The 114578-nt window shown below is 60.2% G+C and carries 101 protein-coding genes, 6 tRNA genes, 2 rRNA genes, 4 pseudogenes and 1 riboswitch (2 of these 114 only partly in view); of the genes and pseudogenes, 49 read left to right on the top strand and 64 right to left on the bottom strand.

Features of this window, described 5'->3' with window-relative positions:
* From rplS to ffh, 5 genes are all read right to left on the bottom strand, one after another.
* Positions 1–10: the 5' end (the start) of a 50S ribosomal protein L19 gene (gene rplS / locus ACTG2J_RS02720; protein WP_005313505.1), read on the bottom strand. It extends 338 nt beyond the left edge of the window; the window shows 10 of its 348 coding nt (coding positions 1–10); its start codon is at positions 8–10; the stop codon falls past the left edge of the window.
* Between the two features lie 32 nt (positions 11–42).
* Entirely contained in the window at positions 43–792 is a 750-nt protein-coding gene (trmD, locus tag ACTG2J_RS02715; RefSeq protein WP_113740097.1) for a tRNA (guanosine(37)-N1)-methyltransferase TrmD, read from the bottom strand.
* 34 nt (positions 793–826) lie between these two features.
* A complete protein-coding gene (rimM, locus tag ACTG2J_RS02710; protein ID WP_113740096.1) occupies positions 827–1348 on the bottom strand; it encodes a ribosome maturation factor RimM in 522 nt (173 codons plus the stop codon).
* Positions 1349–1372: 24 nt separating this feature from the next.
* The gene (rpsP, locus tag ACTG2J_RS02705; protein ID WP_005340392.1) at positions 1373–1621 is read right to left on the bottom strand and encodes a 30S ribosomal protein S16; all 249 of its coding nucleotides are present in this window, start codon (positions 1619–1621) and stop codon (positions 1373–1375) included.
* A 177-nt stretch (positions 1622–1798) separates the two neighbouring features.
* Complete coding sequence (gene ffh, locus ACTG2J_RS02700; protein WP_439997136.1) at positions 1799–3175, bottom strand: signal recognition particle protein; 1377 nt, start codon at positions 3173–3175, stop codon at positions 1799–1801.
* Positions 3176–3377: 202 nt separating this feature from the next.
* Between ffh and ACTG2J_RS02695 the strand changes: the two genes are divergently transcribed.
* Complete coding sequence (locus ACTG2J_RS02695; RefSeq protein WP_005340390.1) at positions 3378–4166, top strand: cytochrome C assembly family protein; 789 nt, start codon at positions 3378–3380, stop codon at positions 4164–4166.
* Positions 4167–4208: 42 nt separating this feature from the next.
* Entirely contained in the window at positions 4209–5489 is a 1281-nt protein-coding gene (locus ACTG2J_RS02690) for an HlyC/CorC family transporter (RefSeq protein ID WP_206900538.1), read from the top strand.
* Positions 5490–5529: 40 nt separating this feature from the next.
* Here ACTG2J_RS02690 and ACTG2J_RS02685 read toward each other — a convergent pair whose 3' ends face one another.
* Positions 5530–6000, bottom strand: coding sequence for an Rrf2 family transcriptional regulator (locus ACTG2J_RS02685; protein ID WP_005340388.1), 471 nt, complete (start codon positions 5998–6000; stop codon positions 5530–5532).
* Positions 6001–6110: 110 nt separating this feature from the next.
* Between ACTG2J_RS02685 and hmpA the strand changes: the two genes are divergently transcribed.
* On the top strand, positions 6111–7304 hold the full coding sequence (gene hmpA / locus ACTG2J_RS02680; protein WP_151286212.1) for an NO-inducible flavohemoprotein: 1194 nt from the start codon (positions 6111–6113) through the stop codon (positions 7302–7304).
* Positions 7305–7403: 99 nt separating this feature from the next.
* On the opposite strand, the gene ACTG2J_RS02675 is transcribed toward hmpA, so the two are convergent.
* From ACTG2J_RS02675 to ACTG2J_RS02650, 6 genes are all read right to left on the bottom strand, one after another.
* Positions 7404–7988 carry a tetratricopeptide repeat protein gene (locus ACTG2J_RS02675; RefSeq protein WP_005357982.1) on the bottom strand — a complete coding sequence of 195 codons (585 nt, stop codon included), beginning with the start codon at positions 7986–7988 and terminating at the stop codon, positions 7404–7406.
* Between the two features lie 401 nt (positions 7989–8389).
* A complete protein-coding gene (mdh, locus tag ACTG2J_RS02670; protein WP_005340384.1) occupies positions 8390–9325 on the bottom strand; it encodes a malate dehydrogenase in 936 nt (311 codons plus the stop codon).
* 221 nt (positions 9326–9546) lie between these two features.
* The gene (gene artM / locus ACTG2J_RS02665) at positions 9547–10209 is read right to left on the bottom strand and encodes an arginine ABC transporter permease ArtM (protein WP_005348902.1); all 663 of its coding nucleotides are present in this window, start codon (positions 10207–10209) and stop codon (positions 9547–9549) included.
* A 3-nt stretch (positions 10210–10212) separates the two neighbouring features.
* Positions 10213–10863, bottom strand: coding sequence for an arginine ABC transporter permease ArtQ (gene artQ, locus ACTG2J_RS02660; protein WP_043826111.1), 651 nt, complete (start codon positions 10861–10863; stop codon positions 10213–10215).
* 3 nt (positions 10864–10866) lie between these two features.
* Positions 10867–11604: a transporter substrate-binding domain-containing protein gene (locus ACTG2J_RS02655; protein ID WP_019445594.1), complete on the bottom strand. Its 738-nt coding sequence runs from the start codon at positions 11602–11604 to the stop codon at positions 10867–10869.
* 24 nt (positions 11605–11628) lie between these two features.
* On the bottom strand, positions 11629–12369 hold the full coding sequence (locus ACTG2J_RS02650; protein ID WP_005357971.1) for an ATP-binding cassette domain-containing protein: 741 nt from the start codon (positions 12367–12369) through the stop codon (positions 11629–11631).
* A 201-nt stretch (positions 12370–12570) separates the two neighbouring features.
* Here ACTG2J_RS02650 and argR point away from each other — a divergent pair, with 201 nt between their 5' ends.
* Positions 12571–13041 carry a transcriptional regulator ArgR gene (argR, locus tag ACTG2J_RS02645; RefSeq protein ID WP_005340378.1) on the top strand — a complete coding sequence of 157 codons (471 nt, stop codon included), beginning with the start codon at positions 12571–12573 and terminating at the stop codon, positions 13039–13041.
* 90 nt (positions 13042–13131) lie between these two features.
* On the opposite strand, the gene ACTG2J_RS02640 is transcribed toward argR, so the two are convergent.
* The 5 genes from ACTG2J_RS02640 to glnK all read right to left on the bottom strand — a co-directional run bounded on the left by ACTG2J_RS02640 (position 13132) and on the right by glnK (position 18527).
* Positions 13132–14037, bottom strand: a complete 906-nt coding sequence (locus ACTG2J_RS02640) for a Dyp-type peroxidase (protein ID WP_005340377.1) — start codon at positions 14035–14037, stop codon at positions 13132–13134.
* 103 nt (positions 14038–14140) lie between these two features.
* The gene (locus tag ACTG2J_RS02635) at positions 14141–15175 is read right to left on the bottom strand and encodes an ABC transporter ATP-binding protein (RefSeq protein ID WP_113740094.1); all 1035 of its coding nucleotides are present in this window, start codon (positions 15173–15175) and stop codon (positions 14141–14143) included.
* Positions 15176–15257: 82 nt separating this feature from the next.
* Entirely contained in the window at positions 15258–16883 is a 1626-nt protein-coding gene (locus ACTG2J_RS02630) for an ABC transporter permease (RefSeq protein ID WP_439989038.1), read from the bottom strand.
* Positions 16884–16922: 39 nt separating this feature from the next.
* Positions 16923–17930, bottom strand: coding sequence for a Fe(3+) ABC transporter substrate-binding protein (locus tag ACTG2J_RS02625; protein WP_005340374.1), 1008 nt, complete (start codon positions 17928–17930; stop codon positions 16923–16925).
* Positions 17931–18188: 258 nt separating this feature from the next.
* Complete coding sequence (gene glnK, locus ACTG2J_RS02620) at positions 18189–18527, bottom strand: P-II family nitrogen regulator (protein WP_005341406.1); 339 nt, start codon at positions 18525–18527, stop codon at positions 18189–18191.
* Between the two features lie 201 nt (positions 18528–18728).
* Between glnK and arfB the strand changes: the two genes are divergently transcribed.
* Together arfB and ACTG2J_RS02610 are read left to right on the top strand one after the other, a co-directional pair.
* Complete coding sequence (gene arfB / locus ACTG2J_RS02615; RefSeq protein ID WP_019445599.1) at positions 18729–19145, top strand: alternative ribosome rescue aminoacyl-tRNA hydrolase ArfB; 417 nt, start codon at positions 18729–18731, stop codon at positions 19143–19145.
* A 30-nt stretch (positions 19146–19175) separates the two neighbouring features.
* Positions 19176–19667, top strand: a complete 492-nt coding sequence (locus tag ACTG2J_RS02610) for a methylated-DNA--[protein]-cysteine S-methyltransferase (protein ID WP_042656246.1) — start codon at positions 19176–19178, stop codon at positions 19665–19667.
* 360 nt (positions 19668–20027) lie between these two features.
* On the opposite strand, the gene ACTG2J_RS02605 is transcribed toward ACTG2J_RS02610, so the two are convergent.
* The 4 genes from ACTG2J_RS02605 to tapT form a co-directional block, all read right to left on the bottom strand.
* Entirely contained in the window at positions 20028–20453 is a 426-nt protein-coding gene (locus ACTG2J_RS02605) for a hypothetical protein (protein WP_005340360.1), read from the bottom strand.
* A gap of 194 nt (positions 20454–20647) precedes the next feature.
* On the bottom strand, positions 20648–21421 hold the full coding sequence (yaaA, locus tag ACTG2J_RS02600) for a peroxide stress protein YaaA (RefSeq protein ID WP_236293753.1): 774 nt from the start codon (positions 21419–21421) through the stop codon (positions 20648–20650).
* A 47-nt stretch (positions 21422–21468) separates the two neighbouring features.
* On the bottom strand, positions 21469–22578 hold the full coding sequence (gene tapU / locus ACTG2J_RS02595; protein WP_439997897.1) for a type IVa pilus ATPase TapU: 1110 nt from the start codon (positions 22576–22578) through the stop codon (positions 21469–21471).
* 28 nt (positions 22579–22606) lie between these two features.
* Positions 22607–23641, bottom strand: a complete 1035-nt coding sequence (tapT, locus tag ACTG2J_RS02590) for a type IVa pilus ATPase TapT (protein ID WP_005340354.1) — start codon at positions 23639–23641, stop codon at positions 22607–22609.
* 39 nt (positions 23642–23680) lie between these two features.
* Here tapT and ACTG2J_RS02585 point away from each other — a divergent pair, with 39 nt between their 5' ends.
* The 5 genes from ACTG2J_RS02585 (at position 23681) to ACTG2J_RS02565 (ending at position 26676) form a co-directional block, all read left to right on the top strand.
* The gene (locus ACTG2J_RS02585) at positions 23681–24382 is read left to right on the top strand and encodes a YggS family pyridoxal phosphate-dependent enzyme (RefSeq protein ID WP_113740091.1); all 702 of its coding nucleotides are present in this window, start codon (positions 23681–23683) and stop codon (positions 24380–24382) included.
* 141 nt (positions 24383–24523) lie between these two features.
* Positions 24524–25348 carry a pyrroline-5-carboxylate reductase gene (proC, locus tag ACTG2J_RS02580; RefSeq protein ID WP_113740090.1) on the top strand — a complete coding sequence of 275 codons (825 nt, stop codon included), beginning with the start codon at positions 24524–24526 and terminating at the stop codon, positions 25346–25348.
* Positions 25349–25359: 11 nt separating this feature from the next.
* Positions 25360–25911, top strand: coding sequence for a YggT family protein (locus ACTG2J_RS02575; RefSeq protein ID WP_439997134.1), 552 nt, complete (start codon positions 25360–25362; stop codon positions 25909–25911).
* Positions 25911–26213 carry a DUF167 family protein YggU gene (yggU, locus tag ACTG2J_RS02570; protein WP_005340341.1) on the top strand — a complete coding sequence of 101 codons (303 nt, stop codon included), beginning with the start codon at positions 25911–25913 and terminating at the stop codon, positions 26211–26213. Before ACTG2J_RS02575 ends, yggU begins: the two co-directional genes overlap by 1 nt.
* Before the next feature lie 43 nt (positions 26214–26256).
* A complete protein-coding gene (locus ACTG2J_RS02565; RefSeq protein WP_113740088.1) occupies positions 26257–26676 on the top strand; it encodes a DUF4426 domain-containing protein in 420 nt (139 codons plus the stop codon).
* Positions 26677–26777: 101 nt separating this feature from the next.
* On the opposite strand, the gene ACTG2J_RS02560 is transcribed toward ACTG2J_RS02565, so the two are convergent.
* The 7 genes from ACTG2J_RS02560 to ACTG2J_RS02530 form a co-directional block, all read right to left on the bottom strand.
* Positions 26778–27974, bottom strand: a complete 1197-nt coding sequence (locus ACTG2J_RS02560) for a NupC/NupG family nucleoside CNT transporter (RefSeq protein WP_113740087.1) — start codon at positions 27972–27974, stop codon at positions 26778–26780.
* Positions 27975–28156: 182 nt separating this feature from the next.
* Positions 28157–29092, bottom strand: coding sequence for a LysR family transcriptional regulator (locus ACTG2J_RS02555; RefSeq protein WP_005340335.1), 936 nt, complete (start codon positions 29090–29092; stop codon positions 28157–28159).
* An 82-nt stretch (positions 29093–29174) separates the two neighbouring features.
* On the bottom strand, positions 29175–29711 hold the full coding sequence (locus ACTG2J_RS02550; protein ID WP_113740086.1) for a glutathione peroxidase: 537 nt from the start codon (positions 29709–29711) through the stop codon (positions 29175–29177).
* A gap of 58 nt (positions 29712–29769) precedes the next feature.
* Positions 29770–30333 (bottom strand): NnrU family protein, encoded by a 564-nt coding sequence (locus ACTG2J_RS02545; RefSeq protein WP_113740085.1) that lies wholly within the window; start codon positions 30331–30333, stop codon positions 29770–29772.
* Between the two features lie 232 nt (positions 30334–30565).
* Entirely contained in the window at positions 30566–31699 is a 1134-nt protein-coding gene (locus tag ACTG2J_RS02540) for a glycerate kinase (protein ID WP_439989039.1), read from the bottom strand.
* A gap of 9 nt (positions 31700–31708) precedes the next feature.
* Positions 31709–32971 carry a GntP family permease gene (locus ACTG2J_RS02535; protein ID WP_167570819.1) on the bottom strand — a complete coding sequence of 421 codons (1263 nt, stop codon included), beginning with the start codon at positions 32969–32971 and terminating at the stop codon, positions 31709–31711.
* Positions 32972–33089: 118 nt separating this feature from the next.
* Positions 33090–34205: a sugar diacid recognition domain-containing protein gene (locus ACTG2J_RS02530; RefSeq protein ID WP_201990752.1), complete on the bottom strand. Its 1116-nt coding sequence runs from the start codon at positions 34203–34205 to the stop codon at positions 33090–33092.
* A 209-nt stretch (positions 34206–34414) separates the two neighbouring features.
* On the opposite strand from ACTG2J_RS02530, the gene ACTG2J_RS02525 reads away from it, so the two are divergent.
* Positions 34415–34789, top strand: coding sequence for a YacL family protein (locus ACTG2J_RS02525; protein ID WP_031227767.1), 375 nt, complete (start codon positions 34415–34417; stop codon positions 34787–34789).
* Between the two features lie 66 nt (positions 34790–34855).
* A complete protein-coding gene (locus tag ACTG2J_RS02520; RefSeq protein WP_103251372.1) occupies positions 34856–35152 on the top strand; it encodes a hypothetical protein in 297 nt (98 codons plus the stop codon).
* Positions 35153–35220: 68 nt separating this feature from the next.
* On the opposite strand, the gene ACTG2J_RS02515 is transcribed toward ACTG2J_RS02520, so the two are convergent.
* Positions 35221–35958, bottom strand: coding sequence for a substrate-binding periplasmic protein (locus ACTG2J_RS02515; protein WP_257686752.1), 738 nt, complete (start codon positions 35956–35958; stop codon positions 35221–35223).
* A gap of 120 nt (positions 35959–36078) precedes the next feature.
* Between ACTG2J_RS02515 and ACTG2J_RS02510 the strand changes: the two genes are divergently transcribed.
* The 3 genes and pseudogenes from ACTG2J_RS02510 to ACTG2J_RS02500 all read left to right on the top strand — a co-directional run bounded on the left by ACTG2J_RS02510 (position 36079) and on the right by ACTG2J_RS02500 (position 39210).
* On the top strand, positions 36079–36909 hold the full coding sequence (locus ACTG2J_RS02510) for a CPBP family intramembrane glutamic endopeptidase (protein ID WP_257686751.1): 831 nt from the start codon (positions 36079–36081) through the stop codon (positions 36907–36909).
* Positions 36910–37112: 203 nt separating this feature from the next.
* Positions 37113–38429, top strand: a complete 1317-nt coding sequence (locus ACTG2J_RS02505; RefSeq protein ID WP_439997133.1) for a sphingomyelin phosphodiesterase — start codon at positions 37113–37115, stop codon at positions 38427–38429.
* Positions 38426–39210 (top strand): annotated as a pseudogene (locus tag ACTG2J_RS02500) (hypothetical protein). The gene ACTG2J_RS02505 and the pseudogene ACTG2J_RS02500 overlap by 4 nt, the downstream one beginning before the upstream one ends.
* Before the next feature lie 2 nt (positions 39211–39212).
* Here the strand turns inward: ACTG2J_RS02500 and ACTG2J_RS02495 are convergent.
* Positions 39213–40433 carry a DEAD/DEAH box helicase gene (locus ACTG2J_RS02495; RefSeq protein ID WP_439997132.1) on the bottom strand — a complete coding sequence of 407 codons (1221 nt, stop codon included), beginning with the start codon at positions 40431–40433 and terminating at the stop codon, positions 39213–39215.
* A gap of 144 nt (positions 40434–40577) precedes the next feature.
* Here ACTG2J_RS02495 and ACTG2J_RS02490 point away from each other — a divergent pair.
* A pseudogene (locus tag ACTG2J_RS02490) lies at positions 40578–41404 on the top strand (ABC transporter substrate-binding protein).
* A gap of 58 nt (positions 41405–41462) precedes the next feature.
* Here ACTG2J_RS02490 and tpx read toward each other — a convergent pair.
* Positions 41463–41963, bottom strand: a complete 501-nt coding sequence (tpx, locus tag ACTG2J_RS02485) for a thiol peroxidase (RefSeq protein ID WP_005341463.1) — start codon at positions 41961–41963, stop codon at positions 41463–41465.
* 184 nt (positions 41964–42147) lie between these two features.
* Between tpx and ACTG2J_RS02480 the strand changes: the two genes are divergently transcribed.
* Positions 42148–44595, top strand: a complete 2448-nt coding sequence (locus tag ACTG2J_RS02480) for a zinc/cadmium/mercury/lead-transporting ATPase (RefSeq protein ID WP_439997131.1) — start codon at positions 42148–42150, stop codon at positions 44593–44595.
* A 201-nt stretch (positions 44596–44796) separates the two neighbouring features.
* Here ACTG2J_RS02480 and pulA read toward each other — a convergent pair whose 3' ends face one another.
* The gene (gene pulA / locus ACTG2J_RS02475; RefSeq protein WP_439997130.1) at positions 44797–48699 is read right to left on the bottom strand and encodes a pullulanase-type alpha-1,6-glucosidase; all 3903 of its coding nucleotides are present in this window, start codon (positions 48697–48699) and stop codon (positions 44797–44799) included.
* 393 nt (positions 48700–49092) lie between these two features.
* On the opposite strand from pulA, the gene ACTG2J_RS02470 reads away from it, so the two are divergent.
* On the top strand, positions 49093–49506 hold the full coding sequence (locus ACTG2J_RS02470) for a hypothetical protein (RefSeq protein ID WP_113740075.1): 414 nt from the start codon (positions 49093–49095) through the stop codon (positions 49504–49506).
* Positions 49507–49553: 47 nt separating this feature from the next.
* Here the strand turns inward: ACTG2J_RS02470 and dmeF are convergent, their stop codons facing one another.
* Positions 49554–50519, bottom strand: coding sequence for a CDF family Co(II)/Ni(II) efflux transporter DmeF (gene dmeF, locus ACTG2J_RS02465; RefSeq protein WP_113740074.1), 966 nt, complete (start codon positions 50517–50519; stop codon positions 49554–49556).
* A 71-nt stretch (positions 50520–50590) separates the two neighbouring features.
* On the opposite strand from dmeF, the gene ACTG2J_RS02460 reads away from it, so the two are divergent.
* The 3 genes from ACTG2J_RS02460 (at position 50591) to ACTG2J_RS02450 (ending at position 53285) form a co-directional block, all read left to right on the top strand.
* Positions 50591–50866, top strand: a complete 276-nt coding sequence (locus tag ACTG2J_RS02460) for a metal/formaldehyde-sensitive transcriptional repressor (RefSeq protein ID WP_113740073.1) — start codon at positions 50591–50593, stop codon at positions 50864–50866.
* A 127-nt stretch (positions 50867–50993) separates the two neighbouring features.
* Positions 50994–52190: an amino acid aminotransferase gene (locus ACTG2J_RS02455; RefSeq protein ID WP_439989045.1), complete on the top strand. Its 1197-nt coding sequence runs from the start codon at positions 50994–50996 to the stop codon at positions 52188–52190.
* A gap of 162 nt (positions 52191–52352) precedes the next feature.
* On the top strand, positions 52353–53285 hold the full coding sequence (locus ACTG2J_RS02450) for a LysR family transcriptional regulator (RefSeq protein ID WP_100646832.1): 933 nt from the start codon (positions 52353–52355) through the stop codon (positions 53283–53285).
* A gap of 63 nt (positions 53286–53348) precedes the next feature.
* Here ACTG2J_RS02450 and ACTG2J_RS02445 read toward each other — a convergent pair whose 3' ends face one another.
* From ACTG2J_RS02445 to ACTG2J_RS02430, 4 genes are all read right to left on the bottom strand, one after another.
* Positions 53349–53672, bottom strand: a complete 324-nt coding sequence (locus ACTG2J_RS02445) for a DUF1820 family protein (protein WP_005340296.1) — start codon at positions 53670–53672, stop codon at positions 53349–53351.
* A gap of 139 nt (positions 53673–53811) precedes the next feature.
* Positions 53812–54699, bottom strand: a complete 888-nt coding sequence (locus ACTG2J_RS02440) for a YjjW family glycine radical enzyme activase (RefSeq protein WP_439989046.1) — start codon at positions 54697–54699, stop codon at positions 53812–53814.
* Positions 54700–54710: 11 nt separating this feature from the next.
* Positions 54711–56237: a YjjI family glycine radical enzyme gene (locus ACTG2J_RS02435; RefSeq protein WP_368172337.1), complete on the bottom strand. Its 1527-nt coding sequence runs from the start codon at positions 56235–56237 to the stop codon at positions 54711–54713.
* Between the two features lie 164 nt (positions 56238–56401).
* Positions 56402–56881, bottom strand: coding sequence for a L,D-transpeptidase family protein (locus tag ACTG2J_RS02430; RefSeq protein WP_042084254.1), 480 nt, complete (start codon positions 56879–56881; stop codon positions 56402–56404).
* Between the two features lie 279 nt (positions 56882–57160).
* On the opposite strand from ACTG2J_RS02430, the gene ACTG2J_RS02425 reads away from it, so the two are divergent.
* A complete protein-coding gene (locus tag ACTG2J_RS02425; RefSeq protein WP_113740069.1) occupies positions 57161–60328 on the top strand; it encodes a S41 family peptidase in 3168 nt (1055 codons plus the stop codon).
* Between the two features lie 15 nt (positions 60329–60343).
* Here ACTG2J_RS02425 and ACTG2J_RS02420 read toward each other — a convergent pair whose 3' ends face one another.
* Positions 60344–61642, bottom strand: coding sequence for a ferredoxin reductase family protein (locus ACTG2J_RS02420; RefSeq protein ID WP_201990740.1), 1299 nt, complete (start codon positions 61640–61642; stop codon positions 60344–60346).
* Positions 61643–61950: 308 nt separating this feature from the next.
* On the opposite strand from ACTG2J_RS02420, the gene ACTG2J_RS02415 reads away from it, so the two are divergent.
* Positions 61951–62184, top strand: coding sequence for a hypothetical protein (locus ACTG2J_RS02415; RefSeq protein WP_113740067.1), 234 nt, complete (start codon positions 61951–61953; stop codon positions 62182–62184).
* 166 nt (positions 62185–62350) lie between these two features.
* Here the strand turns inward: ACTG2J_RS02415 and ACTG2J_RS02410 are convergent, their stop codons facing one another.
* The 5 genes from ACTG2J_RS02410 to ACTG2J_RS02390 form a co-directional block, all read right to left on the bottom strand.
* Complete coding sequence (locus ACTG2J_RS02410) at positions 62351–62644, bottom strand: hypothetical protein (protein WP_113740066.1); 294 nt, start codon at positions 62642–62644, stop codon at positions 62351–62353.
* Positions 62631–63881 (bottom strand): poly-beta-1,6-N-acetyl-D-glucosamine synthase, encoded by a 1251-nt coding sequence (gene pgaC, locus ACTG2J_RS02405; RefSeq protein ID WP_113740065.1) that lies wholly within the window; start codon positions 63879–63881, stop codon positions 62631–62633. Before pgaC ends, ACTG2J_RS02410 begins: the two co-directional genes overlap by 14 nt.
* On the bottom strand, positions 63878–65836 hold the full coding sequence (gene pgaB / locus ACTG2J_RS02400) for a poly-beta-1,6-N-acetyl-D-glucosamine N-deacetylase PgaB (RefSeq protein ID WP_113740064.1): 1959 nt from the start codon (positions 65834–65836) through the stop codon (positions 63878–63880). The genes pgaC and pgaB overlap by 4 nt, the downstream gene beginning before the upstream one ends.
* Positions 65836–68220 carry a poly-beta-1,6 N-acetyl-D-glucosamine export porin PgaA gene (pgaA, locus tag ACTG2J_RS02395; protein WP_234923190.1) on the bottom strand — a complete coding sequence of 795 codons (2385 nt, stop codon included), beginning with the start codon at positions 68218–68220 and terminating at the stop codon, positions 65836–65838. Before pgaA ends, pgaB begins: the two co-directional genes overlap by 1 nt.
* A gap of 568 nt (positions 68221–68788) precedes the next feature.
* The gene (locus tag ACTG2J_RS02390) at positions 68789–70633 is read right to left on the bottom strand and encodes a M3 family metallopeptidase (protein WP_439997129.1); all 1845 of its coding nucleotides are present in this window, start codon (positions 70631–70633) and stop codon (positions 68789–68791) included.
* A 276-nt stretch (positions 70634–70909) separates the two neighbouring features.
* Between ACTG2J_RS02390 and ACTG2J_RS02385 the strand changes: the two are divergent.
* Together ACTG2J_RS02385 and gbpA are read left to right on the top strand one after the other, a co-directional pair.
* Positions 70910–72591, top strand: a pseudogene (locus ACTG2J_RS02385) (methyl-accepting chemotaxis protein).
* Between the two features lie 265 nt (positions 72592–72856).
* Positions 72857–72942, top strand: a riboswitch (cyclic di-GMP riboswitch).
* Positions 72943–73007: 65 nt separating this feature from the next.
* The gene (gene gbpA, locus ACTG2J_RS02380; RefSeq protein WP_201990737.1) at positions 73008–74429 is read left to right on the top strand and encodes an N-acetylglucosamine-binding protein GbpA; all 1422 of its coding nucleotides are present in this window, start codon (positions 73008–73010) and stop codon (positions 74427–74429) included.
* 58 nt (positions 74430–74487) lie between these two features.
* Here gbpA and cbl read toward each other — a convergent pair whose 3' ends face one another.
* From cbl to ACTG2J_RS02350, 6 genes are all read right to left on the bottom strand, one after another.
* Positions 74488–75435, bottom strand: a complete 948-nt coding sequence (cbl, locus tag ACTG2J_RS02375; protein ID WP_040096707.1) for an HTH-type transcriptional regulator Cbl — start codon at positions 75433–75435, stop codon at positions 74488–74490.
* Positions 75436–75558: 123 nt separating this feature from the next.
* Positions 75559–76626, bottom strand: coding sequence for a sulfate/molybdate ABC transporter ATP-binding protein (locus ACTG2J_RS02370; protein WP_439997128.1), 1068 nt, complete (start codon positions 76624–76626; stop codon positions 75559–75561).
* Between the two features lie 23 nt (positions 76627–76649).
* Positions 76650–77540, bottom strand: a complete 891-nt coding sequence (gene cysW / locus ACTG2J_RS02365; protein WP_439989049.1) for a sulfate ABC transporter permease subunit CysW — start codon at positions 77538–77540, stop codon at positions 76650–76652.
* The gene (gene cysT, locus ACTG2J_RS02360) at positions 77537–78376 is read right to left on the bottom strand and encodes a sulfate ABC transporter permease subunit CysT (RefSeq protein ID WP_439989050.1); all 840 of its coding nucleotides are present in this window, start codon (positions 78374–78376) and stop codon (positions 77537–77539) included. The genes cysW and cysT overlap by 4 nt, the downstream gene beginning before the upstream one ends.
* 271 nt (positions 78377–78647) lie before the next feature.
* Positions 78648–79223 (bottom strand): RBBP9/YdeN family alpha/beta hydrolase, encoded by a 576-nt coding sequence (locus ACTG2J_RS02355; protein WP_439989051.1) that lies wholly within the window; start codon positions 79221–79223, stop codon positions 78648–78650.
* 56 nt (positions 79224–79279) lie between these two features.
* The gene (locus ACTG2J_RS02350; protein ID WP_439997127.1) at positions 79280–80281 is read right to left on the bottom strand and encodes a sulfate ABC transporter substrate-binding protein; all 1002 of its coding nucleotides are present in this window, start codon (positions 80279–80281) and stop codon (positions 79280–79282) included.
* 217 nt (positions 80282–80498) lie between these two features.
* Between ACTG2J_RS02350 and ACTG2J_RS02345 the strand changes: the two genes are divergently transcribed.
* The 4 genes from ACTG2J_RS02345 (at position 80499) to ACTG2J_RS02330 (ending at position 83100) form a co-directional block, all read left to right on the top strand.
* Positions 80499–81761, top strand: a complete 1263-nt coding sequence (locus ACTG2J_RS02345) for an MgtC/SapB family protein (protein ID WP_042053278.1) — start codon at positions 80499–80501, stop codon at positions 81759–81761.
* An 86-nt stretch (positions 81762–81847) separates the two neighbouring features.
* The gene (locus ACTG2J_RS02340) at positions 81848–82438 is read left to right on the top strand and encodes a sugar O-acetyltransferase (protein WP_113740056.1); all 591 of its coding nucleotides are present in this window, start codon (positions 81848–81850) and stop codon (positions 82436–82438) included.
* Positions 82435–82773 (top strand): DUF1294 domain-containing protein, encoded by a 339-nt coding sequence (locus tag ACTG2J_RS02335; protein ID WP_076494508.1) that lies wholly within the window; start codon positions 82435–82437, stop codon positions 82771–82773. Before ACTG2J_RS02340 ends, ACTG2J_RS02335 begins: the two co-directional genes overlap by 4 nt.
* Positions 82774–82887: 114 nt before the next feature.
* Positions 82888–83100, top strand: a complete 213-nt coding sequence (locus ACTG2J_RS02330; RefSeq protein ID WP_040067337.1) for a hypothetical protein — start codon at positions 82888–82890, stop codon at positions 83098–83100.
* An 85-nt stretch (positions 83101–83185) separates the two neighbouring features.
* Here ACTG2J_RS02330 and yrfG read toward each other — a convergent pair whose 3' ends face one another.
* Positions 83186–83866 carry a GMP/IMP nucleotidase gene (yrfG, locus tag ACTG2J_RS02325; RefSeq protein WP_439989054.1) on the bottom strand — a complete coding sequence of 227 codons (681 nt, stop codon included), beginning with the start codon at positions 83864–83866 and terminating at the stop codon, positions 83186–83188.
* A gap of 146 nt (positions 83867–84012) precedes the next feature.
* Between yrfG and nudE the strand changes: the two genes are divergently transcribed.
* The 3 genes and pseudogenes from nudE to ACTG2J_RS02310 all read left to right on the top strand — a co-directional run bounded on the left by nudE (position 84013) and on the right by ACTG2J_RS02310 (position 87178).
* Positions 84013–84621, top strand: coding sequence for an ADP compounds hydrolase NudE (gene nudE / locus ACTG2J_RS02320; RefSeq protein WP_162628427.1), 609 nt, complete (start codon positions 84013–84015; stop codon positions 84619–84621).
* Positions 84622–84658: 37 nt separating this feature from the next.
* Positions 84659–85471 (top strand): 3'(2'),5'-bisphosphate nucleotidase CysQ, encoded by an 813-nt coding sequence (gene cysQ, locus ACTG2J_RS02315; protein ID WP_042030322.1) that lies wholly within the window; start codon positions 84659–84661, stop codon positions 85469–85471.
* Positions 85472–85907: 436 nt separating this feature from the next.
* Positions 85908–87178, top strand: a pseudogene (locus ACTG2J_RS02310) (aromatic amino acid transport family protein).
* Between the two features lie 71 nt (positions 87179–87249).
* On the opposite strand, the gene ACTG2J_RS02305 reads toward ACTG2J_RS02310, so the two are convergent.
* From ACTG2J_RS02305 to metJ, 3 genes are all read right to left on the bottom strand, one after another.
* Positions 87250–87588, bottom strand: coding sequence for a tRNA-binding protein (locus ACTG2J_RS02305; RefSeq protein WP_201990720.1), 339 nt, complete (start codon positions 87586–87588; stop codon positions 87250–87252).
* Positions 87589–87660: 72 nt separating this feature from the next.
* Positions 87661–88395: a helix-turn-helix domain-containing protein gene (locus ACTG2J_RS02300; RefSeq protein WP_439997126.1), complete on the bottom strand. Its 735-nt coding sequence runs from the start codon at positions 88393–88395 to the stop codon at positions 87661–87663.
* Positions 88396–88436: 41 nt separating this feature from the next.
* Positions 88437–88760, bottom strand: a complete 324-nt coding sequence (gene metJ, locus ACTG2J_RS02295) for a met regulon transcriptional regulator MetJ (protein WP_005340251.1) — start codon at positions 88758–88760, stop codon at positions 88437–88439.
* A 205-nt stretch (positions 88761–88965) separates the two neighbouring features.
* Between metJ and metB the strand changes: the two genes are divergently transcribed.
* Both metB and ACTG2J_RS02285 read left to right on the top strand, forming a co-directional pair.
* Entirely contained in the window at positions 88966–90138 is a 1173-nt protein-coding gene (gene metB, locus ACTG2J_RS02290; protein WP_368177530.1) for a cystathionine gamma-synthase, read from the top strand.
* Positions 90138–92594, top strand: a complete 2457-nt coding sequence (locus ACTG2J_RS02285) for a bifunctional aspartate kinase/homoserine dehydrogenase II (protein ID WP_179902632.1) — start codon at positions 90138–90140, stop codon at positions 92592–92594. Before metB ends, ACTG2J_RS02285 begins: the two co-directional genes overlap by 1 nt.
* A gap of 91 nt (positions 92595–92685) precedes the next feature.
* On the opposite strand, the gene ACTG2J_RS02280 is transcribed toward ACTG2J_RS02285, so the two are convergent.
* Together ACTG2J_RS02280 and ACTG2J_RS02275 are read right to left on the bottom strand one after the other, a co-directional pair.
* Positions 92686–93951 (bottom strand): inorganic phosphate transporter, encoded by a 1266-nt coding sequence (locus ACTG2J_RS02280; RefSeq protein WP_005343043.1) that lies wholly within the window; start codon positions 93949–93951, stop codon positions 92686–92688.
* 25 nt (positions 93952–93976) lie between these two features.
* A complete protein-coding gene (locus tag ACTG2J_RS02275; RefSeq protein WP_005340244.1) occupies positions 93977–94657 on the bottom strand; it encodes a TIGR00153 family protein in 681 nt (226 codons plus the stop codon).
* A gap of 169 nt (positions 94658–94826) precedes the next feature.
* On the opposite strand from ACTG2J_RS02275, the gene ACTG2J_RS02270 reads away from it, so the two are divergent.
* Complete coding sequence (locus ACTG2J_RS02270) at positions 94827–95795, top strand: CYTH domain-containing protein (RefSeq protein WP_113740051.1); 969 nt, start codon at positions 94827–94829, stop codon at positions 95793–95795.
* Positions 95796–95886: 91 nt separating this feature from the next.
* Here the strand turns inward: ACTG2J_RS02270 and dapA are convergent, their stop codons facing one another.
* Entirely contained in the window at positions 95887–96759 is an 873-nt protein-coding gene (gene dapA, locus ACTG2J_RS02265) for a 4-hydroxy-tetrahydrodipicolinate synthase (RefSeq protein ID WP_113740050.1), read from the bottom strand.
* 280 nt (positions 96760–97039) lie between these two features.
* Here dapA and rsmC point away from each other — a divergent pair, with 280 nt between their 5' ends.
* The 9 genes from rsmC to ACTG2J_RS02220 all read left to right on the top strand — a co-directional run bounded on the left by rsmC (position 97040) and on the right by ACTG2J_RS02220 (position 102041).
* A complete protein-coding gene (gene rsmC / locus ACTG2J_RS02260; protein ID WP_429035608.1) occupies positions 97040–98068 on the top strand; it encodes a 16S rRNA (guanine(1207)-N(2))-methyltransferase RsmC in 1029 nt (342 codons plus the stop codon).
* A gap of 151 nt (positions 98069–98219) precedes the next feature.
* The gene (gene glgC / locus ACTG2J_RS02255) at positions 98220–99437 is read left to right on the top strand and encodes a glucose-1-phosphate adenylyltransferase (RefSeq protein ID WP_005340236.1); all 1218 of its coding nucleotides are present in this window, start codon (positions 98220–98222) and stop codon (positions 99435–99437) included.
* Complete coding sequence (gene glgA, locus ACTG2J_RS02250) at positions 99427–100887, top strand: glycogen synthase GlgA (RefSeq protein ID WP_439997125.1); 1461 nt, start codon at positions 99427–99429, stop codon at positions 100885–100887. The genes glgC and glgA overlap by 11 nt, the downstream gene beginning before the upstream one ends.
* 128 nt (positions 100888–101015) lie before the next feature.
* Positions 101016–101101: transfer RNA gene (locus ACTG2J_RS02245), tRNA-Leu, on the top strand.
* 53 nt (positions 101102–101154) lie between these two features.
* Positions 101155–101240 (top strand) — tRNA-Leu (locus ACTG2J_RS02240).
* A 44-nt stretch (positions 101241–101284) separates the two neighbouring features.
* Positions 101285–101370 (top strand) — tRNA-Leu (locus ACTG2J_RS02235).
* Positions 101371–101416: 46 nt separating this feature from the next.
* Positions 101417–101502: transfer RNA gene (locus ACTG2J_RS02230), tRNA-Leu, on the top strand.
* A gap of 71 nt (positions 101503–101573) precedes the next feature.
* Positions 101574–101659 (top strand) — tRNA-Leu (locus tag ACTG2J_RS02225).
* 109 nt (positions 101660–101768) lie between these two features.
* Entirely contained in the window at positions 101769–102041 is a 273-nt protein-coding gene (locus tag ACTG2J_RS02220) for a late competence development ComFB family protein (protein WP_005343036.1), read from the top strand.
* Here ACTG2J_RS02220 and ACTG2J_RS02215 read toward each other — a convergent pair.
* Positions 102036–102245 carry a hypothetical protein gene (locus ACTG2J_RS02215; protein WP_005357820.1) on the bottom strand — a complete coding sequence of 70 codons (210 nt, stop codon included), beginning with the start codon at positions 102243–102245 and terminating at the stop codon, positions 102036–102038. The two genes, ACTG2J_RS02220 and ACTG2J_RS02215, sit on opposite strands and share 6 nt — an antisense overlap.
* Before the next feature lie 301 nt (positions 102246–102546).
* On the opposite strand from ACTG2J_RS02215, the gene nhaC reads away from it, so the two are divergent.
* The gene (gene nhaC / locus ACTG2J_RS02210) at positions 102547–103956 is read left to right on the top strand and encodes a Na+/H+ antiporter NhaC (RefSeq protein WP_047438574.1); all 1410 of its coding nucleotides are present in this window, start codon (positions 102547–102549) and stop codon (positions 103954–103956) included.
* Positions 103957–104093: 137 nt separating this feature from the next.
* Here nhaC and erpA read toward each other — a convergent pair whose 3' ends face one another.
* From erpA to clcA, 3 genes are all read right to left on the bottom strand, one after another.
* Positions 104094–104444 carry an iron-sulfur cluster insertion protein ErpA gene (erpA, locus tag ACTG2J_RS02205; RefSeq protein WP_005340225.1) on the bottom strand — a complete coding sequence of 117 codons (351 nt, stop codon included), beginning with the start codon at positions 104442–104444 and terminating at the stop codon, positions 104094–104096.
* 87 nt (positions 104445–104531) lie between these two features.
* Complete coding sequence (locus ACTG2J_RS02200) at positions 104532–105227, bottom strand: DUF6776 family protein (protein WP_005343032.1); 696 nt, start codon at positions 105225–105227, stop codon at positions 104532–104534.
* A gap of 91 nt (positions 105228–105318) precedes the next feature.
* Positions 105319–106707, bottom strand: a complete 1389-nt coding sequence (gene clcA / locus ACTG2J_RS02195; RefSeq protein WP_139433848.1) for a H(+)/Cl(-) exchange transporter ClcA — start codon at positions 106705–106707, stop codon at positions 105319–105321.
* A gap of 244 nt (positions 106708–106951) precedes the next feature.
* Here clcA and hemL point away from each other — a divergent pair, with 244 nt between their 5' ends.
* Both hemL and ACTG2J_RS02185 read left to right on the top strand, forming a co-directional pair.
* Entirely contained in the window at positions 106952–108238 is a 1287-nt protein-coding gene (hemL, locus tag ACTG2J_RS02190) for a glutamate-1-semialdehyde 2,1-aminomutase (protein WP_076495780.1), read from the top strand.
* A gap of 217 nt (positions 108239–108455) precedes the next feature.
* Positions 108456–109271, top strand: coding sequence for a hypothetical protein (locus tag ACTG2J_RS02185; protein WP_201990710.1), 816 nt, complete (start codon positions 108456–108458; stop codon positions 109269–109271).
* Here ACTG2J_RS02185 and ACTG2J_RS02180 read toward each other — a convergent pair.
* Together ACTG2J_RS02180 and ACTG2J_RS02175 are read right to left on the bottom strand one after the other, a co-directional pair.
* Positions 109186–110088, bottom strand: a complete 903-nt coding sequence (locus ACTG2J_RS02180; RefSeq protein WP_201990708.1) for a sulfite exporter TauE/SafE family protein — start codon at positions 110086–110088, stop codon at positions 109186–109188. The two genes, ACTG2J_RS02185 and ACTG2J_RS02180, sit on opposite strands and share 86 nt — an antisense overlap.
* A 296-nt stretch (positions 110089–110384) precedes the next feature.
* Positions 110385–111134: a DsbA family protein gene (locus ACTG2J_RS02175; protein ID WP_042084194.1), complete on the bottom strand. Its 750-nt coding sequence runs from the start codon at positions 111132–111134 to the stop codon at positions 110385–110387.
* Between the two features lie 197 nt (positions 111135–111331).
* Here ACTG2J_RS02175 and ACTG2J_RS02170 point away from each other — a divergent pair.
* A tRNA-Ser gene (locus tag ACTG2J_RS02170) sits at positions 111332–111419 on the top strand.
* Positions 111420–112044: 625 nt separating this feature from the next.
* Here ACTG2J_RS02170 and rrf read toward each other — a convergent pair.
* Together rrf and ACTG2J_RS02160 are read right to left on the bottom strand one after the other, a co-directional pair.
* Positions 112045–112159: ribosomal RNA gene (gene rrf / locus ACTG2J_RS02165) — 5S ribosomal RNA — on the bottom strand.
* Positions 112160–112279: 120 nt separating this feature from the next.
* Positions 112280–114578, bottom strand: a 23S ribosomal RNA gene (locus ACTG2J_RS02160) (it continues 591 nt past the right edge of the window).

The following is a 114578-nucleotide window of genomic DNA, read 5'->3' as shown; positions in this document are numbered from 1 at the left end:
TCTTGCTCATTGTCTTTCCTTACCTAGGATAAACTGAAAACTCTACTTAACGCTGTCACGCACTTCGCGGACATACTCGGCAAGAAGTGATTCTTGCTCGTCAGTCAGAGCTAGGTTGTTAATAAGTTCCGGCCTTCTTTGCCAGGTTCGTCCGAGCGACTGCTTGAGACGCCAGCGTCGAATCACTTCGTGATTGCCGCTTGTCAGCGCCTCGGGCACCACCAATCCATCCAACACCTCCGGCCGAGTGTAGTGGGGATGATCCAGCAAGCCATCCGTGAAGGAGTCTTGCTCGGCACTGGCCTGATCACCCAAAACCCCCGGGACCAGACGCGAAACCGCATCGATCAGGGTCATGGCAGGCAACTCGCCACCACTTAACACGTAATCCCCGATAGACCACTCTTCGTCGACTTCGGTTTGTATCACGCGTTCATCGATACCTTCGTATCGACCGGCTACCAGAATCAGTTTCTGATTCGTCGCCAACTCGGTTACGCCCGCTTGAGTCAGCTTGCGTCCCTGAGGAGAGAGATAGATGACTTTCGCCCCGTCTCCCGCCGCTTGCTTGGCTGCATGAATCGCGTCACGCAGCGGCTGAACCATCATTAACATGCCGGGCCCACCACCATAAGGACGATCATCGACCGTACGGTGTTTATCGTGGGTAAACTCCCGGGGGTTCCAGCACTCAATCTGCAGCAGGCCACTCTTGACGGCCCGACCCGTTACCCCGTGCTCGGTAATGGCTCGGAACATTTCAGGGAAGAGGCTAATAACCCCAATCCACATAAGAAACCTCCGGCACCCGTGTTAGCGCGGGAAACTAGAAACCAGGATCCCAATCAACTTCGATTGTTCGAGCAGTCAGATCAATATTCTTGATCACCTGCTCTTCCAAGAACGGAATCAACCGCTCCTTTGCACCAAAGGCATCTTTTACATTGGCCTCAACCACCAACACATCGTTGGAGCCGGTTTCCATCAATTCGGTCACCTTGCCCAGGTCGTATCCCTTGGTGGTCACCACGGAGCAACCAATCAGGTCACGCCAGTAGAACTCACCTTCAGGCAACGCAGGCAACAGATCGGCGGGTACGCCAATCTCGACATTGGTCAATGCCAGGGCATCTTCGCGCACATCGATACCATCGAGTTTGCAGATCAGACCCTTGTTGTGACGTTTCCAGGATGAAACCCGGATTTCACGCCACGCCCCGTTCTGACTAATCAGCCAGGGGTTGTAATCGAAAATCGCTTCGGCAACATCGGTGAAGGAGTTCACTTTAAGCCAGCCCTTGATGCCATAAACGGTACCCAGGGTGCCCAGAACTACAGGTTTTTCCACCTTAACTCCTTACCGTTGGGCTGATTAAGCAGCTTTTTTAGCGTCTTTGATCAGCTTGGCAACGCGGTCAGAAACAGCGGCACCAGTAGCAACCCAATGCTCGATACGAGCCAGGTCCAGGTTCAGCTTTTCAGCTTGACCAGCAGCAACCGGGTTGAAGAAACCAACGCGCTCGATGAAGCGACCGTCACGGGCGCAACGGCTGTCAGAAACTACTACCTGGTAGAACGGACGCTTTTTCGCGCCACCACGTTGTAAACGAATGGTTACCATATCGTCCTCATTAACATCTAATGAACAAGGCCCGCAAACACGCGGACCCTAGCTTAAAATAAGCCGCGTAATTCTACTTGGATTCGTAATAATTGCAACCAAGCCAGCCATTTTTTGCGCAGAGCGGCAATGAAAAGGGGCCTGCAACTGCAGACCCCCATCAACACGCAGGCCGGATCAGAACGGGCCGCGACCGCCACCGAAACCGGGGGGCATCATGTTCTTCATCTGGCTGATCATCTTGCGCATGCCGCCTTTACCGGACATTTTCTTCATCATGCGCTGCATCTCGGTGAACTGCTTGAGCAGCTTGTTCACATCCTGTACCTGCATGCCGGAACCTGCGGCGATACGGCGTTTGCGGGACCCCTTGATAAGATCGGGATGGGCGCGCTCCTTGGGCGTCATGGAGCTGATGATCGCCTCCATTCGCACGGTGAGCTTGTCATCCATCTGATCTTTCACGTTATCCGGCAGACCGGACATGCCGGGCAGCTTGTCGAGCATCCCCATCATACCGCCCATGTTGCGCATCTGGGCCAGCTGCTCGCGGAAATCTTCCAGATCGAAACCCTTGCCACTCTTGACCTTGCTGGCCAGCTTGGCCGCTTTCTCTTTATCGACGTTGCGCTCGACTTCCTCGATCAGAGAGAGCACATCGCCCATACCGAGGATACGGGAGGCGAGACGATCCGGGTGGAACGGCTCCAGCGCATCGGTCTTTTCACCCATACCGATAAACTTGACCGGCTTGCCGGTGATGTGACGCACCGACAGGGCGGCACCACCACGGGCATCGCCGTCCGCCTTGGTAAGGATGACACCGGTGAGCGGCAGCGCTTCATTGAACGCCTTGGCGGTGTTGGCGGCATCCTGACCGGTCATGGCATCCACCACGAACAGGGTCTCGACCGGCTTGATGGTGGCATGCAGATCCTGGATCTCGGCCATCATCTCGCTGTCTACGTGCAGACGACCGGCAGTATCGACGATCACCACGTCATAGAATTTCTTGCGCGCCTGATCGATGGCGGCGGTGGCGATATCGACCGGCTTCTGGCTGGCATCGCTCGGGAAGAAGTCGACACCGATGTCATTGGCCAAGGTTTCAAGCTGTTTGATCGCCGCCGGACGATAGACGTCGGCACTAACTACCAGCACCTTCTTCTTGCTGCGCTCTTTGAGCAGCTTGGCCAGTTTGCCAACTGTGGTGGTCTTACCGGCCCCCTGCAGACCGGCCATCAGGATGATCGCAGGCGGCTGGGCAGCCAGGTTGAGCTGTTCGTTGGCCTCCCCCATTACGGTGACCAGTTCACCGTGCACAATCTTGATGAATGCCTGGCCCGGGCTCAGGGATTTGGCCACTTCCTGCCCGACTGCGCGCTCTTTGACACGCGCCACGAAATCACGCACGACCGGCAGGGCGACATCCGCCTCGAGCAGCGCCATGCGGACTTCACGCAGGGTTTCCTTGATATTGTCTTCGGTCAGGCGACCACGGCCACTGACATTGCGCAAGGTGCGCGAGAGTCGTTCAGTCAAATTCTCAAACATGACGGATTCCGGTTCTTGGCGTAATAAATTGGGGGCATTATAACCCAGAGCGGGCGCGAGGACGATTATTCACCGCACCGCAGCAGCAGGGAGCTTCTCCCTATATATGGGCAGATCGGCCGTTGCACAACTGGCGAGCACTTCTCGTGCAAGGTATACTGCCCCTCTTACCCTCAAAAGCTTGTGCAACAACGACCTGGTTATGATCGTAATCTCTGTTCTGGCCCTGGCGTTTTATCTGCTGGCCATCATCGCCTCCCTGCATCTGTTACTGAGCGCCAAGCCGGTGGGACAGCGCTCCCTGTTTGCCTGTATCGGATTGGCCCTGATCGCCCACGCCAGCGCCCTCGGTTCAGAGGTATTGCAGAGTTACGGCCAGAACCTGAGCATGCTCAACGTTGCCTCGCTGGTCAGCCTTATTATCAGTTGCTTCATGACTTGCGTAACCCGCCGCTTCAACGGCTGGATCCTGCTGCCGGTGGTCTACAGCTTCTCGGCCCTGTTGCTGGCTGCCAGCGCCTTGATCCCGGGTCGCTACATAACCCATCTGGAGGCCCATCCCCAGCTGTTGCTGCACATCGGCCTCGCCCTGATGGCCTACTCGGTATTGATGATCGCCTGTCTGTTTGCGCTGCAGCTCGCCTGTCTGGACAAACAGCTTAAATCTCGAAAAATCAGCAACCTGCCAGCCATGCCGCCACTGATGACGGTGGAGAAACGACTGTTTCAGTTGATCTCTGCAGGGGTGCTGCTACTTACACTCTCCATCGCCTCCGGCCTCTTCTTCCTCGAAGATATGTTCGCCCAGGGCAAGTCTCACAAGGCAGTGCTCTCCATCCTGGCATGGTGTGTTTACGTGTTGCTGCTGTGGGGTCATCACACCTATGGCTGGCGCGGCCGCAAAGTCATCACGCTCAGTCTGATTGGCAGCTTCATCCTGACTCTTGCCTACTTTGGCAGCCGCTTCGTCAAAGAAGTGCTGTTGAGCTGACACCTATACTCTTTTAGCCATACCATCCAACAGGAGCCCTTTTTGGACAGCATCTCAACGAGTACATTACTGATTGTTCTCGTTATCTTGATCCTTCTTTCCGCCTTTTTCTCCAGTGCCGAAACCGGTCTGATGTCCATCAACCGCTACAAACTGCGGCATCTGGCACAGACCAAACACAAAGCCGCACGTCGCGTTGAGCAACTGCTCGCCCGCCCCGATCGCCTGCTGGGGCTGATCCTGATCGGCAACAATCTGGTCAATATCCTCGCCTCCGCCATCGCCACCATCGTCTGTATCCGGCTGTTTGGTGATCTCGGGGTCGCCATCGCCACCTTCGGGCTGACCCTGGTGGTACTGGTATTCGGTGAAGTGACCCCCAAGACCCTGGCCGCCATGTTTCCGGAGAAGATCGCCTATCCCGCCTCCTGGATCCTCAAGGGGCTGATGGTGCCGCTCTCACCGCTGGTCTGGCTGATCAACGGCATCACCAGCGGCCTGCTCAAGATGCTGAAGATCAATCCCAACAAGGATGACTCCCTCAACACCGAGGAACTGCGCACCATCGTCAATGAGGCGGGTAACCTGATCCCCCAGCGTCATCAGGAGATGCTGCTGAGCATTCTGGATCTCGACAAGATGCTGGTCGAGGACATCATGGTGCCACGCAGCGATATCTACGCCATCGACATCAACGATGACTGGAAGAGCATCCAGCGCCAGCTGGCCCACTGCGCACACACCAAAATCCTCCTCTATCGCGACAATATCGACGACGTTGTCGGCTTTTTGCACGCGCGCGATGCCCTGCGGCTGGTAGCCAGGGATCTGTTCAACAAATCGAGTCTGTTGCGGGAAGTGGACGAGATTTACTTCATTCCGGAAGGAACGCCGCTCAACGTGCAGCTGGCCAAATTCCAGCGCAACAAGGAGCGAATTGGCCTTATCGTCGACGAATACGGCGATATTCAAGGTCTAATCACTCTGGACGACATTCTGGAAGAGATCGTGGGCGACTTCACCACCTCCATGACGCCAGCGCCGAGCGACGAGATCCATCCCCAGTCAGATGGTTCTTATCTGGTCGAAGGCTCAGCCAATATTCGTGAGCTGAACAAGGAGATGAACTGGCACCTGCCCATCGACGGCCCGCGTACCCTCAACGGCCTGATCCTCGAATATCTGGAGGAGATCCCCCAGCCCAACATCGGGATCCGGCTGGCCGGTTATCCTATCGAAATCCTCGATGTGGAGAACAACATGGTAAAGATGGCGCGGATCATGCCGGCATCGTACCGAGCGGAGTCGGATTCGCAAGATTGAAAAAGGGCTGCCAGTGGCAGCCCTTTTCTATTGCTCATCGTCATTGCTCATCTTCATCATCCGGCTCCAGCACCAGCGTCGGGATCAACTCGCCAAACACCCTCTGTAGCTCGTCACGGTTGGCCAGCAGGTCTTGCAGCGTATAGCTGTCCATCACCGCCAGAAACGCATCCATCGCCTCTTTCAGCGCACTCTTGAGCAGACAGACAGAGACGATGTGGCAAGCGGGCGAGCCGCAGTCAATGCCGTCCAGATTACCTTCCAGCGCCCTGATCACCTGCCCGATATTGATGGTGGCGGGATCGCAAGCCATGCGAATACCACCATTCTTGCCCCGCTGGGATTGCAGATAGCCCAGCTTCACCAGCTGATTGACCACCTTCACCATGTGGTTGCGGGAAACGCCATACAGGGCCGATACCTTGGCAACGCTCGACAACTCCCCTTCCGGCAGGGTGGCAAGATAGAGCAGGGCTCTCAATCCAAAATCTGTATAACTGGTTAGTCTCATAAAACCTGATTAGCGCGATGCGAAAAGTGGAGTATTGATTCAAATCAAATAAACATCTAGGATGCCACTTATTAAATGACATTTTATATGTTTAATTAGAACGAGGCCCTATGCTAGATCAAACCACCGTTGCCGTCATCAAAAGCACCATTCCGCTGCTCGAATCGGCAGGCCCTGCCCTCACCCAGCACTTCTACCAGCGGATGTTCAGCCATAACCCTGAGCTGAAAGATATCTTCAACCTGGCCCACCAACGCAGTGGCGGCCAGCCGCTGGCCCTGTTCAATGCAGTCGCCGCGTATGCAAAGAATATCGACAATCTGGGAGCGCTCGCCGGTGCGGTCGAGCGGATTGCGCACAAACATACCGGATTCCTGATCCAGCCGGAACAATATCACATTGTAGGTAGTCATCTCTTGGCCACGCTCAAAGAATTGGGCGGAAGTGCGGTCACCGACGAGGTGCTGGAGGCATGGGGCAAGGCGTATGGCGTGCTGGCCGACATCTTCATCGGCCGCGAGCAGGAGATCTATCAGGAGAAGGCCAATCAGGATGGCGGCTGGCAAGGTACCCGCACCTTCATCATCAAGGAGAAGCGAGCCGAGAGCGACCTCATCACCTCCTTCCTGCTGGCGCCGGAAGATGGCAAGCAGGTACTGACCTTCAAACCGGGCCAATACCTCAGCATCAAGCTGGTTCACCCCGAGCTGGAATATCAGGAGATCCGCCAGTACTCCCTCTCCGATGCCCCCAACGGGCAGGATTACCGCATCAGCGTCAAGCGTGAGCCGCTGGGCCAGGTCTCCAACCTGCTGCACGATCACCTGCAGGCGGGTGACAAGATCGAGGTGATGCCCCCTACCGGCGATTTCTACCTGACAGCCGACAGCCAGACCCCGGTGGTACTGCTCTCAGCCGGTGTCGGCGTGACGCCGATGATGAGCATACTCAACCAGCTGCTGGCGAGCGGCCATCAGGCCGAGATCACCTGGCTGCACGCCTGCGAACAGGGCGCTGTACACGCCTTCCGGGAGGATATTCAGCAAAAATCCCGCCAGCATCCCAACTTGCTGAGCCGGGTCTGGTATAGGGAGCCGGAGGCCAGTGATGTGCAGAGCGAAGATTACGACCTGGCCGGCACCATGGATCTGACTGCCGTGAAGGAGCGCATCACGCCGCAGGCCCACTACTACTTCTGTGGCCCTGTCGGCTTCATGCAAGAGATCAAGCGGCAGCTGCTGGCTGCTGGGGTACCAACGGGGCAGCTCCATTACGAAGTTTTTGGCCCCCATCAAGATCTCTAAGGCGCGGGCAGCCATATAACAGAGGGAGGTTCCGGCCTGTCATGGCACGGCGGCTGGAACCGGACCCACAGGTGCAGACCTGTGGGTCATTTTTTTGGATCAGTGCATCGCCTTGGCGCGGGCCACCACGTTGGCCGGCATCCGGTTGCCAAGACGGTTGAGCAGAGTCGCCGCCTTCTGGTGCAGCGCCTTGTCACCTATGACGGAGCCATGGAGCCAGCGATAGGCGTCCTCATAATCGAGCGGACTGCCCATCCCCTGCAACAGCATCTCGACCCACTCGATGCGGGCCCGCAGAAAACCGAGGCTGGCCGCCTCGCGCATCAGGGTCTCGGCTCGCACCAAATCCTTCTGCACCAAAGTTCCTTTCCAGTAGTAGCGACCCAGCTGCTCCAGCGCCGGCGCCAACCCCTGATTGGCCGCCTCCCACATATATTGCACCCCGAGCTCGGCGTTGGACTTGGTACAGACCCCCCACGCCAGCATATCCCCCCAGAGGAATTGATAGGCCGGGATCTTCATCACCGAGGCGCGCGCTTCGATATCCTGAGTCAGCTGACAGCGATCCTGCTTCACCTGAGTGAGGTGGCGCCCCTGCTCAATCCAGTTGAGCAGCTCGTCCTGACGATAGAGCGGCACCGCCTGCAACTCGCCTGCGGCCAGAGGTGCGGGAGGAGCAACCACAGCAGCAGGTTCAGCCGGTTTTGGCAGCGGCGCGGCCCCCTCGCCACTGCTGGCAACGGGCGTGACCGGCTCAGCCGGAAGCAAGACGGGGGCAGCCTCAGAGGGAGTGGGAGTGGCCGTAGCGGCAGAGACAGGGGCCGTTGCCACCGCAGCACTGCTTGCTGTCGGTGCCGATGCACTTGCTGCAGGCGCATCGCTCGATACGGCAGCCGATACCGCCTCGGCGCCATAAAGGGGCGCGGTGAATGCACCGACAAGAACGAGAAGGGTAAGGGGTTTCATCATAAGGATCTCCTGCTGCACTCTGTTATCGGCACCAAGCCCCATCCCCTTAGCCTGCTGGGCGGATCTCATCAATACAAAAGGGAGCCGAAGCTCCCTTGTTGGCACGGTTGACCCGCTTACTTGACGAAATCGACACCCAGCTGGATATCGGCTTTCAGGGTAGCCAGCATGCCTTCCATCGCTTCCTGCTCGAACGCGCTCAGCTTGCCGTAATCCAGTACGGTTTCGACACCGTTCTTGCCCAGCAGTACCGGCTGCGCGAAGAAGGTGGCGTGCTCGCCGTTGCCTTCCACGTAGGCGCACTCAACAACGTTGGCTTCGCCCTGCAGACCCTTGATAAGGGAGAGACCAAAACGGCAAGCCGCCTGACCCATGGAGAGGGTCGCAGAACCGCCACCGGCTTTGGCTTCCACCACTTCGGTACCGGCATTCTGGATGCGCTTGGTCATGGCTGCCACTTCTTCAGCGGTGAAGGAGGCGCCTTCAATCTGGGAGAGCAGCGGCAGAATGGTGACGCCACTGTGACCACCGATCACGTTGACGCGTACCTTGTCGATGTTCAACCCTTTGGCAGCGGCCACGAAGGTCTCGGCGCGGATCACGTCCAGAGTGGTGACACCGAACAGGCGACGCTTGTCATAGACACCGGCTTTCTTCAGCACTTCGGCGGCGATAGCCACAGTGGTGTTGACCGGGTTGGTGATGATGCCGATCAGTGCTTTCGGGCAAGTGGCCGCGCACTTCTCGACCAAATTCTTGACGATACCGGCGTTGATATTGAACAGGTCGGAGCGATCCATCCCCGGCTTGCGTGCCACACCGGCGGAGATCAGCACCACATCGGCCCCAACCAGCGCAGGAGTCGGATCTTCACCGCAGAAGCCCTTGATGGCGACGTCGGTAGGAATATGACTGAGGTCAACGGCCACACCCGGGGTAACCGGGGCGATGTCATACAGGCTCAGCTCGGAGCCAGCCGGCAGACGGTTTTTCAACAGCAGAGCGAGGGCTTGACCGATGCCACCAGCGGCACCCAGAACGGCAACTTTCATGATCAACTCCATGTTTAAGCGTAGGTTTAAGGTTGTTTGTTGTTGTGCGCCCAACCTTAATGGATCCCCCCATAAAAAACAATCTGATAACAGTTGCAGTCACGGGTTCTGTGAGCCACGAAACATGCGGGAGCAAAAATTGGAGGGAAATACAAAAAGTTGGAGGAGAAGCACAGTTTTTCTGCACTTCTCCTTACCATAAAGAGGTAGATTTGAAGGTCTCAGGATTGGAATGCCAGCGCCCGTTTTTCACACCAGCGAAAACCAATTGTTAACAATCCGTTCATCGCCAGATAAAGCCCGCCAGCCACCCCGAACACCGCCAGGGTATCGTAGGTCTGGGCGTTCAACCCCTGCGCCAGCCCCATGATGTCCATGATGGTGATGGTACTGGCGAGGGAGCTCCCCTTGAGCACCAGGATCACCTCGTTGGAGTAGGCAGGCACCAGATGACGGGCGGCGTGGCGCACCTTCATCCACAAGGTCTGGCGGCCATTAAAACCAAGCGCACGACACGCCTCCACCTCACCAGCTGGGATGGCATCGAGCGCCCCCTTGAACAACCGGGTGGAATAGGCCGCCGTGTTTAGGCCCAGCGCCAGCACGGCGCAGAACCAGGGCTGCTTGAGCAACGGCCAGAGCGGGCTGGCTTTCAGCCACTCGAACTGGCCCGGCCCATAGTAAATCAGGAAGATCTGAATGAGCAGCGGCGTCCCGGTAAAGAGCAGCACCCACAGTTGCACCAGCTGGGTCGCCACCGGCAGGCGCAGCTCCAACACCCAGGTCATCAGGGCTGCCAACACAATCCCCAGCAGCAGGCTGAACAGGGTCAGCTCCAGCGTGGTGACAAGACCGCCCAGCAACGTAACGAGATACTCTTGCATCAGTTAGCCTCCGTAGCGGCGGGTGTAGCGGGCAGCCAGCCCGAGGCCATATTCACTCACCAGACTGATGGCCAGATAGATGAGGGCGGCGGCGGCATACCAGGTGAACGGCTCATAGGTACTGGCCGAGGCCATCTGGGCCTGACGCATCATCTCGTTGACCCCGATAAGCGACACCAGCGCGGTATCTTTCAGCAATACCAACCACTGGTTGCCGAGACCCGGCAAGGCATGACGCCACGCCTGCGGCAACACGATGCGAAAGAAGATGTGGCTCTTGCTCAAACCCAGCGCCAGCGCCGCCAGCCGTTGACCTGAAGGCACCGCATTGAGCGCCGCCCGCAGGGTCTGGGTCGCATAGCTGGCGAACAGCAGGGAGAGCGCCAGCACGCCACAGGCGAACGGGCTGAACTCCACATACTCGCCAGTGATGAGGAACAGCACCTGGGTCGAGCCGAAGTAGATGAACAGCACCACCAGCAACTCGGGCAGACCACGGATCAGCGTGGTCAGAGTGGCCACCGGCCACACCAGCGCACGCTGCTTGCTGAGCTCGGCGGCACTGAACGCCAGTGCCAATACCATGCCCCCGACCAGTGATGCCAAGGCCAGCCCGAGGGTCATCCAGGCTGCATCCAACAACAGGCTCAACATGGCTTACTGCGCGAAGTATTTGTCGAAGATTTTCTGATAGGTGCCGTTGGCCTTGATCTCGGCCAGCCCCTTGTTCAGCTGGGTCAGCAGCTCCTGATTGCCCTTGGCGACCGCGATGCCAAAGCCGGTACCGAAGTACTTGGCATCGGTCACTGGCGCACCCACCACCGCATACTCCTTGTGCTGCTTCAGCCAATCGGCAGCAACTGCAGTATCGGCAAAGACACCGTCGGTACGGCCATTCATCATGTCGAGGAAGGCGCTCTGGTAGCTGGCGTACGGCACGGTCAGCAGGCCCTTGCTCACCCAGTTATCCACCAGATAGGACTGGTGAGAGGTACCGTTCTGCACGCCGACAGTCTTGTCTACCATCTCTTCCGGCCCCTTGAAGGCCCCTTTCTTGGCGACGAATACTGCCGAGTTCTCGTAGTAGATGTCAGAGAAATCGACCTGCGCGGAGCGCTCAGGGGTTACGTCCATGGCGGCGATGGCAGCATCGTAGCGACGGAATTTGAGGCTGGGGATCAGGCTGTCAAAGGCCTGGTTGTGGAAGCTGCACTCCAGCTTGGCCTGCTCGCAGATGGCGCGGGCCAGATCGATGTCAAAACCCTGAAACTCGTTCTTGTCATCCAGATATTCGAACGGTGCGTAGGTGGCTTCGGTGGCGAACTTGATCTCTTTGGCCATGACGGAGGTACTCAACAGACCCATGGCAGCAACCAACAACAGACTCTTTTTCATGACAGCTTCCTTATCGATTCAATATCAATGCATCAAGAATTCGGCAAACCGGCTGGTTTGCGGGGATTGGAAAATGGCAGCGGTGCCGGATTCGATGATCCGCCCCTTCTCCAGATAAATCACCTGGCTGGCTACCTTGCGGGCAAAGTCGACCTCGTGGGTCACCACCACCTGGGTAATGCCGGTCTGGCTCAGGTTACGGATGATCTCGGCCACCTCCTTGGTGATCTCGGGATCGAGGGCGGCGGTCGGCTCGTCAAACAGCAGCACTTCCGGGTCCATCATCAGGGTACGGGCAATGGCCACCCGCTGCTGCTGGCCGCCGGAGAGACGTGCCGGCCAGGCATCGCGCTTGTCGGCCAGTTGCAGCTGGGCCAGCAGATAGGCCCCCTTCTCGATAGCGGCCTCCTTGCTCATGCCAAGCACCTTGACCGGCGCTTCAATCAGATTCTCCATCACAGTGAGATGTGGCCAGAGATTGTACTGCTGGAACACCATGCCCACCTTGCGACGCAGCAGTTGGGACTGGCGGTTGAATTCGGCAGCAGAGAGGGAGTTCGGGAAAGAAAATTCACTTTCACCAATCCGCAGAACACCCGCATCCGGGGTATCAAGCAGGTTCATCATCCGTAGCAGGGAACTCTTGCCAGCACCGCTCGGGCCCAGCAACACCAAGGTTTCACCGGGAGATGTTCGAAAGCTGACCTGTTGCAGAACCGGCACCTTGTGCCAGGACTTCTCGATACCTATTAATTCAATACCCATACAGCCCAATTGAATAAGTTTTCAAAATTTCATCCCGATTCTATCCCGAATAAAGGTTGATGCAAGCCATTTTTGAATCAATATGCAGAACAAGCGCCGCTTCCTTGCAAAAAACGGCATATGAATGCAAAATGGCCCCGCTGTTCGTATCTGCCGCCTGTATCGCACAGGCCGCCACACCTCCTCATTCGTGAGACCAAGATGAAACACAACGACAAGCAAGAAAAACTGGCCAAGGCCTTTAAAGCCTTGCTGAAAGAAGAGCGCTTTGGCTCCCAGGCAGAAATCGTCACCGCCCTGCAAGAGCTGGGCTTCGAGAACATCAACCAGTCCAAGGTATCGCGCATGCTGAGCCGCTTCGGCGCCGTTCGCACTCGCAATGCCAAGATGGAGATGGTCTACTGCCTGCCGGTGGAACTGGGCGTGCCCACCACCTCCAGCCCGCTCAAGAATCTGGTGCTGGACGTCGATCACAACGGCGCACTGGTGGTGATCCACACCAGCCCGGGCGCAGCCCAGCTGATCGCCCGCCTGCTCGACTCCCTCGGCAAGGCAGAGGGGATCCTCGGTACCATCGCCGGTGATGACACCATCTTCATCACCCCGACCAGCGACACCGATATCGAAGAGCTCTATCTCTCCGCCCTCGAGCTGTTCGAACAGACTCCGTAATGGCCGCTACCGCGTCATCGCGGTCAAGCCTGAACGAAAAATCCCGGCCAAGGCCGGGATTTTTGTTTTCTGAGTCTTCGTCAGGCGGGCTTATTTGCCCTGCGCCATCAGAAAACCCTCCGATGGGGCGAAGAAAGCCGCGCCGGTCACTGCCTTGGTGAAGCGCAGCAGGTGATCGAAGTGGCTGCCCTCTCCCTTGTACATGCTGGCCAGCATGGCGTTGAAGTGCTGCGGTGTGCGGCAGCAGGAGATGAAGTAGAGCCCCTGCTCGGTCATGGTGCCCCAGGGCATACTCTGGCGCAGGATCTCCATGGACTCCCCTTTCGGCGTCTTGAGATTGACCCGCTTGATGTGGGCGGTCAGCGGCTTGGCGGCAGATTCATACTCGATGTTGTCGGGCTTGGTGCGACCGATAATGTCTTCCTGCTCTTTTTGCGCCAGCTTCTCCCAGTCGCTCATGGCGTGTACCCAGCGCTGGACATGAATGTAGGAGCCACCGGCAAACTCGCCATCGGCCACCAGCGCCACTTCGGCACGGTGTTCATCCTGCGGGTTCTCGGTGCCGTCAACGAAACCGGTCAGGTCACGGAAATCCAGATTGCGGAAGCCACGCACCTCTTCGGCCAGCTCGACCAGTCCGGCCAGCAGCGCCATCACACGGTGACCGGCGTGGTGCAGCACATCCACCCGATCGGCGCGCAGCTGAATAAAGAGATCAAACGGGGTGTTGGGAGCTTCCTGACCGTTGGCGGATTGCGCCATAAAGCTGCGGAACTGGGGCGGACGGGCGGCAGGGTAGAGACCATCCCAGGCGTCGGCGCCAACAGCAACCAGACCGCTGAAACCGGCATCGGGGAAATCGGCGGCGACCGCCTGCCACAGGGCGGGCAGTTTGGCCAAACGGCCGACCAGTTCGGCGGCATCGCCGGTGCGATTGAACATCAGATAGAGGGCGTGCAGATTCGGCTCTGCGCAGATCCCGGCTTGGGCTTTCATATATCTCTCCCCTGAGTAGGCGTTAGCGTTACGGGCTATTTGCGTTGCGCGATTATAAACCAGAGTGGATCCAGTTCTTTGATTTCACGACGATATCACGCGTTCAGGGCAAAGGGTCAAACAACACCAATCCATGGGGGGCAACCTTGATCCGTGCCCGCATCCCATCAAGGGGCTCGCCAATGCTCGCCTCCAGCTGCAGATCGCCACACTCGAACAGCACCCGGCAGTGGTGGCCGAGGAACTGCTGCTCCACCACCTTGAGCTCGCCATCTGCGGCGCTCTCCAGCAGCAGTTGCTGGGGTCGAAGCATCAGCTGCAACTGCTCACCCACTGCGCGGCCATGGGGCTCGCTGCCACAAATGACCCCGAGCGCCGTCTGTACGCAGTGGCTGTCCACCACCTCGGCAGCCAGATAGTTGACCCCACCGAGAAACTCCGCCACGAAGCGGTTTTGCGGACGGCGATAGAGCTGCTCCGGCTGGCCCACCTGTTCGATGTGACCGGCACGAAACAGCGCCAGCCGATCGGCGAAGGCAAACGCCTCCTCCTTGCTGTGGCTGACGAAGATGGCGCCAATCCCTTGCTGCTTGAGCAGGGCGCGGATCTCGAGGATCAACTTCATCCGCACCTGGGTGTCGATGTTGGAGAAGGGTTCATCCAGCAGCATCAGCCGCGGCTTGCACACCAGCGCCCTGGCGATGGCTACCCGCTGCTGCTGGCCGCCGGAGAGCTGGTGCGGATAGCGATCCCCCAGCCCCTGCAGATTGACCAGCGCCAGCGCCTCGTCCACCTGCTGCTGGCGGGCACGGCGCTCGAGTTTGGTCAGACCGAAGCCGACGTTGTCGGCCACCGTCAGGTGGGGAAAGAGGGCGTAATCCTGAAAGATCATCCCGATATTGCGCGCCTCGGGCGGCATGCTGGCACCCGACCCGTCGAGCAGGGTATCGCCGAGGCGGATCGTCCCCTCTGCCAGCGGCAGCAGGCCGGCGATGGCCTTGAGCAGCGTGGTTTTGCCGCAGCCACTCGCTCCCAGCAGGCAGACGATCTCGTTGTCTGCCACAGTCAGGGACAAATGTTCCAGCACATTGCGGCCGTTGTAACGGCAGCTGACATTTTCAACCTGCAAACAGGACAAGGCTGACTTCCTCTCGTTTCTGGCGGCGCGCAGCCTTTCGGTTCAGCGCACCGCATGCAATTTCATTGGCCGACGTGGCGACTCAGTGGCCGGGACTATCCAGAGTGCGGTTGACCCAGATCAGCGGCAACAGCCCCACCAGCACGATGACGATGGCCCCCAGCGCGCCGCGCTCCAGCATTTCGTCCGAGACGAACTGGTAGACGTGGGTCGCCAAAGTATCGAAGTTGAACGGCCGCAGCAGCAGGGCGGCGGGCAGCTCCTTCATGGATTCGATAAACACCAGCATGGCACCGGCAAACAGACCCCGGCGCACCAGCGGCAGATGAACCCGCCGCAGCATGCCGCCATCCCCTTGCCCCAGAGAGCGGGCCGCCATGTCGAGGCTGGGGGAGATCTTGCCCATGCTGCTCTCCACCGAGCCGATGGCGATGGCCACGAAGCGCACCAGATAGCCGAACACGATGGCGGTGATGGTACCGGTCAGCAGCAAGCCCGGCCCCTGACGCCCGAGCCATTCGGCCAGATCGTTGATGGCAAAGTCGAGGGCGGTGAGCGGGACCAGCACCCCGATGGCGAGCACGGTGCCCGGCATGGCGTAACCCATGGCGGCGATGCGCAGGGGCAGCAAACTCTTGAACCCGCCATCGAGACGGCGGAAGAAGCCGAGCAGCAGGGCGATGCCCATCGCCAGCAGAGCGGTCAGCGCCGAGATAGCCAAGCTGTTGCCGGCGAAGCGGACAAACTCCGGCGTCCACGACAACTCGAAGTAGCGCACCCCGTAGTCCAGCAGGATGACGAATGGCAGGCCGAAACCGGCCAGCACCAGCCCCCAGCACCAGAGACCGGCCAGAGCGCGACTCATCCCCTTGAGAGGATAGCGCAGCGGCTGCTCATGGCCCATGGACTTCTGGAACACCTGCTGCCTGCTGCGCGAGCGGCGCTCCAGCGCGATCAGCAGCACCACCGCCAGCAGCATCAGGCAGGAGAGCTTGGCCGCGGTGGCCAGACTGCCATAGCCGAGCCAGGTGTCGTAGACCGCCGTGGTCAGGGTGTTGATGGCAAAGAAGTGGACGGTGGCGAAATCGGCCAGCGTCTCCATGGCCACCAGCGATACCGCCACCATGATGGCGGGGCGTGCCAGCGGCAGACTGAGGCGGCGAAAACTCTGCCACGGGGTACAGCCGAGCAGGCGGCTGGAGTGGATCAGGCTGACTGACTGCTCGAGAAAAGAGGCGCGGGTCAGCAAATAGACATAGGGGAACAGCACCAGCGCCAGCACCCAGGAGGCGCCGCCAAGGGAGCGAATGGCCGGAAACCAGTAATCGGCTGGACTGTTCCAGCTAAAGAGCGCTCGCAACTCGGCTTGTAGCGGGCCCGAGTAATCGAGCAAGTCGGTATAGACGTAGGCGACGATATAGGAGGGCATGGCCATTGGCAGCATCAAGGCCCACTGCAGGGCTCGGCGCCCCGGCACCTGACACATGGCCACCAGCCAGGCGGTGGGCACGCCAAATAGCAGGCTTAGCAATACTACGCCGACCACCAGCCCCAGGGTATTGCCCAAATAATCGAGCAGCACGGTATCGGCGAGGTGGCGAAAGAGCTCTCCCTCAGCCGAGAAGGCAGAGAAAAGCAGGGCTATAACCGGTAAACCCAGCAGCAGGGCGATGGCCCAGCTGCCGGTCATCCATCCAAAATTTTTCATGAGACCACAGATGTTGATGGGGCCGTTGGCCCCATCTAATTACAAGTCGAACTTCACTTCATCCAGCAACTGCAAGGCGTCCTTGCGGTGCTTGGCGTAATCGCTGACCGGTAGTGCGTCAGACTTGAAACTGCCCCAGGACTTGACCATGGCGGAAGGCTCGACTCCGGCCTTGACCGGATATTCGGCGTTCACGTCCGCATACATGTGCTGGGCGGTATCACCAGCCAGAAACTCCATCAGCTTCTGGGCCTCGGCCTTGTTCTTGGCATACTTGGTCATGGCCACGCCGCTCACGTTGACGTGGGCACCGCGGTCAGCCTGGTTCGGGAAGTTGATATAGACTGCATCCGCCCAGGACTTCTGCGCCGGATCTTTCAACATGGCGCCCAGATAGTAGCTGTTGCCGAGCGACACGTCACAGATACCATCCTTGATCGCCTTGACCTGATCCCGGTCGTTGCCCTGCGGCTTGCGCGCCAGGTTGGCCTTGACCCCTTCCAGCCAGGTTTTGGTCTCGGCCATGCCGTGATGGGCAATCATAGAGGAGACCAGCGCCACATTGTACTCATGCTTGCCGCTGCGGGTGCAGATTTTTCCTTTGAATTCAGGCTTGGCCAAGTCTTCGTAGCTGATGGTGTCGAGCTTGCCGAGGCGATCCTTGCTGGAGTAGATGGCGCGCACCCGGGTGGTCAGGGCGAACCAGCGATTCTCCGGATCACGATAGATGGCGGGGATGTTCTCCTGCAGGATCTTGCTGTCCACCGGCTGCACCAGCCCCTTGTCCACCAGATCGGTCAGACGGCTGATATCAACGGTCAGCATCAGGTCGGCCGGAGAGAGCTTGCCTTCCCGCTCCAGACGCTCGTTCAACCCCTCTTTGGCGAACACCACGTTCACCTTGATGCCAGATTCCTTCTCGAACTGCTGGATGATGGGCTTGATCAGCTCATCCTGCCGGTTGGAGTAGACATTCACTTCCCCGGCCGCCAATGCCGACTGAGCTGCCAACGCAGAGAAAGCCAGTGCCAACATCTTCATTTTCATCATCCATTCCTTGATTAGCTATACAGAGTGATAACGATTTCCGTTTGCATTCTGCATACATCTTATAAGCGGATCAAGAAAGCTCGCCGTCGCCACATCACATATTTAATCGCCCATAAATGAAAAGGGCCGGATGGAATCCCATTCGGCCTCTTCTGAGCAAAACGTTATGTTGATCAGGCTTCAATAAGCGCTCACTCCATCGGGATTCCCCGAGATCGGGAGGTCAACAGATCTGTACGTCACTGATGCGGTTCATCACAGCGCCTCGTCGTCACTCTCGCCGGTGCGGATGCGCACCGCTTGCAGCAAGTCGTAGACAAAAATCTTGCCGTCGCCGATCTTGCCGGTATAGGCCGCCTTGCAGATCGCCTCGATCACCCCTTCCACGTTATCATCGGCGGTAGCAATCTCCAGCTTCACCTTGGGCAGGAAGTCGACCTGATACTCGGCTCCCCGGTATAATTCGGTGTGTCCCTTCTGGCGGCCAAATCCCTTGACCTCGGACACGGTCAGCCCTTCCACCCCCAGGTTGGCAATAGCCTCGCGGACATCGTCCAACTTGAACGGTTTGATAATCGCACTAATCAGCTTCATCTGGTTGCTCCCAATCCATGGTGTGTCATGAATCGGGTTTCAATTCTTATGCCAAGTATTTTTATTGTTTTATTTCATATAGATAGAGTTTAATGTCGGCGCCATTCGCCAGGTACATCCCCATAACTGGCCAGCACGCCCCATAATGAGGCACCATGCTGCAGCGGTCAGCGGGTATGCACCAAACAAGAGCAAAACAGCATGTTAGTTATCTCCAACAGCGTCACAATTCCCTGGCATGAGCTGCAATTTCAGACCATGCGGGCACAGGGCAACGGTGGACAGCACGTCAACAAGACCGACTCCGCCGTCTGGTTGCGCTTCGATTACCGCAACTCTCCCAGCCTGACGCCCCTCTACAAGGAGGGTCTCGACAAGCTGAGCGACAGCCGGGTACACGATGGCTTTGTACTGATCCGGGTCGAGAGCCATCGCAGCCAGGACATGAACCGCAAGGAGGCGATGAGCCGTCTGGTGGAGTTGCTGAAAAAAGCAGCCTGGCGCCCCAAGGCTCGTCATGCCACCAAGCCGACCCGCAGCTCCCAGCGCAAACGGGTCGATGCCAAAAAGCGCAAGGGGGATATCAAGTCCGCCCGCGGCAAACCGGTTCTGGACTGAGCCCCCCCGACCCCCAAAGGATGTCAGCCGATGAGATACAGTTTTTGCGACAGCGCCCGCGGCCCGCTGCTCATTGCCATCAATCAGGATGGTCTGCGCTATGTGGAGTTCGTGCGGGGGGAGCAGCCGGTAACTCCGACCGATGAGTGGCAGCGTGATGACCTGGCTCTTGCTCCTTTCGTCGAGCAGTTCACCGCCTATTTTGCCGGAAAATTGCAGCAGTTCGATCTGCCCATGGCAGCGAAGGGCACTCCGTTTCAGCAAACGGTATGGAACGCTTTGTGTGATATCCCCTATGGCGAGACCGTGAGCTATCTCGAGATTGCCCAGGCTATCGGCAATCCCAAGGCGGTACGGGCGGTAGGCGCTGCCAATGGCCGCAATCCGCTGAGCATCATAGTGCCCTGCCATCGAGTGATCGGACGTAGCGGCGAGCTGACCGGCTATGCTGGCGGCATTCCCATCAAGCGCTGGTTGCTGGCACTGGAACAGGCAGGCACAACATTCGAGCTGGCCCCATGACACGATGACCACCCCGGAGAGGGACGGGACAATATCGTGACCAGCATGAAAAGGCTTTCAGCCAGTGGCCACGCTTTGCTGACAAGATGAACAGAAAATGAAGAATCGCCTCAGAACTACTTCAGATTGAGCTTGGCATGATGGCTCCATACTTGAATGGCACGGCTCATTCGCTGATTCAAGTAGCACCCATGTGACGCTTCCAATCTGTCTTTTTCCCCGCGCCTCCTCTGAGGCGCTTTTTTTGTGCCAACACAACAGGCCACCACCCGGGTTGAGTGGCCTGAGCGCCACAAAATCTACATCCGCCCAAAAACCAAGAGGCGAAGGATCATCCTTCGCCTCTGACGTAACAGCGGGCTACTCGCTCTGGGGCAGGAACTGCAGCTCCGGCGCCGAGGAGGTCAGCACATCGGCGCAATAATCCCAGGTCGAGATGCGATAGTGCTGCAGATCTTCATCCAGATGCAGACCGTCCGACTCCTGATGGAACCAGCTGGCAAAACGGGATGGGGTGATGAGCTGGATCTGCTCTTCGATGGCATGACTATCCTTCCCCTCGGCCAGATCGCAATCTTCGATAACCCGCAGGGCGTAGATATGGCGAAAATAGACCCGGCAGAGGATTTGCGGGGGCAGATCGATGCTGCGTGCCCGCCCCAGCATGATAGTCAGAGAGTCGCTCCAGAGATCCTGATGCAGCTCGGCCACAACCAGACCGGGCGGTAGCTGGCGGGACGGAGCCCAAGGGACGGCAACCTGCCGAATGGCATTTTTCTGTTCCATATTCACCTCACGACGACTCGCTCCCTGTCTTGAGTCTATCTGAACCACATAGTCCCGGCGAAGGCAATCGATGGACAATAAAAACGGCAATAAAAAAGCCGACGTATCAAACGTCGGCGAATAAAAAGTGCTTACAACAGAGGATTCACATATTCAGACCCGCGGGTCGAAAGATTGGTTCCCTCTTTTTGTAATTAATTTTCGGCGCGTTTAAACATCAGGGTATTGGCGTCCGACTCTTCCGGCACAAAGTAGTAGCCCTCGGCGTTGAAACCAGTCAGCTGCTCCACCTCGGTCAGACGGTGCTTGATGATGTGGCGAGCCATCATGCCGCGCGCCTTCTTGGCGTAGAAGCTGATGATCTTGAACTGGCCGTTCTTCTCATCCTTGAACACCGGTGTGACAATCCGCCCTTTCAGGCTCTTGGGGCGTACCGACTTGAAATACTCGTCGGAGGCCAGATTGATCAACACTTCATCCCCCTGAGCGGCCAGCGCGTCGTTGAGATGGTGAGTGATCACCTCCCCCCAGAACTGGTAAAGATCCTTGCCGCGATCGTTGTCGAGTTTGGTCCCCATCTCTAGCCGATAGGGCATCATCAGATCGAGGGGGCGAAGCACGCCGTAGAGGCCGGAGAGCATCCGCAGGTGTGCCTGAGCGAAGTCAAAATCGGCCTCGCTGAAATCCTCTACCGCCAAACCGGTGTAGACATCCCCCTTGAAAGCCAGCAGCGCCTGACGGGCGTTGGCGAGGGTGAAATCTGGCTGCCACTCGGCAAAACGGGCGGCATTGAGACCGGCCAGCTTGTCGCTGATCTTCATCAGAGTGGCGATCTGGTCAGGGCTCAGTTGGCGGGCCCGGCTAATCAGTTCGGCGGAGTGATCCAGCAGCTCGGGTTGGGTGAAACGGGGTGTCACCAGCGGTGACTCGTAATCCAGCGTCTTGGCCGGGGAAACCACAATCAGCATAACGTTCCTTTATGGCGAGGGGCCGAACGGCAGAGCGGCCCCATGATTCATTCATCCAGCGTCACATTGTCCAGCGTGCCGGTGCCGAGCCGTTCGCGACCGGAGAGCTTGATCAGCAGTCGCAGGTCGTTGGCCGAGTCGGCGTGGGCGAGTGCCTCACTGTAGCCAATCTGGCCGGCGCAGAACAGGCTGAAAAGCGCCTGATCGAAGGTCTGCATACCCAGCTCGGTGGATTTGGTCATCACCTCCTTGAGGCGATGCATCTCTCCCTTGCGGATAATGTCGGTGATGAGCGGGGTATTGAGCAGGATCTCGAACGCAGCGCAGCGCCGCTTGCCATCCATACTCGGCACCAACTGCTGGGCGACGATGGCCTTGAGGTTGAAAGAGAGATCGAACAGGAACTGGCGGTGTTTGTCCTGCGGCACCAGATGGAGGATGCGATCCAGCGCCTGGTTGGCATTGTTGGCATGCAAAGTGGCGAGACAAAGGTGTCCCGTCTCGGCGAACTGCAGGGCAAATTCCATGGTCTCCTGACTTCGGATCTCGCCGATCAGGATCACGTCCGGCGCCTGACGCAGCGAGCTTTTTAGCGCCACATCGAACGACTCGGTGTCGATCCCCACCTCTCGCTGGGTCACCAGACTGCGACCATGCTGATGGACGAACTCCACCGGATCTTCCACCGTCAGAATGTGACCATCGGCATGCTGGTTGCGATAGCCGATCATCGCCGCCTGGGTGGTCGATTTGCCCGCCCCGGTAGCGCCGACAAACAGCACCAGTCCCCGCTTGGCCATCGCCACCTCTTGCAGGATCTTGGGTAGCTGCAAATCTTCAAAGGTGGGAATGCGGGTCTCGATACGTCGCACCACCATGCCGGGCAGCTCCTGCTGCCAGAAGGCGCTGACCCGAAAACGGCCAAGCGCCTCGCGATAGATCGCGTAGTTGGCCTCCTTGGTGCGGATATAACGCTCGAAGTGATCGCTGCTGAGGGTATCCCTGACCAGCGTCAGCGCACCCTTCTTGTCGAGGGCTTCGCCTCCCAGCGACACCAGATGGCCATTCACCTTGAGGGTGGGCGGCAAGCCCACCGTCACAAACAGATCCGATCCCTTTCGCTCGACCAGCTCGCTCAGCAGATCATCCAGATTCATCATCTATCCCTCCCTGGGTGCGAGTCTCTTAAATGCTGTTGGGATCAACAGCCTTGGCCTTGGCATCGAGGGATGCCACCACGCCACGACTCACCAGCTGCTTGAGGCTCTGATCCATGGTCTGCATGCCGTGGGTCATCCCGGTCTGGATCACCGAGTAGAGCTGGGCAATCTTGTCCTCCCGGATGAGGTTACGCACCGCTGGAATGCCCATCATGATCTCGTGGGCCGCCACCCGACCGCCACCGATACGCTTGAGCAGGGTCTGGGAGATGACCGCCCGCAGGGATTCGGAGAGCATGGAGCGCACCATGTCCTTCTCCGCGCCGGGGAAGACGTCGATGATACGGTCGATGGTCTTGGCCGCCGACGAGGTGTGCAGGGTGCCAAACACCAGATGGCCAGTTTCGGCGGCGGTCATGGCCAAACGAATGGTCTCAAGGTCACGCATCTCGCCCACCAGAATGATGTCCGGGTCTTCCCGCAGTGCTGAGCGCAAAGCGTTGCTGAAGCTCTTGGTATCGCGGTGCACTTCCCGCTGGTTCACCAGACAGCGCTTGTTCTCGTGGACGAATTCGATGGGGTCTTCGATGGTGAGGATATGGTGATGGAAGTTCTCGTTGATGTAGTTGACCATGGCCGCCAGGGTGGTCGATTTACCGGAACCGGTCGGGCCGGTCACCAACACCAAACCCCGCGGGAACTCGGCGATCTTGCGGAAGATCTCCGGCGCATCGAGATCCTCGAGGCTCAGCACAGTGCTGGGGATGGTACGAAATACCGCGCCCGAGCCGCGCGCCTGCTGGAAGGCGTTAACCCGGAAACGGGCCAGATTGGGTACCTCGAACGAGAAGTCGACCTCGAAGTTCTCCTCCAGCTCCTTGCGCTGATGGTCGTTCATGATGTCGTAAATGAGGGCATGCACTTCCCGGTGTTCCAGGGCGGGCAAATTGATCTTGCGAACCTCACCATCAACCCTGATCATCGGGGGAACCCCGGCCGAGAGGTGTAGATCCGAGGCTTTATGCTTTACACTGAAAGCCAATAACTCTGTGATATCCATAGACTTGTCATTCTCCCATCACAAGATCACTAACGAAATATGAACCAGATTGCCCAGCACCTGTTTCAGGTAAAGGAACGTATTGCCCAGGGCGCCGAACGGGCGAGCCGCAACCTGCAGCAGATCCGCCTGCTGGCAGTGAGCAAGACCAAACCTGTCGAGGCCATCATGGCTGCCCATGCCGCAGGTCAGCGCTGCTTTGGCGAATCCTACGCCCAGGAAGCAGCGGCCAAGATCGATACCTTGCGCCAGCAGCCGGAATATAGCGACATAGAGTGGCACTTTATCGGCCCTTTGCAATCGAACAAATCCAAACTGGTTGCCGAACGGTTTGACTGGGTGCAGAGCGTGGATCGGGACAAGCTGATCGACCGCCTCAACAACCAGCGCCCAACTACAATGGCACCGCTAAATGTTTGTCTGCAAATCAATATTAGCGGAGAGAGCAGCAAATCCGGAACGTCGGAACAAGAGATTTTCCGCCTTGCCGAGCTGGTCTCTCAAAGTGAGCGACTGGTGCTGCGGGGGCTGATGGCCATTCCCGAGCACACCAGTGACGAGAGCGTACTGGCTGCCCAAATGACCCGTATGCAGACTCTGTTCACCGAGCTTGCGCGACAATACCCCACGGTGGATACCCTCTCGATGGGGATGACCGAGGATCTTGAACTGGCGATAGCCCACGGCAGCACCATGGTGCGGGTGGGCACCGCCATCTTCGGCGCCCGTGACTACTCATAGGCAAGGCCAGCGGATAACCCATACGTCCGCCTCTTGCCCGACTTCATCAACAGGAGCGTTTGATGGAACACCGAATTCTGGCGTCAGGTGGTGCAGGCAGCGCCAACCCCGCCGCGACCCCATGTGCTACAGGAGCATCTGATGCAGCATAGAACGCTGGCCTTTATCGGCGCGGGCAACATGAGCCGCAGCATCATCGCCGGACTGGTCAAGGCGGGTTATCCCGCCGGGCAGATCACGGCTGCCAACCCCAGTCTGCCCAAGCTGGAGGCGCTGGCGAGCGACTACGGCATTCGCATCACCCAGAGTAATGCCGAGGCGGCCCGTGACGCCGAAGTGATCGTGCTGGCGGTCAAGCCGCAGTTGATGGCCGGCATGCTGGCAGCACTGGTTGAAGAGCTGGGCTCCCTTGAAGGCAAGCTGCTCATCTCCATCGCGGCCGGTATCAAGGTTGCGCGCCTTGGCGAGATGGCCGGTGGCCACGACCGCATCATCCGCACCATGCCCAATACCGCGGCCCTGCTGGGTCTGGGCATGACCGGTCTCTACGCGCCCGTGCATATTGGAGCCAGTGATCGCAACTTTGCCGAGCAGATGATGCAGGCGGTCGGCAAGACCCTCTGGGTGGAGCAGGAGTCTGGCATCAACGGCGTCATCGCTGCTGCGGGCAGTGCTCCGGCCTACTTCTTCCTCTTTATGCAGGCGATCGCCGAAGAGGCGGAGGCACTGGGCTTCTCGCCCGATCAGGCACGCCTGCTGGTGCAGCAGACCGCGCTGGGCGCAGCCGCCATGGTGGAGCAAAACCCGGAGCTGTCGCTGCAAACCCTGCGTGAGCAGGTCACCAGCAAGGGCGGCACCACAGCCGAAGCCATCAAGACATTCCAGCAGCAGGGGCTGATGCCGCTGACTGCGCAAGCCATGCAGGCGGCCGTTGCTCGCGCCACCGAAATGGAAACCCTCTTCTAACAGGAGCCCAGATGAACACTGCTTACTTTCTGATTAACACCGTTTTCGATCTCTACCTGATGGTGATCCTGCTGCGCGTCTGGCTGCAGTGGGCCCGTGCCGACTTCTACAACCCGATCAGCCAGATGGTGGTCAAACTGACTAATCCGCTGGTGATCCCGCTGCGCCGCGTTATCCCGGGCTTTGGCGGCATCGATCTCGCTTCCGTGGTGCTGGCGCTGGCCATCGCCTTCGCCAAGCTGGCCCTGCTCAAGAGCATGAACGTGCTGCTGGCGGACTGGCTCAGCATCTGCCTGTTTGCCGCGCTGACCGTGCTGAAGAAAGCGGGCTCGATGATCTTCTGGGTACTGCTGATCCGCGCCATCCTGAGCTGGGTCAGCCAGGGCCGCAACCCCATCGAATACGTGATGCATCAGCTGACCGAGCCCTTCCTCGCCCCTATCCGCCGCGTACTGCCGGCACTGGGCGGGCTGGATCTCTCGGTGCTGGTCGCCTTTATCGGCCTGCAAGCCATCAACTACCTGCTGGGTGACCTGTTTGGCCAGCTGTGGTGGATGATTTGATGCCAGCCGTCCTGCAACAAGGGGATGAACTGGTACTGCATCTGGTGATCCAGCCCAAGGCGAGTCGGGATCAGATCATCGGATTGCATGGCGAAGAGCTGAAAGTGGCCATCACGGCGCCGCCGGTCGATGGCCAGGCCAACAGCCATCTGATCAAGTTTCTAGCCAAGCAGTTCAAGGTGGCCAAGGGACAGATCACCATAGTGCGGGGCGAGCTGGGGCGACACAAAACCGTCGCCATCGACAGCCCCAAACAGTTGCCGCAAGAAGTGAGTGCGCTGCTGAATGACACGCAAGGCTGAATGAATCGGCCTGCGCCAACCGTAGATATGAGAGGGATGACAGATGAAAACGGCCTGGATGAGTGGCCTGCTGGCACTGCTGATGACTCTGCCGCTCAAGGCAGAACAGATGAAGGAGCTGGGGCCCTGGCTGGTGCACTACAACGCCTTCAACTCCAGCTTCCTCACACCCGAGGTCGCCAAGGCGTATGGACTGGAGCGCAGCCGCTACAACGCCATCATCAATATCGCGGTACAGGACAAGCAGAAAGTGGCGCAAGCCGTGGGGATCACCGGTGAGGCCAAAAACCTGACCGGCACCATCCGCAACCTCAGCTTCCAGGAGGTAAAAGAGGGCGATGCCATCTACTATCTGGCGACCCTCCCCTACCGCAACGAAGATACCTATCAGTTCACCCTGAAGATCATGGGCGGTGGGCAGCAACAGAACCTCAGCTTCCAGCAGACCTTCTACGTCGACTGAGCAGCAACAAGAAGCCCCGAACAAGGCCGGGGCTTCATTTTATCCATATGACAAGGGCGCCATCAGGGCGCCCTTGTTGCATCTATTCCGTACCGCAGCGGTTACAGGGCGAGAAACAGACCGGCCAGACAGGCGCTCATCAGGTTCGCCAGCACGCCGGAGAGAATGGCGCGCATGCCGTAACGGGCGATGAAGGATTTGCGCTCCGGCACCATGGAGCCCAGACCACCGATCAGGATCGCCATGGAGGAGATGTTGGCAAAGCCGCACAGGGCGAAGGTCACGATGGCCTTGCTCGACTCGCTCAGGGTCTGATCCTGCACCAGACCGATGAAGGCGACGAACTCGTTGACCACGATCTTGGTACCGATCAGGGCGCCAGCGGCTTGCGCCTGATCCCAGGGCACACCGATCAGCCAGGAGACGGGGGCAAACAGCCAGCCCAGAATGATTTGGAAGCTCAGATCCAGCCCCACCAGACCACCAGCCCAGCCGAGCAGACCATTGAGCATGGCGATCACGCCAACGAAGGCCAGCAGGGTGGCACCGACCGCCACCGCGATATTGAGGCCGGACATGGCGCCATCGGCCGCCGCTTCAATCACGTTGGTAGCGCGGGGGATCTCCACATCCTGATGGTGATCCACCTCTTCAACACTCGGCGGAACCAGGATCTTGGCCATCGCCAGACCGGCAGGGGCTGACATGAAGGCGGCAGCGATCAGGTATTTCAACTCAACCCCGAGGCTGGCATAGCCCACCAGGGTGCCACCGGCGACGGAAGCGAGACCACAGCTCATCACCGCGAAGAACTGGGAATCGGACATCTTGGAGAGGTAGGGTTTGACCACCAGCGGCGCTTCCACCATGCCGACGAAGATGTTGGCGGTCGCGGAGAGGCTCTCGGCGCGGCCGGTGCCCAGCAATTTCTGCAAGCCACCACCCAGCAGGGCGATCACCCGCGGCATGATGCCGATATGGTAGAGGATGGCGATCACCGCGGAGAAGAAGATGATGACCGGCAACACGTTGAAGGCAAAGATGAAGCCCAGCTTGAACTTGGCCAGATCACCGAACAGGAAGGCGATCCCCTCCTGACCGTAACCAATCACGCTGCTTACGCTCTCGCTGACCCCGTTCAGCACATGCTGACCGGCAGGCAGCCAGAGCACCAGACCGGCAAACATGATTTGCAGGCAGAGGGCAAGGCCAACTGTTCGCAACGGGATACGACGACGATTATCAGAGCAGATGACGGCAAGCGCCAGGATACTCAGGATGCCGAGCAGGGCAATCATAGGGACTCCATCAGGTGGGGCAAAAGATGGGCGCGGATTCTGCGCCTCTCCCCCTGTCACTGCAAGTCCGCTTGGTTACAAGCCTGTTAGAAAAAACGTTTGCACGATATCGGTTGCGCCAACTGGCTGATTTGGTTCGATTTTAGTATCAGGAGAAATCGAGAGTTCTTATATGGAAACAATTATTCCTCACCGCCGGACAATTTACCCCCGAGCCAGGGGGCCAGTCGCTGCTCCCAATAGGGTTCGGGGCCAAAGCGGGCCTTGAGGAAATCGATGAAGAGACGGATCTTGGGATCCAGATGTTCGCGCCGGGCATAAACGGCGTGTACCGCCATCTGCTGGTTCGGTCGCCACCCTGGCAACACAGGGATTAGCTTGCCGCTCTGTAACTCCTTGTCCAGCAAGTAGTTGGCGATATAGGCGATGCCGAGCCCGGCCAGTGCCGCATCGCGTACCGCCTCCGCCATATCCACCCGATAGTTGCCCGCCACCTGCACCGTCTGGCGCTCCTTGCCCTGGCGAAACGACCACTGGTGATAGCGCCGCTCCCGACTCTGGTAAGTGATGCAGTTGTGCTGGGCCAGATCCTTGGGATGAAGCGGCGTGCCGTGGCTCAGCAGGTAATCCGGCGAAGCCGCCACCACGAAGCCAATGTCGGCCAGCCGCTGTCCCACCAGCCCTTCCGGCTTGTCCTCATAGGTGGTGAGCCAGAGATCCAGCCCCTCATCCACCAGATTGGTTCTGTGGTCGAACAGCGAGACTTCCAGCTCCAGCTCGGGATAGCGATCCTGAAACGCCTTGAGATGAGGAATGACGTGCAAGCGGCCAAAAGATTGGCCCACACCGAGATGGAGCACGCCGCTCACCTTGCCGCGCCGCTCGGCGATCATGGAGTCCGCCTCCTGCGCCACCGCCACCAGCGCATGGCAGTGACGGGCATACTCCTGACCCAGCTCGGTCAGGACGAAGCGGCGGGTGGTGCGCTGGACCAGCTGGGCGCCAAGGGTGGTCTCCAGCAACGCCAGCTGCTTGCTGATATGGGATTTGGAGACCCCGAGACGACGGGCGGCGGCAGAGATCCCCTGCTCGCGCACCAGCGCATCGAAGATCACCATTTGAGGAAGACGTTGCAGCACAAGATAACCGGATTGAGTGGCGGGAGCCCATTATTCCAGAGCCGCCCGCCAAGGGGTAGGGTCAGAGCCCCAGCGCCCGGGTGATCTGCAGTTTGAGGGGGTCGTCAGCCGGATTCTGGTTAGCGCCGTAGCTGGCGATCAGCTTGCCATCGCGCCCCACCAGATACTTGTGGAAGTTCCAGTTCGGCTCATCCCCATCAGCGGCCGCCGCCAGCCCCTTGAACAGTGGCACAGCATCGGGGCCCCGCACCGCTACCCGATTGAACATCGGGAAGGTGACGCCATAGTCGCGGCGGCATACCTCGGCGGTCTTGGTCTCGTTGCCCGCCTCCTGCCAGAAATCGTTGGAGGGGAAACCCAGAATAATCAGCCCTTTATCCTTGTAGCTCTGGTAGAGCTGCTCCAGATCGCGGAACTGGCCGCTGTAGCCGCAGTAGGAGGCGGTATTGACCACCAGCACCACCTTGCCCTCGGTCAGCTGACAGAGGTTGTGGCGCTGGGCATTGTTGAGTTCCCGCATCTCCACATTGAAATAATCGGGGCACGCCGCAGAGGCCGCGCCGGTCCCCAATAACAGCAACAGAGTGAACCATTTCATCGCCAAGACTCCTTTTGTTTTGTCCATCATACGCGGTTACCAGAGCCGCAGTTCACTCTCAATGCAATGGAATGCCGGTCAGCCAGCCGTGGCCCCAGAACACCAGCAGCGCGGTGGCAACCAGGCCCGCCCCGACGCTGATGCCGGTGCCCGTCCAGTTGGCCGCCGGGCGGGGATATCGCTGCCAATCCCGCACCGAACTCCAGACCATGCTCACCAGCGCCCACAGCCCGATACCGCCAAACAGCACCAAAGATCGCGCCTCGCTGTTGACCAGCAGATGGGCCACCGCCCAGAGCAGGGTACCGAGCAGTTGGGGATGCACCAGCCAACGGCGCAGATGGTTGGGCCCCTGGCCGGAGAAGAACAGGATCAGCGCAAAGGGCATCATCACCGTCATGGTCATCGGCCCCCACTCCGGCAGGAAGTAGAGCGGCAGCGAGCTGGCCGACCGCCAACCGGCAATGATGCAGGCGATGGCGACAAACACCAGCAGGGAGAAGAGCCCCTTGTAGCGATTCTCACCCAGCCGCTCGCGCAGTCGCGCCCGATGGGCCACCGCAAAACAGGGGTAGAGATGGATCAGGGTAAACAGCGCAACCCCCAGGGTCAGCAGGAACATGAGTCTCTCCTTGTACTTGGTACGACCACTATGCCGTAAAGGGAGATTTGCGCCTATCAAAACCGCGCTGACCCATGGAGTCAAAAGTGTGGCAAGACAAAGGAACGGAAAGAAAAGAGCCGATCACGATGGATCGGCAAATAAGTGCCAGGGCAGTCAGACATCTCGCGGGATAGGAGATGCCCCAAACGGGGATATTGAGTGGCCGATGGCGCCCATCGGCCGAACCGGATCAGCCCTTGAGCTGATAGAGCGCCGCTACGTTGCGCGCAGTGAGTTGAATATTGGTGCTGGCGCTCTCCAGCGCCTCCGGCAGAGACATGGCGCGGTTGACCACGGCGAATACCGCGTCCAGCCCGTGATCATGTACCACACCGCAATCGTCGGTCAGGCAACCGGAGATACCGATCACCGGCTTGCCGAACTGCTTGGCGCAACGTGCGACACCGATTGGCGTCTTGCCATGGATGGTCTGGCTGTCGATGCGCCCTTCGCCGGTGATGATCAGATCCGCATCGGCCACTTCCTCGGCCAGTTTCAGCGCTTCGATGACGATCTGGATGCCGGGCTTGAGCTCGGCACCAAGCAGACCGACCAGCGCGGCCCCCATGCCACCGGCGGCACCCGCCCCCGGAATATCCTTCACCTGCTTGCCAACGGCCTGCTCAATGCAGTCGGCATAACGGGAGAGGTTGGCATCGAGTTGCACCACCATCTCTGGAGTCGCCCCCTTCTGCGGGCCAAACACCGCAGAGGCGCCTTTCGGGCCGCAGAGCGGGTTGTTCACATCGCACGCTACCTCGATAACCAGATCGCTCAGACGCGGATCCAGACCGCTCAGATCGATGGTTGTGAGCTCACTGAGACCCGCGCCACCCAGCTCGATGGCTGAGCCATCGGCTTTGAGCAGCTTGCCGCCGAGCGCCTGGATCATGCCGGCACCGCCGTCATTGGTGGCGCTGCCGCCGATACCGAGGATCAGATGTTTCACCCCCATCTCCAGCGCAGCCAGGATCAGCTCGCCAGTGCCGAAGCTGGAGGTGAGCAGCGGATTGCGCTGCTCGGGCGCCACCAGATGGATACCGGAGGCGGCGGCCATCTCGATGACGGCGCGCTCGCCATCGCCCAGCAGGCCGACGAAGCCCTGCACCTTGTTGCCTAGGGGCGCGGTCACTTCGACCGGCAGGATCCGGCCACCGGTGGCATCGACCAGCGATTGCACCGTGCCTTCACCGCCATCGGCCATCGGCAATTTGACGTAGGTGGCGTTCGGCAGCACCTGCTTGAAACCGGCCTCGATGGCATCAGCCACCGCCATGGCGCTCAGACTCTCCTTGAATGAATCGGGGGCAATAACAATTTTCATATCAATTCCTTAGGCGAGGCCAAACACGCCAAACATCAGGGTGGAGACAGTGGCAATGGTCAGACCGACTGCAGTTTCGTAAGGGATAAGTTTCAGGCGCTCCCCCACCCCCATGTGGACGCTGCCACCGGTGGCATGGAAAAAAGAGCCGTGGGGCATGTGGTCAAACACAGTGGCACCGGCATGGATCATGGCCGCTCCGGCCAGACTGCTGATCCCCAGTTCAATCAGGGTGGAGCTGAATACGTTGGAGGCCACCACGGTACCGGCGGTGGTCGAGGCAGTCGCCAGCGACATCAGGGCACCGGAGATCGGCGCCAGCAGGTAAGAAGGCAGACCGGAGGCGGTCAGGCCGCTGATCAGCACATCTTTCAGGCCGGAGTTGGCGATGATGCCCGCCAGGGTACCGGTACCCAGCAGCATGATGGCGACCGGCGCCATACGAGCGAGGCCGGAGACCGCAAACTGGTTCACCTTGCTGAATTTACCCATCATCAAGGCGCCGACCAGACCACCGAGGGGCAGTGCAATCAGCGGATCCACCACGATACCGGCGACCGGACGCAGGGCCAGCAACAGGATGGCGACCAGCGGCGCGCTGATGGCGGCGGCAAAGCCCGGCAGTTTGGTGCCCTCGAAGCTCACTACCTCGTCGGCGGCAACCTTGCTGCCCTTGTTGTTCAGACGCTTGGCCAGCCAGTAGGCCATCACCAGACCGAACAAACCCGGGATGATGCCCGCCGCCATCACAGAGGTGAGGGGCAGATGGAAGGCATCAGCCGCGGCAATGGCGTTGGGGTTGGGGGACATGACGTTACCCGCCTTGCCGCCGCCGATCATCGCCAGCAGGATGGCCGCCTTGGAGAGGTCGGCACGGCGGGCGATGGCCAGCGCGATGGGGGCGACCGTGATAACGGCCACATCCACGAATACGCCGACCGCAGTCAGGATCAAGGTTGCCAGCGCCAGCGCCAGCAGGGCGCGGGTTTCACCCAGCTTCTTGACGATAGTCTCGGCGATAGTGGTGGCCGCACCCGATTCGATCAGCACGCCCGCCAGTACACCGGCCGCCAGGATCCGCATCACCGCAGTGGTGATCCCCTGGGCACCGCCGATCATCAGGGCAACGGTCTGGGTCAGATCGGCACCGCCGATCAGGCCGCCAGCGAGCGCGCCGACGATCATGCCGTAAGCAGGCGGAACCTTCTTCAGAATGAGGAAGATGGCGATGGAGAGCGCCGCGATGGCGCCAAGGGCAGTAACCGGGATCATGACGGACACCTTCAATGGGAGTGAATGGCCGCCATTATGGAGATCTGCAATCAGAATGCTTTGGCTTAAAAACCAAAAATTGCGTCATTTAAACGTGGTTTTTTGTCAAATCTCACAATCACAAGTCGAGATTAAGGCCGAGATAGAGCAAAAATTTGTCGTCTAACTTGTTGAAATTCAACCCGGTTATCTGCTCGATCCTGCTTAGTCGGTAACGCAGGGTATTGGGGTGAATGAACAGGGCTTCGGCGCAGCGATGCAGATCACAATCCTGCAAGAAATAGTGGCGCAGGGTCTTCTGCAGCGCCCCTTTGCCATCTTCCCGGGCCAGTTTCTGCAGCGGTGTGCGCAGCTGATCCGCTTGCCAGGAGTCCGCCAGACTCCCCAGCAGCACCGGCAAACGGTAGTCCTCGAAGAAGTAGACCTGTTTGCGCGGCGCCTGCCGCATGCCACGGCGCAGGGTATCGCGCGCCGTCTGGTAAGAGCGCGCCAGCCCGTCGATCCCGGCGAAGTAATCGCCCACCGCGATATGCACCTTGAAGTGGGGAATGCGCGCCAGCAACTGCTTGATCCGGCTGCGCTCCTGCGCCGATTGCCAGACGCCCTCACTCAATTGCGCCGGTTTGAGCACCACTATCTCGTCGAGCCCGTTGATGGCGACCAGATTGTCCCGCTCCGGATTTTCCAGCTGATGAACCAGCTCCCGCAGACGCGCCGGATCCGCCTCCTCCAGCGCCAGCACGGCTACCACCCGAGGCTGGGCCAACTCCAGTCCGAGAAAACGGGCCGCCTGCTGCAATTGATCGACTCGCCCCTCACCACGAATGAGCTGCAACACCAGCTCCTCCTTGTGGCGCTTGTCCCACTGCAACTGCTCGGTGAGCGCCGCCTGCTCCAGGATCAGTTCTGCCGTCATTCGCACCAGCTCGGCGTAAGCACGCACTTCCTCCGGATCGCCGGAGATGCCGATCACCCCGATCAGCTCCCCCTGATAGGAGATGGGCAAATTGATGCCTGGTCGCACCCCTTTGAGCTGCAAGGCAGTCGCTTCGCTGATCTCCACCACCCGGTTTTCGGTGAGCGCCAGCACGGCCCCTTCGTGGCGCTGATGGATCCGCTCCGGATTGCCGGACGCAATGATGAGACCGTGTTCGTCCATCACGTTGACCGAGAACGACAGGATCTTCATCGCCCGTGCGACGATCTGGCGGGCAAGATTATCGTTTAACTGCATAACATCTCCGGACAAGGGGCTGATCTGGCTACGCCACCACGGGCCGATTCAGGGCACATGGGCGCAAAGATGCCACATCATCAAGACAAGCGAGAGGGGGATCGCTAGAATAGGCCACTTTACCCGATGTGTGCCCCGCCATGGAGCAGGAATTGCGTGCTTGCACCCGCCTGCCCGTGATGGCCCATCCCTCCGATCTGGACTGTGCTATGGATTATGAATTTCGCCGCGACCCGTTTGGTGGCTATCGCGCCCGGTTCTCCATGGGCCATGAAGCCATCGGTCAGTGGCTGATCGACGAGGTTGGCAAGGATGAGGAGAAGCTCGATGAGCTCTTCTCCATCATTGATCAGCTCTCCAACCGCACCCGAGTCGAATACCGGCTCAACGGCGGTGACTACTCCCTGCTGCTGACCCATGAAGAGGCGGAGGTGAAAGCCAACGCCCTCAATATCGAGCTGGGTGAGGATCTTGACGATCTCGCCTACTACGATGATGAACAGCTGGCCATGTGCGGGCTGGAAGATTTTGCCCAGGTGCTCGGCTCCTGGCGAGCCTTTATCCGTAACGAGGATATGGGCTGATTGACCCAATGTCGGATTACTATGTCGGGCAAACGTGCCCTTTTGCCTAACTCAACAGGATTGACTATGTCTATTTACGATTTTGATGACGAACTGCCGGAAGACGAAGAACAGGAATCCACCAAGAAAGCGGCTGCACCTGCCAAGAAGAAAGGCAAGCAGGTGATGAACACCCAGGTCAACCTGAGCCCGCGCGATGCCAGCCGTCTGAACGGCATGCACGTTGAAGCGATCGCCACACTGGACGACGTCAGCCTGCCGAAGAACATCATCTTCAAGGCTGGCCTGATCGCCCTGGGCGAACTGGAAGCCAGCAAGCGCGCCGATATCATCGCCCGCGTGATTGCCGAATCAGGCCGCTAATCGCCTCTGAAACAATTAAAGAAAGCCGGAGCCACTGCTCCGGCTTTTTGTTTTCCGGCCGTGCACCCTCAACGGCAATCGATCCCCTTTCCGGCTCGGGAGACCAGTTGGTCATAGCGACCATCGGCACGGGCGGCAGCCAGAGCATGATTGAAGCGCTCAAGCAGGTTGGCGGCCTCAGGGTACTGCCGTGAAATGATCAGGTAAAAGGTGTCGCTCTGACGAAAGTGGGGCAATGCCTGCAGATGGCAGGGATCGCCAAACAGCTGACGGCTGGCATCCCGGGTCACCGTCTCGTTCATCGGCAGCAGATCGATCCGTTTGCGATCCAGCAATTGCAGACATTGTGCCAGGGTCTTGGGGCGCTGCAGATCCAGCCCGAAACTCTTGATCACCCCGTCGGCATGGCTGGTACTCCACCCCAGCGGAATACAGACACGCAACCCTTGCCAGCGGCCAGCCTGAATGACCTCGCTCCCCCGATAGGTGAACCAGGAGAGGCGATCAATGTGAATGGGAGCGCTGTAGTGGAAGAGCTTGGCCCGCTCGGCAGTCCAGGCGTAGGGGAAGGTGGCCGCGACCAACCCATTGCGGGTCAACTGATAGCCGCGGGGCCAGGGCAGGTAGTCGACCTGGAGCTCTCGATACCCGGCCTCTTGCAGCAGGGTCGTCACCAGCCGGGTGCTCTCGCCACCTTCAGGCAGGGCCTTGCCGGTATAGGGGGTGAACTCACCGGTCACCAGCAGCAAGGGTGCGGCCTGCAGCCAGACACACCAACAACACAACAACCACAGACAATGCTTCATCAGCTGCTCTCCCTTTACCCTGTTGATGAGTATAGAGAAGGGATCCGACCACCTCCTGCGCGGTTGTCCTGCTGACGCCCACTTGTTAAGGTTGCCGCCTGCCTCGATCAAGGAGATCCAATGTTACCCCCTCCCGACTCATTTATCTGGGGCGCGCTGGCACTGGCAGTGCTGCTTGCCCTCTTCCGCCAACGTCTTCCCGCCTTTGCTCTGCTGGGACTCTCCCTGCTGCTGGCACTGTGGCTTGACCGAATGACGCTACCCGCCCTGCTGGTCTCGGTCGCAGGATTACTGCTGGCGTGGCGTGCGCCAACCCTCCCCGCCCGCTGGGCGATGGTGACCAGAGTGGTGCTGATCCTCTGGGCGATTGCGCTGACCCTGCACCTAATCCCCGGCTTCAACAATCTCAAGGCGCTGGATCAGGCGCTGGCAGGCCCCGCCAGCGTGCCGTTCAACATGTATCTGAACCTCGACAAACCGCTGCTGCTCTTTGGCTTGCTGCTGGCCTGCCCGATGCTGCTGGGCAAGGGGGGCGCAATCCGCTGGCGCCCGCTGGCCCTGTTACTGCTGCCGCTGGGAGCCCTGCTGGTCATCGCCTGGCAGTTGGGGGCACTGAAACCGGAAGTGGGTCTGCCCCACTGGTGGTGGCTGTTTGCACTCAACAATCTGCTGTTCACCTGCGTGGCAGAAGAGGCGCTGTTTCGCGGCGCGATCCAGCAGGAGCTGACCGAGCGTTACCGCCCCTGGATTGGCATCGTCGTGGCTGCGCTACTGTTCGGAGCCATCCACCTGCCCGGTGGCCCGCTGCTGGCGCTGTTTGCGACCCTGGCAGGCTGCTGCTATGGCCTGGCATTCCAGCTCAGCGGGCGACTCTCCGTAGCCATCCTGATCCACTTCGCCTTCAACTTCGCCCATCTGGCACTGTTTACCTACCCGCTGGCCCACCGCTAACTCCTGAAGTGAAGGCGCCCGACACGGGCGCCTTCACTCGCTCTTCCCTCTCTCTTTAAGCGTGCTGCCTTGCTCGCTTTACACCTCCATAAAGCCCCAAACAAAACCAATTCATTTACTTGTAACCAAAATGTAAACAAACTGACCTCTGCATTCGCCATAACAGTCACTTTCCATTGCCCTGCAACCAAAAGGATCCTGTGATGCAGAAAACCCTCAGTTATGCCGCCCTGCTGCTGGTCAGCCAGTTCCCGCAACTGGCACTGGCCGATACCGATGTCTATCTCACCAACAACAGTCCTGAACCGCTTCAGATCGACATCCGCCAAAGCGGCAGTGGCCAGTTGCAACCCGGCAGTCAGTGGAGCCAGCACCGCACCGAGCTGGGCCCGTGGGAGAGCGCCATGGTACTCAGCTTCAATCGCTATGAGGGGATAAAAGCGGGCAAGAGCTATCTGTTCGAAACCCGCGTGACCACAGCGGGTGGCGACGTCTATCGGCTCAACCAGCTGATGGAGGGAACCTGGTGGAACACCACCTTGCAGCACGGTGGCGAGACGCCGACCAGCGCATCCGGCTGGCAAAACGATCGGGCGATCCATCGCGTGGCGGGGCCACAAGAGCTGGCCTTTGCCGCCAAGTTCACCGGCCGCTACGACGATCTGCACTATATGATCACGCCACCCCAAAAACGGGAGCAGCCGGAACCGACAGAAAACAGGCTCAAGGTGGCCAGCTACAACGTCTGGGCGCTGCCGGTCATCGCCTCCAGCATCGGTGAGCGGCTGGCTCTGCTGCCAGAGCATCTCAAGGGCTATGACGCCCTGCTGCTGCAAGAGGTATTCGATGGCCGCCGCGAGGGCTTTTTGCAGGCGCTGGCGAAAGAGTACCCCTACCAGACCAAGGTACTCGACAAGCCCGGGGTCAACGTCCACGACGGCGGCGTGGTGATCGTCAGCCGCTATCCCATAGTGCGGGAGGCACAGCTGGTCTATCCCCAATGCACCGGCACCGACTGCTTCGCCGACAAGGGGGTGATGTACGCCGAGGTGATCAAAGGGGGCAAGGCGTGGCACCTGTTCGCCACCCACACCGCCAGCTTCGACACCGACGAGGCGCGCAAGCTGCGCCAGATCCAGTTCGGCCAGATCCGCTCTCTGGCTGCCAGCCTGAAGATCCCCACCAGCGACACCGTCATCTATGGCGGCGACTTCAACGTCAACAAACGCAAATTTGCCGATGACTACGCCAACATGCTGGCCAATCTGAACGCTCATGAACCTGCCTATGGCGGCTATACCGAAGCCACCTTCGATCCCAGGATCAACCCCTATGCCGGTGGCCCACTCTCCGGTGGCGCCAACGTCGAGTATCTGGACTATCTGGTAGTGAGTCGGGAGTACGGCAACGCCAGCCACAACCTCAACACGATCTGGATCCCGCGCAGCAGCGATGGCAGCCTCTGGCCCGCCAGCAACCTCTCAGACCACTTCCCGGTCAAGGGAGAGATCAGCCGATGACTCGCCGTTACGGGATACTGGCGCTGGCTATCCTGACCCTTTTGCTGGTGAATCTAGGCTGGCAGGAAGAGCAGTCCCCGATATCGCCAGAACGGTCGGCGACGCCTTCTCCGGCCGATGTGCAGTTGCCAGCAGAACCGGGGAGCCGCCTTCCCGCATGTCAAACGCTGAGGGGATGGATGGCAAAAGCAAAGAAGTGCCCAGCAGCTGGCAGGCGATGCCGGATGAACTGATCAACCAGCTTGCCAGCGAGATCAGCGACAGCGAGTTGCCGCTGGCGCAGCGTGTGAGCAATCTGGAAGCAACAGAGGCCGGGTGGCTGAGCAAGGGTGAGAGCCTGATCCGGCTACAGGGGCGCTATGCCCTGGCGCTGGATCAGTTGGCGCAAGAGAGCGAGCAGTTACCGCTGGCCGAGCGGCTGAACGCCCTCACCCATTTGCAGGATCGGTGGGTGGCGGATCATCCGGATTTGGCGGTGGAGCTGTTCAACCCGGATGCCCGCCTGCAGCAAGCTCGTCAGCTGTGGGGAGATGAGGAGCTGGCCACCCTGGCCCATCACTTCCTGCCCGCAGAGAAGGCCGAAGCCACGCTGGCGTTTGCCGGAGCGCGCCAGCAACAGCTCGATCAACGCAGCCGCTACCAGCGAGAGCTGGCCGAGCTGGAGCAGCAACTGGCGGCCAGCCAACAGCAGATGGATCCTGCGCTATGGCAACAACACAAGGAGGAGGTGTTGAGCCAGTGGCGTCGTGACTTCTTCGCGCGGGAGCAAGGCAAACCCTGAGGTCAGCGCTTGCCCTTGAACTGCTTGACGCTGCGCTTGGCCTGAGTACGGCGATTGGCCTGCTTGTCACGAGGGGGGCGCTTGCCCTCTCCGCTGGCAGGCTGGTCGGTGACCGGGAATCCGGCCAGATCCCCCAGCGGCAGCTCGCGGCCGGTCAGGGTGCGAATGGCTTGCAACATGTCACTCTCGCCATGACAAACCAGCGAGATGGCCAGCCCCTCGCGGCCAGCCCGGGCGGTACGACCGATGCGGTGTACATAGACAGGGGCGCTGGCGGGCAAGTCCAGATTGATCACTACCGGCAGCGCCTCCACATGGATGCCACGCGCCATCAGGTCAGTGGCCACCAGCACCCGAATTTTGCCCTCTTTGAAATCGCTGAGCGCCTGCTCGCGCACCGCCTGTTCTTTTTCGCCATGGAGGGCAGCCACCGCAATGCCCGCCTTGGCCAGCTTTCTGGCCACCCCGTCGGCATCATCCCGCGCACTGAGAAAGACCAGCACCTGCGGCCACGCCTGCTCCTTGAGCAAGCTGATGAGCGCCGGCACCTTGCTGCTCTTGTTGACCAGATAGAGTCGCTCTTCGATCTCGTTTACCACGCTGTTAAGGGGGTTGGCCTCGATACGGGTAGGCGCGCGCAGCAGGCCGTTGGCAAGCACCTCCAGCTCGGCAGGCAAGGTGGCGGAGAAGAGCAGGGTCTGGCGATCCGCCGGAATAAAGCCGAGCAGCGCCTTGATGTCGGGAGCAAAGCCCATCTCCAGCAGGCGATCCGCCTCATCCAGCACCAAGAGTTGTAAACCATCCAGCCCCAGCACCTGTTGGGTCAGCAGATCCCGCAACCGCCCCGGCGTGGCCACCAGCAGTTGTGGCCCCTGCGCCAGTTCGGCCTGTTGCCGCTCCTGCGCAACGCCCCCACACAACGTCACGATACGCAGCCCCAGCGCCTCGGCGCCCTCTTCAAGCGCGGCAGTGACCTGAATCGCCAGCTCGCGGGTCGGCACCAGCACCAGACCCTGCACCTGGCTGGAGGCAGGCTCCAACCGTTGCAGCAGCGGCAAGCCAAACGCCAGCGTCTTGCCGCTGCCGGTCTGGGCCAGCGCCAGCAGATCCTGCCCCGCCAGCGCCGCTGGAATGGCCAGCTGCTGGATGCGGGTCGGCGTCTGCAAGGTGGCGGGCAAAGAGGCAAGCAGAGCAGGATGAAGGGCAAGTTCGCTAAAGGTCATGGCGCTACGTCAACAAAGAAGTGGGAGGCGAAGTCTAGTGAGCGGGGGCCGAGAAGTAAAACCCTATCCATGATGGTTTGGCCAAGGGGCGCTGACGACGGGCTGACTACACTTTAGCTGACCCATCACCAAGAGAGACTCGCCATGACCAGACACATCCCCCTTCTGCTGCTCGTGGTCACCCTGCTCGGCAGCGCCACCCTCGGCCTGTCGCAGACTCCGGAGAACGACGCTGCCCCCGAGCCGCCTAAACCGATGCGCATCCTCAATGCCCACCTTGGCGAGCTTCCGGGGCTGATCAATGCCGACAAGACAGGCCCCTTTGTCGATCTGGTACACGCCATCGATGACCTCTACCCCGATGTAACCATCAAGATCACCATCTACCCCATCGCCCGTGCCATGGCTGGGGTGATCTCCGGCAAGGCTGATCTGGGGCTGCCCGCCATCCGCAACCTCAAGGATATCGATATGCTGGCTTATCGTTTCAGTACCCGCAGTTTTGGCAAGGTTGCCCATGTGATTTACAGCAATACCGCCAATCCGGTCACCACGGATATGGCCTATGCATAGTGCCCACCAAACGGGATCTGCTGATCGAGGCCGTTCCCGACTATATGCCCTTCCCGGTGCAGCGCTCGATGAGTATCGAGCAGTCACTGCGCAAGCTCTCACGCGGCCGTATCGACGCCTTTGTCTGGGCACAAGAGGAGGCCGACCTGATGCTCAAGCAGCTGGGGCAGACCAATATCAGGCGAGAATTTTTCGGGGATTTCGAGGATGTCTTCATCATCCAGAAAGGGACAGCTGGTGATGAGATGGACGAATTTCTCCGCCAAGCCATTGATCAGCTGGCAGCCACCGGCAAACTGGCCGAGATTTACGAGAAGATCCACCGCCCCTATGTGGAGTGGCAACCCTTCCCAGCCGCCAAGGTTGAACCGGCAACCACCCCGCCTACTACACCCTGAACAGACAATTCCCGCATAAAAAATCCCGCCGAAGCGGGATTTTTCATGGCTTGCAGCCTTACAGCACGGCCAGCGCCGCAGCGTAGTTCGGCTCGTCGGCCACTTCGGCGACCAGCTCGCTGTGCAGCACCTTGTTGTCACCATCCAGCACCACGATGGCGCGAGCGGTCAGACCGACCAGCGGACCGGAAGAGAAGGCAACGCCGTAATCTTCCATAAAGGCCGCACCGCGCAGGGTAGAGAGGGTCACTACCTTGTCCAGACCTTCGGCGCCGCAGAAGCGGGACTGGGCGAACGGCAGATCGGCGGAGATGCACAGCACGACAGTGTTCTCCAGCGCGCTGGCCTGCTCGTTGAACTTGCGCACAGAGGTCGCGCAGGTCGGGGTATCGACGCTCGGGAAGATGTTCAGGATTTTGCGCTGACCGGCAAAGCTTGCCAGGGTCACGTCGGAGAGATCCTTGGCCACCAGGGAGAAGGGCTTGGCTTGCTCACCGGCGACCGGGAAGTGACCAGCGACGGAAACCGGGTTGCCTTGCAGAGTGACTGAGTTGCTCATGTGTTATGTCCTTTATTGGTGTAGTAAAAATCCGAGTGATCAGTATAGGGGCGGCGGGACCAGACAAACACCCGCGAAGACAAGGGATATAAAGGGGTTGACCTTGGACTTAACACCAAGGTTTAGACTCCTCCTCGGTAATCAGGGATCTCGCAGGGGCGGGATCCATCAAGAGGGACTTATCATGAGCAAATCCTGCTGCAATCATCAGCACGCCGCCCCCATCAAGGCCGTCAGCAAGGCGGCCCCCGGCCAGAGTGAGCATCACCACGATAGCCACTGCTGCGACAACACCACGCCCGTCAGTTGCTGTTCAAGCCCGACGCCTCATGAGCACGCATCCCGTGACGGCAATGAATCCCCCGGGGATGAAGAGCCTCCCCGAGGAAGCTGTCACGATCAAGCTTGCTGCAGCGCCCCCTTATCGCCAGCTCACGATCATAAGCATGAGCATGAGCACGATATGCCCCCTGCCGACCCGCTAGTTGCGCCGGAGCAAGGTAACAGTCGTCACAGCTGGCAGGTGTTGGGGATGGATTGCCCCAGCTGCGCCCGCAAGATCGAGACCGCCGTCAGCCGGGTGAGCGGCGTGCAACAGGCGCGCGTATTGTTTGCCACCGAGAAGCTGGTGGTGGATCTGGCCCCCGGTCTCTCCCCCGATCCCGTCACCGCCGCCGTGCTGGCCGCCGGTTTCCAGCTCAAGGGGGAAAGTGCTGACAAGCAGGCAGCTGGCCGTAAGCAAGCTTCACAACAGCCCCTGCAAGGCAATCTATTCGGTAACTTTTTGGGCAAATATTGGCAGCCCCTGTCATTGGCCGGCCTGATGCTGGTCGCCGCCCTGCTGCCGAAAGAGCTCGGTCAGCCACTCTTTACCCTGGCGACCCTCTGGGGTCTGTGGCCTATCTCCCGCAAGGCGTGGGCGCTGACCAAAAGCGGCTCCCCCTTCGCCATCGAGACCCTGATGACGGTGGCCGCCCTAGGCGCCCTGTTCCTCGGCGAAACCGCCGAAGCGGCCATGGTACTGCTGCTCTTTATGCTGGGGGAACATCTGGAGGCCTACGCCGCCGGGCGCGCCCGGGCCGGGGTGACCGCCCTGATGGCGCTGGTACCCGACAAGGCGCTGCGCATCCGTACCACTGCCGAGGACGAGGTGCGGGAAGAGGTAGCTGCCGATGAGCTGCGTCCCGGCGATATCATCGAAATCGCCCCGGGTGCCCGTCTACCTGCCGACGCCCGCCTACTCGATGAACTCGGTACGTTTGACGAGAGCGCCCTGACTGGCGAATCCATTCCGGTGGAACGCCGTCAGGGGGACAAGGTGCCTGCCGGCAGTCTGGCTGCCGATCGGGTGCTGCGCCTTGAAGTCGTCTCCGAGCCTGGCAACAACGCCATCGACCGCATTCTGCACCTAATCGAAGAGGCCGAAAGCCAGCGCGCCCCCATCGAGCGCTTTATCGACCGCTTCAGCCTCTGGTATACCCCGGCCATGATGCTGGTTGCCCTGCTGGTGGTGCTGGTGCCGCCCCTTGCCTTCAGCCAGAGCTGGGACGAGTGGATCTATCGCGGACTGGCGCTGCTGCTGATCGGCTGCCCCTGCGCGCTGGTCATCTCCACCCCGGCAGCTGTTACCTCGACGCTGGCCGCCGCTACCCGTCAGGGGGCGCTAATCAAGGGTGGGGCTGCACTGGAGCGATTGGCCCATATCGACACCGTCGCCTTTGACAAGACCGGCACCCTGACCCTGGGCAAGCCGCAACTGACCGAGCTGGTGAGCCTCAATGGCCAACCGGAGACCGAGTTGCTGGCACTGGCGGCTGCCATCGAGCAGGGCTCCCACCACCCGCTGGCCCGCGCCGTGGTCGCCAACGCGACCGAACAGGGGCTGACGCTGGCGGAGGCCCGCGACCTGCGCGCACTGCCGGGCATGGGGGTTGAGGGACGCATCAACGGTGAACTGTGGCAACTGCTGGCACCGAGCCGGGTGGCGATCCTGAATATGGAACAGCAAACCCGGATTGCTTCGCTGGAGCGGCAGGGCAAGACCGTCGTGGTGCTCTGCCAGAGCAGCGGCGACCAAGCGCTGCCGGTCGCCCTGCTGGCGCTGCGGGATCAGATCCGGCCGGAGGCGGCAGCCGCGCTGCAAGAACTCAACCGGCTCGGGCTCAACAGCATCATGTTAACCGGGGATAACCCCCGTGCCGCCGAGGCGATCGCCACCGAGCTGGGCATGGGCTGGCGCGCCGGCCTGTTGCCGGAGGGCAAGGTCGATGAAATTGCCAAGCTCGCCAGCTCGCAGAAAGTCGCGATGATCGGCGATGGTATCAACGATGCCCCCGCCATGAAGCGGGCCAGTATCGGCATCGCCATGGGGGGCGGCACCGATGTGGCGCTGGAGACCGCAGATGCGGCGCTGACCCACAACCAGCTCGGCGGTATTGCCGCGATGATCCGGTTGTCGCGGGCGGCACTGGCCAATATTCACCAGAATATTGCGCTGGCGCTGGGGCTTAAAGCCATCTTCCTGGTCACCAGCCTGCTCGGCATCACCGGCCTGTGGATTGCAGTGCTGGCCGATACCGGCGCCACCGCGCTGGTGACCGCCAACGCCCTGCGGCTGCTGCGCAAGCGTTAAGCCAGCCAATGGCATCCCAGCCAAAAGCCGTCCCCCAACCGGGACGGCTTTTCTTTTTCCTCTCACTGCACCCCGTAAAAGAAAAAGCGCGCCTGCCGGTCGGCAGTCGCGCTTTGCTTACTCTCTCGGAGTTATCCCACCCTTGGCAAGGTGGAATTCAACCCGGGGGCGCCGAGCCATCCCCCGGACTCAATGGCTTGCTTACTTGACGCTGCACTCCTGAATGACGGCAGTACCCGCTTTGACGCCAGCCGGGTCAACCTTCACCAGCACACTCCACAGCCCCTGCGGCAGGGTGATGCTGTTATTGGCACTGCCACCCTTGGAGAAGGCGAACGAATAGCCGGTTTCAGCGTTCACCGCGCCGCCACCGTTGAGCAGGTACTCCTTGCTCCAGTCCTCGTTGGCGACCTTGAACTCGGTGCTGCCGGCGTAGTTGAACGCCGCCTGATAGATGGCGAGATCGCCGTCCATCCCCTTGTAGCTCAGCTGGTACTGAGGTTGGGATCCCCAGCCGGAGAGCTCACCCTTGACGAACAGGTTGTAGCCGAGCGGATTGCCCGCCACCGTATCCAGCACCTTGCAGCTCTGCACCGGCTCGGTGAAGCTGACGCTCAGGGTCGGTTTGTCCTTGTTCATGGCGGTAAAGACAAACTTGTAGCTGCCTGCCTTGGCCAGATCGACACCGATATTGCCAGTTTCTCCCCCCTTGCAAAGGGTCAGCGGAGTGCCGACCACCAGCTTGTCACCAGCGTTGCAACTGCCGTAGTTAATGCTCCAGCCAGAGTCCGCCACCTTCAATTCGGTGTTACCAAGCTGCTCCGCCGTCACTTCTGCGCTGAACTCGTACATGAAGTTACTGGTAAATGTCAGCGGATTCTTGTCGCCAAAACTGGGGTCCAAGAAACCCTTCAGATAAACATCGGTGTTGCCAAACGGTGGCAGCGTGCTCAGGTCGGTCTTCTTGCTGACCGGCAGGCCCGCGCCCTGTGCACCAGACTGCGGCTTGACGAACACGGCGGCAGACCAGGCCCCCAGCGTCAGCTGGCCGTTATCATAGGCGGCGCCGCTGGCGATGCTGTCGACTGCGCGATGCTTGCTGCCAAGCACCATACCGCTCAGATCGATGGGCTGATCGTTGCCGTCACGGAAGTCGCCGATGCTCTGGCTCTGGTTGCTGGCGTTGATCATCACCACCAGACCGTCGATGGCCGGATCCAGATCCGCCCCGGCACTGACGCCATCATCCACCGTCATGACGATAAGGCCGGGCACCTGATCCGGGCCGGTGTTGCGGAAGTCGACCCGCTTGATCACCTCGGCGCCGCTGCCCAGACGCAGCAGGCGGGAAGAGTTGCGCAGCTCCGCCAGCTCCTGATAGAAGCTCACCATCTGCGCCATCTCGGCCGAGCCCGGCTTGGCATGCTTGCCGAGCACCTGCTCGATCAGCGGATAGTTGTCGCCATCCTTGTCCTTGCGCGGCAACCCCTTGTCGAAGTTGTTGTCGCCCAGGGTGTAGTCGACCTTGTTGTACCAGTCGCCCGAGTCATAGCTGTCCCGCTCCATGGATTTGGAACGCAGCAGCTCGACACCGGCGTGGGTGAAGGGAATACCCTGACCCAGCATGGCAGTCGCCAGCGAGACCCCCTGCATCCGCACCAGATCGGCTCCGGCAGGCGCCTTGTAGATCAGGTTGTCGAACAGGGTCTGGTTGTCGTGCTTGTCGACGTAGTTCTGCACTTCCACCGGATCCTGGGCATAACCGGCGCTCTGACCGTTGTAGTCGATCTCGGCGCCTTTTTTCGGCATGCCATCCTTGTCGGTCAGCACGAACTCCTTGAGGTTGCCCGCCATGCCGAGGCGCACCAGATCGGACTGGTGCAAGGCCGTAGCCAGATCCACCTTGCTCATTTCGTTAGGATCGACGAAAGCACCGTTGCCAAAGCCCTGGGTCTTGCGAATGGTATCGCCGCCGTCGAACGGACTGCCGCCGCGCACCGCATCGCGCAAGCGATCCGAGAAGGAGCCGATACCGGTACCGCCCAGATGCTTCTGGGTCGCCTGCACGAAGCGCTTGTCATCCTGCACTTCGCCGAAGTTCCACCCCTCGCCGTAGAAGTACATCTCGGGATTGACCTTCTTCACCGCGGCCAGCGCCTGCACCATCTGATCTTTCGGATGGTGGCCCATCAGGTCGAAGCGGAAGGCGTCGATCTTGTAGTCGCGCGCCCAGGTGACCAAGGAGTCATCCATCAGCTTGGCGAACATGGCGTGTTCCGGCGCCGTGTTGGAGCAGCAGGTGGAGTTCTCCACCGAGCCGGTCTCCGGATTGAGGCGCTGATAGTACCAGGGCACTATCTTGTCGAGCACCGACTTGGGGCCGAGCCCGGATTCGTTGGTGTGGTTGTAGACCACGTCCATCACCACGTTCATGCCGATGTTCTGCTTGATGGCCTTGACCATCTCGCGGAACTCCAGAATACGTTTGGTGCCCTCGGCGTTGGTGGCGTAGGAGCCTTCCGGCGTGGTGTAGTGGTAGGGATCATAACCCCAGTTGAAGGAGTCGACGCCGCGCAGATAGCCGGAGAGCTCCTGCACCTGCGGATTATCCTTGCTGTCGCCCCCTTGCAGGTCGGCCAGCACATCTCCCACGGTCTGACCGCCACCGCAATAGCCACCAAATTTGGATGTTTTCACATCCGGATTGACCTGACAGAGCTTGCTGAAGTCATCGCCGAGATTGGCCACCTTGGCCGGATCCTCGTTGACGGTAGCGATATCGAACACCGGCAGCAGGTGCAGGTGGCTGACGCCGCTTTTGGCCAGCGCTTTCAGATGGTTGACCGGTACAGAGTCGGGCTGGGTCAGACCGACAAACTTGCCGCGCTTCTCTTCATCGGTGGAGGCGTCGTTGCCGGTCAGGTCACGAATATGGGCCTCATAGATGGTGATGTCGGCGGGGTTCTGCTGGCTGTGTGGCGCCTTCAGGCTATCCCACCCCTCCGGTTTCAACGCTGGATCGTCGAGATCCACCACCTGACTGAACTCGGAGTTCATCGCGAGGCTCAGGGAGTAGGGATCGGTCACCTCGTAGTGCTCGACCTTGCGGCTCAGCGGGTGGTAAACCTCCATGTCGTAGCGGTAGAACTGGCCGATCAGCTCGCTGCACCCTTCGTAACTCCAGCTGCCGCTGGCGCTGTCAAAGGTCATCGCCACCTTGCGACGTTTCTTGTGATTGGCATTGTAGAGAGCCAGCTTGACCGACTTGGCAGTCGGCGCCCAGAGGCGGAAGGTCACCCGATTACCATCTACCACGGCGCCATAGCTGAGCTTGGTTGCCTCGGTCGCATAGAGGGCATCAAGGGCGCCGGCGCTCTGCACCAGAGTTGCTCCCTGCAAAATACCGTCAGCATCGGTACCGATAGCCACCAGCTCCCCCTTGAGCAGGGGCTTGAGATCCTTGCCAGCTGGCAGGGCAAAGGCAGCCGCATCCTTGAGGTGCGGATATTTGGCCTGCTGCTCGGCGCTCAGAGTGGTAGGAGTCAGTTTGATATAGGGGAAATCAAATACCCCCTTGTTATTCGCTGTGATCTGCCCTGATGCTGCGTAGTAGAGGCGAACATGGGGCTTGTCCTTGCCCCCTTGCCAAATCAGGGTGTTGCCATCGATCAGATGAGCGCTGGCCCCCGCCACGCCAAACGCGGCGGTGAAGGCGTCGGCGCGGCTGCCAAACACCTCCTTCTTGCCCGCCACAATAGCCACGGTGCGATCCGGATGATCCTTGAAGATCACCTTCATATCGCTGCCGGTCAGGTTGGCCAGATCGCCGTTGCGAGCGATAAAGTTGATACACCCTTCCACCTTGTTGAGCGGCACGACCCAGGCCGGACCAAAGCTGTCGACCGCAGCAGGAGTCTTGTTCTTGTCATCCCACCCGGTATTCAGGCCGCTATCAGCGGTGGCGTTACAGGCATCGTTGTTCCACAGATGTAGGCTGTGGCTGTCAAACGGTGCCTTGGCCCCCTTGGCTGCCGACTGGGTATCCACCAGCGCAATGACTACCTCGTTGGGGCCTGCTTGCAGCAGCTCCTTGGGGGGATCCATCTTGGGCAAGCGAGCGACAGGTCCATCAGAAGGTTCAGGTGTAGAAGTAGATGTGCTGTTGTCATTACAACCAGACAAAAGCGCGAGCAGTGAGGCTGTTACCAGCGCCACTTTGGTCTTTTCATATCCATATTTTTATAATTCCCGCTGTAGTTAGTCTCGATAGTCGAGCACCCGGTCATTGCCAGGCGGAGCCATATTAATCAGCGGAAATCGATTCAAATGTGAGCGGAAAGGCAAAAAAGCCACCAAGTTTCAACAAGATAACGTTTTCAGACTGAAACTTCGATCCGGCTCACAGACCTCGCGGCCATTTGGCCTCATATCTGGAAAATGGCAGTCACGAGGTCAGAAAAGTCATGTCTGATCAAGTGGATAGACAAGGAGTAAACAATGAAACGGATTGAAGAGCAGGCAAGACGACTCGATCAGGAGTATCAGGCGATCGGGCAGCTGTTCGACCAGTTCTGCCAGCAGGCTGGCACCCTGGCCGAGCAGTATCACTTCTTCAACTGGCCCGATTATGAAGACTCGCCCCCGCTGAGCCGCGCCTTCACCCTGCTGGGGGAACCCCGCGAACTGCGGCTGCGCTGTCAGCCCGGTGAGCGATCCGCCCTCAATGGCCTGATCCAGGTGGTCTCGGAGGATGGCACCATAGATGCCAGCCTCGGATTTCGCGCCGATGGTCAGCTGCTGCTGGAGTCCGGCAAGCTGCTGGACAACCCGCCCGGACTGCTGCTCAAGTTGCTGCTCGGCGCTGTGTGGCAACACAAGCCCCAGGATGAGATCACCGTGCAGCCGCACTGACATCAGAGTGCCAACAGCACTGAAACCAAGGGGGCCAACGGCCCCCGTTATTTATCCTGTTCGCTGGCGATCTCGATGGTCACATGCACCAGCTCTTCATGGATCGCCAGCCGCTCGCGGATCTGCTGCGCCGGTAGCGGATTGACCATCAGCAAAGAGAGCACGCAGGCATACTGCTGCTGCCCTACCCGCCAGACGTGAAGATCGCGGATATCAGTGCCCGGCAGCTCGGCGATGACCTCGCGGATCTCCGCCACCAGCGGGGTATCCATCTCGGCATCCAGCAGCACCCGACCGGAGTCGCGCAACAGGCCCCAAGCCCATACAGCAACCAGCCCTGCACCCACTATGCCCATCAGCGGATCCAGCCAGTCGGCCCCCCACAACATACCCCCAGTCAGCGCCAGAATCGCCAGCACGGAAGTGGCCGCATCCGCCAGCACGTGGATATAGGCGGCGCGCAGGTTGAGATCCTGATGGCCGTGGTGATCATCATGGTCATGATGATGATCGTGGTCGTGATGCTCATGACGGTGGTCATGCCCATGGTGATGGTGGCCGTGATCATCCTTGAGCAGCCAGGCACAGGCGAGGTTTACCAGCAACCCCACCAGCGCGATAGCGATCGCCTGTTGATAGTGGATCGGGCTGGGATCGAGCAGCCGGAACACAGACTCGAACAGCATCAACCCAGCCACTCCCACCAGCAAGAGAGCGCTGGTGAAGCCACCCAGCACCTCGATCTTCCAGGTGCCGAAGCTGAATCTGTGGTCGCGGGCGAAGTGGCGGGCGGCGCGGTAGGCCAGCACAGAGAGACCGAGCGCCAACGCGTGGGAGCTCATGTGCCAGCCATCGGCCAGCAGCGCCATGGAGTTGTAGAACCAGCCGCCGCCAATCTCCGCCACCATCATGATGACTGTGAGCAGCACGGCCCAGCGGGTCTTCTGTTCGGCCAGCGGACTGCCCTCGTGGATGACGGGTTGATGGCAGTGGGATTGAGCGAGGGATGACATGGATTTCTCCTGAGAGCGATGATGCAATATACTATACCCCAGTATAGTTTTATTGATCGAGAGGATCCGTCATGTCCCACACCATTCACGACAAAAAGAAGCTGCTGGCACGGGTGCGCCGCATCAAGGGACAGGCCGGTGCGCTGGAGAGCGCGCTGGAGCAGGAGAGCGACTGCACCGCAATTTTGCAGCAGATCGCCGCCATCCGCGGTGCCGTCAACGGCCTGATGCTGGAGGTGCTGGAGGGACATATGCGCGAGCATCTCGGCGCCGCCGATGTCACCCCGGCAGAGCGGCTGGAGGATCTGGATCAGGTGGTCAGCGTCCTGCGATCCTATTTGAAGTAAGCAGGATGGCGGCACCATCCCTTCAGGCTAGACCAGCGTCAGGCTTGAGCCACCGCCAGCTTTGCGCCATGATGTCCAGCCCGGCTGACCGCCGGTTTTACTGGACAGTCAATTTCAAGGATCCCCCATGTTTGAACACGTCGATGCCTATGCTGGCGACCCCATCCTGACGCTAGTCGAGACCTTCCACAAAGACACCCGCGAGCAGAAGGTGAACCTGGGGATTGGCCTCTATTACGACGAGCAGGGGCGCATTCCGCTGCTGCCGTCGGTGCAGCAGGCCGAAGCCCAGCGCGCCGCCGCCCCGGCGCCGCGCCCCTACCAGCCTATGGAAGGCGCCGCCAACTACCGCACCGCAGTGCAACATCTGCTGTTTGGTGCCGACCATGAAGCGGTCAAGGCGGGACGTATCGCCACTATCCAGACCATCGGTGGCTCCGGCGCGCTGAAGATCGGCGCCGATCTGCTCAAGCGCTACTTCCCGACCTCCGAGGTGTGGGTCAGCAATCCCACCTGGGACAACCACAAGGCGATGTTCGAGGGCGCCGGCATCAAGGTGCACGACTACCCCTACTACGATGCGGCCACCGGCGGCGTGCAGTTTGACGCCATGATCGACTGCCTGAGCACTCTGCCGGCGAAGAGCATCGTGCTGCTGCACCCCTGCTGCCACAACCCGACCGGAGTGGATCTCTCCCGCGCCCAGTGGGATCGGGTGATCGCGCTGGTGGTCGATAAGAACCTGATCCCCTTTATGGATATCGCCTATCAGGGCTTCGGTGACGGACTGGAAGAGGACGCCTACGCCATCCGCGCCATGGTAGCCGCCGGTGTCAGCTTCTTCGTCAGCAACTCGTTTTCCAAGAACCTCTCCTTCTACGGCGAGCGCTGTGGTGGCCTGTCGGTCATCTGCCAGGATGTCGAAGAGGCCAGCCGGGTGCTGGGCCAGATGAAGGCCACCGTGCGCCGCAACTACTCCAGCCCTCCCACCCACGGTGGCCAGATCACCGCGGCTGTGATGAGCCAGCCCGAACTGCACGCCATGTGGGTCGATGAAGTGACCGAGATGCGCACCCGCATCAAGGCGATGCGCCAGAAGCTCTACGAGGTGTTGAGCGCCAAGGTGCCGGGCCGCGATTTCAGCTACTTCATCAACCAGCGCGGCATGTTCAGCTACACCGGCTTCACCCCGGAGCAGGTAGATCGCCTGCGCGAGGAGTTCGCCGTCTATCTGGTACGCTCCGGCCGCATGTGCGTGGCGGGCCTCAATAGCCGCAACGTCGACTATGTGGCTGACGCCATGGCGGCGGTGCTCAAGGGCTAATCCGCATCAGCCCCGCTTTGGCGGGGCTTTTTGTCTGTTGCGTTCGCAGTCACCTCTTGAGGAGTCTGCTCACCCTCCCCCTGCTGTGAGAGAATGCCAGCAGGTCACGTTGAATCTTTCTGATTCCAAGCCTGTTTATCTTCATCAATTTCAGGAGCCACTATGGATCTGATCGCTCTCTCTCGGCTGGGAGGTCGCCATCTGGTCACCCTGCACCTGTTGCTCGACAACCAGAGCGTCACCCGCACCGCCGAGCGGCTCTGCACCACGCCTTCCACCGTCAGCAAAACCCTCAACCAACTGCGGGATCTGCTGGGGGATCAACTGCTCTACCGTCAGGGTAACCAGTTGCTGCTCACCCCCATGGCCGAGCGACTGGCTCCCACCCTGCATCGACTACTGGGGGAGCTGAACGGCCTCACTCGCCAGAACGCCTTCAACCCGCAGCAGTGGCAGGGCACATTGCGGCTGGGATTGCGCGAGAGCGTGATGACCTGGCCGGTGGGCCCCATTCTGGGTCAGCTGATGAAAGAGGTGCCGGGCATGGTGCCGGAGATCTGGAACAAGGATGAACAGGGGCTGGAGGCGCTGGCAGCGGGCAAACTCGACTTCGTGATCCTGCCCCATGACCAGAGCCAGCCGTTGCCGCGCCAGCCCGGGCTGGTGTGGGAGACCCTGCGGGAAGAAAAACTGGTCTGCCTGCTGCGCAAAGACCACCCCGCGCTGGCCAAACCCTGGGATCTCGATGCCTACCTGAGCTGGCGCCACATCGCCATCCGGGATCAGGAGCTGGCCAACCCCTTCTTCGAGCAGAGCCTGGCCCAGCAGCAGGTGCGTCGCCAGATTGGCGCCACCCTGCCCGATTTTGCCAGCGCGGCGGCTCTGCTGCCTCAAACCGACCTGATCCTCACCGCCATCGGTGGCTGGGCGGCCTGCATGGCCAGTCAGCCGGATCTGGTGATGCGTCCGGCACCGTTCGATTACGGCAAGGTGAGTCACAGTCTGGTCTGGTATGGCCCGGCCGGTGATGGCTCGGCCCGTCACTGGTTCCGCCAGCGGATCCTGCAACTGGGTCGCGAATTGATTGAGCCCTGAGCCGGACGACAGCGAGCAGAGATTGATGTTTCACCGCGGTGAAACATCAACGGCAAGCAGGGACTAGGGACGTTTGGTATAGATGGGGCTGGGGAAGGAGGCAACGTTGCTGCCCAGATCCGTGATGCGAGCTGCCCCCTGCTTTTTCACCTGATCGATGCGCAGCACCTGATGCATGGGAATAAGGGTCTGGCGCACATCGGCAAATTCGCTCTTGAGCTTCTCGTGACTGGGATCGACGATAAGCGCCGTATGGTTATCCCAAACAAAATCGGCGATCTCGATAAAACCAAACAGTTGGCCCTGATTGACTTCGCGCACATAAACTTCGTAGCGCTCGCTGTGGCAAATAAACTGAACCCGATATAACGCCTTGCTTTCACTCATGATTATCTGTCATTGAGGGGGTAAGAAGATGGCCATTATTCTAGCCGCCGTTCTCGCCCCCTCCAATAGACAGAAATCACAGTTGCGGCCTTTCCATGCCACACCTCACGCCATGACGGTCACCGGATGACGCAGCCACTCAGCCCATCAAGGCAGGCAGTGAGACCGGCCCCAATCCCGCTGCACGCAAACGGCTGGCCAGCTGTTCCAGCTCGGTTTGGTGAGCCTCTGGCCATTGCGCCGCCTCCCCCCGCACCCCGTGGTGGCGAAAGCCGTTGAGGCGAATGGGCACAGCGCCGAGCTGGCGCAGAAAATCGGCGAGACCGCGATCGAGCCTCCCCTCTGCGTCCAGAAAATCGCTCTTGCCCGGCACATGGAGCAGCCGCAGTTCGGTCAGCTTGCCGTGGCGTGCCAGCAGTTGCAGCGATGCCAGCACCCGCTCGCGACCATAGCCGGTCAGGGTGTGATGCACCGAGTCACGCCACCCCTTGAGATCGAGCATGGCGCCGTCGAGCACCGGCAGCAGCCGCTGCCAGCCGGTTTCGGCCAGCGAACCGTTGCTGTCGAGCAGGCAAGTGAGATGGGCCAGATCCGGCGCGGCCTTGATGGCGGTAAAGAGCGCAACCACAAAGGGGAGCCGGGTGGTCGCCTCGCCGCCGGAGACGGTAATCCCGCTCAGCAGTGGGCCGTAGCGGCGCAGCAGGGCCAACACGTCGGCCACCGTCATGGTGGCAGTCTTGGGATTGGCACTGCGCGGGCAGACATCCAGACAGGCGTCGCAATCGGTACAGAGCGCCGCCTGCCATTGTATCTTGCCTTCGCTCAAGGTGAGGGCACCGCTTGGGCAGACCGCAAGGCAGTCACCGCAATCGTCACACAGCCCTATGGTGTGCGGGTTGTGGCAGCCGGGGCAGCGAAAGTTGCACCCTTGCAGAAACAGCACCAGCCGGTTGCCCGGCCCGTCGACACAGGAGAACGGCAGCACCCTGCTCACCAGGGCGCTGCGTGTTGGCAAGGCGTCAGCCATCAGGTTCGAGCTCAATACTTGCAGATGGTCGATTCGTGGGCGACCACCCGCGGTGCCCGCTGCCGGATGGCAGTCACTTCACTCGCCTCGGCACCAAGACAGGTGGTCTGCAAGCGCGACCCCTCGGCTGCGAAGCGGGCCACGTCGCTCTTGCGGATCATGTAGCCGGTCACCCGCACCAGATCGCTGTCGGCCACGTTGGCGGTGAACTCGCGCATACCGATAGCGAGCGCCCCTTTGCAGAGCTGCAACAGCGCCTGCGGGTTCTGGCGGATGGTGGGATCCAGCGTCAGGATCTCGCTGATCCCCGAATGGTAATAAGTGTGGTGCGGTGCCAGTGCCAGCACATGGCTGGCCGGATCCGGCTCATGCCCGTAGGGAATGCGCACCCCGGGGGTAACAGCCACATCGATGCTGAGGCCACCTTGCGAGTGCAATAAAGCGCGGCCACCCCAGGCATGGGTCTGCGGGGTCGTGGTCACATAGGCGGAGAGTTGGGCCGAGATGCGATAGCCAAGCTGGTTCGCCTCCTCGCCATGGCCGTAGCGATCCGGCAGATTCTCTTTATCCATCAAGATATTGACCGCTTCCGCCATGCCGTAGATACCGAACATGGGGACGAAACGATCCTCATCCAGCAGCCCCTCTTTCACCAGAAAGCTGTCGAAGAAACCGGACTCATCATGGAGGAAAGCAGCCCGCGCTTCGATCAGCTGAGAGGCCAAGCGGCAGTAATGGGGCAGCAGGCAACCGAGGAAGTCATCGATCCCCTGACACTGCTCGGCGACCCGCTTGAGGGAGATGCGCACCAGGGTATTGGCGCCACCGGCCTGCGGCAGGGCGTTGTAGCAGCTGACGATGCCAAAACCACGCTGGTCAAAGGTATCGCGATGGATCGGGTAGTTGGCGATGTGCGGCTTGCTGCACTCGGCGATGTTCTTCACCGCCTGCAACAGCAGGCTGTCCGGGGTCTGCTCCGGATCGTGGAAAAAGGTGAGGTTCGGCGCCACCTGCTTGAGCTCGTTGTCGATGCGCAGGATCAGGCGGCAGATGCGGTTGTCATCCGGCCCGATGTTGACGTGCATGAAGGCATCCGGCAGCACCCGATCCAGATAGATCCAGAACCCCTTCAGCTTGCGATAGAGGGTCTCGTCATCCAGTTCGCCGACAAACGGCAACAGCAGATGGTCGAGCCGCCCCAGCCAGACCGGCATGCCGGTGACGGAGGGGACATGGTGATAGAGGATGCGCAGGGCGTTGAGCGCCTCGTCGAAATCCTGCGGCGCCGCCAGCTCCAGCCAGGCAGAGCCCTGAGTCAGGAATTTTTCATAGTCCGGCAGCACATAACGTGGCTTGTAGGGGGCGTGCCCTTCGAACATGTCGCAGATAAATCCCTGCTCCATCGCCTCGGCGACTGCGGCAGGCAGGTCGGGGTAGGGCAACGCATTCTCGGCGGCCAGCGCCAGCGCGTGGCTCTTCTGGGCAGCGGAGAGATGGGGATCGCGCACGATGCGCTGACAGGTTTCGATCAAAGACATGGGACACTCCTTCACGGATAGAGCCCATATCCTCACCATTTGCAGGCTTTTTTTGAAGTGACATTCACAACAATACGAATGTCTCAAAAAGACATCCGTGAGAGAGGATCACACCCCAAACAGAACGGGGGCCTTGTCTGCCGACAAGGCCCCCGTTGTGCGGATCAGGGTTCGATGACGATGGGCGTACCCGGATCAATCGCGTCCCACACCTCATCCAGCTCGTGATTGAGCATGGCGATACAGCCGTTGGTCCAGTTGGAAGGCTGAACCCTGCGGTTGCCAATGCTGTTGCGCTGGCCGTGGATCATGATCATGCCACCCGGACGAACACCCAGCTCATTGGCACGCTTGATGTCATCCAGGTTCGGATAGTTGATATGGATGGCTTTGTAGTAGCCGGAATTGGTCTTCTTGTAGTCGAGGGTGTAGCGTCCTTCCGGCGTACGCTGATCCCCTTCCTGCTGCTTGTGCCCCTTGGGCGCCGGGCCCAGAGCAATCCAGTAGCGCTTCAGTTCTTTGCCATCCTTCATCAGGGTCAGGCTATAGGTCGACTTCTTGACCACCACCAAATCGGCTTTTTCGGTAAAGGCAAAACTCAATGCGGGCCAAAGCCCCAACAAACACAGTAATACGGCTCTCATTCCATCCCTCGACAAGCCTCTGGTGCGGGCTTTTCTTGTTACCAGATCATCTGAACGATGCCCGCCGAGCGGCGAGCGAGCGCCATGATATTGGATCGCCATCAATACTCAATATGCCCGGCAAAACATATCTTGCCGCAGCCAAGCCATCTTCCTTGAACGCCGTCATTTGGCATTGGTAATTAACAGTTAAAACAACAAGATACAAAAAATTATCGCGCTGGCACCCGGGGCAACGATCGGCGAAGATAACACTCCACTCCCCGACAGGATCATGCCATGCGCTCTTCGTGCCGCCTCGCCACCCTGCTGTTCTCGCCACTTCTGCTCTGGCTGCCTGCCAGTGTCGCCGCCGATGCACTCTGGCTGCGCGAGCCCGCCCTCTCCCCCGATGGCAAGCAGCTTGCCTTCACCTGGCAGGGGCGCATTTTTGTCGCCAGTGCCGAGGGTGGCCCCGCCACGGCACTCACCGGCAGCGACTACCTGAGCCAGCGGCCAATCTGGTCGCCGGATGGCAAACAGCTCGCCTTTGCCGCCAATCTCTACGGCAACGAAGATGTGTTCGTGGTACCCGCCAACGGCGGCGAGATGGTGCGCCTCACTCGCGATTCACGCACCGACCTGCCGCAAGCCTTCAGCGCCGATGGCAAACGGCTGTTGCTGAGCAGCCAGCGCCTGGGGGCGCCCGATGCCGACCATTTTGTCGCGGAAGGCTACCAATGGGGCGAGCTCTACTGGACCCCGATCACCGGCGGCACCTTGCAGGCCAATCTGCCGCTGCCTGCGACCCTGGCCCGCCCCCACGGGGAGCGGCTCGTCTACCAGATGCCCGCGGCGGATCAACCCTTTCGCAAGCATCAGCACTCGTTTGCGGTGCCCCGCCTCTGGCTGTTTGATGGCAAGCAGCACAAGCAGCTGACCGAAGATCGGGTGGCGGCCACCGATCCGGTCTGGAGCGACAAGGGAGATGCTCTCTTTTACCTGAGCGAGCGCAGCGGTGATTTCAACGTCTGGCGCCGGGATCTCGCCAGCGGCAAGGAGCAACAGCTGACCCACTATCAGGGCCATCCGGTGCGGGGGCTCAGCGCCTCTCGCAATGGCGATCTGGTCTGGTCATGGCTGGGGGAACTCTATCGCCTTGATGCCGGTAGCAGCGAGCCACGCAAGCTGACCCTCACCCCGCAAGTGGCCAGCGCGCCGGATGAGGCGAGCGAGGCCCTGACCCTGGCAGACGAAGCGCTGGTCAGCGAAGAGGCGGATGAGCTGATCCTGGTGAGCGAGGGCAACCTGTTTGCCGTCGACCCCGAGCGGGAGCGGGTGCGCCAGCTGACCCGAGATCCGAGCGAGCAGTCCAGCCCCCTCTTCGCCGAGCAGGGCCGTGCCCTCATCTATCTGTCGGAGCAGCAGGGGCACGCTGCCCTCTATCGCCTGCGCAGGGGGGATCCGGATCTGCTGTTCAGCGATCCCGGCACTCTGACCGAGAGTCTGCTGCTGGCCATTCCCGACAAGGGGATCAGCCGTCCGGTGCTATCCCCCGACGGCAAGCAGCTCGCCTTCGTGGTGGATGGCCAGGCCATCCACCTGCTGGATCTGGCGAGCAACAAGCAGCGGGAGCTGGTGCCTGCCAGCTTCAACCCGTCGCGCCACGAGGTGCATCTCGCCTTTGCCCCCGACTCCCGCCATCTGGCGCTCACCTTCCGCCCCGATGCGGCAGAGCAGGAGATCGCGGTGATCGACACGGCCAATTCCAAGGCCAAACCGGTCAATGTCAGCCTCAACGGCTATCAGGATGGGCAACCGGGCTGGAGCCAGGATGGCGCCATCCTCTACTGGCAATCGACCCGATTTGGCGCACTGGGGCCCGATGGCGAGCCCCTCGTCACCAACCTGCTCGGCATTTACAGCAGCCGCGCCGCCAGAGCCGATGCGATTGCCGAGCTGGAGCCGCCGAAAGGGGGATACGGCTTTGAGAGCGATCGTCTCAACCATAGAGAAGCACTGCTGCTACAACCCACCGGCACCCTGCTCGCCAGCCGCATCATCGGCGACCAGCTGATCTATCTGGTGGAGGAGATGGGGGTCAACAGCGAGAGCGAGATCAAGGGCTACAGCCAGGATCTGCGCAAAGGCAAAACCAGCGAACTGTTTGGCGAGCAGCCCGGCCCAGCGCTGGCAAGCCTCAACCAGCAGGGCACCCTGGCTACCCTGGTGCGGGATGGGGAGATAACCCGGATCCACCTCGACTCCGGCGAGGCCACCAGCGCCCCCTTCGCCTTGCAACCCAGCAGCCGCTGGCAGGCACGCATGACCGCCGCCTTCGATCAGATCGCCCGGCTCACCCGGGACGAGTTCTATCTGGACGATATGAACGGGGTGAACTGGGATAGCTATGTCGCCGCTTACCGCCGCCTGCTGCCGGGCATCGGCAACCCGCGGGACTTTGGCAACCTGTTGGCAGAGCTGGCTGGCGAGCTCAATGTCTCCCACACCTGGGGCAGCGGCCCCGCCCCCTTCCCGCGCATGGCGGACGAGACCGCCAGCCTTGGCGGCTACTGGCAGGATGGCGAGCAGGGGGTGATGCTCACCGCCCTGCTCTCCGGCGGCCCGCTGGATCAGGAGAGCGATATCGCCCCGGGCGCCCGCCTGCTCGCCATCAACGGCATCCCGATTGCCAATCTGGCCGAGCTGGATCGGGCCCTCAACCATCAGGCCAGTGCCCGGCTTGCCCTCACCTTCCAGCAGGAGGGCAACAAGCAAACTGACGAGGTGGTGCTCACCGCCATCAACAAGCAGCAGGAGTACCAGCTGCAACAGGATCGCTGGATTGAGAAACGGCGGGAGCTGGTGGCCAGCCTGAGCGGAGGACGGGTCGGCTACGTCTATCTGCCGGCAATGAATAGCGAGGTCTACGATGCGGTGGTGGCGGATGCCCTCGGCAGACAGCGCAATCGCGATGCGCTGATCGTCGATGTCCGCTTCAACAGCGGTGGCTATCTCGCCAATACCCTGGTGGAGTTTCTGACCGGCAGCGGCAGCGCCAAGGGGATGGCCAGCAGCTGGCCCCGTCAGGGCAAGGGGGAAACCGATGCCGCCACTCGCCAGTGGACCAAGCCTTCGGTGGTGCTGGTGAACGCTGGCAGCTACTCGGAAGGCTCCGCCTTCCCCGAGTACTACCGTGCCCTCAAGGTCGGCCCCATCGTCGGCGATCCGGTGCCCGGCACCGGCACCATGGTCTACAGCCACGACTCCCGGCTGATCCCGGGACTCTCCTACGGCATTCCGACCCTGGGGCTGCGCAAACCGGACGGTACCTTCTACGAGAATCAGGAGCTGATCCCGGACCAGCAGGTGCCCCTCACTCCGGCTGACATGGTGGCTGGACGCGACCCGCAGCTGGAGGCGGCGGTACAAGCCGCCCTCAAGCAGTTGCCAGCCAGCGCCAAATAACGGCGCCCATCGAGCTCAACGAAAGCGAAACAGCTCGCGATGCAGATGCCCGTCCGGCAACAGCCGGGTCAGGGCATCTGCCATCCCCTCCGGCCCGCAAAACCACACCTTCTCGGGCGCATCCTGCGCGATGCGGATCAGATCCAGCCGCCCGGCTGTCTTGTCCAGATGCAGCTGATAGCGCACGCCGGTGCGATGACAGAGCTCGGCCAACCGTCGGTTGTAGACAGCTCCCGCCAGATCCGGCGCGCACTGGATCAGGGTGATCCCCTCGCCCCGCTCCCCACGGGCAGCCAGCCCCTCCAGCCAGGCGACGAACGGCGTGATACCTATCCCGGCCCCCAGCCAGAGGGCTCTACCCCCCCCTTGCGGGGCGACAAAGGCGCCATAGGGCCCGGTCACCACCACCCCATCCCCGATGCGCGCCTCTGCCACCAGCTGACGGGTATGATCCCCGAGCGCCCGCACCGCGATCACCAGCTGGCGCCGATCCGCCGACACCCGCACCAGGGTAAAGGGGTGCGGCCCCTCTTTGGCGTCAAATTCGAAAAAGGCAAACTGACCCGGGCGGTAATGGGCGAGCGGCCTCTCCAGCTGCATGGTCAGCTCGCAGGTCTGATCCGCCAGCCCCCGCACCGCAATGACCCGGCCAGGATGGCGATCCCGCGCTCCCACTTGTCCCAACAGGGAGTCGAGGGCCCCGATAGCACCGATCCCGCCGATCAACCAGATCGATACCCCCACGGGAGTCATGGCCCCAATCTGAGGCAACAGGCAGAGCCCGTGCCCCCAACCCGCCAAATAGATGAGCGGCGCCAGCCGGTGGATCAGCCGAAAGCGACCATAACTCACCAGCGCCAGCAAGCTCACCACCACCAGCGCGATCAGCAGATAGAAACTCCACTCACCCAGGGTATTGCCAAGGGCATGAAGCGAGATGCCATTGCCTGCGCCAGCACCCACTCCGGCACCGCTGGCCCCACGCCGGGCGGGACGACTCAGCCAACCTGCCGAGACCGCCCACTTGGGCGCTTCTACCAACAGCCAGTGGGCGGTCAGCGCCAATGCACCGCCGATGGCCATCTGGCGGTGCAATCGCAACATCCGGTCCAGACCGCCACACCACACCTCCAGCTGCCGCAAGCGCAATGCCAGCAACAACGAAATCGCCATATAGGTCATCCCCAGCAGGCCGGTCAGTAACAACATCTCATGGCGCCAGGGCCACACCCCGTTGGCATCCCCCGCATAACCGAGCCACCAGACCCCGACCGCCAGCAGCGGCAACAGCCACCACATCCATTTGTTCGTCATAACATGCTCCCTGGTTCCATCGCGGCAGGGCCTCATCTCCCTGCTCATGGAGCCATTACACACCCGTCTGGTCACAAGACTTTGCCAGAGGGGGAAGCTTGTGTGGCAATGTGTGACAAACGGAAACAAAATAGGTGCCGAATGCCCCCTTATGATCACGTTTGTTGGCTCGCCCCTCTTCATAGGAGATGGCGCACAATCCACCTCCGCTGTGATTGACGACCTGCCAGAAAAAGGAATCAAATGGGGACGTTACATATCTGCGGCGGAAAACCTGCTGCCCACTCTTCTGCACAAGGAGTCCCCCCTTGCTTTCATCCACTGAACAACGCGTCAGCCCGAGTTGTCAGCGCGAGACCAACCATGTCGTGGTGCTGGTCGACAAATCCTTTGGCAAACAGCCGACACCGGAGCAAAAACGAACAGCATTTATCAAAGACTTCATTACCGGCTGGGCCGCAGGCCCCTTTCTGGCCAACATGGATCGCTTTGAACGACATGCCATCTGTGAAAATTGCGGAAATAAAGTTATTGATGAATGAAAAATTAGGGGCAAAACGACTGGTTTTGGGAGTGTCGGCGACATCGCTATGGCAAACCGGCCCGAAAAAAACGCTCCGGGTACCCCGCCCACTTCGCAGTGTTTGATCGGTGATAAAAAGTGAGGGGCCGACCGGCCCCTCATGATTACGGCGCTTTTGAGTCCGTTCATTTGCCCACCAAGCGGTGCAGCAGCCTGTTGTATTTTGCCCAGGAGTGGATCAGCAGGAAGATGCCGAACAGCAGGGCAAGAAACAGTTGTCCCACTTCGATGGCATCCAGCGAGCCGATAAAGCTCTCATCCTCCTCCGCCTCCAGATAGTTGAGCCAGGGTTGCAGGGCCAGAAAAATCCAGCCGACCCAGGTCACCAGCAGGATCAGCAGATCCCGCAGCCGATACTTCCAGCTGCGCCGGGTACCGTTGCTGATGATCATCTCCTTCGCCAGCTTATGTTTTGTCACGGAACGACTCCCCCCTGTCAGGACTCTCCCACACCGCCAGCTGGCCACGACGACGCAGGATCGCCTTGGGCACCGCCACCACCACGGTCACCAGATTGAGCAGCCAGTAGATGAGCGGATACCAGACGCACCAGATAAAGCTGCGGGCCATGCTCTTGTCGTAGTGGTTGTCGATAAAGATGCTGACCCCGAACTGCACCAGACAAATCGCGGTCATCATCACCCCGGTCCACTGGAACAGATGACCCACTGCCAGTCCGCTCACGTCAGGCTCAATCAGCCAGATCAGCGCCAGCAGCAACATGCTGTAGCACCAGGCCACGCTGGAGAGATACTCCAGCAGCAGCAGCCAGAAGCGGCGGTTGCGCCAGCGCATCGCCAGCAAGCCGTAGCGCAGAAACACCTCGGCGCCCCCCTGTGCCCAGCGCAACCGCTGCTTGTAGAGACCGCGTACCGTCTCCGGCATCAGCACCCAGCAGAGCGCCTGGGGCTGATAGTGGATGAGCCAGCCGGCCAGCTGCAGCTTCCAGCTGATGTCGATATCCTCAGTCACCATGTCATTGCTCCAGCCACCGACCGCCTCGACCGCCTGCTTGCGAAAGGCCACCACCACCCCGGAGACGGTAAAGACAGTGCCGTAGATCCGCTGGGCCCGCTTGATGAGGCCGATGATGGAGCTGAACTCGCCGGTCTGAATCTTGCCGATGATGGTGGAGCGGGTGCGTACCCGCGGATTGCCGGTGACCGCTCCGACCCTCGGGCTCTCGATGAAGTGCTTCACCATCCAGCGCACCGCGTCATAGTCGAGCACCGCATCGCCGTCGATGCCGACCAGGATCTCCCCGCTGGCCACAGCCAGCCCGTTGTTGAGCGCCATCGCCTTGCCCTGATTGTGCTGGTGGAGCACGGTCAGGCGCGGATCCTGCTGTGCCAGCCGATCCAGCCGCGCGCCTGTGTCGTCCTTGCTGCCGTCGTTGATGGCCAGCACCTCGAAATCGGGATAGCGCTGGCGCAGCAGGTGGCCGATGGTCTCCTCGACGTTGGCCCCCTCGTTGTAGCAGGGCACCATCAAGGTCACTCTGGGGTAATAGGGGAGCTCCAGCCCCCGCTTGGCCAGCGCGATATCCCTTCGCTCCCACTGGAAGTAGTAATAGAGACCACCACAAACCCACACCATGGCCATCAGACTGGGATAGGCCAACGTAAAGATGGCTATCCCTTCCAGAAGATCCTTCACCGCATCGCCTCCCCTTGGGTGGCTTTAGCGGCACTGACTGCGACCGGTGTCACCGGCAGCTGGGTCGGCTGAGGCTGGGTCTGCACCGAGAAGACTGGCTTGAGCACGGCCGGATCCGGCTGGTTGTTGTGAAAATCATCCGGGTAGTAGCCAAAGTTGGTCACCCCCTTGCGCTGGATGATCTGCATCCAGCGCACCAGCTCGGCATCGGGGATAGGCTGGTCGGTGCGCCAGTTGCGGCTCTGCAGTTCGAACACCAGCCGATTGGCCGGCACCTGTGCCAGTGAATCCTCCGCCAGCCTGGCCAGCCACTCATCGGGGTTTTCTGCCTGCTCCATATAGGGCATCGCCATCACGGCGGTGTAGTCATAGGCCTTGGCAAACGCCGCCATGCTCTGGGCAAACCACTGCTGGGATTGCGGCTCTGTCACCAACGCCGCATAGATGTTGCGGGCAGTCTTGAGACCGTCGGCGCCCCCTTGCCGGTAGCGGGCGGCGGCATCGCGCAGCGCCATGGTGAAGTCGATCAGCAAATCGGTCTTCTGCTCCCCCTGCGCCTGCAGCGCATTCGGGGTGCGAGCCAGCGACATCGGCCCCTCGTAGTCGCTGAGGAACGCATCGTCATGGAACAGCAGGCCATCGAACTTGGTGTAAAAACCGAGATCCTCATAGATATCCAGCAGCAGCTGACGGCTGGCAGGATCCCAGGGCGAAAGGCGTAGATACTGCCCCTTGGCGGGGGCGCCGGTACGACTGTCGGTGACATAGGCGTGGTTCGGCCCCATGTCGTAGGCCATCACCGGCATCCAGGCGAACACCTTGACCCCGGCACGGGTCTTGAGCTGCCAGGACACCCGGTTGAAGAGATCCGCCTTGACCGGCATATGACGGTTGGGGAAATAGAGCGCCTCCGCCACCCCGTCGCCGTTGTCATCGGCATAGGCCTGCAGATAGACGGTGGTGATGCCGTAACCCTTGATCCGATCCAGCAGCATGTCGATGTTCTTGTTCATCTGCTGCGGATCCTTGTCGTAGACATAGTCCAGATCCACGTGCACCAAGCGCTCCACCTGCCGCTCCCAGGTATTGCCCCCCATGATCTCGTCCAGAGTTTCGAGGCTGGTGTCCTCCTCCAGCAGATAGCGGCGCACCGTGCTGCCCGAGTCACTCAGCTTGTTGAGCCCTTCCGCTAGGGTGAAGGTGTAGGGCATCCCCGCCGCACTGGCCAGCTCCAGCGCCGTCTGGTTGAAGGCGCCGTAGGGCCAGACCAGGATCCGTGGTGCCCGACCGGTCTGCTCCCTGAGCTGGCTGGCCGATGCGTCGAAGTCCGCTTTTATACGGGCCCGATAGTCGGCCATGCTCTCGTAGCCATTCTGGCTCCAGCCTGCGGTGGTGACCGCCGGCTGCACGTTGCCCTGCGGATTGGCGAGCAGCCCGTAGTGGGAGGTGAAAGTGTGGGAAGCCAGCTCCACCAGTCCGGAGTCCTGCATCTCGCGGATCTGCGGCCAGCCGACGAAGTAGCTGCGCGGCAGTTTGTCATTGCCGTAGGGGACCATCTTGTCATTGGCCACATCCAGCCAGCTGCCCACCAGCGCAAAGACCGCCGGATAGTTGTAGAGCTTGAGCAGCGGATAGACCAGCCGGTAGAAGCTCTCGTAGCCGTCATCGAAGCTGAGCAGGATCGCCTTCTCCGGCAGCGGTGCCTTGCCCGCTTTGGCATCCAGGATCTGCTGGAAGCTGACCGGGTGATAGCCCTGCTGTTTGATCCAGTTGAAGTGGCGGATCAGGGTGTCGCGCCGGATGGTCTGGGGATAGAGCTTGAGGTTGGGGGTCAATTTCAGATCGACGATATCGTGGTAGCAGAGCACCACATAGTCATCGGGTTGCCGGGCCGCCTGCGTCAGCGAAGGCAGCAGTGCAAGCAGCAAAACGAAAGGAGCAAGCCAGCGTTTCATCACATGAAACTCCATTGCAGATTGGCGAAGATGAAATTTCCGAACTCGGGGTTACCGTCATAGATGGCCTGACGGCGGCCCAAGCCATAGCCCAGGCTGAGAGCGGGAGAGAGGATCCAGTCATGGCGATAGCTGAGCTGCCACCCCTGATCGCTGCCATAGCCCTGCTGCCAGTAGTTGTTACCACTCATGGTCAGGCTCTGCAGCAAAGAGCGACGCCCGTCCAGCGGCAGCCGGTAGCGCCCCGCCAGCTCCAGCTCCAGATTGCGATCCTGCAGGGGGTTGAAGTAGTCGACCTCCACCGCCTCGTTGCGGGAGGTGGCACCGCGCAAGGTGGTATCGAACCACCAGCGATCCCGGCGCCAGAGATCCTGACGCAGCCAACCGGAGGCCGTCAGCCGCCGGTTGCCATCGCTGATATCCATCTGCTCCAGTCGCAGTGACCCCTCGCGGGTCTCATCCTGACGCCAGCCCAGATCGAGCTGGTATTGATCGGCGTAGTTGCCGCGCGCCAATGCCCGCAGCGGGGTGTCGGCACTGTTGAGGTTGATGGCCGTGCCCAGCGTCCAGTGATCATCCAGCCGCCAATCGAGGCGACTCCAGAGATAGCCTTTGTGGTTGAGCTCGCTGCCGGTGCCCCCCTCCAGCGTCAGTTGCAGCGGGTAGAAAAAGATCTCGGCCCCCAGCCCGGTATAGGCCGCGCGCTCGGGCTGCTGGTCGAACTCGCCAAAGCTGCCCTGACGGCGGACAAACAGCCGATCGCCGCCATCGCTGCGAGCGCTGTAGAGGCGGCTGTCGTAGCTCCAGTCACGACTAGCCTGCACCGAGCCCCCTTCGTTGCGACCATGAGTCAGGTCAGTGACAAATTGCGGGGCCTGCTCCAGAGTCAGCCGCTGCTGCAGTTCCTGACGATCCCGGGTCAGGTTGCCAAGGGTGCGCACGGCCTGCGGCGTGCCCTGCCAGTCGCCCTTGTCGAGCCGGGCATTGAGGCGACCCGGCTCGGCCAGCACGGTGCGTCCTGCTGGCAGCCAGCGCACAGCCTGCTGATAGGCCTGCTCGGCTTCATCGGGATGACCCCGCCAGCGGCGGATATCCCCCAGTTGCAGCCAGAGCCAGGGATTGGCAGGCGCGGTTTTCAGCCATCCTTCCAGCTGCCGCTCTGCCGCGCCCGCCTCACCACGCCAGGCCTGCAGCAAGGTTTTAAGCTGCAACACCTTCTCGTAGTCGTCGTTGGCCATCCGCATGTTGCCGGTGAAATCCCAGCGAGTCGGCGGCTCCTGCCAACCGGCCAGCAGCCCCTGCGCCGCGCCATAGCGCTCTCCATCCGAATAGGCATAGAAGCGCTTCTCCAGCAGGCGTTTGTCTTTGGCCCGTGCAGGGGTCGCCAGTTGCTGGTAAATCACGGAGGCCTCATCCACCCGCCCCAGCCCGGCCAGTGCATCGGCGCGCGCCTCCAGCACATAGTCAGGCAATGGCCCCTCGGCCTGCAGCGTAGCGGACTCCCGTTCGGCTCGGGCAAACTCGCCAAGGGCCACCAGCGTCACCACGACATCTCGGCGGGCACTGATATAGAGCACATGATCGTGGGGGGCGCGGGCCAGGATCCGTTCTTGCAGCACAAGAGTGCGGGTCAGGGAGCGGCGGGCCAGCGCCGGATCTTCGGTCTGGGCCGAGATCCGCAGCAGATTGACCGCCTGGTAGTAGTCGAGCCAGAGCCGGTCGACCGGTTTGAACAGCTTGGGGTAACGGCCCATCAGGTCTGCTGCCGCAGGCCCCGCCCCCAGGCTCACGGCTACCCGATAGAGTGCCAGCACCTGTTCGTGGTTATCCGGCTCCAGCTCCAGCCACTGCTGGCGGGCCAGCAGCTCGCCCATGGGATCTTCACCCTGGCGGGCGGCATAGATGCGGGCTTCGAGGATCGCTTGGTCGCGGCCAAAGTTGACCTCATATTCACCCGCTGCGCGGCGGGCCAGCTCGCGGTTGCCCTGATCACTGGCAGTGAGAAACAGCCCGAGCCAGCCATTGCGGTTGGCCGGATCGCGTCCCTGCAGGATGCGGTAATAGCTGATCGCCTCGGAGTAGCGCTTCTCGTCGCGGGCGGCACGGGCCACCTCTTCCAGCGTACTGTTGCTGATGGGGTTGAGCTCGCACGGCTCACAGGCGGCCAGCGCCCCCTTGCGATCACCCCGCCACAGCTGCACGGCGATCAGATCATCGAGCACCTTGCCATCACCACTTTGTCGATAGAGAGCATCCAGCCCATGCGCTGCCGCATCCAGCTCTCCCGCCCGAGCCTTGATCACCCAGGCTTCACGCACTCTGTCCACCTCACTGGCACACACCAGCAGGGGCAACAGCGCCAACATCAAAAAGATGCGATTCATTCGCAACATACCACCCATAACAAACGCTGGTCATATCGTCCCTGCACGACCATACGGATATACACACCCGTCCGCTCCTGCCTGATGAGCAAGAGGGCTTCCTGACTTGTGTGCTGATTTCGAGGGTGAAAGGCGGGCAACGGCCACACCTTTCCTATGTGCGGCCCAGCCATCTCCGGGCGGAGATCTGAGGCTTTCCGAACCCGATTCACATCGGGAGTGGCAAGGTGGGCGATTTTGCAGCTGTGGACAATTTAGTCAATCCAGCAAGATGGGAATGGTTCTCAAAAAGATGAATAGATCAATCTTTATGCACAAAGGTGAGTGCAAAAAACACTATTAACAAAACAGACATAACAGCGTGAATCACCGAATCTATTACCTTGCCGCTCACTGTTCACGCTCATCTTCATATGAATACATATTTGATGGGAAAATCGCGGACACTATTGCCAAAGCGACACCTGGTGTCGTACCCATCCCTAGTGAGGTATCCCCCACTACAGCTGTAACAAGGGATAGCCATAAGGCGCCGTGCTCCCGGCATGCTCACCGGGAGCACTGTGGTTTACGCGGCTGACGCTCGTCGGTAATGATCAACGATCCACGCCTCGAAGTCGGCCAGCATGCGGGTTTCCGACTCGCTGTTGTCGGCGATAAGCTCGGCGCCATGTACCACCCGGATATGAGCATCGAGCGGGCTTCCCTCACCCGCCGCGGGGCGCTGCTGCGCGGCGGCCATGCAGGCTTGCGCCTGTTGCCAGGCTTCGGCGGCGCTCAGGTTGCATGCCTCGGCCAGCGGCACCGCGCTAAATCCCTCGCCGGTCAGGCTGCGCAGGGTCTCATCGTGACTCATGCCGTTGCCAGGCCCCCAGTAGTGGGCGGCCAGATCCGGCCCGATACGCGGATTGTCGGTGAGGTAGCCATCACGCTTGAGGAAATAGGCGCGGGTCTGCTCCACCGCCATCAGCGCCAGCAGGTAGCCGTGATAGGCGCAGGCCGACTCCTGATTAAGGAGGTGCGGAATGGCCAGCAGCGGGCGCGGGCTCTCGACCCCGACAATCTTGCGCTCCCACTGGCGGGCCAGCGCCAGCACGGCGGCCGGGGTGCGATCGCCGTCGGCCATGGCGTAAAGATCCCGCTCGAAGTAGGCCACCAGCGCGATCTGGCGTTCGTTGAAGGCACGAAACGGTTGACGGGCGGCGATCATCTCCTTGATGAGGGCGTCGGGAACAGCCTCTCCCGCCGCATTTCTGGCGTAGCGTTTGAGCCAGTCGGCATCGTCCAGCAGGCTGTCGCAGAACATCGACTGGGTCTCGGCATAAGCCATGGAGGTGGGCGGGAACTCCTGTGAGAAACAGGGGGCATTGCCGGTGACATTGGCAAAGTGCGCGGCGTGACCCCCCTCGTGGAACAGGGTGTTGAGGCCACTCCAGCCGCTGCCCACCTGCGCCGGATCGGCCAGGCTGGTGAAGTTGACCACAGCCGGCACCCACTCCCCCTGCTGGAAGAAGCTCGGTACCGGGCCATGGCAGAAGCCGTTCTCGTATTTCCCCTCCCGGGTCAGCAAATCCAGCGTCAGGGTCGCCCCGCGATACTGGATGCCGAGCCGGCGGAAGCTCTCGACCCAATCCCGCAGCGCCCGCGAGAAGGGCACGTAAGGATCGAGCTGGCGGGTCACATCGCCGCTCACGCTGTAACGCAGGTTGTGAGGCAGCAGTGCCGCCTCGCCCTTGGCGGCCTTCAGCTCGACCAGACTCTGCTGCAACCGGGCGTCGGTGCGGGCAATAAAGTCGTCGAGGATGGCGAAAAGCTGCTCCGGGCTGATCTGCTCGTTCTTGCGCACCTTGTAGTCGAAGTAGTCGCGATAGCCCATGGCGCGGGCAAAGCGGTTGCGGATCGCCACCACCTCGAGAAAACCGTTGCCGACCACCCACTGCTCCAGAGTGTGGAACATGGCGAGCGCGCTCTGGCGCACCGCCTCGTTCGGGCTGGCGGCGAGCGAGGTACTGGCGGCGGGCAGGCTGCCTGCGACCTGCTGGCCCTGCTCATCCAGCAGGGTCAGTTTCAGCCCCTTGCGGCGGGCGAACAGCTCCGCCTCGGCGGCTACCAGCTCATCCATCAGGGCGGCAGCGGCGGGATCTTCAATCACATTGCACTCGAAGAAGGCGATCCAGCCTTGCAGACCGCGCTTGAGGTCATCCTCGTCGGCCTGCACCAACATCTCCCGCAATTCGGGCAGACGGGCCGGATTGGCACAAAAGGCCTTGTAGGCCTGCTCGGCCGCGGTGAAACCGGCCTGATCATCGCTGGTGCCCATATAGGTGGACCAGAAGAGATCCTCCTTACGCCTGTGCACCTGCAGGTAGTCGGCGTTGAGCTGGTTGAAGTAATTCCTGGCAATGGAACTCATAAATTCCCTCTTGTTATGGGGTCACCCGCAGCGGGGCCCACTCCTTTTTTTGAAGAAATGCCAAACCATTCACACTCTTTGGCAAAAATTGCGCAGGGATGCGCATCAACACGCTACCAAAAAGTGGGGGTTGCTGTCTGCTGACTATACTGATGTTAAAACGCTCATTTGAGAAAGCTCGGCAAGAGACTGAAAGTAAATGAGTTGTTAACTCTTACGAACTGGCTGCCGCGGTACAGAGCCACATAAAATCAACAGGGAAATGAGGGTTTAGTCATGTTCAAGCTCGGTGATATTACCGTGAGCCGCAAATTGATTTTGCTGCTCGCACTGGCGTTTGTCGGTTTTGTCTCGCTGCTGCTTATCTCGGCCAGCGCGCTCCAGCGCAATCTGATGAGCGAGCGAGAAGCGCGGCTCAATGCGGTACTGGAGCAGGCCATGAGCCAGATCCAGTTTCTGGCCAGCACCCTGCCAGCAGAGCAGGCCCAGCAGGAGGCGCGCAAGCTGCTGACCAACACCCGCTTTGATGGCAACAACTACCTGTTCGTCATCGACGAGAACCGCACCATGGTGGTTCACCCTATCCGCCCCGAACTGGTCGGCCAGAAGATGGGTGAAGGAGGCGCCGCCACCGCCGGGCAGTTCTGGTATCAGATGGTGGATATCGCCAAAGGGGGCAAACAGGGCACTCTGCAATATGTGTGGGTCGGCCCGTCGGGTGAAACCGCCGACAAGCTCTCCATGGTATCCGGCTATCAGCCCTGGGGCTGGATCCTCGGTTCCGGCATGCTGCTGCAAGATATTCAGCAGACCATCTGGGCCCAGTACATGAAGATGGGTACCGCCACCGCCATCGTGATCCTGCTGATGGGGCTGCTGGGCTGGCGCATCACCCACTCCATCGTCTCTCCCCTCAGCCAGATCAACCACGCTATGCAACGAGTCGCCAAGGGGGATCTGGTGGTAAGCATCCCGGTACAGGGCAAGGATGAGCTGGGAGTGGTCGCCCGCTGCACCAACCAGAGTCTCGATGCCATCCGTCACGCCCTGCTGGAAGCCAGCCAGGGGGCCCGCAACGTGGCGGATGCCGCCCTGCGCATCGCCGCCTCTGCCGAGCAGACCAATCAGGCGGTGACCAGCCAACGAGATCAGCTGGCCCAGCTAGCTACCGCCATGAACGAGATGAGCACCACCATCTCCGATGTGGCCGGACACGCCGAAAATACCGCGCGGGATACCCAGGAAGCGACCGGAGAAGCCGGGCTCGGCAACCGCGACGTTCACGCCAGCGTGCACGGCATCAAGGCGCTGGCCACCGAGGTGGAGCAGGCCACCCAGCAGGTCAACCAGCTCAAGGAGGGGGTGATGCAGATCAGCGAAGTGACCGCTGTCATCAGCGCCATTTCGGAGCAGACCAACCTGCTGGCCCTCAACGCCGCCTCGAGGCAGCCCGTGCCGGTGAGCAGGGCCGTGGCTTTGCCGTGGTAGCCGACGAGGTGCGCCAGCTGGCCAGCCGGACTCGCCAATCCACCGAGGAGATCCAGAGCACCATTGCCCAGCTGCAGCAACGGGCCGTCACCGCCGCCAATGCCATGGACACCAGCCGCAAACTGGCAGAGAGCAGCGTCAATCAATCCCAGCAGGCGGGGCAGGATCTCACCCTGATCGTCAACCACATCCAGCATGTGAGCGACATGGCGACCCAGATCGCCACCGCTGCCGAGCAGCAGAGCATGGTGGCCGAGGATATGAACCGCAACGTCAGCGGCATCAATGACTCGGCGCTCGAGATGTCCCAGTCCGCCTCGCAACTGGCGCAGGAGAGCGAGTTGCTGGCCGGTCTCTCCCGCAGCCTGGATGAGCGGCTTGCGGTTTTCAAACTGGGCAAGGAGTCCTCCACTGCGCCAATGATGGCGCCCCTGTCTCCCCCCTCCGGCGAGCAGCACGCCCGCCATTGATGGCGTCAATCTGTGTCGCCTTGTCACCCGACCTGCCAGCTCAGCTGGCAGGTTTTTTTACGCCGCAAAACACGCGGCGAGCATGCATCTTATTGGTATGTTCAACGGTATTCGACGCTATTCACAAATAAGAGAACAATTTAAAAACAGCTAGTTAGAATGATTTGCGCGCCATTGGATGATGCGTTTAAACATTCAACTTCAAATAACGAATCAATGCAGTGCACAATGCTGATGGCCGAACATTTGGCCCATCACTAATCATCTAGTCATTTGGCAAACTGACCGAAAGGTCGGGACGCAAAGCCTCCGGTCTACAGACGTTTTGTCCAGGATAGCGGGGTTGCCACACGCAAGTGTGTATCGGGGAATCCCCAGGCCAACTGACTGCCCACATCTGTCGAACAGAGGAATGTATGGCAGCAAAAATCCAACTCAATCACATCGCAGCGGTGCTGGCTCTGCTGGCCAGCGGCAGCGCCCTGGCTCATGGCTACATCAGCCAGCCAGAGAGCCGCAACTATCTGTGCAAAACCGGCGGCAACAGCCAGTGTGGCGGCGTGCAGTGGGAACCCCAGAGCGTGGAGGGCCCTTCCGGCTTCCCGCAGAGCGGCCCGCAGGATGGTCAAATCGCCTCGGCGGGCAGCCCGCGCTGGAGCGAGCTGAACATCCAGACCAGCGACCGCTGGACCAAACGTGAAGTACAGCCCGGCCCCTTCGCCATCAGCTGGACATTCACCGCAAACCACGTCACCCGCAACTGGCGCTACTACCTCACCAAGCAGGACTGGAACCCCAACCAGCCGCTCACCCGCGCCTCGTTCGACCTGACCCCCTTCTGCGTCATCGACGGCAACATGGTGCAGCCGCCCAAGCAGGTGACCCACAACTGTGTCCTGCCGGAGCGCACCGGTTATCAGGTGATCCTCGGCGTGTGGGAAGTGGGCGATACCAGCAACAGCTTCTACAACATCATCGATGCCAAGTTCAAAGATGGCAGCCAGCCGCCGCTGGAGTGGAGCCAGGCAGGCACCATCTACCCCTCCATCGACCTCGCGGTGGGTGACAAGGCGATGACCCGGGTATTCGATGCCAACGGCGAGCGCCCCGATCTGCAGACCGTGCTGACCATCACCACCGCCGACCAGGGCCAGAAGAACAGCTGGGCTCATGCCCTCGCCAGCAAGATCAACGCCGAACAGAGCCTGATCCGCGCCGGTCAGCAAGGAGCCGATGGCCAGTTCAATCCGATCTACGGTATGAACCCCGTCTATCTGCATCGAGACAGCAAACTGGATCGAGTCGAGATTGACCTGCAGCAGCTGCAGCCGCCGGTAGTGGACAGCATCAGCGTCAGCGGTCTGGCCAGCGACTATGTGCTGGACAACGGCAAGGCAACCCTCGATTTCACCGTCACCGCACAGGGCGATCTGGCCGTCACCAACACCCTCTATGACCACGGCGGCGTCGCCAAGGGGGAAAGCAGTGCCGACATCAGGGACAGCAGCCACACCTTCACCATGGCGCTGGAAGGGCTCAAGGCGGGTCACCACCAGCTGGTGATCAAGGCCACTCCGAAAGCGGGCGGCGAGACCATCCAGCAGACCATGGATCTGATGTTCAAGGAGCAGAGCAGCGGCGAATACGACTTCGTCTTCCCGAACTCGCTCAAATCCTATGCCGCCGGCACCAAGGTGCAGCAGCCAAAAAATGGCAAGGTCTATCAGTGCAAGCCCTTCCCCTACAGCGGCTACTGCCAGCAGTGGACCACCACCGCCACCCAGTACGAGCCGGGCATCGGCTCCCACTGGCAGATGGCGTGGGATGAAGTGAAGTAACTCGCCACCGGATAGCAAAAGGGGAGCCATTGGCTCCCCTTCTGTCATCTCTTCCGATTCAAATCTGGAAGTCGAGGGCGGGCTCGCTGCCCATGGCGCGGGCCTGAATATCCGCCAGCGCCAGCTCGGGGTTGCAGAGCTGGATAAACTGCCAGGCAAAGTTGTGCTGGAACTGCCCCTGCTTGAGGCCAATCCAGGCGGTGTGAGGGGCAAACAGATGGCTGCCATCAAGCTGCACCAGCCCCTGATCGCGCTGGGTGTCGAACGCCATGTCGGCCAGTATGCCGACCCCCATCTCCAGCTCGACATAGGTCTTGATGACATCGGAGTCCTGCGCCGTCAGCAGGATCTGCGGCTCGATGCCAGCCGCAGCAAAGGCTTCATCCACCCGCACCCGCCCGGTCAACCCGGCTTGATAGGTGACGATGGGCCAGTTGGCCAGCGCCGCCAGCGTCAGATCCCGCTCGCCTGCCAGCGGATGTTGCTCGGGCACCACGATATTGTGGTGCCAGCGGTAGTAGGGAAATGCCACCACCCCTTCGCTCTTGTCGAGCTGCTCGCTGCTGATGCCGATATCCACCTCGCCGGTCTGCACCAGCCGCACTATCTCCTCCGGGCTGCCCTGACGCAGCTCCAGCTGCACCAGCGGAAACTGCTCGCGAAACGCCTTCACCACCCGCGGCAAGGCATAGCGGGCCTGGGTATGGGTGGTCGCCACCAGCAAGCGGCCCGAGTCGCGGTTGGCAAAGGTGCTGGCCAGTTTGCGGATGTTGTTGGCGTCATTGAGAATGCGCTCGGCAATCACCAGCAGCTCCTTGCCAGGCTCGGTCATACCGAGCAGCCGCTTGCCGTAGCGGATAAATAGTTCGATACCGAGCTCCTCTTCCAGCTCGCGGATATGGCGACTCACCCCGGATTGCGAGGTAAAAAGGGCGTTGGCCACCTCGGTCAGGTTGTAATCCCGCCGCGCTGCCTCCCGGATAATGCGTAACTGCTGAAAATTCACTTTGTCGCCTCCTGCGAAGAGTGGGCGACACAATCTGCTCGCCCCTCTCATTTTTGTTATTTGGCCGGATCATGCCCCGGCAGAGCGCCTGAACCGGGCGGCCACACCGCCTGCAACACAGCATCAAATCTGATAATCGGGATAGAACTGCGCCTGTCTGGCCACCAGCTTCACCCCCTGACCCGGGGCAAACAGCTTGGCCGCCTCCTTGCTCAGCTCCGCCTCATAGTGAGCCCCTTTGGTCTCACCGTCACCACGCAGCTCCACCCGAATGCGTGGCCCCATGGGCAGCAGACGGGTAATGGTGGCGCGGATCCCGCCCGGCGCATCGGCTGGCAAGATCTCCAGTTCATGGGGGCGGACATAGGCGATGGCGGCACTGCCGTGAGCCAGATGGGAAGCCGACGGCCCGCCGAGCAGCTGCTCGCCGACACCGAATCCCTGCTCCGCCACCCGACCGCGGAACTGGTTCACACTGCCGAGGAAGCTGTGGACGAAGGAGCTGGCGGGCTGGTCGTAGACCTCGGCCGGGGTGCCGATCTGCTCGACCCGTCCGGCATTCATCAGCACCACCCGATCCGCTACCTCCAGCGCCTCCTCCTGATCGTGAGTCACGAACAGACTGGTGACGTGCAGCTCGTCGTGCAGCTCGCGCAGCCAGCGACGCAGCTCCTTGCGCACCTGCGCATCGAGGGCACCGAAGGGCTTATCCAAGAGCAGTACCTTGGGCTGCACCGCCAGCGCGCGAGCCAGCGCGACCCGCTGACGCTGACCGCCGGAGAGCTGGGTCGGATAACGTTCGGCCACGTGGCTGAGCTGCACCAGATCCAGCAACTCCTTGACCCGGGCGCGAATGGCCGCCTCAGCCGGGCGTTCACTGCGCGGTTTGACCCTAAGGCCAAACGCCACGTTCTCGAAGACTGTCATATGGCGAAACAGGGCGTAGTGCTGGAACACGAAGCCGACATTGCGCTCGCGCACATGGAGATCCGAGGCATCCTCACCACGAATGATGACGTGGCCACTGTCGGCTTGCTCCAGCCCGGCGATGATCCGCAGCAGGGTGGTCTTGCCACAGCCGGAGGGGCCGAGCAGCGCCACCAGCTCACCGTCATGAAAGTCGAGGTTGATGTCTGCCAGCGCCGCGTACTGATTGAAATGCTTGTTGAGTTGTTGAACCTGAATGCTCATGGCTGCCTCTTTAAAACGGTAATTCAGTGAGATTTGGTGGGCTGGACACGCAGCCGGGCCAACAGGGTTTCCCCCAGCAGGGTGAAGATCCCGAACAGAGCCAAGAGGCTTGCCACTGCAAAGGCGGCGCCGGTCTGGTACTCGTTGTAGAGGATCTCGATATGCAGCGGCAGGGTATTGGTCTGGCCGCGAATATGGCCGGAAACTACCGACACAGCGCCAAACTCCCCCACCGCGCGGGCGGTACAGAGCAGCAGGCCGTACATCAGGCTCCAGCGAATGCCGGGAAGGGTGACGCGCCAGAACATCTGCAGGCCGCTCGCCCCCAGCATGATGGCCGCCTCTTCCTCTTCCGGGCCACGCGCCTCCATCTGGGGCAGCAGCTCGCGCACCACGAAGGGCACGGTAATGAAGGTGGTGGCCAGGATGATCCCCGGGGTGGCGAAGATGATCTTGATGTCGTGTTCGCTCAGCCAGTCACCGAACCAGCCGCGGCTGCCGAACATCAACACCAGCATCAGACCGGCGATCACCGGCGACACCGAGAAGGGCAGATCGATGATGGTGATGAGCAGCTGCCGACCGGGGAAGCGGAAACGGGCGATGGCCCAGGCCGCAGCAATCCCGAACAGCAGATTGAGGGGAACGGCGCAGAGGGTCACCAGTGCGGTCAGACCGAGGGCGCTCAGGGCATCCGGCTCGCTGATGGCGTGCCAGAAGAAGACCAGCCCAGGGCTCAGCGCCTGAATAAAGACGGTGGCCAACGGCAGCAGCAACAGGGCGGCAAACCAACCGAGACCCACCGTGATGAGCAGCCATTTGACCCACTGGGGCTCGCGGATCACGGCCGGAGCCTTGCGAGCGGGGGTCGCCTCCACAGAGGCCGCCTCAATGGCGATAGCAGATGAACTCATATCCGGCTCCCTCCGATGCGAGACCAGCTCCAGGCCTGCAACTTGTTGATTAGCAGTAACAAAATGAACGAAATCAGCAGCATCACCACGGCGATGGCAGAGGCACCGGCATAGTCATACTCCTCCAGGTGGCTCATGATCATCAGTGGCGCGATTTCCGAGACCATCGGCAGGTTGCCGGCGATAAAGATGACCGAACCGTACTCCCCTACCCCGCGGGCAAACGCCAGCGCAAAGCCGGTCAGCAGGGCCGGGATCAGGGTCGGCCAGAGCACCCGCATAAAGGTCTGCCAGCGATCGGCGCCGAGGCTGGCGGCCGCCTCCTCCTGTTCAGTTTCAGACTCCCGCAGCACCGGCTGCAGGGTACGCACCACAAACGGCAATCCGATAAAGGTGAGTGCGATGACCACCCCGATAGGGTTGTAGGCGAGCTGGATGCCGAGCGGCGCCAGCAACTGGCCGATCCAGCCGTTGGGGGCGAAGATGGCGCACAGGGCGATGCCGGAAACGGCGGTCGGCATGGCGAATGGCAGGTCGATCAGCGCATCCACCAGACGACGACCGGGGAAGGTGTAGCGCACCAGGATCCAGGCCAGGATCAGGCCAAATAGGCTGTTGAGCAGCGCCGCGACAAAGGCCGCACCGAAGCTCAGGCGAAAAGAGGCGAGCACCCGGGGTGAACCGATCACCTGCCAGAACTCGGCGGCGGTCAGGTTGTTGATCGCAAACAGTACCAGGGCCGAGAGCGGCAACAGCACCAGCAGGCCCAGATAGAGCAGGCTGAACCCCAAGGTGGGGCCAAAACCGGGCAGGACAGAATAAGAACCAAATCGCATAACACATCCATCTGTTATGAAGAATTTTCGATATGGTGATTCTGCGCACTCCCCTCATCGGCAACAAACATCAATTGCGACTTTGCTAATCACTTTTTTGTCTAACCGCAGAGTCACAAGGCTCTTGGCGCACTCCAAATAAAAAAAGGTCTTTTATATAAATAAAAGACCTAAGAAATGGAGCAATACGGAGCGGAGCATTCAAAGAACGGGGGCATGGAGTAGCCAGCGAACAGCGCGCCCGACAACCCTCCAACCACTTCACAGATACCTAGCGAAAGCCCAATACGACCGGCCGGGTCGATGCGGTCTTGACCGGTGCCACTACCAGCTCACCACGGCGGTAGAGTGCCCCCAGCAAATGCAGCCCCTGATGCCAGTCCCCATGACCTGACTGGGCATTGATATGGCCCGCCTCACCGGCATCGAACAGCGGCACCTGCCACTGACGGCTCCAGTATTCGGCCCGTTCAAAGCTCATCCAGGGATCATTGCGGCTGGCCACCAGCTGGGCGGAGACTTGCAACGGCCCTTCCAGCCGCTCATCGACAATCCCGAAACGGGCTGGGTCAGCCGGTGCCACCAGAAAGAGCGAGGCAACCTTCTCCGGCTGCAATCTGGCTGCCGCGATGGCGGTCAGGGCACCGAAAGAGTGGGCCACCAGATGGACCCGACTGCGGCGACTTCTCAACTTGCTCGCCAGCTTGGCACTCCAGACCGTGAGATCCGGTTTCTCCCATGGCAGACCCGTCATCCGTTGCCAGTAGGGAAAATGCTCGTGCCAGCGGCTCTGCCAGTGATCCGGCCCACTGTTGTGCAGACCGGGAACCAGGAGGATCTTGTTCATCTTGGTGCTCCTATCGGCTGGCACAGGGGCCAGTTCAGTGATGGATAACGAAGCTATCAACGACCCGGCTGATAGATCTGGTCAAACAGACCGCCCTGGGCGAAGTGTTTCTTCTGGGCTTTCTCCCAATCCCCTTCCAGATCCTTGACGGTAAAGAAGGTAAGCTGCGGGAACTGGGCTGCCGTCTCCTTCAGGATCGCCGGGTTGCTGGGGCGATAGTGATGTTTGGTGACGATATGCTGCCCCTCGTCGGAGTAGAGATAATCGAGATAGGCCTTGGCCACCGTTTCAGTGCCGTGCTTCTTGGCCACCTTGTCCACCACCGCGACCGGCGGCTCAGCCAATATGGAGACCGAAGGCACCACCAGCTCGAACTTGTCGCTGGCACCGGGCTGACCCAGTACCAGCAGGGCTTCGTTCTCCCATGCCAGCAGCACATCACCAAGGCCACGCTCGATAAAGCTGGTGGTGGCACCGCGGGCGCCTGAGTCCAGCACCTTCACGTTCTTGAAGAGATCGCCAACAAACTGCTTGGCCCCCTCTTCACTGCCGCTCTTCTTCAGGGCATAGCCCCAGGCGGCCAGATAGTTCCAGCGTGCCCCGCCGGAGGTCTTGGGGTTGGGAGTCACGATGGCCACATCCTTGCGCACCAGGTCGCCCCAATCCTTGATCTGCTTGGGATTACCCTTGCGTACCAGGAAGACGATGGTCGAGGTGTAGGGCGCTGCATTATTGGCCAGACGGTTCTGCCAATCCGCTGCGATAAGACCTTGCTTGGCAACGGCGTTGACGTCGTAGGCAAGCGCCAGCGAGACCACGTCAGCTTCCAGCCCGTCCACAACGGCGCGAGCCTGCTTGCCGGAGCCACCGTGAGACTGCCTCACCACCACGTCGTCGCCGGTTTTGGCCTTCCACTCCTTGGCAAAGGCGGCGTTGTACTCCTGAAACAGCTCGCGGGTCGGATCGTAAGAGACGTTGAGCAGGCGGATCTCGGCGGCATTGGCCTGACCAAATGCCAGCAGAGAGAGCAGGGTCAGGGCGGTCATTCGCAGTTTCATGGTGATTCTCCATATCTTGTTGGGTTGAGAACAGCATGCCGTGGAGTTGTTATGCCCAGAAGAAAGAAATAACTCTTTGCTTATCTCTTTTGCTCATATCAACTCAGCCACCCGCACCGGAAGCCGGACGCAGACTCTGTGAGCCATGCCCCTCTGGCCCCTTGCTCGCTGTGCCATCATGGGAACAAGGCAGGCAGATGACGAAAAGGAAGTCGTTATGTGGATCAATGCAGAACCGGTCAACGGAGCCCTGGTCTCGCTGGCCATCGGCCTGATCATCGGGCTGGAGCGGGGCTGGCAGGTGCGCCAGCTGGGGGATAACCAGCGCATCGCCGGGATGCGTACCTACGGCCTCATTGGCCTGCTCGGCGGGGTGTGCGGTTTGCTGCTGCCCACTCTGGGCCCCTGGCTGCCGCTGCTCGGCCTGCTGGCGGTGGTGATCGGCTGCGGCCTCTCGGTCTGGCTGGCCCAGCGCTGGCAGGGGGAGTTCGGCCTCACCAGCTCGGTGGCCATGCTGCTCACCTATCTGCTGGGGCTGATGTCGGTGCTGCTGAGCCCGAGCGAGGCGGTCGCCTGCGCCGTGCTGGCCGCCCTGTTGATGGGGCTCAAGGGCAAGATCCAGCAGGGGATGCTGTTTCTGAGCGAAACCGAATTCCACGCCACCCTGCGCTTTCTGCTTATCTCGCTGGTGCTGCTGCCGGTACTGCCCAACGAGGAGATGGGCCCTCTCGATGCCTTCAACCCCTTCAAGATCTGGCTGATGGTGGTGGTGATCGCCGGCATCTCGTTTTGTGGCCACTTCGCGGTACGCCTGCTCGGCACCCGCGCCGGACTGGTGCTCACCAGCATACTGGCGGGATTGGCCTCCTCCACCGCCCTTACCCTGCAGTTCGCCCGTCTCAACAAGGAGCAGGGCGGGCTGGAGCGACTGCTGGCCACCGGCATCCTGCTGGCAGGGGCCACCATGTGGCTGCGGCTGCTGGTACTGGTGCTGCTGATTCACAGCGAGCTGGCGATGCGCCTCGCCGCCCCGCTCGTGTTGCTGGCGACCACGGTGTACGGCTTTGCCTTCTGGTTCTGGCGCCAGCGCGAGGAGCTGACAGACGGCCCGGTACAGCCGGAAACCAGCAACCCGCTCGATCTGGCCACCGCCATCAAGTTCGGCCTGCTGCTGGCGTTGATCGGCTTTATGGCAACGCTGCTGCAAGACAAGGTAGGCAACTCGGGGGTCTATCTGCTGTCGCTGGTCTCGGGGATCACCGACGTGGACGCCATCACCTTGTCGCTCTCCCAGCTTTCCCACAAGGAGCTGGCGCTGGAGGTGGCGGCCCGCGGCATCCTGCTGGCCGGGCTGGTCAACTCGCTGGTGAAGGGGCTGCTGGCCCTTGGCATCGGCGGTCGCAGTCTCGGGCTGCGGGTATTGCTCCCCTACTTCGTCTCGGCCCTGTTGATCCTGCCCCTCGTCTGGCCCGCAGGTTGACGAGGATCACCTGCAACAAGTGACAGACTGACGGCGCCCCTGACAGTCACGTATACTGCCTGCTCTTGCAGCATGAGGAGGTAGCAATGGCGAGCGACTGGGACAAGGTACTGGCAGGCGGGGCCCTGGATAGCCAGAGCGAGGAGATAGCGAACGACCGGATCCGCGGTCAGGCGCTGCTGGCCAAGCTCAACGGTTCATCGGCGGGCGATGCTCCTCTGCGCCAGCAGATCTGCCGCGAACTGTTTGGCCACTGCCCCGACTCCTGCTGGATCAGCACGCCGTTTACCTGCGAGTTTGGCCGCAACATTCATATCGGCGAGAAGACCTTCTTCAACTTCAACGTCACCATTCTCGACGTGGGCGAAGTGCGCATCGGCAGCCATGTGCTGCTGGCCCCCAACGTGCAGATCTACACCGCTACCCACACCATGAACTATCTGGAACGACGCAACTGGACCGCCTACAACAAGCCGGTGCGGATCGGCGATGACTGCTGGATCGGCGGCGGCGCCATCATCTGCCCCGGCGTCACCATAGGGCCGCGCTCCATCATTGGCGCCGGCGCCGTGGTCACCCGCGACATCCCGGCCGACTCGGTGGCGGTGGGAAATCCGGCCAGAGTGATCCGCACTCTCAAGCAGGACGAGGAGCGCTGCTGGGAGCTGGCCCAGTGATGGCGCTGGCACTGCTGCCACTGGGCGCCGCCCTCTGGCTCGGCCTCGGCGAGCAGCAGTGGTGGCCGCTGGCCGTGTTGCTCACCATGAGCCTGCTCACGGTGGCCGCCTACGCCTGGGACAAGCGGCAGGCGGTACGGGGTGAGTGGCGCATTCCCGAATCTCGCCTGCACCTGCTGGAGCTGTGCGGCGGCTGGCCGGGCGCACTGGTGGCCCGCCAGTGGCTGCGTCACAAGACCCAGAAGCGCAGCTACCGGCTGGTCTTCTGGTTTATCGTGCTGCTGCACCTCACCCTGTGGGCGCTCTGGGTCGGGCGGCCACTCTGGCAGCAATAGCCAACTGCATCACAAAGGCGAAACGGGACCCATTGCGGCCAATTGGCGGCTGTGAGAAAACAGAACAGATCCCATCAGCGTTTTCGCCGTTTATAGACGACAAGGAGTCGTGACATGACCATGTGGACAGGCATAGTCCTGATCGTATTTATCAGCCTATTGTTCGGATACCTCGGCAAGCGAGCTCGCTACCAGATGGGGGATGCACGCATCACCGACCGCCTCGGCAAGCAGGATATGATCATCAGAGAATTGCAGGAGCGGATCGCCAATCTGGAGGCGATCGTCATCGAAGAGGAGAAGCGGCGCCCGTTTCGGGAGCTGTGATTTTTCGCCATCAGGCGTCAGATAACCAAAATTCAAATCAAAGATAGAGGGCGGCATGATGCAGCCCTCTATCGTTTCAGCAAATTCAGATTGCCAACGGCAGCAACTCGGCATAGTCGCGGATCGCCGGAAAAGCGGTAATGCTCTGCTCCGGCTTGCAGCTATCCGGATTCTGGATCGCCAGCTGATAGACGATACCATAGTCGGCGGCAGCCCGCAGGATCCGCTCGCTATCATCCACAAACAGGGTGCGGGCCGGATCGAACGCCAGCCGCTCGGCCAGTGCCTGCCAGCAGTGCTGGCTCTCCTTCGACCAACCCAGTTCGTGGGTACTCACCATCAGATCCAGATGGTCGCTCAGCCCCAGCTGCGCATCCTTCACCGACAGGCTGGCGGGGTGGGCATTGGTGAAAAGCACCAGCTGTTTGCCCGCGGCACGCAGCTCGGCCAGAAAGGGGATGGCGTGGGGGCGCCACTGGATCTTCGCCAGCAGCTCCTGCTTGAGGGCACGAATATCGAGCCCCAGGGTCTCGCTCCAGTAATCCACGCAGTACCAGTTGAGGGTGCCGTTGACGGCGTGATAGTGGACGTCGATCTGCGCTTTGGCTTCATCCAGCGGCAGACCGAGCCGCTCGGCGTAACGCTCCGGCACCAGCTGCTGCCAGAGGTGGTTGTCAAAATGCAGATCGATCAGGGTGCCATCCATATCGAGCAAGACGGTGTCTATCTGGTGCCAGGGCAAGGTGGTAGCGCGGGAGTGTGGCATCGGGTCTCTTGATCTCGGTGTCGCGAAAGAAATGGAGCGGCAGTATAACGGATTTTTCCTCCCCCTTTCCCCTCCCTGCCCCGTGGTGTTCGGTGTGGGAGTCGTTTACTCTTGAAGCACGATTTTTTAACGAGCCGTCACCCCTGATGAGTGAGCACCACAAAAGCCCCCCCGAACAGATTTCGATCGACCAGCTGGAGCAGGAGAAGAGCAAGCCGGAGATCCTCAAGGCCGAGATCGTGGCCGAGAGCCGGCTGTTCAGAGTGGAATCCCTCCACCTCAAATTCTCCAACGGTGAGGAGCGAGTCTACGAGCGGATGCGCGGCGGCAATCGTGGCGCCGTCATGGTGGTGCCGCTGTTCGATGAGCAGACCCTGCTGCTGGTGCGCGAATATGCCGCCGGCACCCACTCCTACGAGCTGGGCTTTCCCAAGGGGCTGATCGACCCGGGCGAAGATGCCTTCGAGGCAGGCAACCGGGAGCTGATGGAAGAGGCAGGCTTTGGCGCCAACAGCCTGACCCTGCTCAAACAGGTGTCGCTGGCGCCCGGTTACTTCTCCAGCCGGATGGACATTTTGCTGGCCCGGGATCTCTTCCCCGAACAGCGGATCGGCGACGAACCCGAACCGCTGGAGGTGATCCCCTGGCCACTCAACCGGATCGATGAATTGCTGGCGCGGCCCGACTTCACCGAGTCGCGCAGCATCAGTGCCCTGCTCTTGGCCCAAAAGTGGCTGGCGGAGCAGACAAAGTAGCCCGCAGACGGGCAGTTAACAGACAGAGGATAACGAGATGCAGGAGTTGTTGGCCTGGGTGCCGGGGGTCAAGGAGATTGCCCGCGAAGCCGGAAGGATCCTTCACGACATCTATCACGGCGGTCAGTTCGAGCGTCAGCTGAAGGAGGATGCGACCCCGGTCACCAGTGCCGATCTTGCTGCCGATGCCTACCTCAAACAGGCGCTCTCGGCGCTCACCCCCCATGTGCCGGTGCTGACCGAAGAGGCGGCCGACATCCCCTTCAGCCAGCGATCCAACTGGCGGCAATACTGGCTGGTGGATCCCCTCGACGGCACTGGCGAATTTATCGCAGGCAGCGGCGATTTCGCCACCCTGATCGCCTTGGTGCGGGACAACGTGCCGGTGCTCGGGGTCATCTACGCCCCCGAGTCTGACGTGCTCTACTGGGCTGTGCGCGGCTACGGCGCCTTCAAGGAAGTGAACGGCGAGGTGTTGCCCATCAGCGCCATGCACCACGAGCATGACCAGCCCGACTCGCTGGTGGTAGCCATCAGCCGCCGCCAGAAGCTGGAGAAGCTCACCCGCCGCCTCAACCCGGCCATCAACTACGAGCTGATCCCGCTCGGCTCCAGCTCCCTCAAATCCTGTCTGGTGGCGGAAGGGGCGGCCGATTGCTACGTGCGGCTCGGCCCCACCGGCGAGTGGGACACCGCCGCCGCCCAGTGCATCGTCGAGGCGGCAGGTGGCCGCATCCTCAGCCTGGCGTTGCAGCCACTCAGTTACAACGAAACCGAGTCGCTGGAGAACCCTGACTTTATCGTGATGGGGGATCCGGATCTCGCCTGGGGCAACATTCTGGCCCACTAAACGGATAGCGATATCATCACACCAGACAAGCAGGCGGCCCGATGGCCGCCTGCTTTGTCAGGGAAGTTGCCCCGAGTAATGGCCGGAGTGATCCTCTGGTCAAGGCGCTCTTGAACAGCGTGATACGCTGGCAAAGAAGCGAAATGATAGTGAAACATCACAATCGGTCGGCGAGAAATGGTGCGATTTTCACGTAATTCTGAAAACACCTGATTAGCCAAAATAAAAAAACGAGCGCAGATCAAATTTTGGTTTTATATTTCACAAAAATCACCATTGTCAGTTTTGTTTCATTCTGTGACCCAGATTCAATTCCCAATCTCGCTGGCTAAACCCCGCAATGGCAGTGATATGTTTCAGTCTCGCTTTTTGAGAATTAAATCCCGATAAACCACAATGAACTCAGATTAAAACACTAACAAAAAGTGAATTAGTAATGAGTTTATCTGTAGAGGCTACCAAGGAGCTATCCGGTTCCTGCTCCACCACTGCCAGCATCACCCGCTGGCGCCGTCACGACACCCACTGGGTTATCAGCCTGTTTGGCACCGCCGTTGGCGCCGGCATCCTGTTCCTGCCCATCAATCTGGGTCTGGGCGGGATCTGGCCTCTCGTCATCGTCGCGGTACTGGCAGGCCCCATGACCTTCCTGGCCCACCGCGGGCTGGCGCGCTTCGTGCTCTCCTCGTCACGCCCCCACGCCGACTTCACCGAAGTGGCGGAGGAGCACTTCGGCAAAATGGCCGGTCGCCTCATCTCGGCGCTCTATTTCCTCTCCATCTTCCCGATCCTGCTCATCTACGGGGTCGGGCTGACCAACACGGTGGAGAGCTTTATGGTCAACCAGCTCGGCATGGCGACCCCGGATCGGGTGATGCTCTCCGGCCTGCTGGTGTTCGCCATGATCGCTGTGATGCTGGCGGGTGAGAAAGCGATGCTGCGCGCCTTCGCCTTTATGGTCTATCCGCTGGCGGCCATTCTGGCGGCGCTCTCCTGCTACCTGATCCCTCAGTGGCAATGGCCGGAAGTGACCGCGTTTGAGGGAGTCAGCTTCCTCAATACCGTCTGGCTGGCGCTGCCGGTCACCGTGTTCGCCTTCAGCCACGCCGCCGCCATCTCCGGCTTTGCCAACGTGCAGCGCCGTGAATATGGCGAGCAGGCGGAAGCCAAGAGCAGCCTGATCCTGCGCAACACCACAGTAATGCTGGTGGGCTTCGTGCTCTTCTTCGTCTTCTCCTGCGTGCTGAGCCTCTCGCCAGCCCAGCTGGCTGAAGCCAAGGCCCAGAACGTCTCTGTGCTCTCCTATCTCGCCAACATCACCGACAACCCGGTGATCGTGACTCTGGGGCCGCTCATCGCCTTTATCGCTATCAGCTCCTCCTTCCTCGGCCACTTCCTCGGTGCCCGCGAAAGCCTGAAAAGCCTGATCGCCAAGCCCACCGGTCTGCCGCTGGCCAAGGCGGACAAACTGGGTATCGCCCTGATGTTCTTCGCCATCTGGGGTGCCGCCGTCATCAACCCGGGCATTCTGGGACTGATAGAGACCCTCTCCGGCCCGGTCATCGCCATGATCCTGTTCATCATGCCGGTGATTGCGATCTACAGGTGGAGGCGCTGGCCCGCTTCCGTCACGGCTGGACCAACGGCTTTATCCTGCTGACCGGGTCGCTGGCGGTATCGGCGCTGATCTTCAGCCTGTTGAAGTAACGACTCGCAGCAGAAAACAAAAAGAGAGGCGACCCCGGGGTCGCCTCTCTTGTCTCTGTTCGGGTGTGAACTCAGCCCAGCTTGGCGCCGTTCTCCACCGCCCGCTCAGGGATAGCCATCACCACGGCGCCATCTGGCCGGTAGAAACCAGTCAGCAGAAATTCAGACTGAAACGGCCCTATCTGTTTGGTCGGGAAGTTGACTACGGCGATGATCTGGCGGCCCACCAGCTGCTCTGGCTGGTATAGCGCGGTGATCTGGGCACTGCTCTTGCGTATCCCCAGTTCGGGGCCAAAATCCGCCCACACCTTGTAGGCCGGTTTGCGCGCCTCGGGGAACGGCTCAACCCGCACCAGGGTGCCCACCCGGAGCTCCACCATATCGAAATCCTGCCAGCTAATCGTCTCCATTTCGGCTCCTGTTTATCGTGCACCTTGCATGACCCGCAGCATGGCCCAAAGAGAGCATCCCGTCTTCGGCGATCAGCCGTTTCGTTGCGGCAGGTGGCCGTTTTGCTGGCGCCAGAGGGACGGTGTGAGCCCGGCCTCGGCCAGGAAGCGCTCGCCGAAGGCCCCCTGATTCTGGTAACCGCAGCGGCTGGCAATCTCGCCAACGGGCAGTTGCGTACCGGCAAGCAGGGTGCGCGCCAGCGCCATGCGTCGACTGCGAATGTAGTGGGAGACGCTCACCCCCAACTGCTGGCGAAAGGCGAGCTTGAACTGACTCTGGCCAAGGCAGGCGATGGCGGCGAGTTGCTGATTGGTCAGCGGGGCCGCGAGGTTGGCCTCGATATGGCGCTGCACCTTGAGGATGCGGGCGGCAAGGCGCGGTGTGGCAGCGCTCTGCATCCCCAGCCCTTCCGCCAGCAGGGAGAGCCACACCTGCTCCATGCCAGCCACCTGCCGCCCCTCGGCCACCATGCGGTGCAGAAAAGCGAGGTAGTGGCGCTGGGGCTGATCCAGCTCGATAAAGGGGCGGGCCGCCAAATCGCCGGGTAACCAGTCGCTCTCCTGCACCAGAAACGAAAGCGCCGGATCGGCGGCGTAGTCGTGTCGCTCGCCGGGAGCGATGATGCAGGCAGAACCGGGGGCAAGCCTGCGCCCCCGGCCCTGCACCTCGATCTCGAGGGGGCCGTCGAGGGGGATCACCAGCTGGGCAAAGTCGTGGCTATGGCTGCAGACGTGGTGGTGATAGTGGCGCAGGCTGAAGCGGGACATGGCAGATAGCAATGACGCGGCCAGGGCCGCGTCATTGGGGGTTATTCCTTGTCGAAATCTTCGATCTCTTTGCCCAGCGCTTCCATGATGGCGCGCGCTTCGGCCGGGACACTGTCCGGTTGATCCTTGCGCAAGTCTTCGTCGCAAGGGAGCGGCTGGCCGGTGAAAGCGTGCAGGAAGGCTTCACAGAGCAGCTCGCTGTTGGTCGCATGACGCAGGTTGTTCACCTGACGGCGGGTGCGCTCATCGGTCAACACTTTCAACACCTTGAGCGGGATCGAGACGGTAATCTTCTTGACCTGTTCGCTCTTCTTACCGTGTTCCGCGTAGGGGCTGACGTAGTCGCCGTTCCACTCTGTTCCCATGACTCACCTGTTCTCATTTAGCCGTGAGCGCGGATTTTAACCCTTAAGGAAATTAATGGCAATCCAACAGCAAAGCCATTTAGACGTCTGGAAGTGTTGACGGCTTTTTTAAGCTGGCGTAGTGTGGTTGACCATGAGCCCGCAATGGCGGGATGGCGCGTGGCAGCAAGATGCCGGCGTGTGAAAAGACATCAAGGAGAGTGATATGACCCACAAGGCCACCCTGGCGGTTCGCACCGGGATTGAGACAGACACACAGCACGGTGCCGTGGTGCCCCCCATCTACCTCTCCAGCAACTACACCTTTGCCGACTTTGGCGAGCCCCGTCAATACGATTATGCCCGCTCCGGCAATCCGACCCGCACCAATCTGGCGGACGCGCTGGCGGCGCTGGAAGGGGGCGCAGGCGCCGTGGTTACCGGCACCGGCATGGGGGCCGTCCATCTGGTCACCACAGCACTGCTCAAGGCGGGGGATCTGCTGCTCGCCCCCCACGACTGCTACGGCGGCACCTGGCGTCTGTTTGAGTATCTGGCGGCCAAGGGCCACTACCGGGTGCAGTTTGTCGATCAGGGTGACGAGGCCGCACTGGCCGCCGCACTGGCGCAAAAGCCTGCGCTGGTATGGGTCGAGACCCCCTCCAACCCGCTGCTGCGGGTGGTGGATATCAGCGCCATTGCCAGCGCCGCCCACGAGGTGGGTGCACAGGTGGTGGTGGACAACACCTTCCTCTCCCCCCTGCTGCAACAGCCGCTCGCACTTGGTGCCGACGTGGTAGTGCACTCCACCACCAAGTACATCAACGGTCACTCCGACGTGGTGGGCGGAGTGGCGATTGCCAAGGAGGCAGCACTGGCCGAGTCGCTGGTGTGGTGGGCCAACTGTCTGGGGCTCACCTCCGGGGCGTTCGATTCCTACCTCACCCTGCGCGGCCTGCGCACTCTGGCCCCCAGATTGCGCACCCATCAGGAGAATACCGATCGCATCCTCACCTTCCTGCAACAGCAGCCACTGGTGAAACGCATCTATCACCCCAGCCTGCCGAGCCATCCGGGCCACGATATTGCGCGCCGTCAACAGTCCGGCTTCGGCGCCATGCTAAGTTTTGAACTCGATTGCAGCGAGGCAGGCATTCGCGCCTTCCTCGCGGCCCTCACCCTCTTCTCGGTGGCCGAGTCCCTCGGCGGGGTGGAGAGTCTGGTGGCCCATCCGGCCAGCATGACCCACAGAGCCATGACCCCGGCGGCGCAGCAGGCAGCAGGCATCAGCGCCCAACTGCTGCGGTTGTCGGTCGGTATTGAACACGGTGAAGACCTGGTGGCCGATCTGGCTCAGGCTTTTGAACAGGCGCAGCAGGCAGAACAGGTAGCGAAGTAATGGAACAGCAGCAACAAGGAGAGATCGCGGTGGCAGCAGAAGCAGGATTGAAGCGGCGTCACGTCCACAAGTTTGGTGGCAGCAGTCTGGCGGATCCGGTCTGTTATCGCCGGGTCGCCAGTATCGTTGAACAACAGGTGGGCGGGGATGAACTGATCGTGGTCTCCGCCGCCGGCAAGACCACCAACCGGCTGATCCAGCTGGTGGAGCTGGCCGAAGCGGGGGACGAAGCCGCCGGTGAAGCCATCTCTGCCCTTCAGGCCTATCAGCAGAGCCTGATCGACGGCTTGCTGGAGGGTGAACTGCAGCTCGACCTGAGCAAGCAGCTGGCCGACGACATGCAGCTGATCGCCAAAACGCTGGAGGGACAGTTTGACCGCTTCGCCCGCAACGGCCTGCTCGCCTTTGGCGAAGTGTGGTCGGCGCGCCTGCTGGCTGCCCTGCTTACCAGTCGCGGCGACAAGGCCATCTGGCTCGATGCCCGCAGCTTCCTGCGCGCCGAGGATGGCGCTCTGGTCAAGGTGGATACCGCCCTCTCCAGCGAACTGCTCAAGGCGCGACTGGCGGAGCATGCCGGTCGCATCGTGGTAACCGGCTTTATCGCCGCCGACATGGAGGGGCGCTCCCTGCTGCTCGGTCGCAACGGATCTGACTACAGCGCCAGCCTGTTGGCGCTGCTGGCGGACGGCGAATCCACCACCATCTGGAGCGACGTGGCCGGTGTCTACAGCGCCGACCCGCGCCGGGTGAAGGAGGCACGCCTGCTGGAGCGCCTGAGCCTCGCCGAAGCCAACGAGCTGGCCCGCCTCGGCTCGTCGGTCTTGCACTCGCGCACCCTGCAACCAGTGGCCGACAGCCGCCAGCGCCTCACTTTGCGCTGCAGCTACAACCCGGATGAGGGCTGCACCCATATCCTGCGCCGCGCCCCCCGCTCCGGCGGCGCCCGCATCGTCTCCTCGGTGGATCAGATCGCCCTCATCGAGCTGAAGGTGCTGCCGCAGACCAACTATGAGCAGACGGTGGCCACCATCGAGGCCCATCTAGCCCGCCACCGCCTCAACCCGCTCACCCTGCAGCGCCAGCCGGATCGCCGGATCCTGCGCCTCGCCTACACCCTCGAGGTGGCACAAGGCGCCTTCGAGCTGCTGCGCGACTTCCAGCTGCAAGGGAGCTTCACCGGTCTCATCCAGAAAGAGGGGTTCAGTCTGGTGGCGCTGGTCGGCGCCGGTGTCACCGACAACGCGGAGCAGTGTCACCGCTTCTATCAGCTGCTGGCAGATCAACCGCTGGAGTTCGTACAGGTGGCCCGAGATGGTCTGAGTCTGGTGGCCGTGCTGCGTCAGGTAGTGCTGGAGCCGCTGCTCATCGCCCTGCACAGCGCCCTCTTCAGCCGCCCGACCCGGGTCGGGCTGGTGGTGTTCGGCAAGGGCAATATCGGCGGCCACTGGCTGAGCCTCTATGCCCGCGAAAAGGCACGGCTGGAACATGAGCTCAATCTGGCGCTCACCCTCTACGGGGTGTTCAGCTCGGAAGGGGGCCTGCTGGATGAAGAGGGACTCAACCCCCTCAAGGTACAGGACAACTTCAATCCCAAGCCGCTGATCTGGCCGGAGTTGCTCTCCCAGCTTGAACAGCACGGCTTCGATGCGCTGGTTGCGCTGGACATGACCGCCAGCGAAACGGTGAGTCGCTACTATCCGGATTTTGCCCAACTCGGCATTCACATCATCGCCGCCAACAAGTTTGCCGGTGCCGCCGACAGCGAGTTCTACCAGCGCATCAAGCAGACCTGTCGCGACCATCAGGTGCAGTGGCGCTACAACGCAACCGTGGGCGCAGGGCTGCCAATCCAGTCCAGCATCCAGATGCTGCGCCAGAGCGGCGACCGCATTCAGGGGGTCTCCGGCATCTTCTCCGGCACCCTCTCCTGGCTGTTCCAGCAGTATGACGGCACCCGCCCCTTCTCCGAGCTGGTGGACGAGGCGTGGCAGCACGGTCTGACCGAACCGGATCCCCGCGAAGATCTCTCCGGTCAGGATGTGCGGCGCAAGCTGCTTATTCTGGCGCGGGAAGCAGGCTTCGAGCTCGACTCCGCCGATATCGAGCTGGAGAATCTGGTGCCCGTTACGCTGCGCAAGGTGACCGCCGATCAGTTCATGGACAGACTGAAAGAGCTGGATGGCCCGATCCAGACCGCCTTTGAAGGGGCCAAGCGCCTCGGCAAGGTGCTGCGCTACGTGGCCCGCTTCGAGCATGACGGCAAGGCGCGGGTCGGACTGGAGGCGCTGGAGCCCCACCACCCGTTTGCCAACCTCTTGCCGTGCGACAACATCTTCGCCATCGAGAGCGACAGCTATCGCACCAACCCGCTGGTGATCCAGGGGCCGGGGGCGGGTCGGGAAGTGACCGCCGCCGCTATCCAGTACGATCTGTGGCAGATCTGCGCCAGCCTCTAAGGCAGATTGCAAAGGGAGCAGCACCTCTCTCCCGCGCACAATAAAAAAGCCCGAGTCGATGACTCGGGCTTTTTGCTGAATGCCGCTTCGATTAGGAGAAGCAGGCTTGCAGCACGTAGAAGATGGCGATAGCCAGAATGGCACCGGCAGGCAGGGTGATGATCCAGGAGACCACGATGTTGCGCAGTACCCCCAGGTTCAGCGCCGCAATGCCGCGCGCCAGACCGACACCCATCACAGCACCGACCAAGGTCTGGGTGGTGGAGATGGGCAGACCGGTACCGGAGGCAATCACTACGGTCGCGGCAGTCGCCAGCTGGGCAGCAAAACCACGGCTCGGGGTCAGGTGAGTGATGCCGGTACCGACCGTCGCCATCACCTTCTCGCCCATGGTCGCCAGACCGATCACGATACCGATACCGCCAAGGGGCAGGATCCACCAGGCAATGGCTGCCTGACTGGAAATCTCACCACCGGAAGCCACGATAGAGGCCACTGCAGAGAGCGGGCCGATGGCGTTGGCCACATCGTTGGAGCCGTGGGCAAAGGCCATGGCACAGGCAGTGATCACCATCAGGATGCCGAACACCTTCTCCACGTTGGCGAAGTGCATCTTGCTGTCATCCTGCGGGTTGTACTTCTGGCCGCGAATGTAGATCCAGCCGGCAAACGCCACTGCGATGGAGATGGCGATGGAGAGCAGAATGCCCTCACCATCGCTCAGGTGCAGACCGACGTGGGTCAGCCCCTTCTTGATGGTCACCAGACAGATCACCAGCGCAGTCAGGAACATGTAGAACGGCACATAGCGCTTGGCGTTGTTCAGGGGGTCATCGGTGTTGAAGATAAGCTTCTGCACGCTGATGAACATGAAGTAGGCGATGACACCTGAGATGGCCGGGGTGATGACCCAGGAGCCGACGATGCCGCCAAACTTGCTCCACTGCACCGCTTCCGGGCCAATGCTCACCACCGCAAAACCGACGATGGCGCCGATGATGGAGTGAGTGGTGGAAACAGGCCAGCCGAAGTAGGAGGCGAGGATCAACCAGGCGCCTGCCGCCAGCAGGGAGGCGATCATGCCGAGCACCAGCAGGTCCGGGCTATCGACAAACGCATTGCTGTCGATGATGCCGTTACGGATGGTGGCCGTCACTTCGCCACCGGCCAGATAGGCGCCGGCAAATTCGAAGATCATGGCAATGATGATCGCCTGACGGATGGTCAGGGATTTGGTGCCGACCGATGTTCCCATGGCGTTGGCCACGTCATTCGCGCCAATGCCCCAAGCCATCAAAAAGCCGAACAAGGCCGCCACGAGCACCAGAGTGGTGCCGTAATTCGCGATAATGTCCATTAATAGTGTTTACCCAGTCAGTCGATTACGAACGAGCCAGCATCAGTTCCAGACGGGCGCCTACGCGCTCGGCCTGATCTGCCAGGTCACCTACCCATTCGAGGATCTTGTAAAGGAACATCACATCGATCGGATTATAATTGTGCTCAACCGCTTGCAGCTGTTGGCGCAGTCCGATCTGCATGGTGTCTGTATCGTCCTCGATCAGATCCAGCTGGTGGATCATCTCGGCAACCATTTCCACTTCCCGTCCTTTGAAGCCGGTCTCGAGCAGCTCGTCGAGCTCCCCGATCGCTTTCTCGGCCTGAGCGGTCGCATCAATACAACGTTTGAGGTAAGCCATGAAATCCGTCCGCATTTCGGCGGGGAACTCCATGCGACGGCCAAGCATGCGGCCGGAGATATCCTTGGCACGGTTGGCAATCTTGTCTTGCTGGGTCAACAGCTCCAGCAGGTCGGTACGTGCAACCGGCAGGAACAGGCCGCGAGGCAGTTTCAGACGGATTTCACGCTTGAGGGTATCTGCCTCTTTTTCCAGTTGGGCGATCTGCTGCCGGATCTTCTCGGCATCTTCCCAACGGTCTTCGGCAACGGCGTCAAAGAAGGGAACCAACTGCTGGGAGCACTGGTGAACCTTGACGATATGCTTCTGCAGCGGCTTGATGGGGGACTTGGCAAAAAGCCCCAAAATAGTATTTACTGGCATGGCCAAACCTGTGTCGGTGAAAAAACACTCGATACGATTTTATGAGGCGCGCATGGTAACCGAACTGCGCCCTCAATTAAACCGCGAATTAATCTAGTCGTCTCGCGGGCATTATATCCCCGCGACCCGAATCCTGCCCCCCAAAGTTGCCTGCCAGCCCGGAATGACTATGCAAACTGAGATCGAGATAAAGTTTTTTGTCGCCCGCGACATTCAAGCCGAGTTATCCAACCTGCTGAATTATCTTGAGATTAAAGAATCATCACAACAGCAGCTCGGCAACGTCTATTTCGACACGCCGACCCTTGCCCTGCGTCGTCTGGACATGGGGCTGCGCATTCGCCGCTGCGATGCCTTCGCCGAGCAGACCATCAAATGCCGTGGCCAGGTGGTGGGCGGCCTGCATGCCAGACCCGAGTACAACGCTCCCGTGAGCGGCGATCTACCGACCCTCTCGGCCTTTCCCGATGAGATTTGGCCGACTCTGACCGAGCGCGACCACATTCAGCAACAGCTGGTCGCTCAGTTTCGCACCGACTTCCTGCGCCGCCATTGGCTGATCGCCTTCGAGGGGGCCGAGATTGAGCTGGCCTGGGATCAGGGAGAGATAGTCGGCAGTCAAGGCAGCACCACCATCAACGAGCTGGAGCTGGAGCTCAAATCCGGCACGACCGCGGCGCTATTTGCACTGGCCCAACGCCTCGCCAAGCTTTATGGACTACGTCTCGGCGCCCAATCCAAGGCCCAGCGCGGCTATCGACTGGCTGGTCTTGGCAAACCGCTGGCCCTGCAGGCGCTGGTCGAACATGAAGGTATGGATGGCACAACGGGGGTAAGCGAGGGGCTGCGCCACTGGCAGCATCACGAGCAGCTCTGGCTGGAGCATCCTCAGGATAAAGGCATTCAACAGCAGGCACTCGCAGCCCTGTGCCAAGGGATCGATCTGGTCGCCCGCACTGCGGCCACGCTGCCACAACCCGCACCTTGGCTGCCAGCACTGACCAGCCTGCACGCCCATCTGCAAGCCCAGTCGGGCGAGCAAAACGAGTGGCCTGCCGAGCTGACCGAGCTCTTCCTCTATCCGGCGTATGTCGAGTTGCAGCTGGACATCGCAGCCTGGCTGCATCACGCAGCCTGAGCGTGGCCATACCGGTACTAAAGGTCGGAAATAAAGACCGGAAACAAAAGCCGAAAACAAAACGGGTGAGCCTTGGCTCACCCGTTTTGCACTACAGCAGGTTGAGCTGCTGCATGGCGCTGCGAATGCGCTCGCGGGTTGCTTCCGACAGCGGCATCACCGGCAGACGACACTCCTCGCTGCAGAAACCGAGCAGGGAAGCGGCATATTTGGCACCGGCCGGGCTCGGCTCGGCAAACATCGCCTGATGGAGCGGAATCAGCTGATCTTGCAGTTCACGCGCTTCTTGCCACTTGCCGGCCAGCGTGAGGTTCTGCACCTCGGCCACCAGCTTGGGCGCCACGTTGGCGGTCACAGAGATACAGCCCTGACCGCCGCCGATGTTGTAAGCAACCGCAGTGGCATCCTCACCGGAGAGCCAGGCGAAGGGCTTTTTGATCAGCTGGCGCTCGGTCCAGGGGCGGGCCAGATCGCCGGTGGCATCTTTTACCCCGGCAATGCGCGGCAGTTCAGCCAGACGGGCCAGGGTCGCTGGTTGCACGTCAACGATGGCGCGCGGTGGAATGTTGTAGACGATGATCGGCTTGGCGGTGGCATCGTGTACCGCCTTGAAGTGGTAGTAGAGCCCCTCCTGATTGGGACGGTTGTAGTAACCGGCTACATGCAGAGTGGCATCAGCCCCCACCCGCTCTGCATGGAGGGTATATTCGATTGCTTCGACCGGATTGTTGGAGCCCGCTCCGGCAATCACCGGAATACGGCCAGCGACCTGTTTGACCACCAGCTCCACCACCCGGCAGTGCTCGTCATGGGTCAGGGTCGGACTTTCCCCCGTGGTGCCCACCGGCACAATGCCGTGAGTGCCCTGCTCGATATGCCACTCCACCAGACGCAGCAGCGCCTCTTCATCCAGCTTTCCCTGTCGAAACGGGGTGATCAACGCAACGATTGAACCTTGAAACATGGGATCTCCTTCTCCTAAATGACGCGCATATGGCAATAAAAAACCCCGGTACGATGTGCGCAACCGGGGTTTGAAGCTTCTCAGGGATGAGAGGTTACGCGCGAACGTCGGCAGGCCCGAATTTCAGGCTTTTTTTGTGCTTTCGTTTCAACCCGTTGAACCGCATTTCGTCATCTCTGGTCAAAAAATGGTGTCTGGGCATATTTCGGGAACACGGCATAAATGTCAAGGCGAAAGGGGCTATGTATAATGGCCGCCCAAAATTGCGTGGAGAGACCCGATGAGCAGCCCAATCAGTGCCGTCAGCCAGATGCTGGAACGAAACCAAGCCCTCTTTGTCGGCAAGCGGCTACTTGTCTGTGGCGCGCTGGAGGATGACTACCCCCGCCAGCTGGCGAGCCTGGCCCGGACCCTGACCGTCTTTACCACCGATTACTGCTACTACCGCAGCCAGCAGGCCGCCCTCGGCGAGGCTATCCTGTTCGACCACCAGCTCGGTGGAGCCCCGCGATTCGATGCCCTGTTGCTGCTGATGCCCAAGGCCAAGGCCGAGGCACAATATCTGCTGGCCATGATGACCCCCTTGCTGGAAGCGGGTGCCGATCTGTTCCTCGCCGGTGAAAACCGCGGCGGCATCAATGGCGCCGACAAGCTGCTGGCCCCCTATGGCGAAAAGCCGATCAAACGTGACTCGGCCCGCCGCTGCTCGCTCTATCATGGTGAGCTGAGCAAACCGGTCGCCCCGTTCGATCTGGATAGCTGGTTTGGCCGCTATCAGTGCAAGGCCGGTGATACCGAGCTGACCGTGCTGGCACTGCCCGGCGTCTTCAGCGCCGCCGAGCTGGATCTCGGCACCCAGATGCTGCTGGCTGCTGTGCCACCGATGAAGGGCGAGCTGCTCGATTTTGGCTGCGGCGCCGGGGTAATTGGGTCTGTACTGGCCAAGCGCAATCCGGATCTGCGGGTCAACATGGTGGATATCAGCGCGCTGGCGCTCGAATCGAGCCGGCGTACCCTGGCGATCAACGGTCTGCAGGGCAAGGTCACCGCTTCCGATGTCTATTCGGATGTCTCCACCCGTTTCCAGCACATCGTCTCCAACCCGCCATTCCATGCGGGTCTCAAAACCTTCTATGCGGCAACCGAGCAGTTCCTGGCCAAGGCACCTGAATTTTTGCTGCCAAATGGTTCGCTGACCATTGTTGCCAACGCCTTCTTGCGCTACCAGCCTATACTGGAGACACACTTCAAACGGACTGAAGTGATCAGCAGTGATGCCAAATTCAAGGTCTATCTGAGCAAAATGTAAATAAGTGTAAGCAGCACAATAAAACAGCTAGAGAGCGCCATCCGGCATCTGATAAGGTATTAAGCACACGATAAAAACCACCCCTTTAGGGGTGTTTTTATACCGAACATTGAAAACCTTTTCATGTTGCTAATTCAGGGAGAGAAATACGATGGCAGGCATTTTGACCATGATCCTGGCTGGTGGCGAAGGTACTCGCCTACAGCCTCTGACCACCACCCGCAGCAAGCCTTCCGTCCCCTTCGGTGGCAGCTACCGGCTGATCGACTTTGTCCTCAACAACTTCGTCAACGCCGACTTTCTGCGCATCTATGTACTGACCCAATTCAAATCCCAGTCCCTCTACCTGCATATGAAGAAGGGCTGGAATATCGTCGGCATCACCGACCGCTTTATCGATCCCATCCCGGCCCAGATGCGGATGGGCAAACGCTGGTATGACGGCACCGCCGACGCCATTTACCAGAACCTAGGCTTTATCGAGCGGGCCGAACCGGATCACGTCTGCATCTTCGGCTCCGACCACATCTACAAGATGGATGTGAGCCAGATGGTCACCTTCCACAAGCAGAAGAACGCCGCCATGACGGTCGCGGCACTTCGCATGCCCATCGAAGAAGCGAGCGCCTTCGGGGTGATCGAGGTCGATACCGAAGGGCGGATGATCGGCTTTCAGGAAAAACCAAAGCAGCCCAAGCACATTCCCGGCGATCCGACCCAGGCGCTGGTCTCCATGGGCAACTACATCTTCGAGACCGATGCCCTCTGCCGCGAGTTGAAGCGGGATGCCGCCGAGGAGAACTCCAGCCACGACTTTGGCAAGGATGTGATCCCGAGCCTCTACCCACGTGCCCCCGTCTATGTCTATGACTACAGCACCAACGTCATCCCCGGCGAGAAACCGCACGTCTACTGGCGGGATGTGGGCACCCTCGACTCTTATTGGCAAGCGCACATGGACCTGGTGGCCGACAATCCCCCCTTCTCCCTCTATAACCGCAAGTGGCCCCTGCACACCCACTATCCGGCGCTGCCACCTGCTACCTTCATCGACAGCGACGAGTGCAAGGTGAAGATCGCCAACTCCCTGATCTCCGCCGGTTGCTTCATTCAGGGCAGCCAGATCCAGCGATCCATCCTCGGTTTCCGCTGCAATATCGGCGCGTGCAGCCATATCAGTGAGTCCGTGCTGCTGGGGGATGTGAAGATTGGTGAAGGGTGCTCCATCCGGCGCGCGATTATAGATAAAAATGTTGAAATTGCGCCCGGCACCGTTATCGGTGAAAATCTGGACCACGATAGAGAGCGATTTACCGTATCCGAAGGCGGTATCGTGGTGGTACCTAAGGGAGCAAGAGTTGGCTATTAACCCACTGAAAATCCTGTTTGTTGCCTCGGAAGTTGAGGGGCTGGTCAAGACCGGGGGCCTGGCCGATGTCGCCAGAGCCCTGCCGATGTACCTGGCCCAGAAGGGGCATGATGTCAGGATCATGTTGCCCTTCTACAAGACGATAAAGCGACGGGATGAGGCCAGACTGGTGGCGTCACGCTGGTTGCCAACCCACCCCGGGCTGCCGGATATCGGTTATCGCATCTACCAGATGGAGCTGGATGACGTCTGCGTCTATCTGCTCGACTGCCCGCAATATTTCGATCGTCCCCAACTCTACGCCGAGAACAATCAGGCCTATCCGGATAATGGCGAGCGCTTTGCCTTCTTCTCGGCCGCGGCCCTCCATGCCTGCGAGCAGCTTGGCTTTGCCCCGGATATCGCCCACTGCAATGACTGGCACACAGGCCTGCTGCCACTGCTGCTGAAAACCCGTCACGCCCACAACCCCTTCTTCCAGCAGACCCGCAGCGTGATCAGCATTCACAACGCGGCGTTTCAGGGAGTGTTTGGCCGCGAGCAGTTCTGGGCCATGCCCGAGATCGCCGACTACGAGCGCCGCATAAACTACGACTACGGCCACGTCAATCTGCTCAAATGCGGGGTGCTCTACGCCGACAAGATCAATGCGGTCAGCCCCAACTATGCCCAGGAGCTGCTGACTCACCTTGGCGCCCACGGCATGGCGCATATCTTCCAGCAACGGGCGGCGGATCTCTGTGGCATCCTCAACGGTTGCGACTACAAGGACTGGGATCCGGAGTTCGACGAATTCCTGCCTGCGACCTACAGCATCGACAACATGGCTGGCAAACAGATCTGCAAACAGAGCCTGCAGCAGGAAGCGGGGCTGGCCGTGGCGGACTTGCCCATCTACGGCATGGTTTGCCGCCTGACCGAGCAGAAGGGCGTTCCCCTGCTGCTCCCTGCGCTGGAGAAATTCCTCCACCATCAGGTACAAGTGGTGATCGTCGGCTCTGGCGATCCTGCGCTCGCCACGCAACTGCAAACCATGGCCCGGGATTATCCGGGCAAGCTCGCCTTCATCAACACCTATGACGATCGGCTGGCTTATCTGGTCGAAGCCGGTGCTGACTTCTTCCTGATGCCCTCTCTGTTCGAGCCTTGCGGCCTCAACCAGATGTACAGTCTCGCCTATGGCACCCTGCCACTGGTGCGGGCCGTGGGTGGTCTGAAAGATACCGTGGTGGATTGGGATGCCGATCCCGAGCATGCCACCGGCTTCTGTTTTAACGATCCGACTGCAGCCATCCTGCTCGATACCATGCGCCGCAGCCTGCTCTATTTCCTGCAGGACAAAGAGCGTTTTACCAAGGTACAGCGCAATGCCATGAGCACCCGCTTCAACTGGCCTGACTCGGTCACCCAGTATGAACGGATGTATCAGAGCGCATTGGGCCGTTACTGAACGCCAAACGTCAGCTGATTGCTGAAGTTTTGTACCCTTGGCGCCACTTTGAGCGTCAACAGCGAAAAAAGTCCCCTTTGGCTGTTGACGCTCCCCCAAAACTCTATAGAATCCCCCTCCGCAGTGATGCGAAGGTGGCGGAATTGGTAGACGCGCTAGCTTCAGGTGTTAGTGTCCCACGGATGTGAGGGTTCGAGTCCCTCTCTTCGCACCAATACTGCCATGCTGATTCAGCAGCATGTAAATCCAACTAGAAAACCCGAATGTGCGAAGGTGGCGGAATTGGTAGACGCGCTAGCTTCAGGTGTTAGTGCCCCCCGGGTGTGAGGGTTCGAGTCCCTCTCTTCGCACCATGCTTCTCCAGACAGCATGTAAATCAAAACTGGTAACACAATGTGCGAAGGTGGCGGAATTGGTAGACGCGCTAGCTTCAGGTGTTAGTGTCCCACGGATGTGAGGGTTCGAGTCCCTCTCTTCGCACCATGCTTTATCCAGACAGCATGTAAATCCAGACTGGAAACCCGAATGTGCGAAGGTGGCGGAATTGGTAGACGCGCTAGCTTCAGGTGTTAGTGCCCCCCGGGTGTGAGGGTTCGAGTCCCTCTCTTCGCACCATGTTTCTGACATGTAAAAACAGAGCAATGCGTTCCAACCGCATTTAAAAACCAGCTGGAGAAAATCAGTGTGCGAAGGTGGCGGAATTGGTAGACGCGCTAGCTTCAGGTGTTAGTGTCCCACGGATGTGAGGGTTCGAGTCCCTCTCTTCGCACCATTAATTACGCAAAAGGCCCATCACGAAAGTGATGGGCCTTTTGTTTTTACTCCTTGTTATGGCTATGCTTTTGACGACTCACCGCTCATCGTCATGCCAAGGAACGCATATGATACTGGATACCGACATTCACAACTTTTACGAACATCTGGTGCTCAAGGAGATTGAGAAACAGGGGCTGCAGCAAAAGCTCAACAGCGATCAGATGGCCGACCTCTGCTGCCTCACCCTCAACCAGCTTCCGGCCCACTATATTCGCCACAATGTCGACATGATCTACTTCCTGACCGACGCCAAGCGCACCGAAATGGAAAAGCTGGTGGTCGAATCGCTCAAGGTGGCACAGCAGAAGATCAAGCAGGCTCCCGTCAAAAGCTCATAACCAGGGCTGCTGCCAGAGCAGGGTAACGATACCGGTCAACCCGGCCACTGGCAGCAAGATCAAGGCGGGCCGCAATCCGGGCTCCAGCATCACCCAGGCAGCCAGCAGAAAACCGGCACTCCAGGTGCCGTACTCTTTATCCTGACCCCATGCGAGTACGGCCACCGCCACCAGCAACATCATACCCCGCAATATCCAGCGCATTGTTTTCTCCCCAACCAACAATTGATAATAATTATCATCTTCATCTACTGGGGATGCAAGTGGCGTCACGGGCAAGCTTCGTATGTGGCCCTTTGTGTCAACAGGCCGCTCAAAAACGGGTTATGAGATCAACTAATTTGTGATTTTTTCAATCAAATGTGCATTTTTGCCAATTTGATGGGGCTTTAACCCGCCGGGTTTGTGGTAGATTGCGGCCTCTTTTTGGGTTGCCTCCTCGGGATCGATGTATCCACAGGACGAGAGGGAGTGACCTTGGCGAGCAAGAGTTTAGGAAGTATCTATGCAAAACCAACAAAACCACATCCGACTACCGGGCATGGCACAGGTGTTTGCCTGTCTGGCCATTTTCCTGGCCCTGGCATTCTCGTTCACCAGCGTGCTCGATCTGCCGATCCAGCTGGCGCTGTTCATCGCCTGGTTCGTCATCATGGGACTTGGCATCAAACTCGGCCACGATTACAAATCCCTGGAGCAGGCTGCCGTTGACGGCGTTGCCAAGGGGATGGGGGCCATCCTGATCCTGGTCTCCGTCGGTGCTCTGGTCGGCACCTGGATTGCCGGCGGCATTGTTCCCAGCATCATCTACTTCGGCCTCAAGGTGATCCATCCGTCCATCTTCCTGCTGGCAACCCTGATCATCTGCTCCCTGACCTCGCTGGCCACCGGCACCTCCTGGGGCTCTGCCGCCACCGCCGGTATCGCCATGATGGGGATCGGCCACAGTCTCGGCGTGCCTGCGCCGCTGGTCGCCGGTGCCGTGCTCTCCGGCGTCTACTTCGGTGACAAGCTATCTCCGCTCTCCGACTCAGTAGTGCTGGCGTCCACCATGTCCAACGTCGATGTGGTGGAGCATATCAAGGGGATGCTGCCCATCAGCCTGCTCTCCTATGTCATCACCGCCGTGCTGTTCACCGTGGTGGGCATGCAGTATTCAGGCAACGTCAGCCTAGAGCAGGTCAATCTGGTGATGGAGGCCCTCGACAACCAGTTCAACATCACCCCGCTGGCCATAGTGCCGGTGGTGCTGGTGCTGGGCCTGTTGGCCAATCGCAAGCCCGCCTTCCCAGTGATCAGCTTCGGCGCCCTGCTGGGCCTGATCTGGGCCATCGCCTTCCAGGGCATGGATCCGGTCAAGGCGATGCACTCGGCTTATAGTCCGTTTGCCATCACCTCCGGCATCGATTTTATCGACAACATTCTCGGTCGCGGCGGCATGGAGTCCATGCTGGGCTCGGTCGCGGTCATCATCTTCGGTCTCGGGTTTGGCGGTCTGCTGGAGAAGGTCGGCATTCTGGAAGTGATCGCCAGCGCCTTCGAGAAGCGCATCAATAGCGTCGGCAGCCTGACCAGCCACACCATCGGCACTGCGTTTCTGGCCAACGTGTTTGGCTCGGCCATGTATGTGTCGCTGATCCTGACCCCCAAGATCATGGCCAAAAACTACGACCGACTGGGACTGGCGCGCAAGAACCTCTCTCGCAACGCCGAGTTTGGCGGCACCCTCACCTGCGGCATGGTGCCCTGGAGCGACAACGGCATCTTCATGGCCGGGGTTCTGGGGGTGGCAACCCTCGACTACCTGCCTTACATGTGGCTGAGCTTCACCTGCATCATTGTGACCATCACCCTCGCCTACATGGGCAAGGCAGTGAACCGGGTCCCGCTGGTCGCGGCGGCAAGCTCCCGCTAAGCCATCCTGCAAACAACAAAGGCGCCATCGAGGCGCCTTTGTTGTTTGAGAGAAATGCTGTTTGATGGAGGCACTGAGCACCACAAACAAAAACAGCCCTCGTTGCCGAGAGCCGTTTCATCAGACCGATATGTCGATCAGATGGAGAAGCTGGAGCCACAGCCACAGGTCGTGGTGGCATTGGGGTTGGTCACGGTAAAGCGTGAACCCTCCAGGCCCTCGGTGTAATCCACGCTGCCGCCTACCAGATATTGCAGGCTCATGGGATCGATCACCATGGTGACGCCATTCTTCTCGACTACGGTGTCCCCGTCGTTGATCTTCTCATCAAAGGTAAAGCCATACTGGAAACCGGAGCAGCCCCCACCCGTGATGTATACCCGCAGCTTCAGCTCGGGATTCTCTTCCTCGGTGATCAGGTTCTTCACCTTGTTGGCCGCCGCATCCGTCATCTGGATGGGCAGCGGGGCTTCTGCTACTGCACTCATTACTGACCTCACAACCATTAGATCCACAAACATGGAAACCGCGAAATTATCCAATACCCGACCATTCAGTTCAAGTATTCACCACGTTTAACCGGCCGCGGGAACCGGAGCAGGCGGCGCGGCGACCAGCGGCTTGATCACCTCGCCCCACTCAACCAGCAGCTCTTGCGCCGGTTGCCTGCCATCCTTGTTGATGGTGACACGGATTCGATCCGGCACAAAGCCTTCCGGCAACTGCCAATTCCCTTCCAGCAGCTGGAAATAACGCAGGGCATAACGCCACTCGCTCACCTTCATTCCGAGATCGCGACCGGTCAGCGTCTTCGGCTTGTCGGCCAGGCTCCCCTCGACCCGGATCTGCACCTGACCACGGAACAGCTCCCGCTTTTTGGCGGGCTGGGTCAGGGCGAGACGATAGTGGTAGCGACCGGGAATGCTGGTCTCCTGCAGAGTCAGGTTGTCGATCACTACCCCCACCTGTTCGCCGGTGGGGCGCATGATCCGCTCGAAAAAGGCCAGCTGGCGTTTGAGCTCCTGCACCTGCGCCTCCTGACTCTTCAGGGTGGTCTGCAACTGCTCAAAGGCCGCTTTCTGGGTCGCCAGCTGGGTATCTTTCACCCCCAATTCGGTCTTGAGCTGGCCGATGGCCTTGCCCTGACGATCCAGCGTCTCCTGCTGTACCACCAACAGACTGCTCTGGGCCAGCTCCTGACGGTTACCGACAAAGTAACCGATGAGCCCGCCAACGGCTAACACGACCAATAACTTCAATAGATTGGACATAGCCCCTCATCCCGTTATCACGCCATTTACGGCAGCGCCTCTCCCTTCACTATACCGCCCTGACCGGGGTCACAGGCGATAAAGGGAAAAATTAACTGGCCGTGGCGCTGCCATCACCCCGCTTTTGACGCGCGGCGAGCCGTAAAGTTCGCTCCAGGATCTGGGAATAGATGGGTCGGCCACCCAGCCACTGGGCAACCAGAGTCGCACCGACCGTGGTGATCATCATCGGCAGGATCAGCTGATAGTTGTCGGTCATCTCGGTGACCAGCACGATGCCCGTGATGGGAGCACGCACTGTGGCAGCAAACAGCGCCCCCATCCCTGCAATGGCAAAAGCGCCGGGCTCGATGCCAAGCTCCGGAAACGCCGCATGAAACAGATGGCCAAACACCACGCCAAACAGGGTGCCCAACGCCAGGGTCGGTGCAAATACCCCGCCCGGGGCACCGGAGCAGAAGCAGATGAGGGTCGCAACCAGCCGCACCGAAAAGATGAGGAACAGGGTCGCCATCGCATACTCATCCCCCATCAGATGGGGAATAAGCTCTGTGCCGCCCCCCGTCACCGCGGGAGCAAACAGCGACAGTACACCGAACGTTCCGGCGATCAGCATGCCGATGGCCACGAAACGGTGGCGCTTGTTCTGGTGCAACGCCAGATAGCCATCCTGACAGGCCAGCACCAGCTTGTTGAAGACAAAACCGAGCACCCCGAAGGTGGCCCCCATAAAGAGGAACAGCCAGAGCGCCTTGAGGGCGGGCGCATCGTAGTGGGGCAAGGTGATCACCGCCCCCTGCCCTTTCATGTTCTGCAACATCAAGGTCGCCATGATGGCGGAGATCCCCACCGCCTTGATGGCCAGAAAGGAGTAGCGAAACTGCGGTCGCATCTCCTCCATCACGAACAGGATACCTGCCAACGGCGCATTGAAGGCTGCCGCCAGACCGCCCGCCGCACCGGCGGCCAGCAGGGCATGGCCATGCTCCTTGGGCAGCCGGAAGATATCCGCCACCATCTTGCCGAGGTTGCCGCCGATCTGTACCGAAGGCCCCTCCCGCCCCAACACCATACCGGAGCTCAGGGTACAGATGCCGCCGAAGAACTTGACCGGCAACACTCGCCACCACCGCACCGGGCGCAGATCGTCCATCGCCCCCTCGATCTCGGGAATGCCGGAACCACCCGCTTCCGGGGCAAAGGTATGAGTGAGGAAGTAACCGACAAATCCCAACAAGGCGCTGAAGCCAAAGCCGAGCAGACCGAGCTGCCACCAGGGACGGTCTGCCAGCAAGGCGATACGTTGTTCTGCCAGCCAGTGGACTCCTGATTCGAACAGGCCGCACACCAGTCCGGCCAGGGTGCCGACCAGCGCCGCCAGCAGCAGCACCAGCAAGGGCATCTTGTCTTGCCGGATAATGCGGGAAAGCGGCCCCCGTGCAGAGGTATCGGCTTCAGAGGAGAGAGCTTGTTGCGCCATCTTGTTACACCAACTTGGAAAAACCATATCGTCAGCTAGCTGAGATCAGGATCACCCGGCGCGTTGCTCGGCTGCCCAGGGCTGGGGCTTTCTGCTATAGTCGGCCCGTTAAATTTTTGTCACGGGAGCAGACCGAGAGTCCGGGTGGCGAGAGCGCAAAGCATACTCCTGATGCTCCGACCTGCCGAGTCTCAATCGGCTGCAATCCCTTGTGTGACGACCAAAATCCCATTAAGGATGATCCATGTCAAAATCAGATCAGCTGTTTGAACAGGCCCGCCAGACCATTCCGGGTGGCGTCAACTCACCGGTCCGCGCCTTCAATGGGGTCGGCGGCACGCCCCGCTTCATCGATCACGCCGATGGCGCCTATCTCTATGATGTGGATGGTCAGGCCTACGTGGATTACATCGGCTCCTGGGGCCCCATGCTGCTGGGTCACAACCACCCGGCCATCAAGGCCGCCGTCATCAAGGCCGTTGAGAAGGGGCTGAGCTACGGTGCGCCGACCGAGATCGAAGTGCTGATGGCCGAGAAAGTCCGCCAGATCGTCCCCTCCATGGAGCAGGTGCGGATGGTCAACTCCGGCACCGAAGCCACCATGAGCGCCATCCGTCTGGCCCGTGGCTACACCGGCCGCGACAAGATCGTCAAATTCGAGGGCTGCTACCACGGCCACGCCGACTCCCTGCTGGTCAAGGCAGGTTCCGGCGCCCTGACCCTGGGTCAACCCAACAGCCCGGGCGTTCCAGCCGATTTCGCCAAACACACCTTGACCTGCGTCTTCAACGATCTGGATTCGGTGCGTGAAGCCTTCACCCAGTACGGCAGCGAGATCGCCTGTATCATCGTCGAGCCGGTCGCAGGCAACATGAACTGCATCCCGCCAGTGCCGGGCTTCCTGGAAGGTCTGCGCGCCATCTGTGACGAGTTCGGCGCCCTGCTGATCCTGGACGAGGTGATGACCGGCTTCCGCGTCTCCCTGCGCGGCGCTCAGGGCCACTACAACATCGACCCGGATCTCACCACCCTTGGCAAGATCATCGGTGCCGGCATGCCGGTGGGCGCCTTCGGCGGCAAGAAGAAGGTGATGCAACACATCGCACCGACCGGCCCTGTCTATCAGGCGGGTACTCTCTCCGGTAACCCGGTGGCCATGGCAGCCGGTCTGACCATGCTGGATCTGCTGCTGGAGCCGGGTCTCTATGAGCAGCTGAGCGCCAAAACAGCTCGTGTTGCCGAGGGACTGAAGGCGGCCGCCGCCAAACACGGTATCCCGCTCGCCATCAACTATGTGGGCGGCATGTTCGGCTTCTTCTTCACCGAAGAGAACGAAATCACCCGCTACGAGCAGGTCACTCGCTGCGATATGGAACGTTTCAAGCGCTTCTACCATCTCATGCTGGAAGAGGGCGTCTATCTGGCGCCGAGCGCCTACGAGGCAGGCTTCCTGTCGCTGGCTCACGGCGACAAGGAGATCGAACATACCCTGGCTGCCGCCGAGCGCAGCTTCGCCAAGCTGGCTGGCTAAATCGCTACTGCTTGTCGCAAAGGGCCCGTCATGGGCCCTTTTCTATTACAGAGACTCCATCACCACACAGGGCGGCAATACGCCCATTTCTGGTGCATTACCCCCTCGTCATCCACCGATTTGTCATTCTCTGGTGCAACTTACCCCGCCATCCCTGTCATAAAGCAGGCCCACTATTTGCACATTCACCACAAGAGCCCACGTCACCGAGGTCCATATGGCAGAGATGAGCCCCATCGATGTGCTGCGGCGCTATCAGGAGTATCAGGAGGAGTTGACCCCGCTACTGCAGGGGCTACTCAGCGCCCCCCTTGTCTCGCTCAAGGGGTATCCCTTTGTCGTCAGCATTGACCACTATCAGGGGCCGATGTGCATCCAGCCTGCGGCACCGGCCGCCCATAACCGGTTGCACCTTATCGTGCAGGGACAAGGACGGGAGATCACCGTCTGTCTGAATCAGCTGATTGGCTGGTTGATGGGAGACAGGGAGCGCCGCCGCGCCATGCCCTGGTTCAAGGCGGTCTATGTGGTGCTCAGCATGGCGCTGTTTCTCATCGTCGTGACGCTCATCTGGCACGGGCTGGAGCAGCTCTACCAGCTATTGTGCGGCGAGCAGCAGAACCAGCTCGGCGCCTTTAGCGCCATCATCTTCCTGACGCTGGCACTGGCGGTGTTCGATCTGGGCAAGACCATTCTGGAAGAGGAGGTACTGCTGCATAAGGATATCTTCCGCCACAGCGCCATTCGCCGCACCATCACCCGCTTTATCGCCGCCATTCTGATCGCGGTCTCCATCGAGGGGTTGTTGCTGCTGTTCAAGGGTTCGCTCGGCCAGAGCGAGCTGCTCTGGCCAGCGGTCGGAGTGATGGGGTGTGCGGTGGGTTTACTGCTGGCGCTGGGTCTCTATGTTTTTCTTGGGGCCAAGGCCGAAGCGGCACTGGTACAGGCTAGCCTGCGCTCTCCAACGTTAGCTGCACAGGGGAGCGACGCGCCGCCCGCCAAGAAGCGTACATGGTCCAGGAGGTATAGATGACGATAAAGGCAACCAGCCACTTCAGCATCTTCATATCCATGGATTTGACCAGCATGGCGGCCAGCACCACACCGATGGGGCCAAAGATGGCTACCGCCAGCACCGCCTTGGCATCGAATGCCCCTTTACGGATAAAGGTGCCTGCGGAGAAAACGCTAAGCACGGCGGTGGAGCCCATCATGATCGGAAACGCCGCCAGCGGATTCATCCCCAGCAGATAAACCAGCGTCATGCAGGGAGCAAACAGGCCGATACCGACATTCATCAGCACCCCGAAGATGAAATTGCCAAGCAGGGCGATCGCCAGCTTGTAGCCGCTGAGCCCCATCGCATCGCCGCCTACAGGGAAAAGCCCCAGCAGACCGGCAAAGATAAGCCCTGCAACGACCAGCAAGGAGATAGCCATCACCAACCGGATGGTTTGCCGATCAAACGAGGCCACATGACGAGCGCCCCAGGCCGCGCCAGCTGCGGCGGCCATCATCATGCTGATCAGCGTCAGCGGCTCCACTGCTACTGCGCCGACGAAGATCAGCGACTGAGTCACGGTTGGCAGCACGCACTGCCCATTTAGGGTACCCGGCAGCACCCGATCATCGATCAGCTTGAACTGCTTGTAGCAGGCGGTCTTTACCGCAAAGCTGCCCACCCCCAGGGTATCGAGGAAGTTGGCAACCCCACCGATCAACGCCACCGGCCAGAAGGGGGTCGCCTCAAAGGATCCACTCTGCTTCTTCCGCCAGCAAGCTTGCACCAGCATAAAGATGAATACGAGGCCTCCGGCTATAAAAACAAGCCGTAAAATATCAACTAACATAGGGATTTCTCCTGCAACGGGCGGCGATTCTAAGGCAAGCAGCAGAAAAAATCTTGACCGGAATTAAGCAATGCTCACGACACGCCTCTGCAAGGTGAAATATTTATCAATAGACTCCGAACGACTCTGCTAATACTTGTTACTGAGGCCAACAGGCCGGGTCCTGAGCACGTTGTTATGGTCCTTTCGCGACGACCACTTGTGCCAAAGGACATAATAAAAAAGAGGGCCGGTAGTGATACCGACCCTCTTTCTGTATCTGGCCGGGGCGCTGGGCCCTCGACCATGACAACCGCTTATTGAATGCTCTTGCCGGCGCGCACGTCCTTGATAAACCCCTTCAGGCTGGCCAAATCACGGGGGGCACCGCGCAGGATCTGATCACCGATGATGAAGGCCGGGGTACCGGAGATACCGAGCGCTTCAGCCAGCGCACGGTTGGTACCGAGGTTCTGGTCAATGCTGCCATCCTTGATCTTGGCCTCCACCTTGCTCCAGTCCACACCGGCCGCCACAGCCAACTGCTTGACCTGTGCTTCATCAGCGAGCGGGCCCTGATGGGTATAGAGCTTCTCGTGGAACGCTTGGTACTTGTCAGGCTGCCCCAGCTGGACCGCCAGCGCAGCACGAGCTGCGAAGTAGGAGGACTCGCTCAGAATGGGGAACTGCTTGTAGATGTACCGGATGTCTTTGTCTTCCGCCATCAGCTGCTTGACCAGCGGATGGGCCCGCTTGCAGTAACCGCAGTTGTAATCGAAAAACTCCACAATGGTCAGAGATGCCTTCGGATTCCCCATCTCGGGATCCTGATTGGCATAAAGCTGCTTGGAGTGAGCCTTGATCAGCGCCTTGTCACTCTCGGCCTGCTGGCTCTCCTGCTTGGCACGCAGGGCATTGGACATCTCGACCAGGATCTCGGGATTCTTGACCAGATAGTCGCGAACGATTTGCTCGACATCGCTTTTGGTCAGCTCACTTGCATGTACCGGCGTCGCCAGCAGGGTCACGCCAGCCAGCGCGCAAAACAGGGCATTTTTAATAGTCATAACGTTATCTTGCAGAGGATATGATAGAGGCCACTATAGTGGTTGAGTCTGTTTTCAAGTCAAGTTATCTGGCCAAAAAAGCGCTTGATGCACCCTGATTGCCACTTTTTCATGTCGTTTCGTGCAATTAACCAGCAATCGAACCGGACGGGGATTTACAAGCCGGATCAGCATGGTAATATTCGCCGCACTGCTGCGGAGGGGTGGCAGAGCGGCTGAATGCACCGGTCTTGAAAACCGGCGATGGGCGACCATCCGTGGGTTCAAATCCCACCTCCTCCGCCATTTATACCGAGCCCATGCAACCACGTTGCGTGGGCTTTTTATTTGCCTGCGATTTGCCACTCCTCATAGAGCTCAACACATTAGCCTTCTTCAGCCCCCCCATTAATTTTCCCACCTGCAGGCTCAAAAGCCACCACAAGATCCCCTATCAACATAGAACCTCTGCGCTCTAGCGCGTATCCCTTCCCATTTCCTTATTACCCCAAACAACAAGGACCCAAAGCAGCAACCACTGCGCCTGCGTGTTAGCACAGCCAACACACTCTCTGGCATAACGTCAGTGGGCGACTAACAAAATCATGGACAAGCAGAGGGCTCAAAAAGAAAGACTTCAGCTAACACAGGACACAGATGCCCAGGAAAGATCGCAAGCAAGAGATCGTAGCGTACAGGCGAGCATAGGATTCGTGGGTCATGACTACGCCAGAGCCGCCATACAGAGCGACAGCGGTTCAGTGAAGAAAGAGTACCAAGCGGAACATCAGGCTATTTGTGGAACCAGAAAGCAGCGGCGAGTAACAATAAGAACAGAGGAAAAGAGATAGGGCCGATCAAAAATCAGGCTACCTTCTGAGTTTCAGGCAATAAAAAACCCCGCTCGATGAGCGGGGTTTCTTGTATTGGTGCCTGGCAGTGTCCTACTCTCGCATGGCGAATGCCACACTACCATCGGCGCTACCGCGTTTCACTTCTGAGTTCGGCATGGGATCAGGTGGTTCCACGGCGCTATGGCCGCCAGGCAAATTCTTAATCTAGAAAGCTGACGTGAGTAGTGATGTTGCGCTTGGCTTGTCACTATCACTGAATTTGAGTAGTTCGTTCTATTTGCTACAAGCCTTAGAACACTTCTTGGGTGTTGTATGGTTAAGCCTCACGGGTAATTAGTATGGGTTAGCTCAACACGTCGCCGCGCTTACACACCCCACCTATCAACGTTGTGGTCTCCAACGGCCCTTTAGGACCCTCAAGGGGTCAGGGATGACTCATCTCAGGGCTCGCTTCCCGCTTAGATGCTTTCAGCGGTTATCGATTCCGAACTTAGCTACCGGGCAGTGCCACTGGCGTGACAACCCGAACACCAGAGGTTCGTTCACTCCGGTCCTCTCGTACTAGGAGCAACTCCCTTCAATCATCCAACGCCCACGGCAGATAGGGACCGAACTGTCTCACGACGTTCTGAACCCAGCTCGCGTACCACTTTAAATGGCGAACAGCCATACCCTTGGGACCGACTTCAGCCCCAGGATGTGATGAGCCGACATCGAGGTGCCAAACACCGCCGTCGATATGAACTCTTGGGCGGTATCAGCCTGTTATCCCCGGAGTACCTTTTATCCGTTGAGCGATGGCCCTTCCATTCAGAACCACCGGATCACTATGACCTACTTTCGTACCTGCTCGACCTGTCCGTCTCGCAGTTAAGCTGGCTTATGCCATTGCACTAACCTCCTGATGTCCGACCAGGATTAGCCAACCTTCGTGCTCCTCCGTTACTCTTTGGGAGGAGACCGCCCCAGTCAAACTACCCACCAGGCACTGTCCGCGGCCCAGATTCATGGGCCTGCGTTAGAACATCAAACATACAAGGGTGGTATTTCAAGGACGGCTCCAGCGCAACTGGCGTCACGCCTTCAAAGCCTCCCACCTATCCTACACATGTAGGTTCAATGTTCAGTGCCAAGCTGTAGTAAAGGTTCACGGGGTCTTTCCGTCTAGCCGCGGGTACACCGCATCTTCACGGCGAATTCGATTTCACTGAGTCTCGGGTGGAGACAGCATGGCCATGGTTACACCATTCGTGCAGGTCGGAACTTACCCGACAAGGAATTTCGCTACCTTAGGACCGTTATAGTTACGGCCGCCGTTTACCGGGGCTTCGATCAAGAGCTTCGCTTGCGCTAACCCCATCAATTAACCTTCCGGCACCGGGCAGGTGTCACACCCTATACGTCCACTTTCGTGTTTGCAGAGTGCTGTGTTTTTGATAAACAGTCCCAGCCATCTGGTCACTGCGACTCCCAACTGCTCCATCCGCAAGGGACTTCACTGTCAAGAGCGAACCTTCTCCCGAAGTTACGGTTCTATTTTGCCTAGTTCCTTCACCCGAGTTCTCTCAAGCGCCTTGGTATTCTCTACCCGACCACCTGTGTCGGTTTGGGGTACGATGACTTGTAATCTGAAGCTTAGAGGCTTTTCCTGGAAGCAGGGCATCAATGGCTTCCACACCGTAGTGTGTTCGTCTCGTGTCTCAGTGTTGTGTCTCCGGATTTGCCTAGAAACACCACCTACGCACTTTCACCAGGACAACCGTCGCCTGGCCCACCTAGCCTTCTCCGTCCCCCCATCGCAATTACAAGTCGTGCAGGAATATTAACCTGCTTCCCATCGACTACGCCTTTCGGCCTCGCCTTAGGGGTCGACTCACCCTGCCCCGATTAACGTTGGACAGGAACCCTTGGTCTTCCGGCGAGGAGGCTTTTCACCCCCTTTATCGTTACTTACGTCAGCATTCGCACTTCTGATATCTCCAGCATACCTCTCGATACACCTTCGCAGACTTACAGAACGCTCCCCTACCACTCACACATAAGTGTGAATCCGCGGCTTCGGTGCCTGGTTTGAGCCCCGTTACATCTTCCGCGCAGGCCGACTCGACTAGTGAGCTATTACGCTTTCTTTAAATGATGGCTGCTTCTAAGCCAACATCCTAGCTGTCTGAGCCTTCCCACATCGTTTCCCACTTAACCAGAACTTTGGGACCTTAGCCGGCGGTCTGGGTTGTTTCCCTCTTCACGACGGACGTTAGCACCCGCCGTGTGTCTCCCGGATATTACTTACTGGTATTCGGAGTTTGCATGGGGTTGGTAAGTCGGGATGACCCCCTAGCCCAAACAGTGCTCTACCCCCAGTAGTATTCGTCCGAGGCGCTACCTAAATAGCTTTCGGGGAGAACCAGCTATCTCCGAGTTTGATTGGCCTTTCACCCCCAGCCACAGGTCATCCCCTAACTTTGCAACGTTAGTGGGTTCGGTCCTCCAGTTGATGTTACTCAACCTTCAACCTGCCCATGGCTAGATCACCCGGTTTCGGGTCTACACCTTGCAACTAGACGCCCAGTTAAGACTCGGTTTCCCTACGGCTCCCCTATACGGTTAACCT

The sequence above is a fragment of the Aeromonas sp. 6P genome (assembly GCF_051919525.1).
GTDB classification, from domain to species: domain Bacteria; phylum Pseudomonadota; class Gammaproteobacteria; order Enterobacterales; family Aeromonadaceae; genus Aeromonas; species Aeromonas veronii.
The sequence above is the reverse complement of the archived record's forward strand: the minus strand, read 5'-3'. Positions and strand labels throughout refer to the sequence as shown.

Bases quoted from the DNA above. Each gene is read 5' to 3' on its own strand.
- argR (WP_005340378.1), top strand. From the start codon at position 12,571: ATGAAACACAACGACAAGCAAGAAAAACTGGCCAAGGCCTTTAAAGCC.
- metB (WP_368177530.1), top strand. From the start codon at position 88,966: ATGACCCACAAGGCCACCCTGGCGGTTCGCACCGGGATTGAGACAGAC.
- ACTG2J_RS02355 (WP_439989051.1), bottom strand. From the start codon at position 79,223: ATGAACAAGATCCTCCTGGTTCCCGGTCTGCACAACAGTGGGCCGGAT.
- ACTG2J_RS02275 (WP_005340244.1), bottom strand. From the start codon at position 94,657: ATGCCAGTAAATACTATTTTGGGGCTTTTTGCCAAGTCCCCCATCAAG.
- ACTG2J_RS02200 (WP_005343032.1), bottom strand. From the start codon at position 105,227: ATGTCCAATCTATTGAAGTTATTGGTCGTGTTAGCCGTTGGCGGGCTC.
- ACTG2J_RS02450 (WP_100646832.1), top strand. From the start codon at position 52,353: ATGGATCTGATCGCTCTCTCTCGGCTGGGAGGTCGCCATCTGGTCACC.
- ACTG2J_RS02345 (WP_042053278.1), top strand. From the start codon at position 80,499: ATGTGGATCAATGCAGAACCGGTCAACGGAGCCCTGGTCTCGCTGGCC.
- ACTG2J_RS02545 (WP_113740085.1), bottom strand. From the start codon at position 30,333: ATGTTCCTGCTGACCCTGGGGGTTGCGCTGTTTACCCTGATCCATCTC.
- ACTG2J_RS02550 (WP_113740086.1), bottom strand. From the start codon at position 29,711: ATGAAATGGTTCACTCTGTTGCTGTTATTGGGGACCGGCGCGGCCTCT.
- rpsP (WP_005340392.1), bottom strand. From the start codon at position 1,621: ATGGTAACCATTCGTTTACAACGTGGTGGCGCGAAAAAGCGTCCGTTC.
- arfB (WP_019445599.1), top strand. From the start codon at position 18,729: ATGTTAGTTATCTCCAACAGCGTCACAATTCCCTGGCATGAGCTGCAA.
- ACTG2J_RS02695 (WP_005340390.1), top strand. From the start codon at position 3,378: ATGATCGTAATCTCTGTTCTGGCCCTGGCGTTTTATCTGCTGGCCATC.
- ACTG2J_RS02530 (WP_201990752.1), bottom strand. From the start codon at position 34,205: ATGCAGTTAAACGATAATCTTGCCCGCCAGATCGTCGCACGGGCGATG.
- pgaA (WP_234923190.1), bottom strand. From the start codon at position 68,220: ATGAATCGCATCTTTTTGATGTTGGCGCTGTTGCCCCTGCTGGTGTGT.
- ACTG2J_RS02300 (WP_439997126.1), bottom strand. From the start codon at position 88,395: ATGTCCCGCTTCAGCCTGCGCCACTATCACCACCACGTCTGCAGCCAT.
- ACTG2J_RS02425 (WP_113740069.1), top strand. From the start codon at position 57,161: ATGCGCTCTTCGTGCCGCCTCGCCACCCTGCTGTTCTCGCCACTTCTG.
- ACTG2J_RS02605 (WP_005340360.1), bottom strand. From the start codon at position 20,453: ATGGAACAGAAAAATGCCATTCGGCAGGTTGCCGTCCCTTGGGCTCCG.
- pgaB (WP_113740064.1), bottom strand. From the start codon at position 65,836: ATGAAACGCTGGCTTGCTCCTTTCGTTTTGCTGCTTGCACTGCTGCCT.
- erpA (WP_005340225.1), bottom strand. From the start codon at position 104,444: ATGAGTGCAGTAGCAGAAGCCCCGCTGCCCATCCAGATGACGGATGCG.
- ACTG2J_RS02565 (WP_113740088.1), top strand. From the start codon at position 26,257: ATGAAAACGGCCTGGATGAGTGGCCTGCTGGCACTGCTGATGACTCTG.
- yggU (WP_005340341.1), top strand. From the start codon at position 25,911: ATGCCAGCCGTCCTGCAACAAGGGGATGAACTGGTACTGCATCTGGTG.
- ACTG2J_RS02435 (WP_368172337.1), bottom strand. From the start codon at position 56,237: ATGTCTTTGATCGAAACCTGTCAGCGCATCGTGCGCGATCCCCATCTC.
- ACTG2J_RS02175 (WP_042084194.1), bottom strand. From the start codon at position 111,134: ATGACTATTAAAAATGCCCTGTTTTGCGCGCTGGCTGGCGTGACCCTG.
- ACTG2J_RS02630 (WP_439989038.1), bottom strand. From the start codon at position 16,883: ATGAAAAATTTTGGATGGATGACCGGCAGCTGGGCCATCGCCCTGCTG.
- nudE (WP_162628427.1), top strand. From the start codon at position 84,013: ATGAGTGAGCACCACAAAAGCCCCCCCGAACAGATTTCGATCGACCAG.
- ffh (WP_439997136.1), bottom strand. From the start codon at position 3,175: ATGTTTGAGAATTTGACTGAACGACTCTCGCGCACCTTGCGCAATGTC.
- ACTG2J_RS02650 (WP_005357971.1), bottom strand. From the start codon at position 12,369: ATGGGTATTGAATTAATAGGTATCGAGAAGTCCTGGCACAAGGTGCCG.
- ACTG2J_RS02555 (WP_005340335.1), bottom strand. From the start codon at position 29,092: ATGGTGATCTTCGATGCGCTGGTGCGCGAGCAGGGGATCTCTGCCGCC.
- ACTG2J_RS02330 (WP_040067337.1), top strand. From the start codon at position 82,888: ATGACCATGTGGACAGGCATAGTCCTGATCGTATTTATCAGCCTATTG.
- ACTG2J_RS02540 (WP_439989039.1), bottom strand. From the start codon at position 31,699: ATGAAAATTGTTATTGCCCCCGATTCATTCAAGGAGAGTCTGAGCGCC.
- ACTG2J_RS02460 (WP_113740073.1), top strand. From the start codon at position 50,591: ATGTCCCACACCATTCACGACAAAAAGAAGCTGCTGGCACGGGTGCGC.
- ACTG2J_RS02625 (WP_005340374.1), bottom strand. From the start codon at position 17,930: ATGAAAATGAAGATGTTGGCACTGGCTTTCTCTGCGTTGGCAGCTCAG.
- ACTG2J_RS02640 (WP_005340377.1), bottom strand. From the start codon at position 14,037: ATGAAAGCCCAAGCCGGGATCTGCGCAGAGCCGAATCTGCACGCCCTC.
- ACTG2J_RS02575 (WP_439997134.1), top strand. From the start codon at position 25,360: ATGAACACTGCTTACTTTCTGATTAACACCGTTTTCGATCTCTACCTG.
- metJ (WP_005340251.1), bottom strand. From the start codon at position 88,760: ATGGGAACAGAGTGGAACGGCGACTACGTCAGCCCCTACGCGGAACAC.
- pulA (WP_439997130.1), bottom strand. From the start codon at position 48,699: ATGGATCCCCCCAAGGAGCTGCTGCAAGCAGGCCCCAACGAGGTAGTC.
- proC (WP_113740090.1), top strand. From the start codon at position 24,524: ATGCAGCATAGAACGCTGGCCTTTATCGGCGCGGGCAACATGAGCCGC.
- ACTG2J_RS02525 (WP_031227767.1), top strand. From the start codon at position 34,415: ATGGATTATGAATTTCGCCGCGACCCGTTTGGTGGCTATCGCGCCCGG.
- ACTG2J_RS02520 (WP_103251372.1), top strand. From the start codon at position 34,856: ATGTCTATTTACGATTTTGATGACGAACTGCCGGAAGACGAAGAACAG.
- hmpA (WP_151286212.1), top strand. From the start codon at position 6,111: ATGCTAGATCAAACCACCGTTGCCGTCATCAAAAGCACCATTCCGCTG.
- cysW (WP_439989049.1), bottom strand. From the start codon at position 77,540: ATGAGTTCATCTGCTATCGCCATTGAGGCGGCCTCTGTGGAGGCGACC.
- clcA (WP_139433848.1), bottom strand. From the start codon at position 106,707: ATGGCGCAACAAGCTCTCTCCTCTGAAGCCGATACCTCTGCACGGGGG.
- ACTG2J_RS02420 (WP_201990740.1), bottom strand. From the start codon at position 61,642: ATGACGAACAAATGGATGTGGTGGCTGTTGCCGCTGCTGGCGGTCGGG.
- tpx (WP_005341463.1), bottom strand. From the start codon at position 41,963: ATGAGCAACTCAGTCACTCTGCAAGGCAACCCGGTTTCCGTCGCTGGT.
- ACTG2J_RS02430 (WP_042084254.1), bottom strand. From the start codon at position 56,881: ATGAGAGCCGTATTACTGTGTTTGTTGGGGCTTTGGCCCGCATTGAGT.
- hemL (WP_076495780.1), top strand. From the start codon at position 106,952: ATGTCAAAATCAGATCAGCTGTTTGAACAGGCCCGCCAGACCATTCCG.
- tapT (WP_005340354.1), bottom strand. From the start codon at position 23,641: ATGGATATCACAGAGTTATTGGCTTTCAGTGTAAAGCATAAAGCCTCG.
- ACTG2J_RS02340 (WP_113740056.1), top strand. From the start codon at position 81,848: ATGGCGAGCGACTGGGACAAGGTACTGGCAGGCGGGGCCCTGGATAGC.
- ACTG2J_RS02515 (WP_257686752.1), bottom strand. From the start codon at position 35,958: ATGAAGCATTGTCTGTGGTTGTTGTGTTGTTGGTGTGTCTGGCTGCAG.
- ACTG2J_RS02215 (WP_005357820.1), bottom strand. From the start codon at position 102,245: ATGCGCTGGATATTGCGGGGTATGATGTTGCTGGTGGCGGTGGCCGTA.
- trmD (WP_113740097.1), bottom strand. From the start codon at position 792: ATGTGGATTGGGGTTATTAGCCTCTTCCCTGAAATGTTCCGAGCCATT.
- dapA (WP_113740050.1), bottom strand. From the start codon at position 96,759: ATGTTTCAAGGTTCAATCGTTGCGTTGATCACCCCGTTTCGACAGGGA.
- cysT (WP_439989050.1), bottom strand. From the start codon at position 78,376: ATGCGATTTGGTTCTTATTCTGTCCTGCCCGGTTTTGGCCCCACCTTG.
- ACTG2J_RS02220 (WP_005343036.1), top strand. From the start codon at position 101,769: ATGATACTGGATACCGACATTCACAACTTTTACGAACATCTGGTGCTC.
- ACTG2J_RS02495 (WP_439997132.1), bottom strand. From the start codon at position 40,433: ATGACCTTTAGCGAACTTGCCCTTCATCCTGCTCTGCTTGCCTCTTTG.
- gbpA (WP_201990737.1), top strand. From the start codon at position 73,008: ATGGCAGCAAAAATCCAACTCAATCACATCGCAGCGGTGCTGGCTCTG.
- ACTG2J_RS02480 (WP_439997131.1), top strand. From the start codon at position 42,148: ATGAGCAAATCCTGCTGCAATCATCAGCACGCCGCCCCCATCAAGGCC.
- ACTG2J_RS02470 (WP_113740075.1), top strand. From the start codon at position 49,093: ATGAAACGGATTGAAGAGCAGGCAAGACGACTCGATCAGGAGTATCAG.
- ACTG2J_RS02390 (WP_439997129.1), bottom strand. From the start codon at position 70,633: ATGAGTTCCATTGCCAGGAATTACTTCAACCAGCTCAACGCCGACTAC.
- ACTG2J_RS02185 (WP_201990710.1), top strand. From the start codon at position 108,456: ATGGCAGAGATGAGCCCCATCGATGTGCTGCGGCGCTATCAGGAGTAT.
- ACTG2J_RS02370 (WP_439997128.1), bottom strand. From the start codon at position 76,626: ATGAGCATTCAGGTTCAACAACTCAACAAGCATTTCAATCAGTACGCG.
- nhaC (WP_047438574.1), top strand. From the start codon at position 102,547: ATGCAAAACCAACAAAACCACATCCGACTACCGGGCATGGCACAGGTG.
- ACTG2J_RS02510 (WP_257686751.1), top strand. From the start codon at position 36,079: ATGTTACCCCCTCCCGACTCATTTATCTGGGGCGCGCTGGCACTGGCA.
- ACTG2J_RS02280 (WP_005343043.1), bottom strand. From the start codon at position 93,951: ATGGACATTATCGCGAATTACGGCACCACTCTGGTGCTCGTGGCGGCC.
- glnK (WP_005341406.1), bottom strand. From the start codon at position 18,527: ATGAAGCTGATTAGTGCGATTATCAAACCGTTCAAGTTGGACGATGTC.
- ACTG2J_RS02505 (WP_439997133.1), top strand. From the start codon at position 37,113: ATGCAGAAAACCCTCAGTTATGCCGCCCTGCTGCTGGTCAGCCAGTTC.
- cysQ (WP_042030322.1), top strand. From the start codon at position 84,659: ATGCAGGAGTTGTTGGCCTGGGTGCCGGGGGTCAAGGAGATTGCCCGC.
- yaaA (WP_236293753.1), bottom strand. From the start codon at position 21,421: ATGCTGATTGTGGTTTCCCCGGCCAAGACGCTGGATTACGAGTCACCG.
- ACTG2J_RS02685 (WP_005340388.1), bottom strand. From the start codon at position 6,000: ATGAGACTAACCAGTTATACAGATTTTGGATTGAGAGCCCTGCTCTAT.
- ACTG2J_RS02560 (WP_113740087.1), bottom strand. From the start codon at position 27,974: ATGATTGCCCTGCTCGGCATCCTGAGTATCCTGGCGCTTGCCGTCATC.
- artM (WP_005348902.1), bottom strand. From the start codon at position 10,209: ATGCAAGAGTATCTCGTTACGTTGCTGGGCGGTCTTGTCACCACGCTG.
- yrfG (WP_439989054.1), bottom strand. From the start codon at position 83,866: ATGCCACACTCCCGCGCTACCACCTTGCCCTGGCACCAGATAGACACC.
- ACTG2J_RS02285 (WP_179902632.1), top strand. From the start codon at position 90,138: ATGGAACAGCAGCAACAAGGAGAGATCGCGGTGGCAGCAGAAGCAGGA.
- ACTG2J_RS02455 (WP_439989045.1), top strand. From the start codon at position 50,994: ATGTTTGAACACGTCGATGCCTATGCTGGCGACCCCATCCTGACGCTA.
- ACTG2J_RS02445 (WP_005340296.1), bottom strand. From the start codon at position 53,672: ATGAGTGAAAGCAAGGCGTTATATCGGGTTCAGTTTATTTGCCACAGC.
- ACTG2J_RS02270 (WP_113740051.1), top strand. From the start codon at position 94,827: ATGCAAACTGAGATCGAGATAAAGTTTTTTGTCGCCCGCGACATTCAA.
- glgC (WP_005340236.1), top strand. From the start codon at position 98,220: ATGGCAGGCATTTTGACCATGATCCTGGCTGGTGGCGAAGGTACTCGC.
- ACTG2J_RS02535 (WP_167570819.1), bottom strand. From the start codon at position 32,971: ATGATCCCGGTTACTGCCCTTGGCGCCATCGCGGCGCTCTCCATCGCC.
- ACTG2J_RS02610 (WP_042656246.1), top strand. From the start codon at position 19,176: ATGAGATACAGTTTTTGCGACAGCGCCCGCGGCCCGCTGCTCATTGCC.
- tapU (WP_439997897.1), bottom strand. From the start codon at position 22,578: ATGAATCTGGATGATCTGCTGAGCGAGCTGGTCGAGCGAAAGGGATCG.
- mdh (WP_005340384.1), bottom strand. From the start codon at position 9,325: ATGAAAGTTGCCGTTCTGGGTGCCGCTGGTGGCATCGGTCAAGCCCTC.
- ACTG2J_RS02350 (WP_439997127.1), bottom strand. From the start codon at position 80,281: ATGAAACTGCGAATGACCGCCCTGACCCTGCTCTCTCTGCTGGCATTT.
- ACTG2J_RS02585 (WP_113740091.1), top strand. From the start codon at position 23,681: ATGAACCAGATTGCCCAGCACCTGTTTCAGGTAAAGGAACGTATTGCC.
- artQ (WP_043826111.1), bottom strand. From the start codon at position 10,863: ATGTTGAGCCTGTTGTTGGATGCAGCCTGGATGACCCTCGGGCTGGCC.
- ACTG2J_RS02440 (WP_439989046.1), bottom strand. From the start codon at position 54,699: ATGGCTGACGCCTTGCCAACACGCAGCGCCCTGGTGAGCAGGGTGCTG.
- dmeF (WP_113740074.1), bottom strand. From the start codon at position 50,519: ATGTCATCCCTCGCTCAATCCCACTGCCATCAACCCGTCATCCACGAG.
- ACTG2J_RS02655 (WP_019445594.1), bottom strand. From the start codon at position 11,604: ATGAAAAAGAGTCTGTTGTTGGTTGCTGCCATGGGTCTGTTGAGTACC.
- ACTG2J_RS02305 (WP_201990720.1), bottom strand. From the start codon at position 87,588: ATGGAGACGATTAGCTGGCAGGATTTCGATATGGTGGAGCTCCGGGTG.
- ACTG2J_RS02180 (WP_201990708.1), bottom strand. From the start codon at position 110,088: ATGTTAGTTGATATTTTACGGCTTGTTTTTATAGCCGGAGGCCTCGTA.
- rsmC (WP_429035608.1), top strand. From the start codon at position 97,040: ATGAGCAGCCCAATCAGTGCCGTCAGCCAGATGCTGGAACGAAACCAA.